The sequence below is a fragment of the Paenarthrobacter sp. NPDC090520 genome, assembly GCF_044769205.1.
Classification (GTDB): Bacteria; Actinomycetota; Actinomycetes; order Actinomycetales; family Micrococcaceae; genus Arthrobacter.
Map to the genome: position 1 here is coordinate 55685 of NZ_JBIVXM010000002.1, position 115343 is coordinate 171027.

110 protein-coding genes, 2 tRNA genes and 1 riboswitch (2 of these 113 running past the window's edge) are annotated in these 115343 nt (G+C 63.6%); of the genes, 85 read left to right on the top strand and 27 right to left on the bottom strand.

The window, feature by feature from the left end; all coding sequences use genetic code 11:
* The 4 genes in view from ileS to ndk are tightly spaced (at most 41 nt apart) and all read left to right on the top strand, a layout consistent with a single transcriptional unit that may run on beyond the window.
* Positions 1-230: the 3' portion of an isoleucine--tRNA ligase gene (gene ileS, locus ACIQTZ_RS02905; protein ID WP_402977367.1), read on the top strand. It extends 3058 nt beyond the left edge of the window; the window shows 230 of its 3288 coding nt (coding positions 3059-3288); its start codon lies off the left edge, out of view; its stop codon occupies positions 228-230.
* A 4-nt stretch (positions 231-234) separates the two neighbouring features.
* Positions 235-1596, top strand: a complete 1362-nt coding sequence (locus ACIQTZ_RS02910) for a bifunctional folylpolyglutamate synthase/dihydrofolate synthase (protein ID WP_402943012.1) — start codon at positions 235-237, stop codon at positions 1594-1596.
* 2 nt (positions 1597-1598) lie between these two features.
* Positions 1599-2051: a DUF4233 domain-containing protein gene (locus ACIQTZ_RS02915; RefSeq protein WP_402977369.1), complete on the top strand. Its 453-nt coding sequence runs from the start codon at positions 1599-1601 to the stop codon at positions 2049-2051.
* Positions 2052-2092: 41 nt separating this feature from the next.
* Entirely contained in the window at positions 2093-2509 is a 417-nt protein-coding gene (ndk, locus tag ACIQTZ_RS02920; protein ID WP_400269163.1) for a nucleoside-diphosphate kinase, read from the top strand.
* Between the two features lie 72 nt (positions 2510-2581).
* On the opposite strand, the gene ACIQTZ_RS02925 is transcribed toward ndk, so the two are convergent.
* Positions 2582-3253, bottom strand: coding sequence for a vitamin K epoxide reductase family protein (locus ACIQTZ_RS02925; RefSeq protein WP_400331792.1), 672 nt, complete (start codon positions 3251-3253; stop codon positions 2582-2584).
* Between the two features lie 479 nt (positions 3254-3732).
* On the opposite strand from ACIQTZ_RS02925, the gene ACIQTZ_RS02930 reads away from it, so the two are divergent.
* From ACIQTZ_RS02930 to ACIQTZ_RS02990, 13 genes are all read left to right on the top strand, one after another.
* Entirely contained in the window at positions 3733-7140 is a 3408-nt protein-coding gene (locus ACIQTZ_RS02930; protein ID WP_402977373.1) for an Rne/Rng family ribonuclease, read from the top strand.
* Between the two features lie 73 nt (positions 7141-7213).
* A riboswitch (TPP riboswitch) is annotated at positions 7214-7312 on the top strand.
* Positions 7304-8824, top strand: a complete 1521-nt coding sequence (gene thiD / locus ACIQTZ_RS02935; protein ID WP_402977376.1) for a bifunctional hydroxymethylpyrimidine kinase/phosphomethylpyrimidine kinase — start codon at positions 7304-7306, stop codon at positions 8822-8824. Its footprint overlaps the riboswitch before it by 9 nt.
* A 342-nt stretch (positions 8825-9166) precedes the next feature.
* Complete coding sequence (gene rplU / locus ACIQTZ_RS02940) at positions 9167-9475, top strand: 50S ribosomal protein L21 (protein ID WP_021470684.1); 309 nt, start codon at positions 9167-9169, stop codon at positions 9473-9475.
* Between the two features lie 59 nt (positions 9476-9534).
* Positions 9535-9798 carry a 50S ribosomal protein L27 gene (gene rpmA, locus ACIQTZ_RS02945; RefSeq protein ID WP_070347479.1) on the top strand — a complete coding sequence of 88 codons (264 nt, stop codon included), beginning with the start codon at positions 9535-9537 and terminating at the stop codon, positions 9796-9798.
* Between the two features lie 136 nt (positions 9799-9934).
* Positions 9935-11521, top strand: coding sequence for a GTPase ObgE (obgE, locus tag ACIQTZ_RS02950; RefSeq protein WP_402977378.1), 1587 nt, complete (start codon positions 9935-9937; stop codon positions 11519-11521).
* Positions 11511-12689: a glutamate 5-kinase gene (gene proB / locus ACIQTZ_RS02955; protein WP_400331804.1), complete on the top strand. Its 1179-nt coding sequence runs from the start codon at positions 11511-11513 to the stop codon at positions 12687-12689. The genes obgE and proB overlap by 11 nt, the downstream gene beginning before the upstream one ends.
* Positions 12686-14050, top strand: a complete 1365-nt coding sequence (locus ACIQTZ_RS02960; RefSeq protein ID WP_402977380.1) for a glutamate-5-semialdehyde dehydrogenase — start codon at positions 12686-12688, stop codon at positions 14048-14050. The genes proB and ACIQTZ_RS02960 overlap by 4 nt, the downstream gene beginning before the upstream one ends.
* Before the next feature lie 82 nt (positions 14051-14132).
* Positions 14133-14372 (top strand): hypothetical protein, encoded by a 240-nt coding sequence (locus ACIQTZ_RS02965; protein ID WP_397321568.1) that lies wholly within the window; start codon positions 14133-14135, stop codon positions 14370-14372.
* Positions 14373-14418: 46 nt separating this feature from the next.
* Complete coding sequence (gene nadD / locus ACIQTZ_RS02970; protein WP_400332596.1) at positions 14419-15048, top strand: nicotinate-nucleotide adenylyltransferase; 630 nt, start codon at positions 14419-14421, stop codon at positions 15046-15048.
* Positions 15049-15055: 7 nt separating this feature from the next.
* Positions 15056-16273, top strand: coding sequence for a hypothetical protein (locus ACIQTZ_RS02975; protein WP_402977383.1), 1218 nt, complete (start codon positions 15056-15058; stop codon positions 16271-16273).
* A 60-nt stretch (positions 16274-16333) separates the two neighbouring features.
* The gene (rsfS, locus tag ACIQTZ_RS02980) at positions 16334-16741 is read left to right on the top strand and encodes a ribosome silencing factor (protein ID WP_402977386.1); all 408 of its coding nucleotides are present in this window, start codon (positions 16334-16336) and stop codon (positions 16739-16741) included.
* Between the two features lie 114 nt (positions 16742-16855).
* Positions 16856-16928: transfer RNA gene (locus ACIQTZ_RS02985), tRNA-Ala, on the top strand.
* A gap of 174 nt (positions 16929-17102) precedes the next feature.
* Positions 17103-17175, top strand: a tRNA-Ala gene (locus ACIQTZ_RS02990).
* 53 nt (positions 17176-17228) lie between these two features.
* Here the strand turns inward: ACIQTZ_RS02990 and ACIQTZ_RS02995 are convergent.
* Positions 17229-17606, bottom strand: coding sequence for a cupin domain-containing protein (locus tag ACIQTZ_RS02995; protein WP_397321571.1), 378 nt, complete (start codon positions 17604-17606; stop codon positions 17229-17231).
* 190 nt (positions 17607-17796) lie between these two features.
* Between ACIQTZ_RS02995 and ACIQTZ_RS03000 the strand changes: the two genes are divergently transcribed.
* Positions 17797-18924: a class I SAM-dependent methyltransferase gene (locus tag ACIQTZ_RS03000; protein ID WP_402977953.1), complete on the top strand. Its 1128-nt coding sequence runs from the start codon at positions 17797-17799 to the stop codon at positions 18922-18924.
* Between the two features lie 234 nt (positions 18925-19158).
* Positions 19159-20355 carry an ROK family transcriptional regulator gene (locus tag ACIQTZ_RS03005; protein WP_400331817.1) on the top strand — a complete coding sequence of 399 codons (1197 nt, stop codon included), beginning with the start codon at positions 19159-19161 and terminating at the stop codon, positions 20353-20355.
* A gap of 16 nt (positions 20356-20371) precedes the next feature.
* Here the strand turns inward: ACIQTZ_RS03005 and ACIQTZ_RS03010 are convergent, their stop codons facing one another.
* Positions 20372-20605, bottom strand: a complete 234-nt coding sequence (locus ACIQTZ_RS03010) for a hypothetical protein (protein ID WP_400331820.1) — start codon at positions 20603-20605, stop codon at positions 20372-20374.
* Between the two features lie 121 nt (positions 20606-20726).
* Between ACIQTZ_RS03010 and ACIQTZ_RS03015 the strand changes: the two genes are divergently transcribed.
* The 6 genes from ACIQTZ_RS03015 to ACIQTZ_RS03040 are packed head-to-tail and all read left to right on the top strand — an operon-like array spanning position 20727 to position 25778.
* Positions 20727-21734, top strand: a complete 1008-nt coding sequence (locus tag ACIQTZ_RS03015) for an AAA family ATPase (protein ID WP_400331822.1) — start codon at positions 20727-20729, stop codon at positions 21732-21734.
* 8 nt (positions 21735-21742) lie between these two features.
* The gene (locus ACIQTZ_RS03020; protein WP_402977390.1) at positions 21743-22639 is read left to right on the top strand and encodes a DUF58 domain-containing protein; all 897 of its coding nucleotides are present in this window, start codon (positions 21743-21745) and stop codon (positions 22637-22639) included.
* The gene (locus ACIQTZ_RS03025) at positions 22629-23090 is read left to right on the top strand and encodes a hypothetical protein (RefSeq protein WP_402977392.1); all 462 of its coding nucleotides are present in this window, start codon (positions 22629-22631) and stop codon (positions 23088-23090) included. The genes ACIQTZ_RS03020 and ACIQTZ_RS03025 overlap by 11 nt, the downstream gene beginning before the upstream one ends.
* Positions 23081-24064: a VWA domain-containing protein gene (locus ACIQTZ_RS03030; protein WP_402977395.1), complete on the top strand. Its 984-nt coding sequence runs from the start codon at positions 23081-23083 to the stop codon at positions 24062-24064. Before ACIQTZ_RS03025 ends, ACIQTZ_RS03030 begins: the two co-directional genes overlap by 10 nt.
* Entirely contained in the window at positions 24061-25059 is a 999-nt protein-coding gene (locus tag ACIQTZ_RS03035) for a VWA domain-containing protein (RefSeq protein ID WP_402977398.1), read from the top strand. Before ACIQTZ_RS03030 ends, ACIQTZ_RS03035 begins: the two co-directional genes overlap by 4 nt.
* Positions 25056-25778 carry a hypothetical protein gene (locus ACIQTZ_RS03040; RefSeq protein ID WP_402977401.1) on the top strand — a complete coding sequence of 241 codons (723 nt, stop codon included), beginning with the start codon at positions 25056-25058 and terminating at the stop codon, positions 25776-25778. The genes ACIQTZ_RS03035 and ACIQTZ_RS03040 overlap by 4 nt, the downstream gene beginning before the upstream one ends.
* A 55-nt stretch (positions 25779-25833) precedes the next feature.
* Here ACIQTZ_RS03040 and ACIQTZ_RS03045 read toward each other — a convergent pair whose 3' ends face one another.
* Positions 25834-26337, bottom strand: a complete 504-nt coding sequence (locus ACIQTZ_RS03045) for a DUF2004 domain-containing protein (RefSeq protein ID WP_400331840.1) — start codon at positions 26335-26337, stop codon at positions 25834-25836.
* A 50-nt stretch (positions 26338-26387) separates the two neighbouring features.
* Positions 26388-27353 (bottom strand): LysR family transcriptional regulator, encoded by a 966-nt coding sequence (locus tag ACIQTZ_RS03050; RefSeq protein ID WP_400331842.1) that lies wholly within the window; start codon positions 27351-27353, stop codon positions 26388-26390.
* Between the two features lie 396 nt (positions 27354-27749).
* On the opposite strand from ACIQTZ_RS03050, the gene nrdH reads away from it, so the two are divergent.
* Genes nrdH through nrdF form a run of 5 tightly spaced genes read left to right on the top strand, consistent with a single transcriptional unit; the run spans position 27750 to position 32460 of the window.
* The gene (nrdH, locus tag ACIQTZ_RS03055; protein WP_402977404.1) at positions 27750-27995 is read left to right on the top strand and encodes a glutaredoxin-like protein NrdH; all 246 of its coding nucleotides are present in this window, start codon (positions 27750-27752) and stop codon (positions 27993-27995) included.
* Between the two features lie 60 nt (positions 27996-28055).
* Positions 28056-28526 carry a class Ib ribonucleoside-diphosphate reductase assembly flavoprotein NrdI gene (gene nrdI / locus ACIQTZ_RS03060; RefSeq protein WP_402977407.1) on the top strand — a complete coding sequence of 157 codons (471 nt, stop codon included), beginning with the start codon at positions 28056-28058 and terminating at the stop codon, positions 28524-28526.
* Positions 28527-28537: 11 nt separating this feature from the next.
* The gene (gene nrdE / locus ACIQTZ_RS03065; protein ID WP_402977956.1) at positions 28538-30679 is read left to right on the top strand and encodes a class 1b ribonucleoside-diphosphate reductase subunit alpha; all 2142 of its coding nucleotides are present in this window, start codon (positions 28538-28540) and stop codon (positions 30677-30679) included.
* Positions 30680-30694: 15 nt separating this feature from the next.
* Positions 30695-31489: an NUMOD3 domain-containing DNA-binding protein gene (locus ACIQTZ_RS03070; protein ID WP_402977410.1), complete on the top strand. Its 795-nt coding sequence runs from the start codon at positions 30695-30697 to the stop codon at positions 31487-31489.
* Positions 31486-32460: a class 1b ribonucleoside-diphosphate reductase subunit beta gene (gene nrdF / locus ACIQTZ_RS03075; protein ID WP_397321585.1), complete on the top strand. Its 975-nt coding sequence runs from the start codon at positions 31486-31488 to the stop codon at positions 32458-32460. The genes ACIQTZ_RS03070 and nrdF overlap by 4 nt, the downstream gene beginning before the upstream one ends.
* Before the next feature lie 59 nt (positions 32461-32519).
* Here nrdF and ACIQTZ_RS03080 read toward each other — a convergent pair whose 3' ends face one another.
* Together ACIQTZ_RS03080 and ACIQTZ_RS03085 are read right to left on the bottom strand one after the other, a co-directional pair.
* Positions 32520-33752 carry a hypothetical protein gene (locus tag ACIQTZ_RS03080; protein ID WP_402977413.1) on the bottom strand — a complete coding sequence of 411 codons (1233 nt, stop codon included), beginning with the start codon at positions 33750-33752 and terminating at the stop codon, positions 32520-32522.
* Positions 33749-35323 (bottom strand): hypothetical protein, encoded by a 1575-nt coding sequence (locus ACIQTZ_RS03085; protein ID WP_402977416.1) that lies wholly within the window; start codon positions 35321-35323, stop codon positions 33749-33751. The genes ACIQTZ_RS03080 and ACIQTZ_RS03085 overlap by 4 nt, the downstream gene beginning before the upstream one ends.
* Positions 35324-35925: 602 nt before the next feature.
* On the opposite strand from ACIQTZ_RS03085, the gene ACIQTZ_RS03090 reads away from it, so the two are divergent.
* Positions 35926-36891, top strand: coding sequence for a dienelactone hydrolase family protein (locus tag ACIQTZ_RS03090; protein WP_402977419.1), 966 nt, complete (start codon positions 35926-35928; stop codon positions 36889-36891).
* 2 nt (positions 36892-36893) lie between these two features.
* Here the strand turns inward: ACIQTZ_RS03090 and ACIQTZ_RS03095 are convergent, their stop codons facing one another.
* A complete protein-coding gene (locus ACIQTZ_RS03095; RefSeq protein ID WP_402942961.1) occupies positions 36894-37985 on the bottom strand; it encodes a YhcG family protein in 1092 nt (363 codons plus the stop codon).
* A 63-nt stretch (positions 37986-38048) separates the two neighbouring features.
* Here ACIQTZ_RS03095 and ACIQTZ_RS03100 point away from each other — a divergent pair, with 63 nt between their 5' ends.
* Both ACIQTZ_RS03100 and ACIQTZ_RS03105 read left to right on the top strand, forming a co-directional pair.
* On the top strand, positions 38049-38546 hold the full coding sequence (locus tag ACIQTZ_RS03100; protein ID WP_402977421.1) for a DNA alkylation repair protein: 498 nt from the start codon (positions 38049-38051) through the stop codon (positions 38544-38546).
* Positions 38547-38622: 76 nt separating this feature from the next.
* The gene (locus ACIQTZ_RS03105) at positions 38623-40131 is read left to right on the top strand and encodes an FAD-dependent oxidoreductase (RefSeq protein ID WP_402942955.1); all 1509 of its coding nucleotides are present in this window, start codon (positions 38623-38625) and stop codon (positions 40129-40131) included.
* Here ACIQTZ_RS03105 and ACIQTZ_RS03110 read toward each other — a convergent pair.
* Entirely contained in the window at positions 40128-41078 is a 951-nt protein-coding gene (locus tag ACIQTZ_RS03110; RefSeq protein WP_402977424.1) for a hypothetical protein, read from the bottom strand. The genes ACIQTZ_RS03105 and ACIQTZ_RS03110 overlap by 4 nt on opposite strands.
* Before the next feature lie 98 nt (positions 41079-41176).
* Here ACIQTZ_RS03110 and ACIQTZ_RS03115 point away from each other — a divergent pair, with 98 nt between their 5' ends.
* Genes ACIQTZ_RS03115 through ACIQTZ_RS03125 form a run of 3 tightly spaced genes read left to right on the top strand, consistent with a single transcriptional unit; the run spans position 41177 to position 43228 of the window.
* The gene (locus ACIQTZ_RS03115) at positions 41177-41665 is read left to right on the top strand and encodes a DedA family protein (RefSeq protein WP_402977426.1); all 489 of its coding nucleotides are present in this window, start codon (positions 41177-41179) and stop codon (positions 41663-41665) included.
* 31 nt (positions 41666-41696) lie between these two features.
* Positions 41697-42500 (top strand): thioesterase family protein, encoded by an 804-nt coding sequence (locus ACIQTZ_RS03120; protein ID WP_402977429.1) that lies wholly within the window; start codon positions 41697-41699, stop codon positions 42498-42500.
* Positions 42500-43228: a biotin/lipoate A/B protein ligase family protein gene (locus ACIQTZ_RS03125; RefSeq protein ID WP_402977432.1), complete on the top strand. Its 729-nt coding sequence runs from the start codon at positions 42500-42502 to the stop codon at positions 43226-43228. The genes ACIQTZ_RS03120 and ACIQTZ_RS03125 overlap by 1 nt, the downstream gene beginning before the upstream one ends.
* A 99-nt stretch (positions 43229-43327) precedes the next feature.
* Here ACIQTZ_RS03125 and ACIQTZ_RS03130 read toward each other — a convergent pair whose 3' ends face one another.
* The 3 genes from ACIQTZ_RS03130 to ACIQTZ_RS03140 all read right to left on the bottom strand — a co-directional run bounded on the left by ACIQTZ_RS03130 (position 43328) and on the right by ACIQTZ_RS03140 (position 45482).
* Positions 43328-43999 carry an MBL fold metallo-hydrolase gene (locus ACIQTZ_RS03130; protein ID WP_402977435.1) on the bottom strand — a complete coding sequence of 224 codons (672 nt, stop codon included), beginning with the start codon at positions 43997-43999 and terminating at the stop codon, positions 43328-43330.
* Entirely contained in the window at positions 43996-45081 is a 1086-nt protein-coding gene (locus ACIQTZ_RS03135; protein ID WP_402977438.1) for an S-(hydroxymethyl)mycothiol dehydrogenase, read from the bottom strand. The genes ACIQTZ_RS03130 and ACIQTZ_RS03135 overlap by 4 nt, the downstream gene beginning before the upstream one ends.
* A gap of 143 nt (positions 45082-45224) precedes the next feature.
* Entirely contained in the window at positions 45225-45482 is a 258-nt protein-coding gene (locus ACIQTZ_RS03140; RefSeq protein ID WP_397321604.1) for a mycoredoxin, read from the bottom strand.
* Positions 45483-45652: 170 nt separating this feature from the next.
* On the opposite strand from ACIQTZ_RS03140, the gene ACIQTZ_RS03145 reads away from it, so the two are divergent.
* Positions 45653-46399, top strand: a complete 747-nt coding sequence (locus ACIQTZ_RS03145) for an SOS response-associated peptidase (protein WP_400332608.1) — start codon at positions 45653-45655, stop codon at positions 46397-46399.
* Here the strand turns inward: ACIQTZ_RS03145 and ACIQTZ_RS03150 are convergent, their stop codons facing one another.
* Positions 46400-46789 carry a hypothetical protein gene (locus ACIQTZ_RS03150; protein WP_400331882.1) on the bottom strand — a complete coding sequence of 130 codons (390 nt, stop codon included), beginning with the start codon at positions 46787-46789 and terminating at the stop codon, positions 46400-46402.
* 45 nt (positions 46790-46834) lie between these two features.
* Entirely contained in the window at positions 46835-47374 is a 540-nt protein-coding gene (locus ACIQTZ_RS03155; RefSeq protein WP_402977441.1) for a TetR/AcrR family transcriptional regulator, read from the bottom strand.
* A gap of 58 nt (positions 47375-47432) precedes the next feature.
* On the opposite strand from ACIQTZ_RS03155, the gene ACIQTZ_RS03160 reads away from it, so the two are divergent.
* The 7 genes from ACIQTZ_RS03160 to pdxS all read left to right on the top strand — a co-directional run bounded on the left by ACIQTZ_RS03160 (position 47433) and on the right by pdxS (position 56933).
* Complete coding sequence (locus tag ACIQTZ_RS03160; RefSeq protein ID WP_402977444.1) at positions 47433-48488, top strand: FAD-dependent monooxygenase; 1056 nt, start codon at positions 47433-47435, stop codon at positions 48486-48488.
* Between the two features lie 78 nt (positions 48489-48566).
* Positions 48567-48908 (top strand): DUF6504 family protein, encoded by a 342-nt coding sequence (locus ACIQTZ_RS03165; protein ID WP_402977447.1) that lies wholly within the window; start codon positions 48567-48569, stop codon positions 48906-48908.
* Positions 48909-48911: 3 nt separating this feature from the next.
* Positions 48912-52424 (top strand): DNA polymerase III subunit alpha, encoded by a 3513-nt coding sequence (locus ACIQTZ_RS03170; protein WP_402977450.1) that lies wholly within the window; start codon positions 48912-48914, stop codon positions 52422-52424.
* A gap of 131 nt (positions 52425-52555) precedes the next feature.
* The gene (gene thrS / locus ACIQTZ_RS03175) at positions 52556-54565 is read left to right on the top strand and encodes a threonine--tRNA ligase (protein ID WP_402977453.1); all 2010 of its coding nucleotides are present in this window, start codon (positions 52556-52558) and stop codon (positions 54563-54565) included.
* An 18-nt stretch (positions 54566-54583) separates the two neighbouring features.
* The gene (locus ACIQTZ_RS03180; RefSeq protein WP_402977456.1) at positions 54584-55174 is read left to right on the top strand and encodes an HIT family protein; all 591 of its coding nucleotides are present in this window, start codon (positions 54584-54586) and stop codon (positions 55172-55174) included.
* Positions 55167-55793, top strand: a complete 627-nt coding sequence (gene pgsA / locus ACIQTZ_RS03185) for a phosphatidylinositol phosphate synthase (RefSeq protein WP_402977459.1) — start codon at positions 55167-55169, stop codon at positions 55791-55793. The genes ACIQTZ_RS03180 and pgsA overlap by 8 nt, the downstream gene beginning before the upstream one ends.
* A 213-nt stretch (positions 55794-56006) precedes the next feature.
* On the top strand, positions 56007-56933 hold the full coding sequence (gene pdxS / locus ACIQTZ_RS03190; RefSeq protein ID WP_031215979.1) for a pyridoxal 5'-phosphate synthase lyase subunit PdxS: 927 nt from the start codon (positions 56007-56009) through the stop codon (positions 56931-56933).
* 57 nt (positions 56934-56990) lie between these two features.
* Here pdxS and ACIQTZ_RS03195 read toward each other — a convergent pair whose 3' ends face one another.
* Positions 56991-59009 carry a M3 family metallopeptidase gene (locus ACIQTZ_RS03195; protein WP_402977462.1) on the bottom strand — a complete coding sequence of 673 codons (2019 nt, stop codon included), beginning with the start codon at positions 59007-59009 and terminating at the stop codon, positions 56991-56993.
* A gap of 73 nt (positions 59010-59082) precedes the next feature.
* On the opposite strand from ACIQTZ_RS03195, the gene ACIQTZ_RS03200 reads away from it, so the two are divergent.
* Entirely contained in the window at positions 59083-60339 is a 1257-nt protein-coding gene (locus tag ACIQTZ_RS03200; protein WP_402977465.1) for a CapA family protein, read from the top strand.
* A 3-nt stretch (positions 60340-60342) separates the two neighbouring features.
* Here ACIQTZ_RS03200 and ACIQTZ_RS03205 read toward each other — a convergent pair whose 3' ends face one another.
* Both ACIQTZ_RS03205 and ACIQTZ_RS03210 read right to left on the bottom strand, forming a co-directional pair.
* Entirely contained in the window at positions 60343-61101 is a 759-nt protein-coding gene (locus ACIQTZ_RS03205) for a type 1 glutamine amidotransferase (RefSeq protein WP_402977468.1), read from the bottom strand.
* Complete coding sequence (locus ACIQTZ_RS03210; protein WP_402977470.1) at positions 61098-62417, bottom strand: MurT ligase domain-containing protein; 1320 nt, start codon at positions 62415-62417, stop codon at positions 61098-61100. Before ACIQTZ_RS03210 ends, ACIQTZ_RS03205 begins: the two co-directional genes overlap by 4 nt.
* 80 nt (positions 62418-62497) lie before the next feature.
* Here ACIQTZ_RS03210 and pdxT point away from each other — a divergent pair, with 80 nt between their 5' ends.
* From pdxT to ACIQTZ_RS03255, 9 genes are all read left to right on the top strand, one after another.
* Positions 62498-63199 carry a pyridoxal 5'-phosphate synthase glutaminase subunit PdxT gene (gene pdxT / locus ACIQTZ_RS03215; RefSeq protein WP_402942912.1) on the top strand — a complete coding sequence of 234 codons (702 nt, stop codon included), beginning with the start codon at positions 62498-62500 and terminating at the stop codon, positions 63197-63199.
* A gap of 3 nt (positions 63200-63202) precedes the next feature.
* The gene (locus ACIQTZ_RS03220) at positions 63203-63958 is read left to right on the top strand and encodes a YebC/PmpR family DNA-binding transcriptional regulator (protein WP_402977473.1); all 756 of its coding nucleotides are present in this window, start codon (positions 63203-63205) and stop codon (positions 63956-63958) included.
* Between the two features lie 45 nt (positions 63959-64003).
* On the top strand, positions 64004-64579 hold the full coding sequence (ruvC, locus tag ACIQTZ_RS03225) for a crossover junction endodeoxyribonuclease RuvC (RefSeq protein WP_402942906.1): 576 nt from the start codon (positions 64004-64006) through the stop codon (positions 64577-64579).
* A 61-nt stretch (positions 64580-64640) separates the two neighbouring features.
* Complete coding sequence (gene ruvA / locus ACIQTZ_RS03230; RefSeq protein WP_402942904.1) at positions 64641-65285, top strand: Holliday junction branch migration protein RuvA; 645 nt, start codon at positions 64641-64643, stop codon at positions 65283-65285.
* Complete coding sequence (ruvB, locus tag ACIQTZ_RS03235; protein WP_400331920.1) at positions 65278-66354, top strand: Holliday junction branch migration DNA helicase RuvB; 1077 nt, start codon at positions 65278-65280, stop codon at positions 66352-66354. The genes ruvA and ruvB overlap by 8 nt, the downstream gene beginning before the upstream one ends.
* A 102-nt stretch (positions 66355-66456) precedes the next feature.
* Positions 66457-66840 (top strand): preprotein translocase subunit YajC, encoded by a 384-nt coding sequence (gene yajC, locus ACIQTZ_RS03240; RefSeq protein WP_402942898.1) that lies wholly within the window; start codon positions 66457-66459, stop codon positions 66838-66840.
* Positions 66841-66955: 115 nt separating this feature from the next.
* Positions 66956-68707: a protein translocase subunit SecD gene (secD, locus tag ACIQTZ_RS03245; protein WP_400331927.1), complete on the top strand. Its 1752-nt coding sequence runs from the start codon at positions 66956-66958 to the stop codon at positions 68705-68707.
* Entirely contained in the window at positions 68707-69705 is a 999-nt protein-coding gene (secF, locus tag ACIQTZ_RS03250; protein ID WP_400331930.1) for a protein translocase subunit SecF, read from the top strand. Before secD ends, secF begins: the two co-directional genes overlap by 1 nt.
* A gap of 153 nt (positions 69706-69858) precedes the next feature.
* A complete protein-coding gene (locus ACIQTZ_RS03255; RefSeq protein WP_397321945.1) occupies positions 69859-72249 on the top strand; it encodes a RelA/SpoT family protein in 2391 nt (796 codons plus the stop codon).
* On the opposite strand, the gene ACIQTZ_RS03260 is transcribed toward ACIQTZ_RS03255, so the two are convergent.
* The 3 genes from ACIQTZ_RS03260 to ACIQTZ_RS03270 form a co-directional block, all read right to left on the bottom strand.
* Positions 72246-72845: a hypothetical protein gene (locus ACIQTZ_RS03260; protein WP_402977477.1), complete on the bottom strand. Its 600-nt coding sequence runs from the start codon at positions 72843-72845 to the stop codon at positions 72246-72248. The genes ACIQTZ_RS03255 and ACIQTZ_RS03260 overlap by 4 nt on opposite strands.
* 93 nt (positions 72846-72938) lie before the next feature.
* On the bottom strand, positions 72939-74414 hold the full coding sequence (locus ACIQTZ_RS03265; protein ID WP_402977480.1) for a DUF349 domain-containing protein: 1476 nt from the start codon (positions 74412-74414) through the stop codon (positions 72939-72941).
* Positions 74415-74481: 67 nt separating this feature from the next.
* Positions 74482-75276 carry a peptidylprolyl isomerase gene (locus ACIQTZ_RS03270; protein ID WP_402977483.1) on the bottom strand — a complete coding sequence of 265 codons (795 nt, stop codon included), beginning with the start codon at positions 75274-75276 and terminating at the stop codon, positions 74482-74484.
* 207 nt (positions 75277-75483) lie between these two features.
* Here ACIQTZ_RS03270 and hisS point away from each other — a divergent pair, with 207 nt between their 5' ends.
* From hisS to ACIQTZ_RS03285, 3 genes are all read left to right on the top strand, one after another.
* Positions 75484-76830, top strand: a complete 1347-nt coding sequence (gene hisS / locus ACIQTZ_RS03275; protein WP_402942885.1) for a histidine--tRNA ligase — start codon at positions 75484-75486, stop codon at positions 76828-76830.
* Between the two features lie 94 nt (positions 76831-76924).
* On the top strand, positions 76925-78718 hold the full coding sequence (aspS, locus tag ACIQTZ_RS03280; RefSeq protein ID WP_402977486.1) for an aspartate--tRNA ligase: 1794 nt from the start codon (positions 76925-76927) through the stop codon (positions 78716-78718).
* 74 nt (positions 78719-78792) lie between these two features.
* Positions 78793-79566, top strand: coding sequence for a GNAT family N-acetyltransferase (locus ACIQTZ_RS03285; RefSeq protein ID WP_402977489.1), 774 nt, complete (start codon positions 78793-78795; stop codon positions 79564-79566).
* Between the two features lie 3 nt (positions 79567-79569).
* Here the strand turns inward: ACIQTZ_RS03285 and ACIQTZ_RS03290 are convergent, their stop codons facing one another.
* The gene (locus ACIQTZ_RS03290) at positions 79570-80250 is read right to left on the bottom strand and encodes an acVLRF1 family peptidyl-tRNA hydrolase (protein ID WP_402977492.1); all 681 of its coding nucleotides are present in this window, start codon (positions 80248-80250) and stop codon (positions 79570-79572) included.
* Between the two features lie 41 nt (positions 80251-80291).
* Here ACIQTZ_RS03290 and ACIQTZ_RS03295 point away from each other — a divergent pair, with 41 nt between their 5' ends.
* The 14 genes from ACIQTZ_RS03295 (at position 80292) to nusB (ending at position 93879) form a co-directional block, all read left to right on the top strand.
* The gene (locus ACIQTZ_RS03295; RefSeq protein WP_402977495.1) at positions 80292-81755 is read left to right on the top strand and encodes a replication-associated recombination protein A; all 1464 of its coding nucleotides are present in this window, start codon (positions 80292-80294) and stop codon (positions 81753-81755) included.
* Between the two features lie 204 nt (positions 81756-81959).
* Positions 81960-82580 (top strand): 30S ribosomal protein S4, encoded by a 621-nt coding sequence (gene rpsD / locus ACIQTZ_RS03300; RefSeq protein ID WP_387437188.1) that lies wholly within the window; start codon positions 81960-81962, stop codon positions 82578-82580.
* Between the two features lie 188 nt (positions 82581-82768).
* The gene (locus ACIQTZ_RS03305; RefSeq protein ID WP_397321634.1) at positions 82769-83143 is read left to right on the top strand and encodes a DUF948 domain-containing protein; all 375 of its coding nucleotides are present in this window, start codon (positions 82769-82771) and stop codon (positions 83141-83143) included.
* 21 nt (positions 83144-83164) lie between these two features.
* Entirely contained in the window at positions 83165-83389 is a 225-nt protein-coding gene (locus tag ACIQTZ_RS03310) for a DUF6167 family protein (protein ID WP_397321635.1), read from the top strand.
* 114 nt (positions 83390-83503) lie between these two features.
* Entirely contained in the window at positions 83504-86182 is a 2679-nt protein-coding gene (gene alaS / locus ACIQTZ_RS03315; protein WP_402977498.1) for an alanine--tRNA ligase, read from the top strand.
* Position 86183: 1 nt separating this feature from the next.
* Entirely contained in the window at positions 86184-86774 is a 591-nt protein-coding gene (ruvX, locus tag ACIQTZ_RS03320; RefSeq protein ID WP_400331959.1) for a Holliday junction resolvase RuvX, read from the top strand.
* On the top strand, positions 86771-88492 hold the full coding sequence (mltG, locus tag ACIQTZ_RS03325; RefSeq protein WP_402977501.1) for an endolytic transglycosylase MltG: 1722 nt from the start codon (positions 86771-86773) through the stop codon (positions 88490-88492). Before ruvX ends, mltG begins: the two co-directional genes overlap by 4 nt.
* Positions 88489-89343 (top strand): shikimate dehydrogenase family protein, encoded by an 855-nt coding sequence (locus tag ACIQTZ_RS03330; protein ID WP_402977960.1) that lies wholly within the window; start codon positions 88489-88491, stop codon positions 89341-89343. The genes mltG and ACIQTZ_RS03330 overlap by 4 nt, the downstream gene beginning before the upstream one ends.
* Positions 89344-89369: 26 nt before the next feature.
* Positions 89370-90569, top strand: coding sequence for a chorismate synthase (aroC, locus tag ACIQTZ_RS03335; protein ID WP_402977504.1), 1200 nt, complete (start codon positions 89370-89372; stop codon positions 90567-90569).
* Entirely contained in the window at positions 90569-91135 is a 567-nt protein-coding gene (locus tag ACIQTZ_RS03340) for a shikimate kinase (RefSeq protein ID WP_400331967.1), read from the top strand. The genes aroC and ACIQTZ_RS03340 overlap by 1 nt, the downstream gene beginning before the upstream one ends.
* Positions 91132-92223, top strand: coding sequence for a 3-dehydroquinate synthase (aroB, locus tag ACIQTZ_RS03345; protein ID WP_402977507.1), 1092 nt, complete (start codon positions 91132-91134; stop codon positions 92221-92223). The genes ACIQTZ_RS03340 and aroB overlap by 4 nt, the downstream gene beginning before the upstream one ends.
* A complete protein-coding gene (locus ACIQTZ_RS03350) occupies positions 92220-92741 on the top strand; it encodes a tetratricopeptide repeat protein (protein WP_400331973.1) in 522 nt (173 codons plus the stop codon). Before aroB ends, ACIQTZ_RS03350 begins: the two co-directional genes overlap by 4 nt.
* A gap of 164 nt (positions 92742-92905) precedes the next feature.
* Complete coding sequence (gene efp, locus ACIQTZ_RS03355) at positions 92906-93469, top strand: elongation factor P (protein WP_021470603.1); 564 nt, start codon at positions 92906-92908, stop codon at positions 93467-93469.
* Positions 93469-93879, top strand: coding sequence for a transcription antitermination factor NusB (nusB, locus tag ACIQTZ_RS03360; protein WP_400331976.1), 411 nt, complete (start codon positions 93469-93471; stop codon positions 93877-93879). Before efp ends, nusB begins: the two co-directional genes overlap by 1 nt.
* 67 nt (positions 93880-93946) lie before the next feature.
* On the opposite strand, the gene ACIQTZ_RS03365 is transcribed toward nusB, so the two are convergent.
* The gene (locus tag ACIQTZ_RS03365; RefSeq protein WP_402977510.1) at positions 93947-95200 is read right to left on the bottom strand and encodes a PrsW family intramembrane metalloprotease; all 1254 of its coding nucleotides are present in this window, start codon (positions 95198-95200) and stop codon (positions 93947-93949) included.
* A gap of 155 nt (positions 95201-95355) precedes the next feature.
* Between ACIQTZ_RS03365 and pyrR the strand changes: the two genes are divergently transcribed.
* From pyrR to ACIQTZ_RS03430, 13 genes are all read left to right on the top strand, one after another.
* Positions 95356-95940 (top strand): bifunctional pyr operon transcriptional regulator/uracil phosphoribosyltransferase PyrR, encoded by a 585-nt coding sequence (gene pyrR / locus ACIQTZ_RS03370; protein WP_402942845.1) that lies wholly within the window; start codon positions 95356-95358, stop codon positions 95938-95940.
* Complete coding sequence (locus ACIQTZ_RS03375; protein ID WP_402977513.1) at positions 95937-96947, top strand: aspartate carbamoyltransferase catalytic subunit; 1011 nt, start codon at positions 95937-95939, stop codon at positions 96945-96947. Before pyrR ends, ACIQTZ_RS03375 begins: the two co-directional genes overlap by 4 nt.
* Positions 96947-98296, top strand: coding sequence for a dihydroorotase (locus ACIQTZ_RS03380; protein ID WP_402977516.1), 1350 nt, complete (start codon positions 96947-96949; stop codon positions 98294-98296). Before ACIQTZ_RS03375 ends, ACIQTZ_RS03380 begins: the two co-directional genes overlap by 1 nt.
* Positions 98296-98817, top strand: a complete 522-nt coding sequence (locus ACIQTZ_RS03385) for a hypothetical protein (RefSeq protein WP_400331989.1) — start codon at positions 98296-98298, stop codon at positions 98815-98817. The genes ACIQTZ_RS03380 and ACIQTZ_RS03385 overlap by 1 nt, the downstream gene beginning before the upstream one ends.
* A complete protein-coding gene (carA, locus tag ACIQTZ_RS03390) occupies positions 98798-100033 on the top strand; it encodes a glutamine-hydrolyzing carbamoyl-phosphate synthase small subunit (protein ID WP_402977519.1) in 1236 nt (411 codons plus the stop codon). Before ACIQTZ_RS03385 ends, carA begins: the two co-directional genes overlap by 20 nt.
* Positions 100033-103341: a carbamoyl-phosphate synthase large subunit gene (carB, locus tag ACIQTZ_RS03395; protein ID WP_402977522.1), complete on the top strand. Its 3309-nt coding sequence runs from the start codon at positions 100033-100035 to the stop codon at positions 103339-103341. Before carA ends, carB begins: the two co-directional genes overlap by 1 nt.
* Positions 103334-104203, top strand: a complete 870-nt coding sequence (pyrF, locus tag ACIQTZ_RS03400) for an orotidine-5'-phosphate decarboxylase (protein WP_402977525.1) — start codon at positions 103334-103336, stop codon at positions 104201-104203. Before carB ends, pyrF begins: the two co-directional genes overlap by 8 nt.
* Positions 104204-104273: 70 nt before the next feature.
* The gene (gene mihF, locus ACIQTZ_RS03405; RefSeq protein ID WP_400332000.1) at positions 104274-104600 is read left to right on the top strand and encodes an integration host factor, actinobacterial type; all 327 of its coding nucleotides are present in this window, start codon (positions 104274-104276) and stop codon (positions 104598-104600) included.
* A gap of 21 nt (positions 104601-104621) precedes the next feature.
* Positions 104622-105194, top strand: coding sequence for a guanylate kinase (gmk, locus tag ACIQTZ_RS03410; protein ID WP_400332003.1), 573 nt, complete (start codon positions 104622-104624; stop codon positions 105192-105194).
* A 39-nt stretch (positions 105195-105233) separates the two neighbouring features.
* A complete protein-coding gene (gene rpoZ / locus ACIQTZ_RS03415) occupies positions 105234-105494 on the top strand; it encodes a DNA-directed RNA polymerase subunit omega (protein ID WP_017197559.1) in 261 nt (86 codons plus the stop codon).
* 27 nt (positions 105495-105521) lie between these two features.
* On the top strand, positions 105522-106769 hold the full coding sequence (gene coaBC / locus ACIQTZ_RS03420) for a bifunctional phosphopantothenoylcysteine decarboxylase/phosphopantothenate--cysteine ligase CoaBC (RefSeq protein ID WP_402977529.1): 1248 nt from the start codon (positions 105522-105524) through the stop codon (positions 106767-106769).
* An 88-nt stretch (positions 106770-106857) separates the two neighbouring features.
* Complete coding sequence (gene metK, locus ACIQTZ_RS03425) at positions 106858-108087, top strand: methionine adenosyltransferase (RefSeq protein WP_397321656.1); 1230 nt, start codon at positions 106858-106860, stop codon at positions 108085-108087.
* A 163-nt stretch (positions 108088-108250) separates the two neighbouring features.
* Complete coding sequence (locus ACIQTZ_RS03430) at positions 108251-110332, top strand: primosomal protein N' (protein WP_402977532.1); 2082 nt, start codon at positions 108251-108253, stop codon at positions 110330-110332.
* On the opposite strand, the gene map is transcribed toward ACIQTZ_RS03430, so the two are convergent.
* The 5 genes from map to ACIQTZ_RS03455 are packed head-to-tail and all read right to left on the bottom strand — an operon-like array spanning position 110329 to position 115043.
* Positions 110329-111114: a type I methionyl aminopeptidase gene (gene map, locus ACIQTZ_RS03435; RefSeq protein ID WP_402977535.1), complete on the bottom strand. Its 786-nt coding sequence runs from the start codon at positions 111112-111114 to the stop codon at positions 110329-110331. The genes ACIQTZ_RS03430 and map overlap by 4 nt on opposite strands.
* On the bottom strand, positions 111107-112213 hold the full coding sequence (locus tag ACIQTZ_RS03440) for a glycosyltransferase family 4 protein (protein WP_402977538.1): 1107 nt from the start codon (positions 112211-112213) through the stop codon (positions 111107-111109). Before ACIQTZ_RS03440 ends, map begins: the two co-directional genes overlap by 8 nt.
* Positions 112210-113154, bottom strand: a complete 945-nt coding sequence (locus tag ACIQTZ_RS03445) for an alpha/beta fold hydrolase (protein ID WP_402942809.1) — start codon at positions 113152-113154, stop codon at positions 112210-112212. Before ACIQTZ_RS03445 ends, ACIQTZ_RS03440 begins: the two co-directional genes overlap by 4 nt.
* Positions 113155-113164: 10 nt before the next feature.
* Entirely contained in the window at positions 113165-114046 is an 882-nt protein-coding gene (locus ACIQTZ_RS03450) for an aldo/keto reductase (RefSeq protein WP_400332022.1), read from the bottom strand.
* 34 nt (positions 114047-114080) lie between these two features.
* A complete protein-coding gene (locus ACIQTZ_RS03455; protein WP_402977541.1) occupies positions 114081-115043 on the bottom strand; it encodes a sugar-binding transcriptional regulator in 963 nt (320 codons plus the stop codon).
* Between the two features lie 122 nt (positions 115044-115165).
* On the opposite strand from ACIQTZ_RS03455, the gene ACIQTZ_RS03460 reads away from it, so the two are divergent.
* On the top strand, positions 115166-115343 hold the 5' end (the start) of the coding sequence (locus ACIQTZ_RS03460) for a glycerol-3-phosphate dehydrogenase/oxidase (protein ID WP_402977544.1). The gene runs 1607 nt beyond the window's last position; only the first 178 of its 1785 coding nucleotides appear in the window; it begins with the start codon at positions 115166-115168; its stop codon lies beyond the right edge, outside the window.

Below are 115343 nucleotides of genomic sequence, written 5' to 3' on the forward strand. Positions count from 1 at the left end.
CCGAAGGGCTTGCCCGTGACATGGTCCGTGCCATCCAGCAGGCACGCAAGGATGCAGGACTGAACGTGAGCGACCGCATCCGCACCTCCGTGGAAGCGCAGCAGGACGTCGTGGAGGCCCTGCATGCCAACGCTGAACTGGTCAAGACCGAAACGCTGACGTTGGAACTGGAGGTTCTCCTTTCCAGCGCCGACGAACCGCAGATCACCGTAGCGAAAGCAGGGGCCTGATCCGATGACCGACGAATTCTCAGTTGAGAGCGTCTACGCCGAGCTCCTTGGCAGGGCGCCGGAGAACAAGATGGAGCCGCGCCTGGCGCCGTTGTTCCGCGCCATGGATGTGCTGGGCGAGCCCAACAAGGCCTACCCGATCATCCACATCACCGGCACCAACGGCAAGACGTCCACGGCGCGGATGATCGAGGCCGGACTGCGCGCCCACGGCCTCAGCACTGGCCGTTACACGAGCCCGCACCTGTCCAAGGTCACCGAGCGCATCAGCATCAACGGCGAACCTGTTCCGGATGAGACCTTCGTCCGGATCTGGGACGAGATCCGGCCGTACCTGGAGATCGTGGACAACGAACTGATTGCCGAAGGCCAGCCGCGGCTCACGTATTTCGAGTGCGTCACCATCCTCGGCTTCGCAATCTTCGCGGATCAGCCGGTTGATGTTGCGGTCTTCGAGGTCGGTTTGGGCGGTATCACCGATGCCACCAACGTCGGCGACGGCCAGGTATCGGTCATTACTCCCATTTCCCTCGACCACACGGATCTCTTGGGCGACACCACTGAGGATATTGCCTACGAGAAGGCAGGCATCATCAAGCCTGGCGGTTTCCTCGTGAGCGCGGCGCAGCCGGTTGATGCCGCCCAGGTCCTGCTGGACAAGGCACGTGAAGTGGATGTTCCGTTCCGTTTCGAGGGCGTGGAATTCGGCGTGGAGTCCCGCAGCGTCGCCGTCGGCGGCCAAGTGCTCACCATCCAGGGCCTGGCCGGGCGCTACGAGGACTTGCTGCTGCCGTTGCATGGCGCCCACCAGGCGGAGAACGCGGCCGTGGCTGTTGCCGCGCTTGAAGCGTTCTTTGGTGGGGGAGAGAAGGAACTCGACGCCGACGTGCTGCGGGAGGCCTTCGGCAACGTGAGCTCGCCTGGCCGTTTGGAAGTGGTCCGGACCGCTCCCACCATCGTGGTGGACGCAGCCCACAACCCCGATGGCATCCGGGTCTCGGCTGAGGCCATCCATGAGGCCTTCAGCTTCAGCAAGCTGGTTGTGGTAGTGGGTATCCTGCAGGAGAAGGACGCAGAGGAGATCCTCAAGACGCTCAAGGAGCAGTTGGGCGACCTGGCCGAGGAATTCTGCTTTACCCAGTCCAACTCTCCCCGGGCCATCCCCGCGGCAGAACTGGCCGAAATCGCCGTGGACCTGGGGTTCGGCGAAGAGAACGTGCACATTGCGGAGAAACTGGACGACGCCCTCGAATGGGCCGTTGAGCGCTCCGAATCCAACGACGACTTTGCCGGTGGCGTCTTGGTCACGGGGTCCATCACCCTGGTGGCGGAGGCACGCATCCTCCTCGGAAAGGCAGGTGCCTAAGCATGGCGAAGCTGACCAAAGCACAGCGGGAATGGCGTCCCGGGATGCCCAAGAAGCGCCGCTCCACCAAGGTGATGTTCGGCTCCACGGTCTTGCTCCTCGAGGCCTTCGTGGCCTTCTTCGGCACGCTGGTGGTCTTCGGGTTGAAGCGCGGCGAGGTGGCTCCCGGAGTCATCCTCGGCGTTGGCATCGCCCTGAGCGTCATCCTGGTGCTGACCTGCGCCGTGCTGTCGAAGCCGTGGGGCGTGGGCCTCGGCTGGGCACTGCAGATCGTCCTGATCCTTACCGGCCTGGCCGAGCCCACCATGTTCATTGTCGGCATCCTGTTCGCGGTCTGCTGGTGGTACGGGATCCGCACAGGCATGAGGATCGACCGTGAGGTGCAGCAACGTGACCGGGAGCAGGCCGAATGGGACGCGGCACACCGTGACGGGACAGCGCCGGAAACCCCGTAAACTGGCTGGGAAACCCACCAAGCAACCACATTGGAGCAACTGTGAGCATTGAACGGACACTCGTCCTGGTCAAGCCCGACGGCGTCGCCCGCAACCTCAGCGGCAGCATCCTGGCCCGTATCGAAGCCAAGGGCTACACGCTGGCTGAGCTTAAGAAGGTCAACGCCACCCGCGAACTCCTGGAACTGCACTACGAAGAGCACGTGGGCAAGCCGTTCTATGAGCCGCTGGTTGAGTTCATGCTCAGCGGCCCCGTAGTGGCGGCAGTCTTCGAAGGCCACCGTGTGATCGAAGGGTTCCGTTCGCTGGCCGGCACCACCGATCCCACGACGGCAGCCCCGGGCACCATCCGTGGCGACTTTGGCCGCGACTGGGGCCTGGCTGTCCAGCAGAACCTCGTTCACGGCTCTGACTCCGTTGAGTCTGCCGAACGCGAAATCAAGATCTGGTTCGAGTAAAGCCAGGAGTACGACGCAGAAGGTCCCGTGTCCAAAGGAACACGGGACCTTCTGCGTTTCTACAGCTGAATCCTAGTAGCCGGAGGTCCCGGCGAAGACGTGGAGGAAAGCGAAGAAGATCGTTGCAATGACGGCCACGTAGAGCAAAGCGACGATGATCCAGCCCGAATCGGCCACGAGCTTGACCAGCGCTGCAGGAGCCTTGATGACTCCGGTGCTCAGGTTGCGGATGGTCACCCAGACGAACATGGGAATCATGACAGCCCACACCACCATGCAGAACGGGCAAAGGACGTTGATTGCGTACAAGGCCTGCGACCACAGCCAGATGACGAAGACGAAGCCCAGCGTTACGCCGGCCTGGAGTCCGATCCAGTAACCACGGGCGAACCTGGCTCCGGAGAGGAGCCCCATGGCCGTGGTGATGATGATGGCAAAGGCAACGATGCCAATGAACATGTTGGGGAAACCAAACAGGGAACTCTGCCAGGTCTTCATGACGGTGCCGCAGGAGATCCATGGGTTCACGTCGCACGCGGTGATGTGGTTGGGGTCCTGAAGCACCTGGAGCTTTTCCAGGACCAGTGCCCCGGAGGCCAGCCATCCAATGACGCCGGTGACCAGCAGCAGCCAGCCAAAGGGCCGGTTGCGAACCATCGCCGGCAGCGTGTCCGGTTGGGGGTCCCGCGCCTCGACGGGGACGGAAGTCTGGTGGTCCAGGTTTCCCTTGGCGGTGCTTGGCATCGCGGATGTGATCCTTTTCGGCAGATGGCCCGGCGTCGCCGGGAAGGGCTCTTGGGAGGATTCTAACCCCGCATGCTGAAGGTGGCGCCCAGCTTCCGGGCAGCGGCGAAGGGGAGATCGACACACCTTCCTACCACTCGAATGTGTAGGGGTATGAGAGAATGAACATGGCCGGGAGTCGATCCACATTCGTCCTCCGGTCCGGTGACTTGTTCCCAAGACCGCCAGCGTGAGCAGGGCATGCCTGGATCAGCCGATCCTTGGTAGGCCCGCCATGACAATGGACGGCACCTGGTTGTGGCAGCAGAACAACGGGTTCCAGAACTGAGACACTGGCCTTCCAGGGCTGCCGCACCCCAATGATGGTGCGAACCGGAAGGAATACTACCGACTTCTGTCAACGCCTGCGGGTTTTGACAATATTTGCCCCACTGGGCGCTGGATGTGGCGGCGTCGCTGGGGCAGGAGTGTTGCCACATATGGATAATGACCAGGTTGTAGCCGTTAATGATCAGGCAGCTTCTACGGAAGCAGCGGAGGTGCCCAAGAAGGCCACCCGCGCCAGGACCACGCGCGCGCCGCGCAAAGCGACGGCAAAGCCCGTAGCAGCGGTAGCGGAGGAAGCCACGGACGCCGCGGCCGAACCAGTCGTCGCCCCTGAGGCCGGAAGCGCCGCCGCCCCTGAAGAAGCCCCCAAAGCCCCGGCCCGACGCAGCCGCGCACGCAAGAAGGCCGATCCGGCCGAAACCCTCCCCGGCCTCGGCGACGCCGCCGAACCAGAGGACCAGCCGGCAGCAGAAGCCGGCTCCGAAGCATCAGCGCCCGAGGTAAAAGCCGAACCCGCACCGGAAAAGCCGGTCCGCCGTCGTCGGACTGCGAAACCCAAGGCAGAAGCCGAGGCCACCACCGAGGAAGCCGGCGCAGAAGCAACGCCCGCCACCTCCCCGGAAGACGGCGCAGAAGCAACGCCGACCACCACCCCGGCAGCCGGCGGAGAAGCAACGCCCGCCACCACCCCGGCAGGCGGCGCAGAAGCAACGCCGACCACCGCCCCGGCAGGCGGCGCAGCCGCCGAACCAGCCACGGAACCGAAAGCCGCGACGGAATCCCCCACCACCCCCGCCGGCGGCGCAGAAGCAACGCCGACTACCACCCCGGCAGGCGGCGCAGCCGCCGAACCGGAAGCCAGCGCAGAAGCCCCCACAGAGTCCTCAGAATCCGAGGCAGACGCCGCCCCCGGTTCTTCGGCGCTCTTCCTGGAGCCCGTTTCCATCACGTCCATGATCTTCCAGGCGCCCGACCTCAGCACAGTGGTCCGTCCGGCAGTCGAGGAAAAGACTGAAGAGACCGCTGAGGAGTCTGAGGACACCGGTGACGGCGAGCTGGAGGAGGCGGGAAGCCGCCGCCGGCGCCGGAGCCGTGGCCGCCGTGGCCGCCGCGCATCGGACCGTGAGGATAACGGGGCCGAGGAGTCCGGCGAGGAAGCGGACGATGACGAGTCGCCGGCCGCCGAGCCCCTTGAAGACGGCGTCACCTCGCGTCGCCGTCGTCGCCGCCGCCGTGGCGACCAGGACCTTGAACTGACCGGCGGATCGGACGATGATCCGCCCAACACGGTGACCCGTGTCCGCGCACCGCGGCCCATCTCGGAATCCACAAGTTCCAACCGCGTGGCCAGCGTCAAGGGTTCCACGCGGCTTGAGGCCAAGAAGCAGCGCCGCCGCGAGTCCCGCGAGACGGGCCGCCGTCGCCAGGTCATCACCGAGGCCGAGTTCCTTGCCCGCCGCGAATCAGTGGACCGGCAGATGATCGTGCGCCAGCGCGACGACAGGATCCAGATCGGTGTCCTGGAGGACGGCGTCCTTGCCGAGCACTTCGTTTCCAAGACCCAGCAGGATTCGCTGATCGGCAACGTGTACCTGGGCAAGGTACAGAACGTGCTGCCTTCCATGGAAGCAGCGTTCGTTGACATCGGACGTGGCCGCAACGCGGTCCTCTATGCCGGCGAGGTGAACTGGGATGCCGTCAACCTTGAGGGCCAGCCGCGCCGGATCGAAAACGCCCTGAAATCGGGTGATTCCGTCCTTGTGCAGGTAACCAAGGATCCCGTCGGGCATAAGGGTGCACGCCTGACCAGCCAGATTTCCCTTCCGGGCCGCTACCTGGTGTACGTTCCCGGCGGTTCCATGACGGGCATCTCACGCAAGTTGCCCGACGTCGAGCGCAACCGCCTCAAGCGGATCCTCAAGGACCGTTTGCCGGAGAACGCCGGGGTCATTGTCCGTACGGCAGCCGAAGGGGCCTCGGAAGAGGAACTGACCCACGACATCAACCGCCTCCGCGCCCAGTGGGAGGGGATTGAGGGCCAGGCCTCCTCCACGAAGGTCCTGGCACCCGAGCTGCTTTATGGCGAGCCCGATTTGACCATCAAGGTGGTCCGTGACGTCTTCAACGAGGACTTCTCCAAGCTCATCGTTTCCGGCGATGATGCCTGGGACACCATTGAGGCTTATGTCACCTATGTTGCGCCGGACCTGGTGGGCCGGCTCGAGAAGTGGACCAAGGACCAGGACATTTTCTCGGCATGGCGCATCGACGAGCAGATCCACAAGGCCCTGGAACGCAAGGTCTTCCTGCCGTCGGGTGGATCCCTGGTGATCGACCGTACCGAGGCCATGACTGTGGTGGACGTCAACACCGGCAAGTTCACCGGCAGCGGTGGAAACCTGGAGGAGACCGTCACCAAGAACAACCTTGAGGCCGCCGAGGAAGTAGTCCGCCAGCTTCGCCTGCGCGATATCGGTGGCATCATCGTCATCGACTTCATCGACATGGTGCTCGAATCCAACCGGGACCTGGTGCTGCGCCGCCTGGTGGAATGCCTGGGCCGGGACCGTACCAAGCACCAAGTGGCGGAAGTGACCTCCCTTGGCCTGGTGCAGATGACGCGCAAGCGCATGGGCACAGGCCTGCTCGAGGTCTTTGGCGAGCAGTGCGAGCACTGTGCCGGACGCGGCGTGGTGACTCACGACGAACCTGTTGAGCACCGTCGTGCAAACGCTGTTGCCGCCGAGCAGCACCGGCCGCACACGGAAACCCAGCAGCAGCCTTCCAGCCGGACTGAGCGGAAGCGCCGCCGCGGCAAGGGCGGGGGACAGCCGGCAGAGAGCTCGACGCCGGTCCACACCGCAGCTTCGCCTGCGCCTTCGACGCCGGCTCCGGAGCCAGTGGATCCGGCACGGCAGGCCAAGGCCCAGGCCACCAGGGCTGCCCTGGCCACGATCGCCGCCGCAGCGCACGCTGCCCACCTGCACGACGACGAGGTTCACCGGGCCGAGGAAGAAGCACGTGCGGCGGCCGCCGCCGCAACCGGGGCTGGCGCAGAGCATTCTGATGAGGTGCCCGATTCGGGCGCCGTCGAGGGCGCCCCGCGTGCCACGCCGGTGCTCCGGTTTGGCGGTGAAGAGGTTGCCCTGCCCTTCGTGGAACACCACGAGGAGCCGGCTTCGGAGAAGCCTGCCATGACTCTGGACCTGTTGGCTGAGGCTTTCTCCCACCTGGGTGGGGGTCCCGTGGCTGTCGAAAGCCAGGCTGGGCCCGCTGCCACTGTTGCTGCTCCCGCGGAAACCGTCCCCTCCCGGCAGGATCCTGCGGAGGAAAGCGATCCGTCCAGTCGTGCCCGCGGCCGGCGTGGGCGCCGGAACCGCAGCGCCAGCCGGGCGCAGGGTGCCGCCAACGAGACCACGGTAGAGCACCATGAGGTGTCCGCGTCCACCGGTGGGGGAGCGGCCCATGAAGCCAAGGCGCCGCAGGAGCAGGCCAAGAGGGAGTCCGCTGCTTCTGAGCCGATTATCCTCGGCGTGGGGGTTCCGGCCTCGGAACTCTAGGCATTGCCAACGTCATGTAACCGACGAAGGGTCCGGCAGTAACTCCTGCCGGACCCTTCGTCCGTTAGGCTTGGTCACTGACACGGGGTGCCAGGCGTTGGGCCGGGCTGAGATCCAGACCCGTTGAACCTGTCCGGTTAGCACCGGCGAAGGGATGTCCCTCATGACTTCATCGTTGAAATCAGCCGTCTACGCCGTCGCAAACACCGGCCGGCGGACCCCGCGCGTCCTTAGCATCGCGGGCTCCGACCCCTCCGGCGGCGCTGGAATCCAGGCAGACCTGAAAAGCATTGCCGCCCACGGCGGCTACGGAATGGCCGTGGTCACGGCGCTCACGGCGCAAAACACTTTGGGCGTCACCGCCGTCCATGTTCCGCCCGTGGACTTCCTTAGGCAGCAGCTTGAGGCGATCAGCAGCGACGTATCCATCGACGCCGTCAAGATCGGGATGCTGGGAGACGCCGAGGTGATTGGCGAGGTGCGTCGCTGGCTGGAGGAGGTGCGCCCCGCCGTCGTGGTCCTTGACCCGGTGATGGTAGCTACCAGTGGTGACCGCCTCCTCCGGGAATCCGCCGAAGCCGCCCTGCGCAGCCTTTTGCCGGTGGCGGACCTCATCACCCCCAACATTCCTGAACTCGCCATGCTGCTGGGCGAGCCGGAAGCGACGGATTGGTCCACTGCCCTCGAACAAGGCAAGCGGCTCGCGGCCGAATGTGGAAACACCGTGCTGGTGAAGGGCGGACACTTGGCGGGAGCCGAGTGTCCCGATGCGCTCGTTAATACCAGTGGATTGCTGCGGCAGGACCTTGTCTCGGTGGCGGGGCCACGGGTGGAGACGAAGAACAGCCATGGAACGGGCTGCTCGTTGTCCTCGGCCCTGGCTACGGTCCAGGCGCGGACGGGAGACTGGGAAGCGTCGCTGCGGGAGGTCAAACCCTGGCTCCTGCAGGCCCTGGCCACCGCGGATGTGCTGGAGGTGGGCCATGGCAGTGGCCCCATCAACCACTTCCACCATGCACAGCAGGCCGAAGGCCCGGGGGCTTTCGCCGCCCGCCTGTGGGAGGAAGCGGCACCTGAGCTGGACGCCATCCATGGCCTCGAATTCATCCAGGGGCTGGAGTCGGGCAGCCTTCCCGAGCCACAGTTCAACTATTACCTCGCGCAGGATGCCCTTTACCTGAACGGCTACTCGCGGGTGCTGGCACGGGCAGGTGCCCTCGCTCCCACCGAGGAAGAGCAGCTGTTCTGGGCCAGGTCCTCGCAGCTCTGCCTCGAAGTCGAATCCGAACTGCACCGCAATTGGCTGAGCACGCGGGAGGCCGCAACCCACACCGGACCTGTCACCAAGGCCTACGTGGACCACCTTCTGGCGGCGTCGGCCTCTGGAAGTTACGGTGTGCTGCTCGCGGCCATCCTGCCCTGTTACTGGCTCTACGCCGAGGTGGGACACCGGCTCCACGCAAGTTACGTCACAGCAGGTTCCCCGTCGGAGCACGCGTATGCGGACTGGTTGAAGACCTACGCCGATGAAGACTTTGCCGAGGCCACCCGCAAGGCCATCGGCTTTACGGCCGCGGCCGCGGTCGTCGCCTCCAGCCACGACCGGGCCGCCATGGTGGAGGCTTTCGCCCATTCGTGCCGCTACGAGACGGCCTTCTTTGACGCCCCGCGGTTGCACGCGTAAAGGCCGCCCGCGCGTCGAAGTGGTGAATTCCCGGCAAAGTGTCCCGGAGCCTGTAGGCTGTATGGGCACGGTGCCGGGAAAGTCCGTTCCTACTGGTGACTAGCGTCACGCGGTGGCTTCCGGACCCGGCCTCATTTGCAGCCGAGGGTCGAACTAGCGTAATCTTGATCTTCGGTGCTTACGCCAACACTTGGGTTATGCCCCCTGGAATTATTCACGGGATGACTCGCGGGCTTCGATCTGGAGTCCACGGCGTTGAGGCACAGCGTGAACCAGGCCTGATTCCGGTTCGAGTTCCGCACGCAAATTTAGTAAGAAACGTCGAGAGAAGTGAGTACCCCAGTGGTGTACGCGATTGTCCGCGCAGGCGGCCGCCAAGAAAAGGTTTCCGTTGGAGACTACGTAACGCTGAACCGCGTCCCCGGTGGAGCCGGCAGCACGCTTGAGCTGCCCGCCTTGCTCCTGGTTGACGGCGACAAGGTCACCTCCGCTGCTGCGGACCTGGCCAAGGTGAAGGTCACGGCCGAGATCCTGGAGGACCTCCGTGGTCCCAAGATCGTCATCCAGAAGTTCAAGAACAAGACCGGCTACAAGAAGCGCCAGGGTCACCGTCAGGAACTGACCAAGATCAAGATCACGAGCATCGCGTAACTTTCCTTACGCAGTTCAGATTTTCAGTTTCCCCACATATTTAGAGGCAGGCATTTCACATGGCACACAAAAAAGGCGCGAGCTCCACTCGCAACGGTCGTGACTCCAACGCACAGCGCCTCGGCGTCAAGCGTTTCGGTGGCCAGGTAGTTTCCGCAGGCGAAATCATCGTTCGCCAGCGTGGAACCCACTTCCACCCCGGTGCAGGCGTGGGTCGCGGTGGCGACGACACCCTGTTCGCACTCCAGGCTGGTGCGGTTGAGTTCGGTACTCGCCGCGGCCGTCGCGTAGTGAACATCGTTGCTGCTGCAGCTGCAGAGTAACAACACGTTCTGAACCGGTGGAGCGGGCCCAAAAGGCCCGCTCCACCGTTCTTTTAACCGCATTACAATCGTTCGGGGCGCCCGGTGTGCGCCGGACATGGCATTCGCGCTGTTTACAGCGACAGAGGAGATAGACGTGGCGAGCTTTGTAGACCGGGTAGTCCTGCACGTTTCAGGCGGTACCGGCGGCCACGGCTGTGTTTCCGTCAAGCGTGAAAAATTCAAGCCACTCGGCGGACCCGACGGCGGCAACGGCGGCAATGGTGGCGACGTCATCCTCCGTGTGTCGTCGCAAACCACCACGTTGCTGGACTACCACCACGCTCCGCACCGCCACGCTACCAACGGTGGCCCCGGCATGGGGGACTGGCGCGGCGGCAAGAACGGCGAAACCCTGGTCCTTCCCGTACCCGACGGTACGGTGGTGAAAACCAAGGATGGCGACGTACTGGCTGACCTCGTGGGGGAGGGCACGGAGTACATCGCGGCCGCGGGTGGACAGGGTGGCCTGGGCAACGCCGCCCTTTCGTCGCAGAAGCGGCGTGCCCCCGGTTTTGCCTTGCTGGGCATCGAAGGCGATTCCAGCGACATCGTCCTGGAACTGAAGTCCATTGCCGATATTGCCCTGGTTGGATTCCCGTCTGCCGGCAAGTCCAGCCTGATCGCGGCCATGTCCGCAGCGCGCCCCAAGATTGCTGACTACCCGTTCACCACCCTGATCCCCAACCTGGGAGTGGTCCAGGCCGGTGAGGTCCGGTTCACCATTGCAGATGTTCCCGGGCTGATTGAAGGGGCGAGCGAGGGCAAGGGCCTCGGCCATAACTTCCTGCGCCACGTTGAGCGCTGCGCTGCCCTGGTGCATGTCCTCGACTGCGGCACCCTGGAGTCCGACCGCGATCCGCTGTCCGACCTGGCCATCATCGAGGCCGAACTCGACAAGTATGCCGTGGACATGAGCTACGCCGGAGTCGACGGGGAAGTCGTTCCCCTTAATGAGCGTCCCAAGCTGGTAGTCCTGAACAAGGTGGACCTGCCGGACGGCAAGGACATGGCCGAGTTCGTCCGCCCTGACCTGGAAGCCCGCGGCTACCGTGTCTTCGAAGTTTCTGCCACCAGCCACGAAGGCCTGCGCCCGCTCAGCTTTGCCATGGCTGAAATCGTCAAGGCTGCCCGCGATGCCGTGGAGATCGCGCCACCGAAGGTAGCCGCACCGGTGCTGCGGCCCCGCGCGGTCAACGAATCCGGCTTCCGGATCCGCCGCGAGGAAAAGAACCTCGAGCCACTCTTCCGCGTGCTGGGCGAAAAGCCGGTGCGCTGGGTCAAGCAGACCGACTTCACCAACGAGGAAGCGATCGGCTTCCTTGCCGACCGCCTTGCCAAATTGGGCGTGGAAAACGAACTCTTCAAGGTCGGGGCCAAGCCCGGCGATACCGTGGTGATCGGCGAAGACGACGGCGTGGTCTTCGACTGGGAGCCAACCATGATGGCTGGCGCGGAACTCCTCGCCACGCCCCGTGGCACGGATATCCGGGTGGCCGACATCGGCGATCGTCCCACGCGAGCCCAGAAGCGCGAAGAACAGGTGGAGCGCCGCGAAGCGAAGGCCGCCGCGCGCGCCGAACTGGAAGCCGAGCGCAAGGCGGGCATCTGGACGGAGTCGGCCAGCCGCCGTCGTGCGCAGCCCATCAAGGAAAGCAACCTGGACAACGGTGATGACGACTAAAACCGTCGAAACCCCCCAACCGGACATCCACGAACGCCACGCACTGGCCTCCGCCAAGCGGATCGTGGTGAAGGTCGGTTCGTCGTCCCTGACCAGCATCAAGGGCGGTATTTCCGAAAAGTCGCTGACCGGCTTGGTCAACGCGCTGGCGGAGAAACGGAACGCAGGTGCCGAGATCATCCTGGTTTCCTCCGGTGCCATCGCTGCCGGCCTTGCCCCCTTGGGCCTGGCGAAGCGTCCCAAGGACCTCGCCACCCAGCAGGCAGCGGCCAGCGTGGGACAGGGCCTGCTCATGGCCCGCTACACCCAGGCCTTCAACGCCCACGGCGTCACCGTCAGCCAGGTCCTGCTCACCGCCGACGACCTCATGCGCCGCACCCAGCACACCAATGCATTCAGGGCCTTGGACCGTCTGCTGAACCTTGGGGTGGTGCCTGTGGTCAACGAGAACGACACCGTGGCCACCCACGAAATCCGTTTCGGCGACAATGACCGCCTGGCAGCCCTCGTGGCCCACCTGGTCCGCGCGGACGCGCTGGTGCTGCTTTCCGACGTCGACGCCCTCTACGACGGTCCTCCATCCCAAGGTGCGCAACGCATCCCGTTGGTCCGGGGACCGCAGGACCTCGAAGGCGTCACCATTGGCAAGGCCGGAAAGGCCGGCGTCGGTACCGGCGGCATGATGACCAAGGTTGAGGCGGCGTCCATTGCGGCAGGCTCGGGTATCCATGCCTTGGTCACCTCCACCGCCAACGCCGCCGCGGCGCTGAACGGCGGGAATGTGGGAACCTGGTTCGCCGTCAACGGCAACCGCAAGCCTGTCCGCCTTCTGTGGCTGGCGCACCTGGCCACGGTCCGTGGCCGGTTGGTGCTCGACGACGGCGCAGTGAAGGCCGTGCGCGAACGGCACAGGTCACTCCTGCCCGCAGGAATTTCCGAGGTTTCGGGGGAATTCGAAGCCGGCGACCCGGTGGAGATGGTTGGGCTGGACGGCGCCGTGGTGGCGCGAGGGCTGGTGAACTACTCCTCGGACGAGCTGCCGAAGATGTTGGGGCGGTCCACCCAGGAACTTGGCCAGGCCATGGGCCGCGGCTATGACCGCGAAGTTGTTCATGTTGATGACCTGGTGCTCCTCCGGGCGCCCCGCTCATCTAAACTTGGAGCATGACTGAAGCGCTGACTCCTGACGCCCCCGTGATTTCCGACGTTTCCGGTGCCGCCGGCCAAACGCCGGGGAACCCTGCGGCGGGCACCGTTCCAGTCTCTGCCGGAGATGTCCAGTCTGCCGTTTACGGGATCGCAGACCGTTCCCGCAAGGCTGCCCGGCGCATGGGCCAGGCCAACCGTTCCTGGAAGGACAGCGCACTGCGGGCCATCGGCGCCGCCCTGCTGGACCAGCAGAAGCAGGTACTCGAAGCCAACGCCAAGGACGTGGCGGCGGGGCGGGCGAACGGTACATCTGCCGCCCTTTTGGACCGGCTGACCCTGACCCCGGCCCGGATTGACGGCCTGGTTGCCGCTCTGGAGAACCTTGCCGGGCTGCCCGATCCCGTGGGCAACGTGGTCCGCGGACAAACCCTGCCCAACGGCCTGCGCCTGCGCCAGGTCAACGTCCCGATGGGCGTGGTGGCCGCTATTTACGAGGCCCGCCCCAACGTCACCGTGGACATCGCAGGGCTTGCCCTCAAGAGCGGCAATGCCGTGATCCTGCGTGGCGGCTCTGCAGCGGCCAACACCAATGAGGCGTTGGTCCGTATCCTCCGCGAAGCCCTGGATTCCGTGGGCCTGCCTGCAGACGCAGTGCAGACCGTCGACCAGTTCGGCCGGGAGGGCGCCAACGTGCTCATGCGTGCCCGCGGCAAGGTGGATGTGCTCATTCCCCGCGGCGGGCGTGACCTGATCCAGACCGTAGTCACCAACTCTTCCGTTCCCGTCATTGAGACGGGCGAGGGCAACGTCCATATCTTCATCGACGAGTCCGCGGGCGAAGAGATGGCCGTGGATATCCTCCTCAACGCCAAGACGCAACGGCCCAGTGTTTGCAACACCGTGGAAACGCTGCTGGTGCACTCCGGTTCCACGGTGCTTCCCGCTGTGGCCAAGGCCCTTCGTTCCGCTGGAGTCACCCTCCACGTGGATGACAGGATCGCCGCCGCCTTGGGTGCGGACGTCGAAACGGTACCGGCTGACGACGACGATTGGGCCACCGAGTACATGGACCTGGACCTCGCCGTCGCCATGGTGGATACCCTCGATGATGCGGTCAAGCACATCCGTACCTGGACCACCGGCCACACCGAAGCGATCCTGACCAACAACCTGGCCAATGCGGAAAGGTTCATTGCCGAGGTGGATTCCGCTGCCGTCATCGTCAATGCCTCCACGCGCTTTACCGACGGCGGCGAGCTTGGCTTGGGTGCCGAGGTAGGCATCTCCACGCAGAAGCTCCATGCGCGCGGCCCCATGGGCCTGACGGAACTGACCACCACCAAGTGGATCGTCCAGGGCGAAGGCCAAGTGCGCAGCTAGCAACGCTGTAACATAGAACAGAAGTCCGAAGCGGCGGGAAGGCCCGCCGTCGTCATCCTTTGAGAACCAACTAGGGGAGAAGATGCTGTTTCAGCAGATCGCCATATCCATTGCCGCGCAAACCGAGGGCGGTCACGAGGAAGCTGCGCCGCTGTGGGCAGAACCGTGGGTCTTTGGCATCGTCATGTTCGCCCTCCTCCTGGTCCTCATGTTCGTGACCCTCTCCTACACCAACCTCGGCAACCGCCACGAGGCCGTGGAAGAGCACAGTGACCCGCACCGCCAGCACCCGAACAAGCACACGCACAAGCCGGGCCACTGACATCATCGCTGCAACACCGCGTGGGGATTCGGGGCGCAGGCTCCGTTTGGGCGTGATGGGTGGAACGTTTGATCCCATCCATCACGGCCACCTTGTGGCTGCGAGCGAAGTTGCTGCCAAGTTCGACCTGGATGAAGTTGTCTTCGTGCCCACGGGACAACCGTGGCAAAAGTCCAGCAAGAAAGTCAGCAAGCCCGAGCACCGCTATTTGATGACGGTCATTGCCACCGCTTCCAATCCCCGGTTCACTGTGAGCCGGGTGGATGTGGATCGTCCAGGCCCCACGTACACCATCGACACCCTGCGCGATCTCCGCCATCAGCGTCCGGATGCCGATCTGTTCTTCATCACGGGCGCTGATGCCCTGGCGCAAATCCTGTCCTGGAAGGACGTTGACGAGCTGTGGTCGCTGGCCCATTTTGTGGGTGTGACCCGGCCTGGACACGAACTCCACAACCTTGGCCGGGACGACGTCAGCCTGCTTGAGGTTCCAGCCATGGCCATCTCGTCAACGGACTGCCGCAACCGGGTGAATGAAGGAAATCCTGTCTGGTACCTGGTGCCGGATGGTGTGGTGCAGTACATCGCAAAGTATGGACTGTACGCGCCAGGAAGCAGCGCAGGGGAGTTGGCACCAGCGCTTGCCGGATCAGACGACCAAGCACGTACTGAATGAGTTTTCAATGAGCAGCCAGGAACAGCGACCCATCCGCAGCAGGCGTGAGCTTCGCCGCGCCCGCGAAGAGCAGGAGCAAGCCCAGGCCACCGCGACCACACCGGATGCAGCACAGCCCGCATCCCCACCGGAAGCACCCCAGCCGGCGCAGGCCGAGGACAACGGCCGGAACCGTCGCGCCGCTGACGCCCCCCTGGACGCGGTGGCGCCTGCGACAGAGCGCTCATCACAGATCCGCGCCCGCGACCGTGCCGCCCTCCGGACCATCAAAGAGCTCGCGGACAAGGAAGAGCAGCTTTCCGGTGGTGGCCCGCCCACCCGGCGCCAGCTCCGCCTGCAGCAGCTCCAGGCAGAGGTGGCTACCTCCGCCAATCCGATTGTGCCGGCGCCCGGTGCCAACGCTCCGGAGCCAGCGGCGTCCCCTGACGAGGCAAAGAACGCCCCCATCTCTGCCGTGCCCGGAGCGAAGGCTGCCGGACCGACAAACGCTCAGTCCGCAGCGGACGGTTCCGAAATGTCAGTGGAGCAGGCCCTTGCGGTCCGTGAGCTGATTGCGGCCCAGGTGCAAAACCAGACTGCCAAGCTGGAACATATCGCCGAGCAGGATCCCCTCGCGGTGGATCCCGAGGTCCTTGCCCAGCAGATTGCGTTGGCTGAGCGCGCGGCCGTCCTGAACAAGAGGGCAGCGGCCAAGCAGAAGCTGGCCGAGCAGGCTGCGCCTGAGAAGGCTGCGCCTGAGAAGGCCGCGCCCGAGAAAGCCTCTGGAGAAAAGACCGAGTCGAAGGCGCCCGGCACGGCCTCGGGACCGTCCACTGCAAACAACCTCGCCATGGTCACCCCGCTTGAATTCGTCAAGGTGCCTGGCGTTGAGCGTCCGGTCATGAAGCGGCCCAGTACCACCTTTGTCCCCGTTGTGACGTCGGCCAACGCCAAGGCCGCGCCCGCCGCAGGTAACGGACGGCCCTCCCGGGGGCGTGCCGGGGTCCTTGCCCGTGCCGAAGCGGTGGCGAGGAACGCGCGGAAGCGCAATGCCGCCGTCGTTGATCCGGGGCAGGAAGCCGAGCATCCGCCGGTTTCGGCACGTACCGCTTACGGGCTGGATCCCCTCGACGCCAATACCGCGGGCCTGGCCAGGGCACAGCGCAGCCGCCTGCTGCAATACGGGGTCCTCGCGTTGGGCCTCGTTGCACTTATTGTCGGCATCATCATGATCACGAGCGGTTAGTTCCGCTGGAAATACGGCTTTGGCCACCAAAAGGCCCTCCGGCCACTACAAGGAGTCCCTGTGTCTGCACACGAACAATCCATTACCCTCGCCCGCCACGCAGCGCGTGCCGCGGCAGAGAAACTAGCCGAGGACATTGTCGCCCTGGACGTGAGTGAGCGCCTGGCGCTGACCGACGTCTTCCTGATCGCTTCGGCTCCCACCGAACGCCAGGTCAACGCGATCGTGGACGGCATCGAGGAAGAGCTCCTGAAGCAGGACCTGCGTCCCGTACGCCGCGAAGGCCGGTCTGAAGGCCGCTGGGTACTCCTGGACTACGCCGACATCGTTATCCACGTCCAGCACGCTGAGGATCGCGTGTTCTACGCGCTTGAGCGTCTGTGGAAGGACTGCCCTGTGGTGGACCTCGAACTCGGCGACGATTCTTCGGCGAAGGCTGTGGCCGGCGAGGATTCTGACGGCCAGTAGGCTTTTCACCTCGGAATATGCCCGATTTGGAATTATCGGAAATGCTGTTCTAAGATATTTGAGTTGCTTCGGCAGGAAGGGCTGGAAAGCCTGGAAGCGGAACAACAAGAATATGGGGCTGTGGCGCAGCTGGTAGCGCACCTGCATGGCATGCAGGGGGTCAGGGGTTCGAGTCCCCTCAGCTCCACCCTAATGATCTCCCTCTTCGCAAAGGCGAAGGGGGAGATTTTTCTTTCCCGAAAGCGGCCGCATCATGTGATCTACATCATTCCGGCTCGATTTCGCATCTCGATACTTTGTGGGTAGTATTGACGAGTTGCTTCGGCAGGAAGGGAAGACTTCCGCTGAAAACAACACGTCCGGGGCTGTGGCGCAGCTGGTAGCGCACCTGCATGGCATGCAGGGGGTCAGGGGTTCGAGTCCCCTCAGCTCCACTTCGGACAAAAGGCCCCGCTCGTCAGAGCGGGGCCTTTTTCGTGGAACCGGACTACTCCTGTGGCCGGGCAAATTCCGCGGCGCTCAGGAACTCGACGCCTTGGAACGGTTCGTCGCCTACCACCCGGGCGTTGTGGCCCGGCGGGATGGTGTAGGAGTCTCCGGCGGAAATACTGATGCGGTTGCCGTCGTCGGTTTCCACTTCCAGGGCTCCGGAGACGCAGAAGCCGACGTGGTTCAGCTGGCACGTATCGGTGCCCACCACCGGCTTGATGCAGTCTGCCCACGTCCAACCGGGTTGGAAGGTATTTCGCCCAATGGTGTAGTCGCCCACGGTGACGATGTCCACCACGGTCTTGTCCGGTCGGCGGGTTTCGTCCGGAGAGTTATGTGACTTCACTTGCAGTTGCGTGACAACATTGACAGTCATGGTTTTGCTCGCAGGGGAGGGGAGCCGGATCGCTGATGGTCCCGGCGCCGGGCTCACGGGGAAGCCGGGAACAGTGCCCTGAACGGGTGTTTGTGCTGTGTGCACCAACCACGTTCCTCCCAAGCGACCGTGAAGTCGAGACACTTTGGCGTACGAATTTCTTACATCTGCAAAGAGGAAAAGCACCGTGATGTTATCTGGGTTGGATGCTCTGTTCGGCACCTTGGGGCGCTTTCCCGATGTTGAGGCGGACAACCTGCACGCCTACGATGCGACGGACAGGCTCCTGCTGGACACCGCTGCCGAACTGCTGGCAGCGGATACCCGCGTAGTGGTGATCGGCGACCGCTACGGAGCCCTCACCCTCGGTTCCCTGGTGGGCCTGGGCGTCGACCATGTCCGTGTCCACCAGGACCTCTTCACCGGCCGCATGGCCCTGCGGCACAACGCCCGCGGAGCGGGCCTTGAGGACCGGTACGCTGTCCACGAACTCGGCGCGGAGCTGCTGTCAGGCGCGAACCTGGTGCTTCTTCAGTTGCCCAAGTCGCTGGCGGAACTGGAGGAAATTGCCGACGCCGTGGCCCGCTTCGCTGCGCCCGACGCGGTGCTGCTGGCCGGTGGCCGCGTGAAGCACATGAGCCTGGGCATGAATACTGTGCTGGAGAAGTCGTTTTCGACGGTGCAACCCCAACATGCCCGCCAAAAATCCAGGGTGCTGAAGGCCAGCGGACCCATAGCCACAGCTGGCAACGCGCCTTACCCGGTCCTGGAACACCTGGCCGAACTGGATCTGGATGTCCGCGCCCACGGAGCTGCGTTCTCCGGGGCCCGGCTGGATATCGGCACGCGTTTCCTCCTGACTTTCCTGGACCGCATGCCGGCCGCCGGCACAGTGGTGGACCTTGGGTGTGGTACCGGGGTCCTGGCCACGATGTATGCACGCCGCTTTCCAGCGTCCAGGGTGCTGGCGACGGACCAGTCCGCCGCCGCCGTTGCCTCGGCCCGCGGAACAGCTGCTGCCAATGGCCTGGACGGACGGGTGACGGTGGTTCACGACGATGCGATGTCCTCGTTCGACTCCGGCAGTGCGGAACTTATCCTGCTGAACCCTCCCTTCCATCTGGGTGCCAGCGTCCACGCCGGTGCCGCCCTCAAGATGTTCGACGCAGCAGCCCGCGTGCTTGCCCCGGGCGGGGAACTCTGGACGGTTTACAACAGCCACCTGCAGTACCGTCCGGTTTTGGGACGCCTCGTCGGACCAACAACGGTGGAGGGCCGCAACCCGAAGTTCACGGTGACACGGAGCCGGAAGGCCTGACCCCGGCACGCCCGGCGTGTCATGAAACACGTCAGTGCCGCAGGCGTCACATAGAATTCAGTGTCGTCGGTATCTGCCCCTGGCTCCGGTTGTTGTGTGCACATACCCGTCTGAGCGGGGGTGACGTACGATTCTGACACAGATGAAGTTCAAGGAATTTGTTTCTCAAGACAAGGGGAATCCGTGACTGAGATCCGGACGCCGGCACCAAGGCGCGGAACGAACCTACCCCGTATGGGCGACTTCAATCTGACGGTGATCCTGGAAGCTATCCGGCGGTCTTCCGGAGGGCTCAGCCGTGTTGAACTCGCACACATCGTGGGGTTGTCGCCGCAGACCATTTCCAACATCTCCCGCCGCCTCCTGGACCAGGAACTCATTGTCGAGGCAGGTAAGGAAGGCACCGGTCCAGGCAAGCCCCGCACCATCCTTCGCTTGAATCCATCCGGCATGTACGCCGTGGGTGTCCACCTGGACCCGGCCGTCATTACCTTCGTGGTCCTGGACCTGCTGGGGGATGTGGTCAGGCATTCGCGTATGGCCACCCCGGGTGGCGACCCGGCAGCAGTCATTACGAGCATCGCGGGGCAGATCCAGGTGCTCATCGAGGAATCGGGCGTGGACCAGTCAAAGATTGCCGGGCTGGGCGTCGCCGTGCCGGGTCCGATCGACCTTGACGAAGGTTCTGTTGTTGAGCCGCCGTTGCTGACCCGGTGGAACCGGGTGCGCATCCGTGAAGCCCTCACCGAAGCCACGGGCCTTGAGACGCTGGTGGACAAGGATGTCACCAGCGCCGCCGTTGCGGAGACGTGGGCTGGTGGAGCGAGCGGGGCCGGCAGTTTTGTCTTCATGTACATGGGAACCGGCATCGGCTGCGGCCTTGTCCTCAACGACGAGGTGGTCCGGGGTACGTCGGGCAACGCGGGCGAGATTGGGCACATCATTGTGGATCCGGATGGCCCTCCCTGCGATTGCGGGCTACGGGGTTGCGTGAAGTCTTCCTGCATCCCGCAGGTTCTGGTGGCCGAAGCAGAGGCTGCCGGTGTCCTGGATGGTCATGGCCAGGAGGATGGCCCGGCCGTGCAGGAGCGCTATGCCATGCTGTGTGACAAGGCGGACGCCGGGGACGAAAAGGCGATCGCCATCCTGGAGAAGTCCGCCGTCCTGGTTGCCCGCGCGGTTTCCGTGGTAACGAACACCCTCGACGTTGAACGCGTGGTGTTCGGCGGTCCGTTCTGGGGCCGGATGTCCAAGTACTTCCTGGGCAGCGTACCCCAGCTGATTGCGCAGAACAGTGCCGCCCGGATGATCCACGGCATCGATGTGGTTGGCTCGGGCGTAGGCGAGGACGTGGGCGCCATTGGGGCAGCATGCCTCGTCCTGGAACACACCCTGGCTCCCCGGGCGCAAAGGCTCCTACTGGAAGGCTGAGGCTCTGTCTCGGGGATCAGTCGATGTCTTCGACGATCTCCCCGTACGGAATGGACTCATCCACGTGGGCCTGATGACCGGTAGGTCCGTGGTTGTAGGTGATCCGTACCCCGTGGCGCTGGTCCGCGGCAGACTGGAGTAATACGGGCCGGACGGCGTCATTGACGTGTTGGGTCTGGCTGTCGAGGTACTGCTGGTAGGCGGCTGGTAGCTGATGCATGGCAAAAGGATAGACCTCCGAAGTCCGCATGGGGAGGGGTACCCATTGCGGGCCAAGGCGGTTGCGGCTTGGATAGAGTGGCCGGAAGCAGGACCGCGCCGTACACCTGGTGCGGCAAACTGAAAACCGAACGCCACCGAGGGGATAACGAGTGCTTCAAAACACCGCCACAGCCGGGATCGATGCACCGGATATGGCCCGTGCGCAGCAACTCGTTGGCGGTATCGTCCGTAGTTTCGAAGCCAAGGTAGTGGGCCAGGAACGGTTGAGGGAAACCCTGGTGATCGGTCTCCTGACGAGCGGCCACGTCCTTTTGGAAAGCGTTCCGGGATTGGCCAAGACCACTGCTGCGCATGCTTTGGCCGAGGCTGTCAGCGCCGATTTCCGCCGGATCCAATGTACGCCCGACCTGCTTCCCAGCGACATCGCTGGAACCCAGATCTTCGATGCCGCCAAGGGCACCTTCGTCACGCAGCTGGGCCCTGTCCACGCCAACATCGTGCTGCTCGACGAAATCAACCGGTCCAGCGCCAAGACCCAGAGCGCCATGCTGGAAGCCATGCAGGAACGGCAGACTTCGATCGGGGGCGAGTCCTATCCGCTGCCACAGCCCTTCCTGGTGCTGGCCACGCAGAACCCCATAGAGCAGGAGGGCACCTACAGGTTGCCCGAGGCGCAGATGGACCGCTTCATGCTCAAGGATGTGCTTGATTACCCGAGCCCGGCGGAGGAAGCCGAAGTCATCCGCAGGATTGACGCCGGCGTGTTCGACTCCGGGCAGAAACCTCCCGCTGCAGCGTCGCTGGACGCGGTGCTCCAGGTCCAGGAACTGGTGCGGCGCGTCTACATTGATCCGGCGATTGTCCGGTACATCGTGGGCCTGGCTTACGTCACCCGGAATGCCGCGCAGTACCTTGAGCCGCAGCTGGCCTCGCTGATCGAGTTCGGCGCAAGTCCACGCGCGAGTATCGCCTTCAGCCAGGCTGCCCGGGCACTCGCGCTGCTCAGCGGACGCGACCACGTCATACCGGAAGACGTCAAGGGCCTGGCGCACAGGGTCCTTCGGCACAGGATCGTGCTTGGCTTTGATGCGGTAGTGGAAGGCGTTGCCGTGGAGACAGTCATTGACGCAGTCCTGGCGTCGGTGCAGACACCCTAGGGGCGTCAGTGCCCAGCCTGCTACAACGCGTCAAGGCGAAGATGTTCATCTTTGCCCATAGGAAAACAACCGCATTGCTTGACGGGGAATACGGTTCGGTCTTCAAGGGACGCAGCCTGGACTTCGACGACCTCCGTTCCTATGTTCCCGGGGATGAGGTACGAGACATCGACTGGAAAGCCACCGCCCGGCACGGTTCACCCCTGGTGAAGCGTTACACGGCAGTCCGGCGCCACTCCGTCCTCTTGCTGGTGGACACCGGGCGGACCATGGCCGCCGAAGCGGCTTCCGGGGAAGCCAAAGTGGACCTCGCCATCCAGGCCGCAGGAGTTGTGGGCTACCTCGCCTGCCGCCACGGTGACGACGTCGGCCTCCTCCATGGTTCGGTCGAAGCCACCCGCTACCTCCCGCCGCGTTCCGGCGAACACCATCTCGAACGGCTGTTGCGCGAGGTGCAGGAAGCCGTGCGCCCCGAAGGGCCAGCGAGCGCACTGGCAGGGCAGCTCGACTACGCGTTGAGGTACCTGAAGGGGCGGCTCCTTGTGGTGGGGGTGGCCGATGAGTTCCTGCCGGACGCACGGACTGAGGAGTTGCTCCGCCGGTTGAGGGTGCGCCATGAGGTTCTCTGGATCACCATCAAGGACGCCGACCTTGCAGGAGAAGAACGGGGCCGGTCAAGCCGGGATGTTGGGCAAGGATTCGCCATTCCTAAGGCGCTGGTGGACAGCAGCGAAGTCCGGCAGGCCTATGCGGCGGCCATGGCCAGGCGTGACGCACAACGCCGGGACGTCTTCCGGCGGCTGGGGATCGCCGAGGAGCAAGTGGGCAGCAGCGGCGAGATGGTGTCCTCGGTGTTCGCCTTGTTGGAGAGGCACAAGTCCGGGAAGGCCAAACGTGCAGGATAACTCCGGATTCTACGGTCCCCTTTCCTACAGCCAGGCGTGGTTATGGATGGGTGTGTTGGTCTTGCTGGTGGTGGCCGCCTGGTATGTCTTTCTCTTCTGGCCCCGACGCGAGCGGACACGCGGGACCCAGCCGGTGATCCCCAGGGACCTGGCGGGTTTACGGACCTCTTGCCTGCAAGCGATAGATTCCGTGGTGGCCGATGCCGACGCCGGACGGCTGCCCGAGCGCGCCGCACACCAACGGTTGAGCTTCCTTGTGCGGGAATTCGCCGGGCACGCGACAGGAAAGCCGGCCACCTCCATGACGCTGGATGAGTTGCGCAGGCACGGCCTGGAACCGTTCGTCGATGGGATAGCAGGCATCTATCCTGCAGAGTTTGAGCCCGTCAGTGGCCGCACGGTCCAGGACTCCGCCGCAGCCGCACGGCAGGCGGTGCGCGCATGGAATTGATGTCCTGGTGGATTGTCCCGGCAGCGGCGGCTGTCGTCGTTGTCGTTTGGTTCCTCTACCGCAGGCACCGGCAAGAGGTTTCCCGCCTGGTGGCCCATGGCGACCGTCTGACGGCCTTGCCGGAGTACCAACGGGCCCTCGGCAGGCACCGCACATCCTTGATCGTGGCGCTGGTGCTTGCCTCGGTCTTCCTCGGCGCCACGGTGACGGCAGCGGCCCGGCCCGCCCAACGCACCACGGAGCAACCCGAAGCCAGGAACCGCGACATCGTCCTTTGCCTAGACGTCTCCGGTTCCATGACCAGTACCGACGCTGCCCTGGCTGCAGTCTTCGAGCAGCTTGCGCGGGAATTCGACGGCGAGCGCATCGGCATGGTGATTTTCGACAGCAGCAGCGTTCACCTGTTCCCGCTGACGGATGACTACGACTACGTGGCCGGGCAACTTGCCGAGGCCAGGAAAGCCTTGGACAGCGGTGCTGGGTCCTTCTTCGATGGCACCTGGAGCAGGGGAGGATCGTCTCTGATCGGTGACGGGCTGGCATCCTGCGTGCAGGCTTTTCCTGATACGCCGCCCGGCACTGGAGACGCCCGGCGCTCGCGGTCAGTGATCTTTGCCACGGACAATTTCCTGTCCGGGGACCCGATTTTCACGCTGGAGCAGGCCAGTGAGCTGGCCAAAGGCAAGGACGTGAAAGTGTATGCCCTGAATCCGGGGGACCTGGATTACGGCGGGGCCGAAGACCAGCCGGGGGCACAGTTGCGGGCGGCCGCCGAAGCAACCGGTGGGAGCTATTACACGCTGGACAGCCCGGACGCCGTCCCAGGGATCGTTGCAACGGTGGAGGAGACTGAGGCCGCGGGTTACCTCAAGGCGCCGCAGGCCGTGATTGCCGACGCGCCCGCGTGGCCTTTGAGCCTTGCCCTGGTGTCCGGCGCGGGTCTGTTGCTGCTTGGTTGGCGGTCGCGCCTATGACGCTGGCCCCTATCATTCCCTGGCCGTTCATCGCGCTTGCCGGAGTTGCCGTGGTTGCGTTCGTCGCCTGGACCGTGTTTACCCGGAAGCAGCCCCAGCCTCTGGTGCGCCAGACGGCGCTCCGGGCGGCCGCCGTCGTGCTTTTGCTTGTCGCCGCCCTCCGCCCGGGCTGGCCCGGTGACGGCGGCCGGACCGCAGTGACCGACCTGGATGTTTTCTTCGTGGTGGATACCAGCACCAGCATGGCAGCGGAGGACTATCGCGGAAGCGGGATGCGCCTTGCGGGCGTCCAAGAGGATGTGCTGGGCGTGGCCAAGGAACTCGCCGGCGCCAAGTTCTCCCTGATCACCTTTGACAGCGGGGCGACCGTGCGCATGCCGTTGAGCCAGGACGCCACGGCGCTCCAGACGGCTGTGGCCACCCTGCAACCGCAGAACCCCCGCTACGCCGCTGGCAGCAGTATCACCGAAGCCGGTGCGCTGCTGAAGAAACAGCTCGCCGCGGCGAAGGAAAAGCACCCCGGGCGTCCTGCGGTGGTGTTCTATGCCGGGGACGGTGAGAACACGGCAGCGTCGGGGCCTGAACGCCTGCCGCTTGATCCCTCGGTAGTCAACGGGGGAGCGGTACTCGGCTATGGAACTTCGGACGGTGGCAGGATGAAGGACCCCTCGGACCCGAAGGGCGGATACGTGAAGGACAAGAACGCTGAGGTAGCCGTCTCGAAGATCGACGAGGACGCCTTGAGGACCATCGCCACCCAACTCGGCGTCCCGTACGTGCACCGTACGGGAAGCGGGGGAACCGAAGAGATGCTCGGGAAGGCCAAACCCGGCGTGCTTGTCGCGGTTTCCGACGACGGATCCGGACGCTTGGAACTGTACTGGCTGTTGGCATTGGCAGCTTTCCTGATCCTGGTGCAGGAGCCGTTCCGGCACGCGACAGCCCTGAGGGCCCTGCGGGGGTCCGGAACGCGGGAACGGGGGCTCGTCCGGTGACTCGTCAAGGTACGGAAGCAAGCAACGCTCGACACCGGAAGCGTCGCCTGGCGTGGTGGTCCGCCCCGGCTGCCCTCGCTGCGCTCGCTGTCGCTGCGAAGCTGCTGAGCGTCGGAGCCTTGGGTGGCGCAGCGGCGGAAGCATTCGCAGCGGGAAACCAACACGGGCTTTCGGATGCTGCAGGCGGGCTCTTGTTCGCCAATGTCCTGGAGCCGCATAAAGCCTTGGTTGCCTCCGGAGACGCGCACGTACTGGCCGGTGACTTCATCTCGGCCCGCAGCGATTTCACGAAAGCGCTCCAGGCCGGGCCGGGGGACGACGAATGCAGGATCCGGGTCAACCTTGCCCTGAGCATCGAGAAGCTGGGAGACTCCGCTGCGTCTTCCCGGGATCCCCAGGCAGCCGCCCTGTATGCGGAGGCCTTGGAGGTGGTGCAGGAAGCTCCGGGGTCCTGCCACGAGGACGGGCCGGGCAACAGGGAGGGTGAAGGCCAACGGCTGGATGCGGCGGGGGAGCGCCTCGAAGCCAAGAAAACTTCCCACTCCGGCGAATCGCCATCGAAAGACCAAGGATCCGGGCAGCCTTCTGTCCAGCAACAGGACCAACTCCAGCAGTTGCAGGAGAGCGCCCGGAAGGCACAGAGTGAGCGGACCGAAGGCCAGGACCGTGATCGGTACCTCCGTGGCCCCGACGACCCAGGCGTGGATCGGCCCTGGTAAAACCCTGGTAAGACCCTGGTGAAAAAGGTAACCGGCCGCCGTCGGGCGTTAAGGCCTACTCCCAGACGATCTCGTCGTCCACCACGCCGTCTTCATCGGCGGAGACCACCAAGGTTTCGTCCGTGAAATGCGAGCCCAACGTGAAGTCGAGCACAAAGTAGCGTTCAGGCTGGCCCGGATAGATCGCTACGTGGCCGAGCCTGAGGGCTTTGAGGAAGACGTCGTTGGTGAGTTGGGTCTTGTCCCTGACTCCGAAGACCGATTCCAGCTGCTCCTCCTTGAGCTGGGTGCTGTGGAAGTGCAGGAACTGTTGGGGGTTGGTACCGTCCTGGTCCAGTTCGTCGGCGATCATCTCCCGGACCTGGTCCACCAGCTCCGGGAGGAACCTGAGGCGATAGTCCACCTTGTGCAGTGCTGCCTCGTCGAAATGGTCGTGCGCCGTGACATTAAGGTCCAGCTCCAGGGCGTTCCCGGCTATTTCGTGTTTGGCCACGAAGCAGTGTTCACGCCCGTGATTGAGCTCGATTTCCCCGAAATGCTTGCTCGCTACCTTGCCCATGTGATCAATCTAACCCCATCAACCAGAGGGTTCCAGCACTTGCGGTTATTTCACCGCCGCCGCTGCGGAGCCTTCGACGGTGCTGGTTTGAGCGGCGGCAGTCCCGCCTTTCCGGACGTTCCCTTCAAGGTGTCCGCAAGGAGCTGGGTAAAGAGCTGAACCTGCGCTGTGCGTTTCTCGTTGATGAGCAGTGCGAACACGTTGCGCGCCAGCCGGATGTCCGGCACGTCAAGGACCACGACGCCGGATGGCCGGTTCCGCAGCGCCAGTTCCGGAACCAGCGAGGCACCCAGTCCGGCTGCCGTCATTTCGAGGCTCGCGTGGAAGTCGTCACTGTAGGCCACTACCCGGGGGTGCAGATTGCAACTGGCGAAGAGACGCTCGATCACCAGGGCGTCGCTGGTGCCTGGGTGGTGCACGATCCACGGCATGTCCGAAAGGTGCGCCGCTTCGATCTCCGCGTCTTCGCGGATCTTCCAGGAAGCAGGGAGCACCACGCGGAAATTGTCATCGCCGATCCACTGGCGTTCCAGGGAGTGCGGCCAGGCCAAGCCGGACTGGCCCACCTGGTAGACGAGGGCAACGTCGAGTTCACCTCCGGTCCGCAGTCCCTGGATGGTCTGGGCAGGCTCGGCGACGGAGACTTTGAGCTCGATCCCCAGGCCGTTCCAGCGATCGTTCCGCAGGATGTCCGGCAGGACATAGGTTGCCAGGCTGGGGAAGATGCCAAGCCGGAGCTCCTGTGCCGGCGCATCGTTGGTCCTGGACGCAGCAGCCATGAGCGCTTCCACATCCGTGAGGACCTTGGAAGCATGGCGGGTCATGGTGACTGCCGCCTCGGTCGGCACCACGCTCCGGGCTGAGCGTTGGAACAGTTCAACGCCCGTGTCCCGTTCCAACGCGGCCATTTGCTGGGAGACGGCAGAAGCCGTGTAGCCAAGCTGGGTGGCGGCGGCCGCGAAGGATCCCAGCCGGGTGACCTCCAGCAGGGTCCGGAGGTGGAGAAGATTGACCATCAGAGGATTTTAGCTGTTCGCCACGCCACATTTTTCAAACTGTCACGACACGCCGGGAGCCGGCGACACGCGGGAGATTTAATGTGGCTAAGTAGTCCACAGGGTGTGGATTTCATCTCTCACTTTGGCGGAATTACGGACATTTTGAGGCCGCCTGCCTGTGGACGACCGGTGGATTGAATGACATACTTGTAATACATCATCTTGGGGTTCCGGCGAGGTGCTTGCACTACATGTAGTATCGATTTACGGATTGAGCGGGAAACCAGCACAAGACCAAACAGAGCGTGTTGGCTGTCACGGCAGCCCGCGGGTCGTCATCGGATGCAGTACATGGTTCCGGTTGAGCCCGCCAGATACGAAGAGCAACAGACTTCAACTAAGGGGACAGGGATCATGACCGTAACGGTTTACACGAAGCCGGCCTGTGTTCAGTGCAACGCAACCTACCGGGCGCTCGACAAGAAGGGCATCGTCTACCAGAGTGTCGACATCTCCCAGGATGCCGAGGCCCTTGAGCGTCTGAAGGCACTGGGTTACATGCAGGCACCGGTCGTGGTAACCGAGCAGGACCACTGGTCCGGATTCCGCCCGGACAAGATCGAGGAGCTGGCGCAGACCGTTTCCTCCTCCGTGGCCTAAGGTTCGTCAACTACGACGCCACAACAGACAAAGAATTCCTATGTAGTCGAGGTGACTCCCATGGCACCGCTGGCAGCGGCCACCGTACGCAACACCACGGAAGCTGTCACCACCAGGAGTCACCTCATCTACTTTTCCTCCACCTCCGAAAACACCAAGCGCTTTGTCCAGAAACTGGGCCGGGATGCCGCACGCATTCCGCTTTATGCCCAGGATGCACAGCTTCAGGCCCTTGAACCCTTCGTCCTCGTCCTGCCCACCTATGGCGGCACCAACGGCGAAGGCTCCGTGCCCAAGCAGGTCATCAAGTTTCTGAACAACCCGCGGAACAGGGAACTGATCCGCGGTGTTATCGGGGCGGGGAACACCAACTTCGCGGACAACTATTGCGCAGCCGGGGACATCATCGCCGCCAAGTGCAAGGTGCCGCATCTCTACAGGTTTGAACTCATGGGGACGCCCGAAGACGTCGACCGGGTCAATCAAGGATTGGAAAAGTTTTGGACACGACTGTCGCAGAAACAGAAGTAACCGGGGGCACTGTGGACACGGCCAAGAAGCCACTGCCGGAGGCCTATAAAGGCCTTGGCTATCACGAGCTCAACGCGATGCTGAACCTGTATGGCGCCAATGGCGAGATCCAGTTCGAGGCAGACCGCGAAGCTGCTCACCAGTACTTCCTGCAGCACGTGAACAACAACACGGTGTTCTTCCATGACCTGGAAGAGAAGCTCGACTACCTGGTGAAGAACCAGTACTACGAGCGCGAAACGCTGGACCAGTACACCATGAACTTCATCCGCGACCTCTTCAACCGGGCGTACAAGAAGAAGTTCCGCTTCGAGACCTTCCTCGGCGCCTTCAAGTTCTACACCTCCTACACCTTGAAGACTTTCGACGGCAAGCGCTTCCTCGAGCGCTACGAAGACCGCGTCTGCATGGTGGCCCTCCACCTTGGCCGCGGCAACGAAGAACTCGCCATCCGCCTGGTGGACGAGATCATCGACGGACGCTTCCAGCCGGCTACCCCCACGTTCCTTAATGCCGGCAAGGCGCAGCGCGGCGAACTCGTTTCCTGCTTCCTCCTCCGTATCGAGGACAACATGGAGTCGATCGCCCGTGGCATCAACTCGGCTCTGCAGCTTTCCAAGCGCGGTGGCGGCGTTGCCCTCTCACTGACCAACATCCGCGAGCACGGTGCCCCGATCAAGCAGATCGAAAACCAGTCCTCCGGCGTGATCCCCGTGATGAAGCTCCTCGAAGACAGCTTCTCCTACGCCAACCAGCTCGGTGCCCGCCAGGGTGCAGGTGCCGTGTACCTGCACGCCCACCACCCGGACATCTACCGCTTCCTGGACACCAAGCGCGAGAACGCCGACGAGAAGATCCGCATCAAGACCCTCTCCTTGGGCGTGGTGATTCCGGACATCACGTTCGAGCTCGCCAAGAAGAACGAGGACATGTACCTCTTCTCGCCGTACGACGTTGAGCGCGTTTACGGTGTGCCCTTCTCCGACATCTCCGTGACGGAGAAGTACTACGAGATGGTGGACGATTCCCGGATCAAGAAGTCCAAGATCAACGCCCGCGAGTTCTTCCAGACGCTCGCCGAGATCCAGTTCGAGTCCGGCTACCCCTACATCATGTTCGAGGACACGGTGAACCGGGCCAACCCGATCGACGGCAAAATCACCATGAGCAACCTGTGCTCGGAGATCCTGCAGGTTTCCACGCCGTCCATTTACAGCGAGGACCTGAACTACGAAACCGTGGGCAAGGACATCTCCTGCAACCTCGGTTCCATGAACATCGCGAAGACCATGGACTCGCCGGACTTCGGCCTGTCGATCGAGACCTCCATCCGTGCGCTCAGCGCGGTCTCGGACATGTCCTACATCAACTCGGTGCCCTCGATTGCCCAGGGCAACGCCCAGAGCCACGCAATCGGCCTTGGCCAGATGAACCTGCACGGCTACCTTGCCCGTGAGCACGTCCACTACGGTTCCGAAGAGGGGTTGGACTTCACCAACATCTACTTCTACACCGTGCTGTTCCACGCCCTGCGTGCCTCCAACAAGCTGGCCATCGAAACGGGCCAGACCTTCGGCGGCTTCGAAAACTCCAAGTACGCAAGCGGCGAGTTCTTCGACAAGTACACCGAACAGGAATGGGCTCCGGAAACCGAGCGTGTCCGTGAACTGTTCGCCGGCCACCAGATTCCTACCCAGGACGACTGGCGCGAACTCAAGGCCTCGGTCATGGAGCACGGCATCTACAACCAGAACCTCCAGGCTGTTCCGCCCACCGGTTCCATCAGCTACATCAACAACTCCACCTCGTCGATCCACCCGGTGGCCGCCAAGATCGAAATCCGCAAGGAAGGCAAGATCGGCCGCGTCTACTACCCGGCTCCGTACCTGACCAACGACAACCTGGAGTACTACCAGGACGCGTACGAGATCGGCTACGAGAAGATCATCGACACCTACGCCGCTGCCACGCAGCACGTCGACCAGGGCTTGTCCCTGACGCTGTTCTTCAAGGACACCGCCACCACGCGGGACATCAACAAGGCCCAGATCTACGCATGGCGCAAGGGCATCAAGACGCTCTACTACATCCGTCTCCGCCAGATGGCTCTTGAGGGCACCGAGGTGGAGGGCTGTGTTTCATGTGCCCTATGACGGTGGTGCTTTGAGATGAAAGGGATTACGACGGCGACAGGCGGCTTGGTCTATGGCATCAGGCTTCGACGCGAGGTCGAGTACCGCTATGTCGGAATTACGACCAAGACCGCCAGCCGTCGGTTCCACCAACATCTCAGGGTTGCGGCTCAAGGCCGCAAAACTCCGTTCTACGACTGGGTCAGAAAACAGAATCCCGCAGACCTGATAGCCGATGAACTCGATTGGCTCGAAGGACTGGATCAGCTTGGACAGGCCGAGATTGACTGGATTGCATACTTGAGAAGCCAAGGTGATCGTCTCCTGAATCTCTCAGATGGTGGGCTGGGCCCGACCGGAGTGGTCTGGACGGATGAAATGCGTGATGCCGCTCGTCTTCGGTCCAAAGGGCGCAAAGGTCTGAGCCGATTCGGTGAGGAGAATCCATTCTTTGGCATGTCACATTCGCCGGAGCAGCGTCAGAAGTGGGCAGAGGAGCGCAAGGGCACGTTTGTGGGACCGGACAATCCTAATTTTGGGAGGTACGGTCGGGATCATCCAGGCTTCGGGCACACCATCTCGGCAGAGGCACGTAAGGCGCTTTCCGAAGCCTTCACGGGCGAAGGCAACCCAAACTACGGAAAGACGGCCAGCGCCGAGACGCGAGCCAAGATGTCAGCGGCACGTAGAGGTGTATCAAAGCCATCCAGCCGCCGAAGCGCCCACACCCGCCATCACACTAACAAGGGCATCGTGAAGTCCACCTGTCAGCATTGCATCGACGATGCAGCACAAGCCAAGCTCATGCGAGAAAGTGAAAACGACAAATGACTGAGAAAGTGAAGCTCCTGAGCCACGTCGAGGCCATCAACTGGAACAAGATCCAGGACGACAAAGACGTGGAAGTCTGGAACCGCCTGGTCAACAACTTCTGGCTGCCGGAGAAAGTGCCGCTGTCCAACGACGTCCAGTCGTGGCACACGCTGACGCCGCAAGAGCAGCAGCTCACCATGCGTGTCTTCACCGGCCTCACCTTGCTGGACACCATCCAGGGCACGGTGGGCGCGGTCTCCTTGATCCCGGATGCGCTGACCCCGCACGAAGAAGCCGTGTACACCAACATCGCCTTCATGGAGTCGGTGCACGCCAAGTCGTACTCGTCCATTTTCTCCACCCTGTGCTCCACCAAGGAGATTGACGACGCCTTCCGCTGGTCGCTCGAAAACGAGAACCTGCAGAAGAAGGCCCAGATCGTCATGGACTACTACCAGGGCGACGATCCCCTCAAGCGCAAGGTTGCCTCGACCCTGCTTGAGAGCTTCCTCTTCTACTCGGGCTTCTACCTGCCCATGTACTGGTCCTCGCGCGCCAAGCTCACCAACACGGCCGACCTCATCCGTCTCATCATCCGTGACGAGGCCGTGCACGGTTACTACATCGGCTACAAGTTCCAGAAGGGCCTGGAGAAGGTTTCCGAGGCCCGCAAGCAGGAAATCAAGGACTACACCTTCGAGCTCCTCTTCGAACTGTACGAAAACGAAGTCCAGTACACCCACGACCTCTACGACGGTGTTGGCCTGGCCGAGGACGTCAAGAAGTTCCTGCACTACAACGCCAACAAGGCCCTCATGAACCTGGGCTACGAGGCCATGTTCCCGGCATCCGTCACCGACGTGAACCCGGCCATCCTCTCCGCCCTTTCCCCGAACGCCGACGAGAACCACGACTTCTTCTCCGGCTCGGGCTCCTCCTACGTGATCGGCAAGGCAGTGAACACGGAGGACGAAGACTGGGAGTTCTAGAATGCTGGCCTCAACGCTGTAGCCAAGCCCTACAAAGTTGGGCTTGGCTACAGCCCAATCTAACTAAGGTTTAAGGCCAGACGCCGATTGTACGTTTCGATAGTGTCTCGATCCCCAACGGACGGTAGCCGCATGTGCTGAATTTTATTGCGCAAAGGCAGCAGATCGCTCTTTGCCTTCCGCCACTGTGCAGAGCTCAGACCGCCGATGCGTGCGCTTCCTGCAACCTCGGCTAAGACGTCCAGGAGATCTGACAGATCGATCAGGCGTGTTGGGTTTCGAATGTCAGCCAATGGTGGTGGTGCGCAACCATATTCTGCCTTGAAGTTATTGCGAATTTTGTCGTTAAGAGCGGCCAAAGCGCTATTCAGCGTAGTTCGATCGCCAGCATGATTGATTAAAGCTTTGCGAGCGGAGCGTTCGAAAGTGAACAACGCCGACGCCGCATCTTTCCATTGGTCCGGCGCAGCAAGGAAACTCCGCTCGGCTCCCTCTATCAATTCATACAGATCATCGTCGGGGACGCCAGGCAGGATTTCAAAATCATCAGTAAGCACATTCGTCTTGCCCAAACCCGCCCCTTGAAGTATCGAAATAATCTTCGGAGGAACGGCACCATATGGATTAGTCCGCCTCTTGGCAACGAGAACTTCCTTGTCAAGCCAAGACACAACTTCAGGACCGCACTGGATAATAGAAGACGTAATTCTGCGATTGAATATAACTGCCGCAGATGTGGATCTAAAACCAGACAACTCTATGCCTTCAGATATGATCTCGGATGCAGGTCCAATTAACCCCCTCGAAAGAGCGAGTATGCCTTTCATCCGATCTTCGGCTAGATGGCCCTCGAATAGCTTTCCGTCTAAAACAGGCGGACTGTACTGAATGCAGTCTGTTGCTAGGCCGCTGCCGTCAAGTGCTGGAAAGTCGGATTGAGGTCTTCTGCTGGCTACAATTAGGCGAGTACCCGAGTCCATAAGTTGCATGACGGCCGGGCGGAGTTGCCGCATCCAAACTAGTCCGTGGTGCAATGTCAGTAATGCGTCAAAGTTAAGGACAACCAATACGTCACAAGTGATTGCCCTGATGACCTGGTCATCTAAATCTGCGCTGGATGTTATCGGCAAACTCTGGCAGTCGATCACTTCCAGGACTATTCCATCTTCGACGGACTGCTTGAGGCTCGTTGCTGGGTCACATGCCAGGACAGCGTCCGTCGAATGCCAAAAGAGGTGCTTTTTGGTGGTGGCTCGCGCTATCAAATGAGAGTACCAAGGGATTTTCATCATTCGCTGACTTTCACCTTCGAACCGAGCTTAGTCCATGACGAGAGTTCAAGTCCGGCGGGTGAATCAACTAGGACTCCAAGGTTTATAAGATTGGAAATCTCGGCAGTGAAGTCGTCCTCTAATTCGTCAAAGGAAGTATCCAATCCAAGATGTAGTAGAGATAATTCCGTGGGATAGAAGCGGTTTAGGCTGTCTATCATGCCGTCGACAAGTTGAAGGGCGGTTCGCCGCCAACTCCGGAAACTATCCTTTACCTTCGTTTCGCTAATGAGCCGATTCGTTATTTCGTCCCCGAGTGTTGAGGCGATATAGCCTGCGAAAGACCGCGTCAAGAAGACCTGGCCACCAGTCGTCCGATAGATTGATTCCAGCGCTGCCGGTGTCCATCGCACCGCCATGCGGGAGCCTAGTTCGGAGATCATGCGATCTGATTCGCCCTTTGTGATCTCAGCTACAAACGTTGGCTTTGCCCACGCGAACAGTGGATTTTCTCTGCCGAAAAGGGTTGGACTCATGATTGGAGATGTAGTAATTCCTGAAAGAACAACATTGAAGTTCTTGTTCTCTTGAACAAGAGCCCTGAGTGCTCCCAGTATCTCGGGAACTTCATTTTGCGTACCATGATCGCTGGTATCAGTGGAGACTAGAGACTCAACTTCATCGAGCGCCAATACCACCATCTTCTCGGTTCCAACCCCTTTTCGGAGTGAAGCTTCAATTGCCTGTCTAAGATCGCCCGCTGTAGAACTCTTAGTAATTAGGGAAAGCTCTTGGGTTCTCATCCCCTGCTTTTTGAAGTCAATTTGTAATTGATTGGCTAAAGAGCTTATCAGTTCGGGTATTTTCATCTGAGGATTACTGGGTAAAACTTCTAGGTCCTGTAGGATATAGAGGCTGTTCTCGGGATCGCCGAGTTGGAAGAGCCGGCCTAGTTCGCTTAGCAGGCTTGTTTTTCCGGTCTTTCTCAGACCAAAAAGCCCGCAAACATAGCCACTACGGATCTCATTGGAAAGGCTTCGAATAGTCTCCGATCGCCCAAAAAATTCTACTCCAGATACGGGAGTTGTTCGTTCGTAGGGATTGTTTCTCGAGGATGCTTCGACGATTCGTCGCAATAGTTCAAGTGCGACGTCCTTTGGTTGCCCGCCACTAGGCATGACTATAACTGAATATGTTTTTCGAAAAGACCAATTGTCAACTTTTCGTTGACCAAGAATGTCTGGGGTGTGCAACAAATAGAGGCTGTCACTTCGTTCCCTGTCGATGCGCTGATCTATCATCGATTCAATCGTTCTGGATTGTAGTTCGTGAAAGGGGGTATATGTTAGTTGAAAGCCTTTGTTCATGCCGAGCAGTCCCTGTAACGTGCTGTTGAGTTCTATTACGGTATGCCAGCATCCTGTAGACTTATCTTTAGCCGCATATGAGAAGTCGCAACCAAGTTCTCGGAGTAATTTTCTGTGAAATTCTGCCGCAGGATAGTCTGCACATAATTTCTTGACAAAATTGAGCGTGGGTTCGTGACGGAGAGTGAAGGGCTGTCTTTTGAGTGAGGGCAAGAATTCGGTCACTGATCTTTGTTCTCCAATGCATTCATAGGATTCATGTTATGTGCCTTCCTCGTTCAGTGTGAGAATTTTCCTGCTCCATCACTGGCCTGATTGGCCTTAGGTGCGTCTCGGGTGGCTATCCGAAGTCTATGGGCAATCGATTGTTGGACAGTGGTATGTTGCCGGCGGGTCATTGCGGTCCGTCCTGTAGCTTGAACGTCGTGTCGAGCGTTGCGAACAGGAACTCGCGTGCGATGGCTCGATCCGCAATCTTGACGGCCGATTCGTCCTTCGCATATCCAACGCCAAGGAATATTCATCCAGGCTCAACAGGGAGTGATCCACCACCAATTCATATCCTCAATAACCCGCTACTGATAGACCAGTCAGTCCCTCTTCATCGCGGAGGGTGGCGCCGTGCTTCATATTCACACTCTGCCAGGAGGCACTGACAAAATAAGCCCGGCTGGTGAGCACGAAACCCGACCAACTGAAACACGAGCCTTCGGCCCGCCAAGTCACGGCGTCGGTTGCTCCCTCGAACCTCGAGTTGAACCACCCACCCCTTGTCCGCGTCCTTACATCAGGGGAGGATTTGTGGCATTCAGGGGAGGACAAACGCCATGACCCAGCTAGAGAAGTTCGAAAAGTACCTGATCGAAGAGTTCTACGACGACTACCGTGCCGGCGAGATGTCGCACCACACCTTTACCAGGCGGGTCGCATTCATCATGGGCAGCATGACAGCTGCCGCCGCTGCCATGACCCTGGTTGGCTGCACGCCTGAGGAGGTGCCCCGGAACGGAACTCCCATGCCAACCCCCAACGCGTCTACGGTGTCCGGAACGAGTACTACTGCCGTGCCGAACGCCAAGAGCCCGCTCTCCGTACCTGAAGGAGCAGCTGGACTGACCACTGAAACGGTGAAGTTCCCGGCCCCGGGGACGGACATCAGCGGCTACCTGGCCCGTCCAGAGGGTGGCAAGCCAGGCCCGGCAGTGCTGATCTGCCACGAGAACCGCGGGCTGACCCCGCACATCCAGGACGTTGCGCGCCGCTTCGCCAAGGAGGGTTACGCTGCCCTGGCCTTGGACTTGCTGAGCCGGGAGGGCGGTACGGCAACCATGGATCCGGACGCGGTTCCCGGGGCTTTGACGAATGCCGGAGCTCAGCGGCACGTGAACGACTTCAAAGCCGCGTTCGATTACCTCAACGGCCAGGACTTCGTGGATCAGGGTCGTATCGCCATGGTGGGCTTCTGCTTCGGCGGAGGCATTACGTGGCAGTCAAGTACTGAGATCCAAGGACTGAAGGCGACCAGCGCGTTCTACGGACCCGCCCCGGACCTTGCGAAGGTCCCGGGCATTAAGCCTGCGGTGTACGGAGTGTACGCGGAGAAGGACGCACGGATCACCGGCCCCATGCCGCAACTCAAGGAAGCGTTGGACAAGACCACCGTCAAACACCAGCTCAAGGTCTACCCGGGCGTGGACCATGCCTTCCATAACGACACCAGCGACCGCTATGTAGAGGCACAGGCCACCGCGGCCTGGAACGATACCTTGCAGTGGTTCAAGGACAACGTCTGATCCTAGCCACCAAGCCGTTCAGCCTCGCTGGCCAACTCCGCTTCCAACGTCTCGATGCTCGGCAGGCTGGAAACCAGGTCATCGGGCAGGGAATCGGCCAAGGAGGTCCGCCACTCGGCGATGCCGATGGGAGTGTTGAAGCCGCGCAGCGCGTACTCGGCCACCACGCTGTTTTTCTCCTTGCACAGGAGCAGGCCGATGGTGGGCTTGTCGTCCGGGTGCGCCATGAGGTCGTCCACGGCTGCCATGTACATGCCCAGCTGGCCGAGGAAACCGGGCTCGAACTTCACGGCTTTCAGCTCGATCACCATGTAGCAGCGCAGTTTCAGATGGTAGAAGAGCAGGTCGGCAAAGAATTCGTCCCCGCTGATCTCCAGCCGCACCTGCTCGCCCACGAACGCGAATCCCTGCCCCAGTTCCAGCAGGAACTTTTCCACGTGCTTCACCAATTGCAGCTCGAGGTCCCGTTCGGTGTGCCGTTCGGTCATGGAGAGGAAATCGAAGACGTAGGGATCCTTGGTGGCCTGCTGCGCGAGGTCCGAATCAGCCGGAACCATGGTTGAGGCGAAGTTGGTGATGGCCTGGCCGGAGCGCTCGTGCAGGCGTGTGGCGATCTGGTGCACCATCACGTTGCGTGACCAGCCATGGGCAGCAGCTGCCGCGGCGTACCAAAGCCGCGTGGCGCCGTCGTCGAGCTTTTCCAGGAGGGCGATCTGGTGGTACCACGGCAATGTTGCAAGCGGCGCTTGCAACATTGGGTAGTCCGGCCAGGCCTGGGCGAAGCTCTTCATGTAGCGGAGGTTCCTGGGGGAGAAGCCCTTGGCTTCCGGGAACCGGGTGCGGATGTCCGCCGACAAGCGCGTGACCACCTTGGCGCCCCACCCTTGTTCGGATTCGCGCTCGGCAAGGTGCTTCCCGATGCTCCAGTAGGAAGCCAGCAACTCACCGTTGGCCGCAGCCTGGGCCCGCGTCCGCCCGGCGCGGACCTCCTTGGCAACGGTGTTCAACAGCGCCGGGTACCAGTCGGGCATGGAGGAAGCAGCAGGCACCCCCGGGAAGGAGGCGGCATCGGTAACGAGGTCTTGCGACGGCATGGTGTCTCCTGTCGATTTGCTGGCGGGAACCACGCTAGGAGGAGGCACTGACAGAATAGGGGCGTGAGCGATGCCGGCGAATTCGTGGACTACACCCTGCAACGGGAGTCCTCGTGGGAGAAGGCCTACGAAAACCGTGAGCGCGCCGGGGACGGCGTTCAAGTGTACGGTGCCTCGGTGGGGGCGGTCCGCGGGACGGTCCGGGACGCGCTCAAGCGCTACAAAGACCTGGGCCATGACGACATCACGGCCCTCAGCTCAGAGTTGTGGTCCACGCCCGTCTTCGAACGGAGGCTGGCGGCGGTGGTCCTCCTGCAAACCAAGGTGGGCGTACTGGTCAACACTGACCTCACCCGTATTGAAGGCTTCCTCAGGCAGGCCGGAACCGGGAATCTGGCCGATCCCCTCGCCCTTGATGTGGTCCGTCCTCTGGTTGAGCGGCTCCAGGGCCAAGCCAAGGAGAGAGCCGGGAAGGTATTGGAGCGGTGGGCGCAGGACCCGGATCCGGCGCTGCGCCGGGCGTCGGCGCTTGCCTCAGGCCGGCAGCCGCCCCTTGATTAGCCCCCAGGACCGGCCTAGCGTTTTCCCCAACACATGCCAGGTGTCAATTTTCATGGATTGAGAGGCAGGTTGTTTGATGAAATCGCTGTGGCTGGACCGCGAAGCCGGCATGACCTCCGATCCGCTCCCCGACGGGAAACACTTTGACACGATAGTTGCCGGTGCAGGATTGACGGGCCTGGTGGCTGCGCTGTTGCTTTCCCGTTCCGGGCAGCGGGTGGCGGTCTTCGAAGCCCGGACGGTGGGTGCCGTGACCACGGGAAACACCACCGGCAAACTGAGCCTCCTGCAAGGGGGAGTCCTGTCCAGCCTGCGTGCCCAGTACTCGCTGAAGATGGTGCAGGCGTACGTCGAAGCCAACAAGAGCGGACAAGCTTGGCTTACCCAGTACATGGACCAGCAGGGTATTGCGTACCAACAGCGCACCGCCGTTACTTTCGCAACCAGCGACGACGGCGGCCAGCGGCTTCGGAAGGAAGCTGCGGTATCGCGAGACGCGGGTTTGGATGTCCACTTCAGCAGGGATGCGGGCCTGCCGTTCCATGTGGTGGAAGCCCTGGAACTGGAGAACCAGGTCCAGGTCAACCCGATGGACGTGCTGGAGGTCCTGGTCCGTGACATCCGGGATCATGGCGGCCTGGTGGTCGAGGGTGTCCAGGTGCAGAACGTCGGTTCCGGCCAGCCCCTGGAGGTCACCACGCGGAAGGGCTCCTTCACAGCTGACACCGTCGTGCTGGCCACAGGAACCCCCATACTGGACCGCGGCCTCTACTTCGCCAAGCTTGAGCCGAACCGGTCCTACGCGGCGGCCCTGAGGTTTCCCGCTGACAGCAAAATTCCCGACGCAATGTACTTGTCCATTGACCCGCCCACGCGCTCGCAGCGGACCTTTCCCACGGACCAGGGGGAGTTGCTCCTGGTGGGTGGCTACGGCCACCCGGGAGGCCGGGCAAAGTCCCCCAAGTCCCACGTGGAGGCCTTGCTGGCGTGGGCGCATCAGCACTATCCCGGCGGTGAAGTCACGCACACGTGGTCTGCCCAGGACTACCGGGCTACCAACCTGATGCCGTTCTTCGGCAAGCTGCCCCGGGGGCACGGCCGGATCCTGTTCGCCACGGGTTACAACAAGTGGGGCATGAGCAATGGTGTGGCCGCGGCGCTGTCCGTTACCGCAGACATCCTGGGCGGTCATTCGGACTGGGCAACCACCATCCACCACAGGGTCACCCATCCGCAGGGCGCCGCGGAGGCCATCCGCCTGAACGCCTCAACGGCAAAGCGGATGATCGATGACCGGGCGCGGGTGAAAAGGAACCCTGAAATCACCGGGGAGACCAGGCCGCCGGAAGGCAAGGGAGTGGTGGGGCTGTACAAGGGCGAACCCGCGGCAGTATCCACGGTGGATGGCAACGTGTGCATGGTGTCTGCCAGTTGCGCCCACCTGGGTGGGCTGTTGACCTGGAACGATGCCGAGAAATCGTGGGATTGCCCGCTGCACGGCTCCCGGTTCACTCCCGAGGGAAAGTACTTGGAAGGACCCGCCACGCACAACCTGCAAAAACCTCCGGCCAAAGAGAAGGACTAACCCAGCCGTTCAAGCCGGCGCTTTGCCTGATCGGCTGCGCGCCGCTTTTGCGTTGCGGTTCGGACGGCCTGTTTGTTGGTTGATTCCGCGGCTTCGGCATCCCGGGTGATGCCGATCAGTTCGGCTTCAAGCGATGCCAGGCGCTTCTTGGCATCCTCAAGGTTTGACCGAACTTCCTTGCGTCGGCGCTCCAGCGCCTTGACTGCCTCCCAGGTCCCGTTGGCCGTTTCTTCGGCTCCGCGCGCTTCTTTGTCGGCGGTTTCGTAGTCGGCTGTTGCTTCGGTGAGGGCGGCTTGCCGTTTGGCGGCACGGCGCTCGGCCAGCGACGTCGCGTCTTCCCCGGGAGCCTTGGCCTTCGCCTTCGCCGGGGTTTGCGGCGCGGGCTTCCTTGCGGGCTGCGGACGCGGGTCCGGTTCCGGTTGGCGGGGAACCGTATCTTCGGGACTGCCCGCGGCGATCGCGCCGCTGAGGTCCACCGCTTCGAAACCGCTGCTGCTGAGCCCGCGAACCAGCCGGCCAGTAACAACGGCCGCGGCAGCCCCGGCGTCGGACATCGCCGCGCGGATGGTCTGCTCGACGTCGGCAGCGGCCGCCGCGCTCAGCCCGGCTCCCAACTCACCGGCCAGGTCCTTCGCGGCTTTCACCGCCGTGGCCAGTTCGGCCTGGCGCCGCTGTCCCAGTTCACGGAACGCTTCGGCGTCGCCCTCCTCCTGCGCATGGCGCAGCGCAACACCAAAGCGTACGACGCCGTCAATCACCTCGGGCTTGTTGACGGCCAGTATGTTGATGGCCCAGGCACCGGCGGCCGGCTTTGGCAAGGCAATGATCTCTTTGGCCAGGTCCTTGTTTCCTGAGTCCTTGGCTTCCCGGGCCAAGGCCGTTCGCCGGGCGGTGAAGTCGCGCGGCAGCACGGCATACAACTCCTGGGCGGCATCGCTGAGGTCCATGCCCTTATCCTAGGGTCCTTGTCCTGGTTAGCCGGCTGGATACCAGCTACGCGGCGTCGGGTCGGCGGCCCACCTCGGCTTAGGGTAGCCTAAGTCACGTGGACCAGATCATGAGCTTGCCCTTCGGCGTCGCGCTCGCGGCGCTCTTCGCCATTGTCATGATCCGTGTCAATGCCACCTACTGGCTGGGCCGGGGAGCCGTGGCAGGGTTTGCCCACACCCGCTTCGGGGCCTCGTTGGAAAACCCCAAAGCAGCCCGTGCCCAGGCGCTGATCCGGCGCTGGGGACCCTACGCCGTCGTGGTTTCCTTCCTCACCATCGGCCTCCAAACGGCCGTGAACCTCGCAGCAGGTGCCGCGCGGATGCCGCTTCGGCGATACGTGCCGGCGGCCATTGTTGGTTCGGTGCTGTGGGCGGTGCTCTACGCGACCATCGGGCTGGCCGCCTTGGAAGCGTGGTTGGCGGTAGCCGCTGCGTCGCCGGTGGGAGCGGCAGTGGCCATCGCCGCCGTCGCAATCCTCGTGGTAGTCATCGTCATGGCCCGGCGGCGTCGGGCAGCGGCCAAATCTGCGGATACAGTGGTCTGAGTTCTACTGCTGCATCGGCGAAAGGTTCGGCTTGACTACTGCATTACCGGAACTGGCGGAAGGCGATTTCTACTACGAATCGTTGGGTGATGGCCGGTACCGCTCAACCATCCACGCCCAAGGCGCCTGGAACCCCCACGAGCAGCACATGGCCCCGGCCTCGGGCATCATCGCTGACGCCCTGGTCCGCCACGAACCACGAAGCGATGTCCGGATGGCGCGGATCAGCTACGAAATCCTTGGCCTGATCCCCGGCGGTGAGTTCCAGGTGATTACCTCCACTCTGCGGCCGGGCCGCACCATCGAACTGATCCAGGCCGAACTGGTGGCCGCCGGCCGCCCGGCCATCCGTGCAACGGCCTGGCGCATGGTGACCAGTGATACCAGTGCCGTCGCGGCTGTCGAGGATGAGGGCATGCCCTCCCCGGACGAATGCAAGCCGTGGGACGGTGCCAGCGTTTGGCCAGGCGGTTATATCCGCTCCTTGGAGATGCGCATGGCCGAGGGGCACCGGCCGGGCTCGGGAAGGGTCTGGATCCGCACCATGCATCCGTTGACTGACCAGGAAGACAGCAGCGACCTGGCACGCCTGATGGGCCTGGTGGACACGGCCAACGGCATCGCAGCCAGGGTGCCGCCAGGGGAGAACAGCTACATCTTTCCCAACGTCGACCTGCAGATCCATATGTACAGGGAACCGGCCGGCGAGTGGCTTGGCCTGGACAACAAAGTGTCCTTCGGCGCCGACGGCATCGGCCTGACCTCCACCGTGCTCCATGATCTGGATGGTCCGTTCGGCAGGGCCGAACAGATCCTGACCCTGAGGAAGAGCTGATGGCCGCCCTCACTGTCTACCGGCAACCCCAAACCTTGGGCGCGGCCAAGGACCTGGACTTTGCGCTGGAATTGCTGCAACGCGCACGAAGGGGTGAACTCACACCTTCCTTGCGTCTTTACCGCCCGGAGCCCACGGTGGCCTTTGGGCAACGGGACGCGAATCTTTCCGGTTTCAAGGCTGCGGAGGAAGCGTGCCGGAACCTGGGTTTTGAGCCGCTGGTCCGCAAGGCCGGCGGACGCGCCGCCGCCTACCACCAAGGAACACTCGTGGTGGACCATGTTGAGCCGCACCCTGATGCGATCGTCAAAGCCAAAGCCCGTTTCTCGGAATTCGGCGAGTTGCTGGCCGGTGCGCTGCGCAGCGTGGGCGTCCATGCCGCCGTCGGCGAAATCCCCGGCGAGTACTGCCCGGGCGAGTTCAGCGTGCACGGCGAAGATCCGGTATTCCCGGCGCACCGCATCAAGCTGATTGGCACGGCGCAGCGCGTCGTCTCCGGGGGATGGTTGTTCAGTTCGGTCATTGTGGTGGAAAATTCCGCCCCCATCCGTGAAGTCCTCACGGCTAGCTACGAGGCCCTGGGCCTGGAATGGGATCCGGCCACGGCCGGGGCCGCCAATGACCTCCTTCCGCACCTCGATGTAGCCACCGTGGAGGATGCGGTGGTGCAGGCGTACGGCACCTATGCTGACGTCGTCGAAGGGGACTTCGGGGCACTTATCGCCTGAAACGGGCTCCGGGCACGAGATGCCGCCTGGAACCGGCCGCCGCCCGGCATTCGGGCAGGCGGCCGGTCCCGGAGGGTGATCCCCAGGGCTAATGACGGGTCAGTGCCCGCGCGCGATCCACTCGTCCAGGTGCGGTGATTCCGCGCCGATGCTGGTGGACTCACCGTGGCCGGTCAGGACCACGGTGTCTTCCGGGAGCGTCAAAAGGCGTGTCCGGATGGATTCGATGATGGTGGGGAAATCGCTGTAGGACCGGCCGGTAGCTCCCGGGCCGCCTTGGAACAGGGTGTCTCCGCTGAACACGGTGTCCACACTGCCTTCGCCCGCCGCTTCGGGGGATCCGGCAGGCAGCAGGAAGGACACCGATCCGGGGGAGTGGCCGGGGGTGTGGAGCGCCTTCAGCGTGGCACCACCCACGGTGAACTCGTCGCCATCCTCGATTCCCAGGTCCGGGGCCGCGTCCGGGAACACTGCGTGCCACAGCATCCAGTCTTCCTTGTGCAGGTGGACGGGTGCCTTGACCAGGTCGCGGAATTCGCCCGCGTACCGGATGTGGTCGTCGTGGCCGTGGGTCAGGAGGATCGCTTTGACGGTGCGTCCACTGACGGCGTCGGCAATCGCCTGGGGGTCATGGGCAGGGTCGATGACGATGCACTCGGTGTCATCGCCGATGATCCAGACGTTGTTGTCCACGTCCCAGGTTCCGCCGTCCAGGGAGAAAGTCCCTGAAGTGACGACGCGGTCAATACGTGCGTTGTTGGACTGGCTCACAGTTCCACCACCGATCGGAGGACGGCACCTTGGTGCATTTTGTCGAAGGCTTCTTCAACCTGGTTGATGGTGATGCGTTCAGTGACGAAGGCATCGAGGTCCAGCTTGCCCTGCTTGTAGAGGTCCACGAGCATGGGGAAGTCCCTGGAGGGCAGGCAGTCGCCGTACCAGGAGGACTTGAGGGATCCGCCGCGCCCGAAGACGTCCAACAGTGGAAGTTCGAGTTTCATCTCAGGGGTGGGGACGCCCACCAGGACAACCGTTCCGGCGAGGTCGCGGGCGTAGAAGGCCTGCTTGTAGGTTTCCGGACGTCCGACGGCGTCAATCACCACGTCAGCGCCGAAGCCGCCGGTCAGGGTGCGGATTTCTTCGACCGGATCACCGGCGGAGGAATCCACCGTGTGCGTTGCACCCAGTTCCTTGGCCCGCTCGAGCTTCTTGGCGTCAATGTCCACCGCGATGATGGTGGTGGCTCCGGCCAGGGCAGCGCCGGCGATCGCGGCCACGCCCACTCCGCCGCAGCCAATGACGGCCACCGAGTCGCCACGCTTAACGCCGCCCGTGTTCAGTGCGGCACCCAAACCTGCCATGACGCCGCAGCCCAGCAGCCCTACGGCGGCGGGATCGGCTTCGGGATCCACCTTGGTGCACTGTCCGGCGGCCACGAGCGTCTTCTCGATGAATGCGCCGATGCCCAAGGCGGGGGAGAGTTCCGTGCCGTCTTCGAGGGTCATTTTCTGGGTGGCGTTATGGGTGTTGAAGCAGTACTGCGCCTGGCCGCGGTTGCATGCGCGGCAGTTCCCGCATACTGCACGCCAGTTCAGGACCACGCGGTCGCCCGGAGCGATGTCCGTGACGTCGGGTCCCACGGCGTTAACCACACCGGTGGCCTCGTGGCCAAGGAGGAACGGGAAATCGTCGCTGATTCCGCCGAGTTTGTAGTGGAGGTCTGTGTGGCAGACGCCGCTGGTGAGGATGTCCACCAGGGCTTCGCCGGGGCCTGGTTCGGGGACCAGGACGGTTTCGAGTGTTGCGGGGGCGCCTTTGGAGCGTACGACGACGCCCTTGACTGCATGGACCATGGAGGTGTTCCCTTCGGGCTCGCTGACAGCGGGTTCCGTTGCAGGCACCAGGCCTGCAACGGATTCCCACTCTGTCTATCACACGAGGCAGACGGTCCGCCGGGGATGAAGGGAGTACCTCCGGGCGGAGCTGTTGGGCTTGCCTAGGCCGCCAGCCGGCTCTCCACCTCGGAGGCCGAGGGGTTGGTGGCCGCGGTGCCGTCCGGGAACAGGACGGTGGGCACCGTGCGGTTGCCGCCGTTGAGCTTCTCGACGAGCTCGGCTGTGCCTTCGACTTCCTCGATGTTGATCTCCTGGTACCCGATGCCCTTGGCGTCGAGCTGCTTCTTCAAGCGGTTGCAGTAGCCGCACCAGGTGGTCGAGAACATGGTGATGGTGCCGGAGTCGGGGGTGAAATCCACAGAGCTCTCCTGAGTATGGGGTCTTTCGACGGGTTGCTTTCGTTGCTATCAACGGTAACGCGGGGACCAAAAATTCCCGTCCGGCAGCGAAGCAGGATTACGTCACATACCCCTTGCTGGTGGGTTGGCCGGGGACAGGGCAGACTGTTCGCATGTGTGGACGTTATGTGATGGCCCGTGCGGTGGGAGACCTCCTGGCGCAGTTCGACGCCGAACTTGAGGAGGAGATTGCGCTGGAGAAGTCGTGGAACGTAGCCCCGACCGACGCCGTGCCGATCGTCCTGGAGCGGCTCGTTGACGAGGCTCCAAGGCGGCAGCTCCATATCGCAAAATGGGGTTTGGTCCCGTCGTGGGCCAAAGACTCCAAGGGTGGTGCCCGGCTGATCAATGCCCGCAGCGAGACCCTGCTCGAGAAGCCGTCCTTCAGGAAAGCCGCGGTTGCCAGGCGTTGTGCTGTCCCTGCGGATGGCTACTACGAGTGGAAGAAGGGCGAAGGAAAGAACAAGCAGCCCTATTACGTCCACCCGGGTGGCGGTCACGGCTTGGTGTTCGCGGGACTGTATGAGTGGTGGAAGGATCAGAGCCTGCCGGATGACGATCCCGCGCGGTGGCTGTTGTCGATGTCCATCCTCACCGCCGACACACCGACGGCCGAATCTGCCCGGACCCGGCGCAGTGCGTCCGTGTTCGATGAACTGACGGCGCTGCATGACCGTGTTCCACTGCCCATGGACCCCGAAACCATGGAGGCCTGGCTGAATCCGCGCGAGAAGGACGCAGAGGGGCTGGTGGACATGGTCCGGTCCAGGGCGCACGATGCCGCGGCTGATTGGACCCTTGATGCCGTTGGCGCGGCCGTGGGCAACGTCCGCAACAACTCACCGGAACTGATTGAACCGGTGGAAGGCCTTTTCTAGCTAGAGGGATTCGCTGACGGGCACACCGGATTGGAACTCTCTGCCATCGGCTTCGCTGAAGGCAGTCATGAGGTGACCTTTGGCCAGGCCGTGGATGGCGGAAACGGGAAAGTTGCCGGTGATGACGTTGCCGTCGTGTTCGACGCCCTTGATGTCGTAGTTTTCCTCGGTGCTCAACGAGTGGTTGAACGAATAGAAGGATATGGCTTCGCCGTTCATGAATTCGATGCCGAGCCTGCGCTGGGATGAGTAGTCTTCGCTGGCAGCGACCAGGCCAACCACGTAGGCGCCGGACCCGGGGATGTTGCCGTCGATTTCGAAACGCGCCACGAGGTTGTCGTCCGTGGCCGTGATGCTGACCTGCTTCAGGAGTGCGTCATGGGTGCTCATGCCACAATCCTGCTCTGTGGACCCGCCCGCGTCCACCCCCGGGAATCATCCTTCGAGGAGTTGGCGGACGTTTGCTGCGACCGTCGAGTGTGCGATGTCCTGCCCCTGGCGCGCGGTCAACAGGTGCAGGGCAAGCCCGTCGCTGTAATCGGCAACGGCCTCGGCCCGCACTCGTGAATCGGGGACGCCGAGTGCCTCCAGGATCTGCGCCAGTCCGGTCAACATGCGCTCGTGCCCCGCGGAGACCGATTCCGGCCGGTCCAAGGCAAAGGCGAACCTTGCCCGGGTGAGGTCGGCATGTTCCCTCGCCAAGGCCAGCACCGCGCCGGTGAGTTGCTCAGCGAGCTCCGCGACCGACGTCGGAAATTGTCCTCTTGCTTGCTGCCGCAGCAGGCGGGAGTCCAACTCTTCAACACGGTCCAAGGCGGCAGTTACCAAGGCCTCCCGATTGCGGAAATAGTTGGAGGTGGTACCGACGGCGGCGCCCGCTTCCGCGTCCACGGCGCGGTGCGTGAGGCCCTTGAGGCCTTTCGCTGCCACGACTGCGAGGGCAGCGTCGGCAAGTTCGGTTCGGCGGTCCGGCATGGGGAAAGCTTAGCCTCAACCACTGTTGCCACTACAAATGTAGTTGTACTGTGGAGGAATGGAAAAAGTCGACATCATTGGTGGCGGAATCGCGGGGCTCGCTCTCGCAGCAGTCCTGGACCCGGCCAGGTTCGATGTCACCATCCATGAGCAGCGGCCCGAACTCCCCACCGTAGGGACAACCTTGGCCATGTGGCCGGGCGCCCGCAAGGCCTTGGCTGAACTCGGACTCCTTGAAGCCATCAAAGCCGCGGGCGCAGTCCTTGAGTCCGGAGCGCTCAGGGAACCCTCCGGCCACCCCATGCTCGCCATGGAAGGTGGAGGGCTGGTGGGTGTCACCAGGCCCACGTTGCTGCGGTTGCTGGACTCAGCCGTCCCATCATCAGTCCGCCGCGAACGGCATCGGGTGGCGGACCTCCCGCCAGCAGCGGGGCTGGTGGTAGGAGCGGACGGGGTCCACAGCGTGGTGCGAAGGGCCGCGTGGGGCGCGAAGAGTTCTGCCAGGCCGACGCCATTCATTGCAGTCCGGGGCGTGGTGCCCGGGCGTCCGTCCACCCAAGACGTAGGGGAGTACTGGGGCCGGGGGGACATCTTCGGCGTCGCACCGGCGGAAGGGGGCACTAATTGGTATGCCTCCTTCCGCTCCGACCTTGGCCCTGAACGCGTGGATGTTGCAGAAGCCTTGGAAGTCACGCGGCAGCATTATTCCAGCCACTCAACGGCGGTGCAGGGCGTTCTTGCCCTGGCGACGCCGGACATAAGCCTCGCCCAGCGGATTTGGACCGCACCGCCACTGTCCGGTTATGCCAGGGGCAATGTGGTGCTGCTGGGCGACGCTGCCCACGCCATGACGCCCAACCTGGGCCGGGGAGCCTGCGAAACACTGGTTGATGCCGTCACCCTGGGAAGCCTGCTCAACGTGCTGCCCCGGGAAGAGGCGCTCCGTGAATACAACAAGGCACGTGTCCTCAAAACCCAGCGGCTCCGCCTCGCTTCCTCGCTGATGGGCAGGGTAGCCCTTGCACAAACCATGCAACCAGTGCGGGACGGCTTGCTCAAGCAAGTGGGCAAGCTCGTTTCCAGCAGGCGGGGCAGGGTAAAAACTCCAGAGTAGGATTTGTGGCTCCGTCGCCGTAAACTGGAACTATTCGAACATATCTTCGAATACTAAAGTGGTACGAGGAGCGTGGAAATGGGGCTGTTCAGCGAGTCAGTCACTGTCACCTGTGCAGAAACCGGACAACCCCAGCGCATTCAATGGCAAACCCGGGACTACTGCGTATGCGCCGAACCTGTCCGGTGGTTCGAACGGCGCCAATGGTGGATTGAAGAAAGCCGCGCGCCGCTGGGTACTGGAGCGGGACTGGTTGATCACGAAATCTGGCGCGTCCAGCTCCAGGAAGACACCGCAGGGCCAACAGCAAAAACCATCACCCTGGACCTCGTCCGGCATCTGGGAAGCGGCCGATGGAGGCTGCTTCGCATCCACGATGCCGCACCAAGCCAGGCCGTGGAACCAGACGAAGCCGCCTGAACCTTGAGCTTCACACACCTGCACGTCTCCACCGCCTTCAGCGCCCATTACGGGGTCTCCTGGCCGGACGAACTCGCACAAACTGCCGCAGCAGACGGAGCCACAGCGCTCGCCTGCACTGACCGCGACGGACTGTACGGCACCGTCAAACACCTCAAAGCATGCATGGACGCCGGCCTCGACCCCATCATCGGCGTGGACCTCGCCGTCTTCGACGATGACGGCGACCACCGAACCCAGCTCGCGGGCCGCGTCGTCGTACTTGCCCACGGAAACACCAACGGAGCCGGTTACCGTGCCCTCTGCCGTCTCGTCTCCGACGCCCATGCCCGCACCTCGGGAAAAGCCGGAGGTGTGGTACCCGTCGCCGTGACCAGGGCTGAGCTCGCCTCAAGGACGCTCGACCCCGCAACCCTGAAACCGGTCCTTACCGTCTTGATCGGACCCGACTCCGATGTTGGCCGTGCGATGGGAGGAAGGAAATACCTCCGGCCAAGGACCCTCTTCAAGGAATGGATCGACGCCATGCCGCCCGGCACCATCGTGGCGGAGATCGTCTCCCACCTCAGCCCACCAGGCCAACCCCTCAGCACCGCCCACGCCATCCGCATGCTCAAACTCGCCCTGGAATACAACGTCCCGGCAATCCTCAGCAACGCCGTCCGCTACTGCGCACAAGACGGCGCCGCCACCGCCGATGTCCTGGACGCCGCCAGGTCCTTGAAGTCACTTCCTGAGCTCTCTGAAGCTCCGCTGCTGCAACCCACCGGACAAGGGTGGCTCAAGAGCAAAGAACACATGCACCAGCTCGGCAAGGAAATCATGGGAGCCGCGGGGCACAGCGCTGCCGAGCTCAACAAACTCCTGAACAACACCGAAGCGCTCGCCGACAAGTGCCGGATGAACCCCGTGATGGACATGGGATGGAAGAAGCCCGTGGTTCCCGAAGCCTCCATCATCGGCATCACCCAGGACCCCATGGTGGAACTGACCCAACGCTGCGAAGCGGGAATCACCAGGCGATTTCCCGGGATTGGTGGCAAGGCCTTCGAAACCATGCGCTCGCGGTTGGACCATGAGCTGGAGATCATTGGCGGATTGGGCTTTGCTTCCTATTTCCTGACCGTGGCAGAGGTCTCCAGGATGATCCTTGAGATGGGCGTGCGGGTGGCAGCCCGTGGGTCGGGAGCCTCCAGCCTGGTCAATTACCTGATCGACATCAGCCAAGTGGATCCCCTTCGCCACGACCTCATCTTCGAGCGGTTCCTGTCCGGTCGCCGTTCCACGCTGCCGGATATCGACATTGACGTGGAAAGCGCTGAAAGGCATAACGTCTACCGGAAGATCTTTGACCGCTTCGGCGCCGAACGGGTCACCCTCATGAGCATGCAGAACGGATACCGGGCCAGGGGAGCTGTCCGCGACGCCGGGATGGCCCTTGGCATGGACCAAGGCGAGATCGGCGAAATAGCCAAGCAGCTGTGGCGGTTTTCTGCCCGGAAGTTCCGGGAAGCCATGGTGGAGAAACCCGAACTCCGGGAGTTCGCCGAACGGGTGGAATCAGGACGTGGGCGGGGGACGCCCGAAGACCATCAGCAACTGGACCTGCTGGTGGACCTTACCGAGCGGCTGGACCGTTTGCCACGCCACATCTCCATGCATCCCTGCGGTGTGATCCTGGGGGACGCCACCCTCCTGGACCGGACACCTGTCCAGCCCAGCGGCCTGGGCCTGCCCATGAGCCAGTTCGACAAACACGACATGGATCCCATGGGGATGCTCAAGCTCGATGTCCTTGGCGTCCGCATGCAAAGTGCCATGGCTTTCGCCGTCCGTGAAGTCATCCGGCTCCACCCAGGCAAAGCGGCGGTTGTGGAGGCGGGCAACCACCCTGTCGGTCCGGTGGGAGAGGGGCCGGCCTACATCGCCGAGGACGGCAGGATCGACCTCAATGCCGTGCCTTTCGACGACGAGCCCACCTACGAGCTCATCCGCAGTACGCATACCCTGGGCTGCTTCCAGATCGAATCTCCAGGCCAGCGCGAGCTCATCGGCAAGATGGCACCGCGCGAATTCAACGACCTCATCATCGATATCTCCCTCTTCCGGCCGGGACCCATGAAATCGGACATGGTCCGTCCCTTCCTTGAACACCGCCATGGGTTCGCACCCGAGATCTATCCCCACGCCGACCTGAAACCCGTATTGCAGGAAACCCATGGCGTCACGGTCTTCCACGAGCAGATCCTGAAGACCTTTGACGTGATGACAGGATGCGGGCTGGCCCGCGCAGACGAATTCCGGCGCGCCCTGGGAGATGAGATCCAGGAACCCGGAGTGGAAACCTACTTCAGGAAACATGCCATCAGGAAATATCCGCCGGACGTGGTTGACAGGGTGTGGGGAACCCTCAAGGCCTTTGGCAGTTTCGGTTTCTGCAAAGCGCACGGCGCCGCCTTCGCTGTGCCCACCTACCAGTCGGCCTGGTTGAAGGCGCACCATCCCGAGGCTTTCCTGGCCGGGTTGTGGGAACACGATCCCGGGATGTATCCCAAGCGCCTGTTGGTTGCCGAGGCGCGCCGACTGGGCATTCCCATCCTCCCGTTGGACATCAACCGGAGCCAGGCTGAGTACCGCGTGGAACGGATCCAGGAAGGCGCGGACGCCGGCAAACTGGGCATCCGGCTCAGCCTGACCGGAATTTATGGATTGTCCGGGGCGGAGCTGAAGAGGATCGTTGCCGGACAACCCTTCGACTCCCTCGCCGATCTTCGGGCGCGGGCAAGGGTCAGCAAGCCCAACATCAAGAGGCTTGCCCAGTTGGGCGCGTTTGACCATCTCCACAAGGATTCGGGCAGCACGGCAAACCGCGCCGACCTGGTGCAGCACCTCCAGTCGCTGCAGGCGGCTCCCGCCAGGAAGACCGTGGATGTCATTGACGGCCAGTTGTCCCTCCCGATCGGAGACGTGGAACTACGCAACCTGGTGCCGGAACACCCTGAACCTTCCACTGTGGATAGGGTGCGGGCGGAACTGGACCTGATGGCGGTGGACGTCAGCGAGCACCTCATGGAAAGCCACCGGCCCCTGCTGGACAAACTGGGGGTTACCACAGCAGATAAGCTCCTGGGCCTCCGCAACGGATCCGAAGTCCTGGTTGCCGGGGTGCGGGTTGCTACCCAAACCCCGCCCATGCGGGGTGGGCGAAGGGTGGTCTTCATCAGCATCGACGACGGTACGGGGTGTGTGGACAGCGTCTTCTTCCACGAAGCCCAGGAAGAATCGGGTCCGCTCCTGTTCGGCACCAGGCTCTTGCTGATCCGGGGGACAACGCGGAGGACGGGACCCAAGGGCATCAGCCTCAGTGCCAGCAAGGCCTGGGACCTCAGCCGCCCCGAAACATTGCCCTACCCCGAAATCCTGCCTGCCGGCGTCGTCATTCCGTCCGAATTGGTGCATGCAGGTCCCCTGGACGGCATCAGCCGGAACCTTGCCATTACGGGACTGGGGAGCTGATCCGCAGCCACATCCAGACCCGGCGCGCTGCTTTGGCCGCCTCCATGCGTTGCGGATACGATTGACGGTGGCTGGCTGTGGTCCCCGTACGCCACAAGCTATGAAGCCTTCACTATGAATAGGAGACACCCGTGTCAGATGCCCAACAGATCACCCTCATCGTCGATGGCGAAGAGACCAAGGTGACGGAGGGGACTACCGGCGCGGAACTCTTCTTCGAGCGCCGCGATGTTGTTGTTGCCCGTGTTGACAGTGTGCTCAAGGACCTTGACCAGCCCCTCGCAGACGGTGCGAACGTCGAGGGCGTCACCATCGAATCGCCGGACGGACTCAACGTCCTCCGCCACTCCACCGCCCACGTCATGGCACAGGCCGTACAGCAGCTGCGCCCGGACGCCAAGCTTGGCATTGGTCCTTACATCACCGACGGTTTCTACTTCGATTTCGACGTCGCTGAGCCGTTTACCCCGGAAGACCTGCGCCAGCTGGAAAAGATGATGCAGAAGATCATCAACCAGAACCAGAAGTTCGTCCGCCGCGTCGTTACCGAAGAAGAAGCCCGCGAAGCCATGGCCAACGAGCCCTACAAGCTCGAACTGCTGGGCAAGAAGAACGACGCCGCAGATTCCGCCGAAGGAGTCAACGTGGAGGTCGGCGCCGGCGACATCACCATTTACGACAATGTGGACCGCAAGAGCGGCGACAGCGTGTGGTGCGATCTTTGCCGCGGCCCACACCTGCCGAACACCAAGATCATCTCCAACGCCTTTGCGCTGACCCGTTCGTCCTCCGCCTACTGGCTGGGCAACCAGAACAACCAGCAGCTCCAGCGGATCTATGGAACGGCCTGGCCCACCAAGGAAGCCCTCAAGGCGTACCAGGAACGCATCGCCGAGGCTGAGCGACGCGACCACCGCAAGCTGGGCGTTGAGCTGGACCTGTTCTCCTTCCCGGACGAACTCGGTTCGGGCCTTCCGGTCTTCCATCCCAAGGGCGGCATCATCCGCAAGGCCATGGAGGACTACTCCCGCCAGCGCCACGTGGACGCCGGCTATGAGTTCGTCTACACCCCGCACATCACCAAGGGACACCTCTACGAGGTTTCCGGCCACCTTGACTGGTACAAGGACGGCATGTTCCCGGCGATGCAGATCGACGCCGAACTCAACGAGGACGGCAGCGTGCGCAAGCCGGCGCAGGACTACTACCTGAAGCCGATGAACTGCCCTATGCACAACCTGATCTTCCGCTCGCGTGGACGCTCGTACCGCGAACTGCCGCTCCGGTTGTTCGAATTCGGTTCCGTGTACCGCTACGAGAAGTCGGGTGTGGTCCACGGACTCACCCGTGTCCGGGGCATGACACAGGACGATGCCCACATCTACTGCACCCGTGAGCAGATGAAGGACGAGCTGACCACCACGCTGAACTTCGTGCTGGGCCTCCTCAAGGACTACGGCTTGGACGACTTCTACCTGGAACTCTCCACCAAGAATGAGGAAAAGTTCGTAGGGGACGACGCAACCTGGGAAGAAGCGACCCGCACCCTGGCCGAGGTGGCTGAAGCCTCCGGCCTGGAACTGGTTCCGGATCCGGGTGGAGCTGCCTTCTATGGCCCCAAGATCTCCGTGCAGGCCAAGGATGCCTTGGGCCGGACCTGGCAGATGTCCACCATCCAGTTGGACTTCAACCTGCCCGAGCGTTTCGAGCTTGAATACCAGGCCGCAGACGGCACCCGCCAGCGCCCCGTGATGATCCACCGCGCCCTCTTCGGTTCCGTGGAGCGTTTCATGGGCGTGCTGACGGAGCACTACGCCGGTGCCTTCCCGGCCTGGCTCGCTCCTGTGCAGGTGGTGGGCATCCCGGTGGCCGAGGCTTTCAACGACTACATGTTCGACGTCGTTGACCAGCTGAAAGCGGCGGGCATCCGCGCCGAAGTGGATATTTCCTCGGACCGTTTCCCCAAGAAGATCCGTACGGCCAGCAAGGACAAGATTCCCTTCGTCCTGATTGCCGGCGGGGAAGACGCCGAGGCCGGTGCTGTCTCCTTCCGCTTCCGCGATGGCAGCCAGGACAACGGCGTGCCCGTGGCCGAGGCGGTCCGCAGGATCGTTGACGCCGTCAAGAACCGCGAGAACTGACGGAACGGATAAGAAACGGTGCAGGAGAACACAGGCGCTGGAGCTGATTTTCCGGGCGACGCCGAGGTAACCGACGACTTCGGCCTGGCTGGTGTCCCGGATGCCTTCCAGCGCCTGTGGACTCCTCACCGCATGGCTTACATCAAGGGCGGGCAGGACCAGTTCAAGAACAAGGACGACTGCCCGTTCTGTGTGGGGCCATCGCGCACCGACGAAGAGTCGCTCATCGTCCATCGTGGCAGGACCTGCTACGTGGTGCTCAACCTTTTCCCCTACAACCCGGGCCACCTGTTGATCTGCCCCTACCGCCACGTGCCGGACTACACCGACATCACCGTGGAAGAGACGGCAGAATTCGCGGACCTCACCCAGACCGCCATGCGCGTGTTGCGGAAGGTCTCCAACCCCAGCGGCTTCAACCTCGGTATGAACCAAGGTGTCACCGGCGGCGCAGGAATTGCCGCGCACCTGCACCAGCACGTGGTTCCGCGCTGGGGCGGGGACGGGAACTTCTTCCCCATCATCGCCCAGACCAAGGCCATTACCCAGACACTGGACGAGGTCCGGAAACTGGTGGCCGAAGCCTGGCCGGAGGAGTCGAATGCTTAACCGGCATGCACGCGACTTCTTTACCTCCCTCTTCACACCCGTTGCCCGCTGGCTCCTTAAGATGGGCGTTTCACCGGACGCGGTAACGATTGTTGGCACCGCCGGAGTCATCCTGGGTGGCCTGGTCCTGTATCCGCTCGGGTACCTCTGGTGGGGTTCGGTGGTGGTTGCCACCTTTGCCTTTTCCGACGTGGTGGACGGGATCATGGCCCGGCTTCAGGGCCGAAGCGGTGGCTGGGGCAATTTCCTCGATTCCACCCTTGACCGGCTGGCCGACGGGGCGATCTTCGCCGGCATCACCATCTGGTTCTTCACGAAGGGCGCAGACCCCGCCATTGCCACGGCCGCCGTTGTTTGCCTGGTCCTGGGCATGGTGGTTTCCTATGCCCGGGCAAAGGCCGAGTCCCTGGGGTACCACGCCAGCGTAGGCCTGGCTGAGCGGGCTGAGAGGCTGGCCTCCGTTCTGCTCGTGACGGGACTGACGGGGCTTGGGCTGCCACCGGTGGTTCTGTTCGCAACACTGGTCCTGCTTGCCATTGCGAGCGTCATCACCATCGTCCAAAGGATGGCCACGGTCCACCGGCAAGCCCTGTCGGAGGCCAAGGGAACTGGCATCTGACCAGAGTCGGGACGGGCGGATTGTGCAGGTGTCCTGCCGGGCCCGGCCAAATGGGGATTTGGGGCAGTAATACAAGTACAGCCACCCCATCCACTGCGACTAGTATTACTAGTACTTGGTCACCTTGACCTGAACTCCGGTGTGCGCTGAATGCGGTCCTGTGCTGTGCGTGCCGCCGGTCAAAAGGTCGTTTATCTACCCATAGGGGTTTTTGTGTCTACTCCAGATGTAAGCAACGAAGCCGGTTCGTCCGCGAACAGCGTCACGGGCAGCAACCGCGTCAAGCGGGGCATGGCGGAGATGCTCAAGGGCGGCGTCATCATGGACGTCGTCAACGTCGAGCAGGCCCGCATCGCCGAAGATGCCGGTGCCGTGGCCGTGATGGCGCTCGAGCGCGTCCCGGCCGATATCCGCGCCCAGGGCGGCGTGTCCCGCATGTCCGATCCGGACATGATCGACCAGATCATCGCCGCGGTGTCCATCCCGGTGATGGCCAAGGCCCGTATCGGCCACTTCGTCGAAGCCCAGGTCCTGCAGTCCCTCGGTGTGGACTACATCGACGAGTCCGAGGTCCTGACCCCGGCGGACTACATCAACCACATCGACAAGTGGAACTTCACCGTTCCCTTCGTCTGTGGTGCCACCAACCTCGGTGAGGCGCTGCGCCGCATCAACGAGGGTGCGGCGATGATCCGTTCCAAGGGCGAGGCCGGCACCGGCGATGTCTCCAACGCGACCGGGCACATGCGCAAGATCCGCGCCGAGATCGCCAAGCTCTCCTCCCTGCCCGAGGACGAACTGTACGTCGCGGCCAAGGAACTGCAGGCCCCGTACGAACTCGTCAAGGAAGTTGCCGCCACGGGCAAGCTCCCGGTGGTGCTGTTCACCGCCGGTGGCATCGCGACCCCGGCTGACGCTGCGATGATGATGCAGCTCGGCGCCGACGGCGTGTTCGTGGGTTCGGGCATCTTCAAGTCCGGCAACCCGGCCCAGCGTGCTGCCGCCGTGGTCAAGGCCACCACCTTCCACGACGACCCCGACGTGATCGCCAAGGTCTCCCGCGGCCTCGGCGAAGCCATGGTCGGCATCAACGTCGACGAAATCCCTGAGCCCCACCGCCTCGCCGAGCGCGGCTGGTAAAAGCAGATCGACGACGCCGGACGGTCACCTCCCGAGGTAACCGTCCGGCGTCGTTGTTTAATCCAGCCCCCGACGCTTCAGCAGCGGTTCCAGTTCTGCGTCGCGGCCGCGGAAGGCACGAAAGGATTCCAGCGGGTCCCTGCTGTTCCCGCGGGACAAGAGTTCGGACCTGAAAACGTCTCCATTGGTGCGGGTGAGGCCGCCGTTTTCCTTGAACCATTCCACCGTGTCGGCGTCCAGGATCTCGCTCCAGATGTAGGAGTAGTAGCCGGCGGCGTAGCCCGCGCCCGCGAAGATGTGCTGGAAATAGCCGCTGCGGTACCGCGGTGGAATCAAGGGGTGGGCCACTCCGGCCTCGGCCAGGGCCTTCGCTTCGAAGGCAATAACGTCCTCCGGCACGTCGGCCTCCGAGAGGACGTGCCAGGCCACGTCGAGCAAAGCCGCGCCAAGATACTCGGTGGTTGCGAAGCCTTCGCCCCACAGCTGGGAGTCGTTGAGTTTCCGGACGATGTTTGCGGGCAACGGTTCGCCGGTCTGGTGGTGGCGGGCGTAGTTTGCCAGGACTTCCGGCCACATGATCCACATTTCATTGACCTGTGACGGGTACTCCACGAAGTCCCTCGGAACCGAGGTTCCGGAAAACCGCGGATACGTGACGTCGGAGAACAGCCCGTGAAGCGCGTGCCCGAACTCGTGGAACACCGTCCGGACCTCGTCCAGCGACAGCAGCGCGGGTTCACCGGGCGCCGGTTTGGTGATGTTGAGGTTGTTGATCACCACAGCCTGCGTGCCCAGAAGATGGGACTGCTCCACCAGGGAGTTCATCCACGCGCCGCCCCGTTTGGTCTCCCGGGTGAAGTAGTCGCCCAGGAAGAGTCCCAGCCTGCTCCCGTCTTCGTTGCGGACTTCCCAGACGCGCACGTCGGGGTGGTAGCCGTCCAGGTCCGGCCTTTCGTGGAAGGTGATGCCGTAAAGGGCGGTTGCGGCATGAAAGACGCCTTCGGAAAGGACCGATTCCAACGTGAAGTAGGGGCGGATGGCTTGCTCATCCACCTGGTACTTTTCCTTACGGACGCGGGCCGAGTAGAAAGCCCAGTCCCAGGGCTGCAGTTCATGCCCGGCCAGCTCAGCCAAGGCCGTCGCCTCCCCTTGGGCGTTGCGGACGGCCGCCGGCGCCAATCGCCCCATCATGGCCTGGACGGCTTGGAACGAGGGAGCGGTTTGTTGGTCGATCACCAGTTCGGCATAGTTGGCAAAGCCCAGGAGGCGTGCCTTCTCGGCCCGCAGACGCACGGTCTGGAGAATAAGGTCACGCACGTCCAGGGAATCATCTGATGTGCCGCGGGCCAAGGATGCTTCAAAGAGCCGACGGCGGACGGTGCGGTTCTCGAGAGACGCCAGGGCCGGCTGGTTGCTGGGCTGGATGAGCGTGAGAAGGTACTTGCCCTCGTGGCCTGCTGCCGCCGCTGCTTCAGCAGCGCCGGCAATGTCGCTGGATGGCAAGCCCGCCAGGTCACTGACATCGTCCACGAGCAGGGCGGCGGACTTCATGGCTTCCTTGGTCCGTTGGCCAAACCCTGTGCCCAGCCGGGAGAGTTCGGCGTTGATCTCCTTCAATCGTTCCTGCGCCGTGGCGTCCAACTGGATGCCTGACTGGCGGAACTCCTTGAGATATTCCTCCACCAAGCGCGCCGATTCTGCGTCCAGTCCGGATACATCCACTGCCGCGAACCGTTCATGGAGGTTTCGGTTGAGGAACACGGCGTCCTGGTGGGCGGAGATTTTGGGGGAGAGGTCGGTTTCAAGATCCCGGATGGCATCGGTGGCATCGGCCGATACCAACGTAAAGAAGGCGGCCGTGGCCCGGTTGAGCACTTGGCCGGAACGTTCCATGGCAAGGACCGTGTTGTCGAACGTTGCCGGCCCCGGATTGTCTGCGATCGCGGCAATTTCCTGGAGGTGTTGGTCGAGTCCGGCTTCCACGGCTTCCGCGTAGTGTTGGACGGTGATGTCAGCAAAAGGTGGCAATCCGAAGGGAAGCGGGCTCGGGCTGAGAAGGGGATTCGGGCTGGTCATGAAATGACTCTTTCATTTGAAGTTCGTGTCCTCAAGGGCGCCGCGCCCGATCGGTGGCAGCCGTGGCCGTAGGATGGCCGGTATGGGGAAAGTCACATTGACCGCTCGCGCCTCCGTCCCAAAGCTGGCTTGGCTGCTGACAGCCAGCGCCCTCCTTGCCTTGCTCAACGGCTGCGGGGTCATCGCCGAGAATGACTCCAGGAACACGAGCAGTGCGGCGGAGCCGCCCGTCACGGCCACACCGAGTCCCACCCCGACGCCCGTCCCCACCCACGGCAAGGGGCCGGCGTGTCCAACCCTCCGCTGCACCTCCGTAACGGTCACCGGCGACATGCTGGTCCATACCCAGCTCTGGCAGCAGGCGCGGGCAGATGCCGCGGCTGCCGGCCAGCCCGGTTACACCTTTGTTCCACTCCTCGAGGGGCAACGGAAGTATGTATCCGCCAGCGATCTCGCCATCTGCCACCAGGAGACTCCCGTGGCCAACCCGGAAGGCCCCTTCTCGGCCTACCCGTCCTTCAACGTGCCACCCCAGATCATCGCCGCGTCCAAGGACATCGGCTACCTGGCATGCACCACGGCCAGCAACCACACCATCGACCGCGGCACGGATGGCCTGCTCCGTACCCTGGATGCCCTCGACGCCGCCGGGCTGAAACACACCGGGTCCTACCGCACGGAGGCGGCGTCCAAGGAAATCCTCATGCTCAAGACGCCGGCGGCAACCATTGCCGTGATCGCCGGGACGTACGGCCACAACGGACAGATTCCGGAGTATCCCTGGCTGGTGGACGAACTGGATCCGGCCGTCATGATCGCCAAAGCAACCCAGGCGCGCGCCCAAGGGGCGGACATTGTCCTGGGCGTCATGCACGCGGGCGACGAGTACGCGAGCGAGCCCAATGCCCAGCAGCAGGATGTGGCCCATGCGCTGGTGGACAGCGGCCAGTTCACCATGGTCTACGGCCATCACACCCATTCGGTGCTGCCCATTGAAAACTACAAGGGCACCTGGATCGTCTATGGGCTGGGTAACGGTATTACGGAATTGTCGCCGTGGTACGTCGTCAACAACGAGGGCCTGCTGGTGCGCGCACAATTCAGCCAGAATGACGCCGGCGCATGGAGTGTCTCGGACCTTGCCTGGGCGCCATCCGTGATTGTCCGCGATCCCTACCGCTGGTGCTCCGTGGCCAGTGACGCTCCGCAGGGTGTTTGCGCCTCACCAGTGGCAGACGCGGAGACGCATCAGCGAACGCAAGCAGTGGTGGAGTCCATGGGCGCGGCAGCGGCCGGTGCCCACGAACTCCTCATCACCAAGGAGAAGTAGCCGCTACCGCGGCCGGCGTGCGGCGTGTTCGCGCGCGAGGCGGGCGTAGTCGTCGTCGGGCATTCCCGGAACAAAACTGCCGAACTTCCGCTCCGCGGCCGTCTTGATCAGGAAGTCCGCAATCGCCGGGTTCTTCGGCAGCAGCGAGCCGTGGAGGTAGCTGGCCACTACGTTGCGGTAGCGGGCGCCCTCATGGCCGTCCTTACTGTTGTTGCCGGCGCCTTTCGTCACGGTGCCCAGCGGGGCGACGCCGGGACCCAGCGTGGTCTGTCCACTGTGGTTCTCGTAGCCCAGGACCTCGCCGAACTCCGCGGATTTCAGGGCGACGTTGCCGATCAGACGCTCATTGGTGCCGTGTGTTTCGACGTCCAGGATGCCGATGCCGGGAATCACCGGGCCTGCGCTGGTTTTGAAGAACTTCCCGAACAGTTGGTAAAGGCCGCAGATCACCAGCATGGGGGCGCCGTCGTCAGCCAGTCCCCGCAGGACGTCGGCCCGTGCCTGGAGGTCATCCTGGATGACCACCTGGCCGCTGTCCTGGCCTCCGCCGCCCACAATGATGTCGATATCCTCCGGGAAGTCATCGCCCACGTTGTACTCCAGCAGTTCCGGCGTGTAACCGTGCCACTTGATGCGCTGCTGCAGCACCAGGGCGTTTCCCCAGTCCCCGTAGATGTTCATCTCCTTGGGATACAGCTGCAGGACCCGCAACGTACCCTTGCCCGGTTGGCTTTCCTGGGACTCTTTGGTTTCCGACGTCATGAGACCACCTCAACAATGGTGATTTTGGCCAGTTCGCGGCGGATGGCGAGCATGGCGGTGTAAGTGCAGAAGATGCGCTTGGGCTTGCCGCGCGATCCGTCGATGAACGTCCGCAGCGCTGCTGTGATATCGGTTTCGACGGCGCCGAAAGGCACCTCGTCGTACTGCAGGCGAAGGGCCATGTCGTAGGCCCGGACACCCGTGAGGACTTCCACGCCGTTCCCGCGCAAGGATTCGAACTCCACGTCCCAGAGCCAGGACATGTCCCTGCCGTCGGCGTAGTTGTCATTGATGGCGATCATGGTGGCGTAGCCGCCCGCGGGGAACGACTTGAGCCCGAGGCGGAAGCCGCTGGGGTTCTTGACGAGCACCAGTTCCAGGGGCTGGCCGTCCACCGTGAGGCTTTCGCCGCGGCCGAAGGCCGGAGCCACCTCACCCAGGGCCTTGACGAGCTTCGGGGTGTCCACTTCGCCCGCGCCAAGGATGGCCCGGGCAAGGGACAGCGCCGCGGCGGCGTTGAAGATGTTGTACACGCCGCGCAGCTTCATCCGGGTGGTGACGGTTTCGCCGTCGAACTCAAAGTCAGCGTCGTCGGCACCCACCCGGCGGAGTACGACGTCGGCCGCCGGGGCGGCGGGAGCGTCACCTGCGGCTGATGTCCCCGGGGAAGTGGTACCGGTGGCGGTCCGCATGTCGTCATCGTTGGGAAAGGTGCTTCGGAGGGACTCGTCCAGGCCGAAATAGCGGATGGCCGGGTGGAGGACCGCGTCGGGGCTGTGGATGGCTTGGGCGATGCGTGCCACGCGTGGGTCTTCGCGGTTCAGGACGACTGTATCCGTGGTCTTGAGGGCGATGTGTTCCAAGAGCCGGGCAGTCTTGTCGATCTCGCCAAAGCGGTCCAACTGGTCACGGAGGACATTGAGCAGGAGGCTGAAGCGCGGCGAGACCTTGTTCACGAAATGGACAGCATGTGCCTCATCCAGTTCCAGGACGGCCACGTCGGCGTCGAGCTTTCCGCGCCAATCGACGTCGCCCAGCAGCGACGCGGCCACGCCGCGGGTGAAGTTGCTTCCGCTGCGGTTGGTGAAGACCTTCAGGCCCTGGCTTTCAAGGAGTTCCACCACCATCTTGGTGGTGGTTGTCTTGCCGTTGGTCCCGGTGACCACGGCAACGCCGTGCGGCAAGGAAGCCAAGGTCCGCTGCATGAAACCGGGGTCGATTTTCTCGACCACCAGGCCGGGAAAAGCTGAGCCTCCGCCGCGAAGCCGGGACAGTCCACGGACCACTTTGCCGAGGGGGACGCTGAAGGAAAACATGCTCTGTAATATATCCCAGTTGGTGCATGAAGCCCGGTCCCTGGACGTGGTCCCGGTGTCCGGGCCACTATGATGGTCGAATGACCAATTCCCTTTCCGACGCTTCATCACGCGTGGGTGCAGGACTCCGGATCGGCGTGCTGGCTCTCCAAGGCGACTTCCGTGAACACATCCATGCGGTGGAAGCCGCGGGTGCTACGGGCATCGGCGTCCGCCGTCCGGCCGAACTCGATGACATCGACGGCCTCATCATTCCCGGTGGGGAGTCCACGGCGATCGACAAGCTGGCCCGGATCTTCGAGGTTGCGGATCCGCTGCGCAAACGCATTGCCGACGGCCTTCCCGTCTATGGGTCCTGTGCCGGAATGATCCTGTTGGCAGACGAGATCGCCGATCCGGCCACCGACATGGAGGGGAACCCGCAGCAGACCTTCGGTGGCCTGGACATTACCGTGCGCCGCAATGCCTTCGGCAGGCAGCGGGAGTCCTTCGAAACGGACCTCGACTTCAAGGGGCTCGACTTCAGCGCTGGGGAGTCCGGCGTCGATCCTGTGCATGCCGTCTTCATCCGCGGACCGTGGGTCGAGCGCGTGGGTCCGGACGTCGAAGTATTGGCCCAGGTGGATCCCGACCATGCAAGCCACACGGCCACTTTGCATGGATTGGCTAGAATTGTTGCAGTGCGCTCCGGCCACCTGTTGGCAACCTCCTTCCATCCGGAAGTGACGGGCGAGAAGCGCGTGCATGAACTCTTTATTCGAATGATCAGAGGAGAAGCGTAAAGCATGTCAGGCCACTCCAAATGGGCGACCACCAAGCACAAGAAAGCCGTCATTGACGCGCGGCGTGCAAAGTCGTTCGCCAAGCTGATCAAGAACATCGAAGTTGCTGCCCGGATGGGCGGACCGGACCTCGCCGGCAACCCCGGCCTGGAACTTGCCGTTACCAAGGCGAAGAAGACCTCCGTTCCCAACGACAACATCGACCGCGCCATCAAGCGTGGTGCCGGCCTCACCGGTGAAGTGGTTGACTACACCGAGATCATGTACGAGGCACGCGGACCGCAGGGCTCTGCCGTGCTCATCGAATGTCTGACCGACAACAAGAACCGCGCCGCTTCCGAAGTCCGGCTCGCGATCTCCCGCAACGGCGGCACCATTGCCGACCCCGGATCCGTCAGCTACCTCTTCACCCGCAAGGGCGTGGTGGTCCTGCCGAAGAATGGCCTGAGCGAAGACGACATCCTCATGGCGGTCCTTGAAGCAGGCGCCGAAGAAGTCAAGGACAGCGGCGAGAACTGGGAAATCCACTCCGAGCCCTCGGACCTCCAGGCCATCCGTGATGCCTTGAAGGATGCCGGGATCGATTACGACTCGGACGAAGCCGAGTTTGTCCCGTCCATGCAGGTGGACCTGGACGTCGACGGTGCCAAGAAGTTCATGAAGCTGGTTGACGCGCTCGAGGACCTGGACGATGTCCAGAACGTCTACAGCAACGCCGACTTCAGCGAGGAAGTGCAGGCAGCCCTCGACGCCGACTAGGCCGGGGCAACGCAACACATCCACCACTGACAGGAAGGCCCGGACTTGACTCTTCGCGTATTGGGAGTCGATCCGGGCCTTACCCGTTGCGGCATCGGCGTGGTGGACATCGAGCGGAACCGACGGGCAACCATGGTGGCAGTGGGGGTGGTAGGAACCTCAGCCGAACTGACGCTTGACCGGCGTTTACTGGTGATCGCCCAGGCCATCGATGAGTGGTTGGACCTGCATGAACCCGATGTGGTGGCGGTGGAGCGGGTGTTCTCACAGATGAACGTCAGCACGGTCATGGGCGTGGCGCAGGCGTCAGGCGTCGTCATTGCCGCCGCAGCCCGGCGGGACATTCCGGTGGCCCTGCATACGCCGTCGGAAGTGAAAGCGGCCGTCACCGGCAGTGGCAGCGCCAACAAAGAGGCCGTGACGAAGCTGGTCACCAAGATCCTTCGCTTGGATGCCCCACCCAAGCCCGCGGACGCCGCCGATGCTTTGGCCCTCGCCCTGACCCACGCCTGGCGGGCAGGTGGGACCATGGGGACGGCTTCCGCCAAGGGCCAGTCGTCGCTGACTCCAGCCCAGCGGGCGTGGGCGGAAGCCGAAGCCAAGGCGCGGCGTGGTCGGTAAAAGCCGGCGGCGCTTGCTAGGCTATTCGTAGATATGTTCGGATAACTACAGGAGCCGGGTCTTGATCAGTTTTCTTCGTGGAACGGTTGCCCACGTTGGCTTGTCCACCGCAGTGATCGACCTCAACGGTGCCGGCATGAGCGTCTACGCCACGCCCCAGACGTTGAGCCACCTCAAGGTGGGCGATGAAGCCAAGCTCTTCACGTCCATGATCGTCAGGGAGGACTCCCTGACCCTGTTCGGATTCGCTGACGAAGATGAACGTGAGGTTTTCGATGTCCTCCTGGGCGTCAGCGGCATCGGTCCCCGGCTGGCGCTGGCCGTGCTGGCCGTCCACGAGCCCGAAGCCATCCGGGTAGCCGCCCACACCGGTGACACCAAGGCCTTCACCAAGGTGCCGGGCATCGGCCCGAAGGTTGCCGGCCGCCTGGTCCTGGAGTTGGCAGGAAAGCTCGTCCCGCACGGAACAGGAACGTCAAGCACCCCCGCCGTGCAAATCAGTGCCGAATGGAAGCCCCAGGTGGTTGCAGCCATGACCAGCCTGGGCTGGTCGGAGAAGGACGCCACAGGAAGCATCGACAAAGCCATGGCCGACTCTCCCGAATTGGTGGACTCCGGCAACGTTGCCCAGATCCTCCGCGCCACGCTGCGTTGGCTGGGGCAGGACGGCGCCCGTGCGGGCAACCGCGTAGGCAGCCGTGGCTGAGCAATCCCTCGTAGCCGGGGGAGAGGAACCGGAGGAGCGGGTCATTGAAGCCGCGCTCCGGCCCAAGAACCTGCACGATTTCGTGGGCCAGCACCGGGTCCGGAAGCAGTTGTCGCTGGTGCTGGAAGCTTCCCGCATGCGTGGGAGGAGCGCTGACCACGTGCTGCTCTCCGGCCCTCCTGGCCTTGGCAAAACCACCCTGGCCATGATCATTGCCGCAGAAATGAATGCACCCCTTCGCATCAGCAGCGGCCCGGCCATCCAGCATGCCGGTGACCTTGCGGCCATCCTCTCCTCGTTGTCCGAGGGGGAAGTGTTGTTCCTCGACGAGATCCACCGCATGTCCCGGCCTGCCGAGGAAATGCTTTACATGGCCATGGAAGACTTCCGCGTGGACATCGTAGTGGGCAAGGGAGCGGGTGCCACAGCCATCCCGCTGGAATTGCCGCCGTTCACCCTGGTGGGTGCCACTACCCGTGCGGGCCTATTGCCCGGCCCGCTCCGCGACCGGTTTGGTTTTACCGGACACCTGGAGTTCTATTCGGTGTCCGAGCTTGAGTTGGTCCTGCGACGTTCGGCCGGCTTGCTGGATTTGAAGGTCAACTCTGCAGGGTTCACCGAGATTGCCGGCCGGTCCCGGGGAACGCCCCGTATTGCCAACCGCCTGCTCCGGCGTGTCCGGGACTGGGCGCTGGTACACGGCATTGAGCAGATCGACGCCCGCTCGGCCGCGGCGGCCCTGGACATGTACGAGGTGGACGTGCGAGGTCTGGACCGGTTGGACCGCTCGGTCCTGGAAGCCCTGATCACCAAATTCAACGGTGGGCCCGTGGGGTTGTCCACACTGGCCATCGCCGTCGGAGAAGAGCCGGAGACGGTGGAAACCGTTGCCGAGCCGTACTTGGTCAGGGAAGGGCTGATGGGCCGCACGCCGCGTGGCCGCATCGCCATGGCAGCGGCCTGGACGCACTTGGGATATGCGGTGCCTGCCGGGGTCTTCGGCCAGGAACAGCTGGCACTGTTTGACGAGGACGAAAACAACGCTGAGAGCGTAGACACCCTCGGTTAACACGCCCCGTTCAGAATTTCCCTCTAGACTGGTATGACGCTCGGCACAGGACGTTGCCGTGAACAAAACGTAAGTACAGAACGGAACTTCCCTGTGGATCCAATGACCATATTGCTGTTCGTCATGCTTGGCCTCTTTGTCTTCATGATGTTCCGCCGCAACAAGAAGACCCAGCAGCAGCAGGCTGAGATGCAGTCGAAGTTTGCGCCGGGTGTTGACGTCATGACCAGCTTTGGCCTGTTTGGCCGCATCGTGTCCATAGACGAGGCCGAGAACAAAGTTGTCATCGAGCTCTCCCCGGGCAACGAGGCCACGGTCCACCGCCAGGCTGTCACCAAGGTGGTGGACAAGCCCGAAGAGGAAGCTCCGGTTGTGCCGGACGACGCTTCTTCCCTCACTGTCGCCGAGACTGAAGGCCCGGCTGCAACTGAGACGCCCGAAGAAACCATCGCGCGCCTCAACAAAGAGGACAAGAAGGACAATTAGCACTGTCAGTCGCGGTAACACCGCGCACGTTAACTTCTAAGGCAGCGGAAAGCCGCCGGCGGACGCTTACCAGCGTCGGCCGGCGGCTGTCCGGCGATAACAGGAAGATCGATTAATGGCACGGACCGGCCCCAAAAACTCAGCCCGCAGGGTGCTGACCTGGCTTGGAGCAATTTTCGTTGTACTGACCGCCGTCCTCGGTGGCGGTGTCCTGACTGGCCACGCCAGCTGGGCTCCCAAACTCGCCTTGGACCTTGAGGGTGGAACCCAGATGATCCTGGCGCCCAAGGTGGAGGGGGCCAGCGATATCAATGAGGAGCAACTCAACCAGGCTGTCGCGATCATCCGCCAGCGCGTTGACGGCTCCGGTGTTGCCGAAGCCGAAATCAGCACGCAGTCAGGCCGCAACGTCGTGGTCAGCCTGCCGGGTACGCCGTCCAAGGAAACCCGCGACCTCATCCAGGCCTCGGCGGACATGAACTTCCGCCCCGTCATCACCTACGGCGATCCTGCTGCGGTCCCCGCCGAATCCCGCACTCCGGACGACCAGCTGAACAAGCCGACCGCCGAGCCGACCAACGCGAGCGATCCGAACTGGGTCACCCCCGAGGTCCAGAAGGAATTCGAGGCCCTGGACTGCGTCAATCCTTCAACGGAGAAGCGCGACCGTTCGGACCCCGCGAAGCCCCTGGTGACGTGCGAGGCCGCGACGGACAAGACGCCCGCCATCAAGTACATCCTCGGACCGGTGGAGGTCAAGGGCCAGGACATCGCCGATTCCACGTTCTCCCAGGTCCAGGGTGCACAGGGAACGGTGACCAACTCCTGGGGCGTGAACATCGTCTTCAACGGTGACGCCACGGAGAAGTTCAAGCAGGTTACCGAACGCCTCAACCAGTACTACGTTGCCGCGCAGGCCCAAGGCAGTGACGACCCCAAGTCGCAGTTCGCCATTGTCCTGGACGACAAAGTCATCTCGGCTCCACGCGCCCTGGCCGTCATCACCGATGGCCGTCCGCAGATCACCGGAAACTTCACCCAGGCCACAGCCAAGGCCCTCTCCGACCAGCTCCGCTACGGCGCACTGCCCATCAGCTTCGAGATCCAGTCGCAGGAACAGATCTCGGCCACCCTCGGTGGGGACCAGCTTCGCCTTGGCCTGTTGGCGGGCCTGATTGGCCTTGCCTTGGTGGTTGTCTACTCGCTGTTCCAGTACCGCGCTCTCGGTCTGGTAACGGTGGCATCGTTGGTTGTGGCTGGTGCGCTGACCTACCTGGCCATCGCCATCCTGGGCTGGACCGAGAACTACCGTCTGTCCTTGGCCGGTGTGGCCGGTTTGATCGTCGCCATCGGCCAGACGGCTGACTCCTTCATCGTCTACTTCGAACGAATCCGCGACGAGCTCCGTGAAGGCCGCGGCCTGGTCTCCGCCGTCGAGAACGGTTGGAAGCGCGCCAAGCGCACCGTCCTGGCATCGAAGGCCGTCAACCTCCTCGCCGCCTTGGTCCTCTACTTCGTGGCCGTCGGCAACGTCCGTGGCTTTGCCTTTACCTTGGGCCTCACGGCCGTGGCCGACCTCATCGTGGTCTTCATGTTCACCCACCCCACGCTGCAGGCCTTGGCGCGTACCAAGTTCTTCGGAGAAGGGCACCGCTTCTCCGGCTTGTCTCCTGACCGGCTGGGAGCAGTACCCCTGTACCGTGGCGCAGGCCGTCTCCGGACGCCCGCCGACAAGCCGGTCAACGTCCGCGCCCGGAATGCGGGTGCCACAGCCGAAGCTGAACGCCGCATGACCATCGCCGAACGGCGCCTTGCCGAGAAGGGCCAGCTCACCGGCACCTCGAACGGCACCAAGGAGGAGAAGTAATGAAGACGAGCTTCGCAACCTTCGGCTATGAGCTCTACACCGGCAAACGTTCGTACAACTTTGTCGACTCCAAGAAGATCTGGTTCACCATCGCGGCTGTCGCAGTGGTCCTTTCGATCCTGATTCCCGTTCTCAAGGGAGGCTTCAACCTCGGGATCGAATTCCGCGGCGGTTCGGAGTTCACGGTTTCCAACGTGAAGACCACCGATGCCGCCCTGGGCGAGAAGGCTGTCCACGACGTCGTCGCGGGCGCCGTGCCGCGTGTGGCGAACGTCGCCGGCAACACCATGCGCATCCAGACGGACCAGCTGACTGACGACGAAACCAACCGCATCAAGGATGGCCTCACCAGCGCCTACGGCGTGACCGAGAATGAGGTCACCTCCAACTTCGTTGGTCCCACCTGGGGCCAGGATGTCACCCGGCAGGCGCTGATCGGCCTGGTGGTCTTCGTTGGACTGGCTGCCGTCCTCATGGCCCTGTACTTCAGGACCTGGAAGATGTCCCTGTCCGCCCTGGTGGGCATGCTCGTCACGATGTTCACCACAGCGGGCGTGTACGCCCTGAGCGATTTCGAAGTCACGCCGTCGGCCATCATCGGCTTCCTGACCGTCCTTAGCTACTCGCTGTATGACACGGTGGTGGTCTTCGACAAGATCCGTGAGAACACGTCGGACATCGCGACCTCTTCCCGCCGGACTTTCGCCGAAGAGGTAAACCTCGCGGTCAACCAAACCCTGGTCCGTTCCATCAACACCATGATGGTGGCCGTTCTTCCGGTTGCTGCGATCCTGTTCATCGGTGCCGGACTTCTTGGCGCGGGCACCCTGCGGGACCTCTCGTTGGCCCTGTTCGTGGGTATCCTGATCGGAACTGCCGCCACGATCTTCATTGCTGCGCCTCTGTACGCGTGGCTGCGCCAAGGCGAGCCGGAGCTCGTCAAGCAAGCCAAGAAGGTCTCCCACCGCCGTACCGAGGCCGCTGTTCCCAGCGCCTAGGAACTCTTTCACCGGAAGAGCCGGGCACCTGCTTCAGCGCAGGCGCCCGGCTCTTTGACTTGCCGGTCCATCCGTCATGTGCTGCCGGGTTGCGGAAGCATTCGCTTCCGGGAATAGACTGGGAGAATTAAATCGGTCGTGAGGGGTACTTCTGTGGAAGAACGTGCGACGTCGGCACCACCGGCGGGCGGGGAAGACGGTCACAGCGGGGTGGCTGTTCCAGCAACAAGCGTGGCTGGACGGACTGCTGCTGTCCCGGTTGATGCCCCCGGGCCACGCCCAACCTTCCCTGGACGACGCGAACGCACGCGCTCCCGCCTGGCCCGCCTGACCGGCAGGGGAGTGGCACCATACTCGCCCATCCTGGAGCCGTTGCTGCGGACCGTCCGGGCCAACAACCCCAAAGAGGACTTCGACCTCATCCAGCGCGCTTTCGCCGTCGCGGAACGCAGCCACCAAGGGCAAAAGCGCAAGAGCGGCGATCCGTACATCACCCATCCCGTAGCCGTCGCCACCATCCTGGCGGAGCTCGGCATGACCGGTACCACGCTGGCGGCAGCGCTGCTGCATGACACTGTGGAGGACACTCCGTACACGCTCGCCGATCTGACGCGGGACTTTGGGCCGGAAGTAGCCATGCTGGTGGATGGCGTCACCAAGTTGGACAAGGTCAGCTTCGGCGAGGCGGCCCAGTCCGAGACGGTCCGCAAGATGGTCGTGGCCATGGCCAAGGACATCCGTGTCCTGATGATCAAGCTGGCGGACCGGCTCCACAACGCCCGTACCTGGCGGTTCGTGTCCGCTGAATCCTCCTCCCGCAAGGCGCGCGAAACCCTGGAGATCTTTGCTCCGCTGGCCCACCGCCTGGGCATGAACACCATCAAATGGGAGCTCGAGGACTTGTCCTTTGCCGCCCTGTACCCCAAGGTGTACGAGGAAATCGTGCGGATGGTGGGGGACCGCACGCCGGAGCGTGAGAAGAGCCTCAGCGTCATCCGCAACCAGATTGCCGATGACCTTCGCACCGCGCGGATCAAGGCGACCATCACCGGTCGCCCCAAGCATTACTACTCCATCTACCAGAAGATGATCGTCCGGGATAAGGACTTCGACGACATCAACGACCTCATGGGCGTCCGTGTCCTGGTGGATTCGGTCCGGGACTGTTACGCAGCCCTGGGCACCCTGCATTCGCGTTGGAACCCGCTTCCGGGGCGGTTCAAGGACTACATCGCGATGCCCAAGTTCAACATGTACCAGTCACTGCATACCACCGTGATCGGTCCTGGCGGCAAGCCCGTTGAGATCCAGATCCGGACCCACGAGATGCACCGCCGGGCGGAATACGGTGTAGCGGCGCACTGGAAGTACAAAGACCAGCCCAACCGCACGGCCGTTGGTCCGGGAAGCCCGCGTGACGGTGACATGGGTTGGCTGCGGTCATTGGTTGACTGGCAGCAGGAAACTTCCGATCCCGGCGAGTTCCTCGATTCGCTGCGTTACGAGATCAACGCCCGGGAAGTGTTCGTGTTCACGCCCAAGGGCGAAGTCATGGCGCTTCCGGCGGGATCCACGCCCGTGGACTTCGCCTACGCCGTCCACACCGAAGTGGGACACCGCACCATCGGCGCCCGGGTCAACGGCAAGCTGGTACCCCTCAACAGCGAACTGAACCATGGCGACTGGGTAGAGATCTTCACCTCCAAGGCAGAGGGTGCCGGCCCCAGCCAGGACTGGCAGCATTTCGTCAAGTCGGCGCGTGCCCGCAACAAGATCCGCCAATGGTTCAGCAAGGAACGCCGCGAAGAGGCCATTGACCGCGGCAAGGACATGCTGACGCGGGCGATGCGCAAGCAAAACCTGCCACTGCAGCGCCTCATGACCCATGACGCCTTGTCGTCCGTGGCCGAGGACTTCCATTACGTGGATATTTCCGGCCTGTACGCGGGTGTAGGAGACGGCCACACGTCTGCACAGTCGGTCATGGAAAAGCTCATGGAGCAGCTGGGTGGCCATGAGACGCCTGATGAGGACCTTGACGAGGTCAGCATTCCGACGCAGGTGGCCAAATCCAAGTTCTCCGATTCCGGCGTCATTGTGCGCGGCGTGGGCGATGTGTGGGTCAAGCTTGCCCGGTGCTGTACGCCCGTCCCGCCGGATCCGATCCTGGGCTTCGTGACCCGGGGTTCCGGAGTGTCGGTTCACAGGACCGACTGTACGAATGTCGCAGGCCTTCGGGACCAGCCGGACCGGATCGTGGAAGTGGAATGGGCTCCGACGCAGTCGAGTGTATTCCTGGTGGAGATCCAGGTTGAGGCGTTGGACCGCAAGTCCCTGCTCTCCGATGTCACCAGGGTGCTTTCGGACAACCACGTGAACATCCTTGCGGCATCGGTCCACACGTCCAGCGACAGGGTGGCCATTTCCAAGTTTGCCTTCGAGATGGGTGATCCGAAGTATCTGCATCACGTCCTGAGTGCCGTACGCCGCATCGACGGAGTCTTTGACGTCTACCGGACCACGGGCAACCGCCGCCGAAGCTAGCCATCCTGTAACCGGGCCAAGGTGGCGAGGGCGCGCTTCTTGTGCGGTACCCGCGGGGCAGCCTGCACGGCCAGGGTGACCAGGCGGAGCCGGACTCCAAGGTCCGGCTTTTCCAGGAGTGAAGACAACGCCGGAAGCGCATGCTCGGCTTCGACGTGCAAGGCGATGTCCGCTGCGGTCCGCAAGGGGCTGCTGACGAGCAACCCGCCAAGGCTGACGACGTCAAACTGGCCGAGCCGGACCTCGTGCAGGCTGCAGCCACGGGCACCGCGGATGCTGGAGATGCGGTGCTTCGCGTCAACCAGCAGCGTCAGGCTCCTGGGTGGCCTGGCACAGCCATAGATCCATGCCGCCGTCAGCCTGCCGGCCACCACTTTGGTCCGCATGCGTTCCGGAACGGCCAGCGCGGCAGCCCGGGCTCTCAGACGCGGGGTGACCGCGGATCCGGACGCTGCGTAGCTTTTTCCGTACAGCGGCGACAGGATGCCATCCGATGCCATGCTCTGGAGTTCGGGCCAAGTGAAGATGCGTGGCGCGGAGTAGAGCTCATGAAGTACGGGTTCTTGCAGATGCGCGGTGGTGACAGCGGAGACCATCCATCGATCATTTCCCGAACCCCGAAAACGAGTACAGGCCCCGACCCGGCTATGTGGATAACCGGGACGGGGCCTGCCTTCGTGGAAAAAATCCTACGCGAGGTCGCTTGCCGAGCGCTGGATCTGGTCCAGCCAGGCCTGGCGGGCTTCGAGGGCTTCGCGGGCGGCCTTGATGCGTCGCTGGTCGCCTGCTTTCTCAGCTTTCTCCAGGTCATCCTTGAGGCTGGCGATGGCCGACTCAAGCTGCGAGAGTGCACTGTTGGTGCGGGCCTTGGTCTCCGGGTTGCTCCGGCGCCACTTCTCTTCTTCGGCTTCCCGGACAGCGTCCTCAACCTTGCGCAGGCCGGCCTCGATGCGTCCCATGTCCGCACGCGGCACCTTTCCGGCGTCCTCCCACCGGTCACGGATGGACTGCAGGGCCTTCTTGGCAGCGTTCAGGTCATTGATCGGCAGGAGGGCCTGGGCCTCGGCCACCAGCTCTTCCTTGACAGCCAGGTTGGCGGTGTATTCCTGGTCGATCTGGTCGTTGGCCGACTGCCGGTTGCTGAAGAAGACGTCCTGCGCTGCACGGAACCGGGCCCAGAGCGCGTCGTCGTCTTTGCGGCTGGCGCGGGGAGTGGCCTTCCACTGGTCCATGAGCCGGCGGTATTCGCCTGCGGCATAGCCCCAGTCCGTTGACGAGGAGAGTCCCTCGGCCTCGGTGATCAGTGCCTCCTTGGCGGCCTTCGCTGCCGAGTTGTTGCTGTCCAGCTGCGAGAAGTAGGCGCGGCGGTGGCGGTCGAAGACCGTGCGTGCCGACCGGAAGCGCTTCCACAGTGCGTCTTCGTTGCTGCGTCCCAGGCGGACGCCGCTCTTCTGCGCCGCCTTCCAGGTCTCAAAGAGCTCGTTCATGCGGGCGCTCGAGGTCTTCCACTGGATCTGCGCGGGATCCTGTCCGGCGATGGACTCGGCTTCTGCGACGATCGCTTCGCGGGCTGCGAGTTCGCTGGCCCGGACGGCGTCGTGCGCCGCCTTCTCCGATTTTTCCAGCTCCACGATCTGGGTGGAGAGCGAGTCCAGGCGCGCCTCGGCGGAGCGGATATCGCCCACCATGTTCCGTTCAGCCAGTTGTTCCCGCAGATGGGCGACGGTCTTCTGCATGTCCGTGGCCGGTGCCTTGGATTCCACGCGGTGTTCCAGGAGCACCACCTGGGCGATCACGTCGTCGAACTTCCGGGCGAAGTACCCCAGGGCCTCATCAGGGCTGACGCCGGGGTATTGGCCTACGGCGAGTTCTTCACCGTCCAGGGTGAGGAACACATGGCCGTCGCCTTCGGCGCGGCCCCACTTGGCGGCTTCGGCGAGGGACGCTGCGGACACTGCCGGCGCGGCAGGTACGACGGCGGCGGGAGCCTTGGGACGCGCTGCGAAGGCAGCGGGCGAGGGAGCCGGGCGGGGTGCAACAGGCTTGGCTTCCGGCGTCGTGGTTTCGACGCCCGGCGTCTCTTCCTGGCCGCTGCCCTCGGTCGCCTCGACGGCTTCCTGGTTGGTCACTGCTGCTGTTTCGTCGGATTTCTGACTGTCTGTCACCGCTAAAAGTCTTTCGCTTGGAGGGACTGCTAAAGGTCATGCACCCCAGGCCGGGGCCGGGAGTCGGTTACTTCAGTGAAAAAGAGTCTATCGTGACAGGTGCCACAGGGGCGCCGTCGTTGTTGGCGGCACCGGCCTTCAGCCCGGCCGCCGCGATCTTGGTGACCACATCCAGGCCACTCGTCACCTTCCCCACTATGGTGTAGCCGCCGGCAGAGTCCGAAGGGATCAGGGTGTCCTTGTAGACGATGAAGAACTGGTGGCCGTTTCCGTAGGCGTTGTTGCCGCTGCGTGCCACGGCGATGGTTCCCGCGGGGTATTTGTTGTCGGCCGGCGTGTTTTCCAGCGGTCCCCACCGGTAGTTGGGGTCATCGGAACCGTCCTCGGCCTTGGCGCCGCACTGCAGCAGCCCAAAAGTATCCGAGGTTGTCAACCGGTGGCAGAAGGCTCCAGCGTAATAGCCGGAATCGCTAAGCGACTTGAGGACGGCAGCAGCCTGTGGAGCGGTGGTTCCATCGATCTGGACTCCCACCACGCCGCTGTTCAGGGTGAGTTCTCCCGTGAAGGTCTTCCCCGCGGCTGTGTCCGCACTGGGAACGTCCGCGCTGTTGCTGGCTGCGGGCGAGGCGGACGGTGAACTGAGCCCGGCCTGGGCCGCTGCATACTCCTCCTCAGTTGGATTGGAGCTGAACACCGTCAATTGGAGCACCACGGCCAGGACCAAGGCCACGATGGCTGCGGTGATGGCAAGGGTATTGTCCCGCTTGCGCCGCTTGTCCTGTTCCTGCCGCAGGGCACGCTTGGCTTCCATTTGCCGGATGCGTCGTCTGGCCTCGCGTTCATCGCGCGACTTCGTTGCCAAGAGTCCTCCTGTTAATGTCCGTGTACCAGGGCGGCCGAGGGGATCCGGGCATGCTGCATTAGAAGTGCACGCGAGGAAAGCATAAACTGGCTGCCGCACATAGTTTATGCATGACCGTCTGGACTCCTGCCCAATAAACGCTGATTGGATGTTTATTGTCGCTGCATTGAATTCCGGGTCGGCTTTCTTCGAGGAGACATTTCCACCATGGCACGTACCGCCTCCCTGTCCGGATTCCCCGAGTGGCTTCCCCAGGAGCGGTTGGTGGAACTCCATGTCCTGGATACCCTCCGCAAGACCTTCGAGCTGCACGGTTTCTCATCGATTGAGACCCGCGCGGTGGAAACGGTTGGCCAACTGCTGCGCAAGGGCGAAATCGACAAGGAAGTCTATGGATTGAGCCGGCTCCAGGATGACGAAGGCGAACCGGCGAAAGCTGATCGCTCGGATCCGAACGCGCTTGCACTGCACTTCGACCTGACGGTGCCGTTCGCGCGGTACGTTGTGGAGAACGCCGGCTACCTTGCCTTCCCCTTCCGCCGCTACCAGATCCAAAAGGTGTGGCGCGGAGAACGACCGCAGGAGGGCCGTGCCCGGGAATTCACGCAGGCCGATATTGACGTTGTGGGCGACGGTGAGCTGCCGTTCCGCTACGACGTGGAAATCGCCCTGGTCATTGCCGAAGCCCTGAGCGCACTTCCGATTCCGGAGTTCCGGCTCCGCGTGAACAACCGCAAGCTGGCGGAAGGTTTCTACCGCGGCATCGGCCTCACGGACACTGCGGGGGTGCTGCGCAGCATCGACAAGCTGGAGAAGATCGGTGCCGACAAGGTGGCGGAGTTGCTCAAGAGCGAGCTAGGGGCCACGGACGAGCAGGCCGGCCTGGCGTTGCAGCTCGCCACGATCCGCACCGAGGACACGTCCTTCGTGGCCCAGGTCAAGGCTCTCGGTGTCAAGGACGACCTTCTTGACGAAGGCCTGAGCGAGCTCGAGCAGGTCATTGAGGCAGCAGTGCTGCGTGCCCCCGGCAAGGTGCTCGCAGACCTCAGCATCGCCCGCGGCCTGGACTATTACACCGGCACGGTGGTGGAGACCGTCCTGGTTGGCCATGAGCAGCTGGGTTCCATTTGCTCGGGCGGACGTTACGACGCCCTGGCCAGCAAGGGCAACCGCAAGTTCCCCGGCGTTGGCCTTTCCATTGGCGTGACCCGCCTTGTCTCGCGGATACTGAGCCAGGAGTTCGCCACGGCATCCCGTTCCGTGCCAACTGCGGTCCTGGTTGCCTTGAACCACGATGACAGCTGGTCCGCAGCACAGGACGTCGCTGCGCAGTTGCGCAGCCGCGGCATCGCCACGGAAGTCGCCGCGAAGGCCGAAAAGTTCGGCAAGCAGATCAAGTTCGCGGACCGTCGTGGCATTCCGTTCGTGTGGTTCACCGACGAGGATGGCAAGCACCAGGTCAAGGACATCCGTTCGGGCGAGCAGGTGGATGCGGATCCGGCCACCTGGACTCCGTCGGACGAGGACCTGTACGTCCGGGTCACCACCGCCTGACTTCCCCCGTAGCGGGGGCCGCGGCCGGGGCGGGTAAACTCGGACGGGATCGTCCTTGCGGACATCCCTCAAAATTCATGCTGAAAGGAATGCTGTGCTGCGCACACATGACCTCGGATCACTCCGTTCCGAGCACATTGGACAAACCGTTACCCTGGCCGGCTGGGTAGGCCGCCGCCGCGATCACGGTGGCGTGGCATTCGTTGACCTGCGTGATGCCTCCGGTGTCGCCCAGGTGGTTGTCCGCGAGGAAGAGGTCTTCCACGGCCTGCGCAACGAATACGTCCTGCAGGTGACCGGTACCGTCAACAAGCGTCCCGAAGGCAACGAGAACCCCGCCCTGGCCACCGGCGACATTGAGGTCATCGCGGACAAAGTGGTGATTCTCAACACTTCCGATCCCTTGCCGTTCCAGATTGACGAGCACGTGGAAGTTGGCGAGGAGGCACGCCTCAAGCACCGCTACCTGGACCTCCGCCGCCCGGGCCCGGCCCGCAACATCCGCCTCCGTTCCGAGGCCAACCGCGTAGCCCGTGAACTGCTGCACCAGCGTGGATACGTCGAGATCGAAACTCCCACGCTGACGCGTTCGACGCCGGAAGGCGCCCGCGACTTCGTGGTTCCGGCGCGTCTGGCCCCGGGTTCCTGGTACGCCCTGCCGCAATCGCCGCAGCTTTTCAAGCAGCTCCTCCAGGTGGGCGGCTTCGAGAAGTACTACCAGATCGCCCGCTGCTACCGCGATGAAGACTTCCGCGCGGACCGCCAGCCTGAGTTCACCCAGCTGGACATCGAAGCCAGCTTCGTGGACCAGGACGACATCATCGACCTGGGCGAAGGCATCGTCAAGGCACTCTGGCAGCTGATCGACGTCGAAGTCCCCACGCCCATCCGCCGCATGACCTACCTCGACGCCATGGCCCGGTACGGTTCGGACAAGCCGGACCTGCGCTTCGGCCTTGAGCTGACCGAGCTGACGGAATTCTTCAAGGACACCAACTTCGGTGTGTTCAAGGCTCCTTACGTGGGCGCCGTGGTCATGCCCGGTGGTGCGTCCCAAGCCCGCCGCGCCCTGGATGCCTGGCAGGAATGGGCCAAGCAGCGCGGTGCCAAGGGACTGGCTTACGTCCTCTTCAAGGAAGACGGCGAGTTGGCCGGTCCCGTTGCCAAGAACCTCACCGAGCAGGAACGCGCGGGCCTGGCGGATGCCGTGGGCGCCAAGCCGGGGGACTGCATTTTCTTCGCAGCGGGGGAGAAGTCCGCTTCGCGTGCACTGCTCGGCGCAGCCCGCGTGGAGATCGGCCACCGTACCGGCCTGATCGACCCGAACGACTGGGCGTTTGTCTGGATTGTTGACGCCCCCATGTTTGAGCCTGCTGCCGCGGCTGTGGCGTCCGGGGACGTTGCGGTTGGCGCCGGCCAGTGGACGGCTGTGCACCACGCGTTCACCTCGCCCAAGCCTGAGTTCCTGGACACCTTCGACCAGGATCCGGAATCGGCGTTGTCCTACGCCTACGACATTGTGTGCAACGGCAATGAGATCGGTGGCGGTTCCATCCGTATCCACCAGGCCGATGTCCAGGAGCGCGTGTTCAAGCTGATGGGCCTGGACAAGGAAGATGCCGAGACCAAGTTCGGCTTCCTGCTCGAGGGCTTCAAGTACGGCGCCCCTCCGCACGGCGGCATCGCCCTTGGCTGGGATCGCGTGGTGGCCCTGCTGGCCGGCGTCGAGTCCATCCGCGACGTCATCGCCTTCCCCAAGACCGGCAACGGCTTTGACCCGCTGACCGCAGCGCCTGCTCCGATCACGGCGCAGCAGCGCAAGGAAGCCGGAGTGGACTTCAAGCCGGAGGCCAAGCCTGCCGCAAAGCCGGAGACCAAGTCCGAGTAAAGTTCCCCTTCGAAGGCTCCCCGTCCGCGGGGGGCCTTCGGCGTTCCCGCCGTCAGTGAAAGGTGGCCCCCTTCATGCTGGACCAGTCCTCGATCGAAGCCCTCATGGACGAGGCCTGGCCGTCCTTGGACCGGGAAGAATCTGGTGCTTGGGTGCTGAGGGCGTCTGAGGGCGTGACGCAGCGGGCCAATTCAGTGTGGCCACGCGGATTGTCCGCTGGCGCGGACGGCGCGGCGCTGGCCGCGGCCGTCCGTGATGCCTCCGAGTGGTACCGTCGCCGCCTCCCGCTGATCTTCCAGGTGTTCGACGACGCCCGCAGCGCGGGCCTCAATGACGTCCTGGATGGCTTGCGCTTCACCCGGCAGTCCGCCACGCAGATCATGGTGCGCGGCACGTCGGGCCTGCCGTCCTGCGGTGACGGCCGCGTGGAGTTGTCGCGTTCCCCATCGGAGGAATGGCTGAGGCTGTGGTGGTCGGTGGACGGCCGCGGCGGTGAGCCTGAACTGGAGGTCGCGCGCAGGATCCTGACCGGCTGTCCTTCCGTCTACGCCCTCGTGTGGGACGACGGCGGCCTGCCGGCCGCCGTCGGGCGTCTTGCTTTGGCGGGTGGCTGGGGTGGCGTTTATGGCATGGCGACGTCGGAAGCGCATCGCAGGCGGGGCTACGCAAGTGAGGTGCTGGACGCTCTGCTGAACGAGGGTGCCCGTGAGGAGCTCAAGGGATTTTGGCTGCTTGTCACGGCGGCAAATCATGCTGCGCAGAGCCTGTACCGGCTGGCAGGCTTCAGGGACTACGGCAGCTATTTGTATCGGCAGGCACCGCTGCGGCGGGCAAGGTCAGGCTGCTAGAAATCAGCCTGGTGGGTCAGTGACGGTGATGCGGATGGAACATGCATCGGAAGCAGCTTTGGGCAGGATTGCCGTCTTCGGTTCCTGAACATCGAGGAAGGCCAGCCGGGTCCGCTGGGCCCAGGCCTGCGCGACCGGGGCCTTAAGGACTTGCTCCACCAGGGCGCGGTCCCCTCCGGGGACGATGTATTCGATCAGGTGCGAACCAAAGATCCGGCCCACATGATCGGCTGCAGTCTCCACCAAAGCGTCTGCCTGGTTGGATCGCCGCCTGGCAAACCTTTGTTGTGACTGCCCTCCTGCCGATGTCCGGGACTGGACATAGCGGTTGCCGCTCTTCGACGCGAGGATCTTGCCGCCGCTGGCTGCGGCAATGGCAAAGCCGCCACGTCGCACCAGGACAAGCCCCAGCCCGCGTTCCTGGGCAGCCAGGGAGGCCAGGCGCTCCAGTTCAGTGGCGCCGCGCCCCGGCCGCCCGTCGATCGGCCATGGCGGCCTGAGCGCAGCCGTGGTGCCGTCGGTCGCGCGCAGGACCAGGGCGTCGCCGTCGAAATCCTCAGTCGCGGACCCGTGGCTGGCGGCAAACCGGTCCACCCAGCCCGCGAGTCGCGCGGCAGGAACCAAAGCCGTCCGGCTGGCGGCGCGGGGTCCTTGGTGGTGCGGGCTGGTTACGGGCCGGTCCACGTCAATGTCTCCTTTGCTGGAACTATGAGTAGCCTATCCATGTGGAAGATCTCTTTGGTGCCGGCGCAGTCAACGACGACGAGTCGGAGGACGTGCCCGTAACCGGGGGAGTCTCCGATGCCGGGTGGATGGCTTCGCAGCGCAGCCCGTTGGCGGTCCGCATGCGTCCCCGGACCCTGGATGACGTGGTGGGACAGCAACACCTCCTTGGCCAAGGCTCACCGCTGCGGCAGTTGGCGGCGGGGGCGGAGGCAGCCGGTCCTGCGGGGCCGAGCTCGGTAATCCTGTGGGGTCCGCCGGGTACCGGCAAGACGACTCTCGCGCATGTGATTGCCAGGGGACCGGGCCGGAAGTTCGTGGAGTTGTCCGCCATTACGGCGGGCGTGAAGGACGTGCGGCGGGTGATGGATGAGGCCCTGACTGCCCGGGACCTCTACAAGAAGACCACGGTCCTGTTCCTGGACGAGATCCACCGGTTCAACAAGGCCCAACAGGATGCCCTGCTTCCCGGTGTCGAAAACCGGTGGGTGGTGCTGGTGGCGGCCACGACGGAGAATCCCTCCTTCTCCGTGGTGTCGCCCTTGCTGTCGCGCTCGTTGCTGCTGACGCTCAAGCCACTGACCGATGAGGACATTTCGGGGCTGCTGCAGCGGGCGGTCCTGGATGCGCGTGGACTCGGCGGGCGGGTGGAGCTCAGCCAGGAAGCCTTGGAGCACCTGGTGCGCTTGTCGGGTGGGGACGCGCGGCGGGCACTGACCGCGCTGGAAGCTGCCGCAGGTGTCGCTTTCGGTGACAGCGCCGCCGTCGAAGGGGAAGAAGCGCCCGACGGCGAACCGGGCCTTGCCGACGACGGCGCACCGGACGCGCCGGTACCCGTGGAATTGCGCCACACCGAACGCGCCGTGGATGCGGCCGCCGTCCGGTATGACCGGGCCGGCGACCAGCATTACGACGTGGCGAGCGCCTTCATCAAGTCCATCAGGGGTTCGGACGTGGATGCGTCCCTGCACTACCTGGCACGCATGCTCGAAGCCGGCGAAGATCCCAGGTTCGTGGCGCGCCGCATTGTGATCTCCGCCGCCGAAGACATTGGCATGGCCGATCCCACCGCATTGCAGACGGCCGTCGCGGCTGCGCATGCCGTTCAATTGATCGGCATGCCGGAAGGCCGCATCATCCTGGCCGAAGCCGTGGTCCACCTGGCAACCGCACCCAAATCCAACGCTGCGTACATGGGCATCAACAAGGCCATCGCCGATGTCCGGGCAGGGTTCGGCGGTGGTATTCCCATGCACCTTCGCGACGCCCACTATCCCGGCGCCAAGCAGCTTGGCCACGGCCAGAGCTACACGTACGCCCACGACGAGCCGCATGGCGTAGCCACCCAGCAGTATCCGCCCGACGACCTGGTGGGCAAGGACTATTACGTGCCCACCACCAACGGCGCGGAAAGGGACATTGCCCCAAGGCTCGAACGGCTGCGCAAGATCATCCGCGGCCAGTAGCTCCCTGGTGCCGGTCCGCGACCGTCCAACCGTGGCACCGTGGTAGGATTGATCTTCGTCTGGCATGACCCGACGCACAATCCCATGGAAGTTTCCTTCGATGGCACTGTGCCGTGGGCCAGTAGCAAGAGGCAGCGGTGGCCGACGCTCTCCCTGATGGAGGCCAGGAACACTGATACACCGCAGTAATTTGGAAGGACACAAGTGGCTAACAACACTCGTGCTCGCCGTACCGCACGCCTCTCGCGTGCACTCGGCATCGCTCTGACCCCCAAGGCCGCCAAGTACATGGAGCGCCGCCCGTACGGCCCCGGTGAGCATGGCCGTGCCCGCAAGAAGCAGGACTCCGACTACGCCGTTCGTCTGCGCGAAAAGCAGCGCCTGCGCGCCCAGTACGGCATCCGCGAAGCCCAGATGACCCGTGCCTTCGAAGAAGCACGCCGCACCAAGGGCCTGACCGGTGAAAACCTGGTTGAACTGCTCGAGATGCGTCTAGACGCCCTGGTTCTCCGTGCAGGCTTCGCCCGCACCATCGCCCAAGCCCGCCAGCTGGTTGTGCACCGCCACATCCTGGTTGACGGCATCCGCGTGGACCGCCCGTCCTTCCGCGTCGGCGAAGGCCAGCTCATCCACGTCCACAGCCGCTCCGAGGTCATGGCACCGTTCCAGGCAGCAGCTGCCGGTGCACACGTCCTGGCCACCACCCCGGCTTACCTGGATGTCAAGATCGACGCCCTGCAGGCAAAGCTGGTTCGCCGCCCGAAGCGCTCCGAGGTCCCCGTGATCTGCGAAGAGCAGCTCGTCGTCGAATTCTACGCTCGCTAAATTTTCCAGCAGCGCACAGAGAAGCCCGTGGCATACGCCACGGGCTTCTCTGTCTTTGCGGCTGGTGTTGGCGGTGTTGCCTCCACAGGTGAGATGAGGCTCCTTTTGTCTGTAAGGTACTTGGGGAAGCCCCAGCCAAACCGGAGACGGCCGGCGGGGCAGTGCAACGATCCTAGGAGATGAGTTCTATGTCTGGTGGCGACATCGCCGGCCTGATTGCGGCAGGAGTCTTCGCGCTCCTGGTTCTGTTGCTGGCTGTGCCGATCTTGAAGCTCGGTGGAGTTTTCGACGAGGTCCGCTCGTCCATCCGTTCCATCAGCGACGGCGCCACGCCCCTCATGGACGAGGTGACGGCCACGGTGTCCACCACCAACCAGCAGTTGAAGAAGGTGGACGGCATTGCGTCGAACGTTTCCGATGCCTCCGCCAACATTTCGGCACTGTCTTCGCTCGTGGCGGCCACGGTTGGTTCACCGCTGATCAAGGTTGCCGCGTTCAGCTATGGTGTCCGCTCCGCGTTCGCCAGGAAGAGCACCCCATCGTCCGGCCGGCGCAGCCGCTGATTCCCCGGGAGGGCATCACACATGAAGAGAGTTGTCTGGATGGGCATTGGCGTCGCGATCGGCGTCATCGCCTTCAAGAAGTTCAACGAGGCGCAGGCCTCCATCGGGCCTGATGGCCTGAACCGCGCCGTTGGCCGGCTGGCCGACGGGCTGTTCGACTTTGCCGACGCGGTGCGGGCGGGCATGCACGAGCGCGAAGAGGACCTCCGGGCGGCGTTGGGCATCGACGACGCCGTCCGTCGGTAGCGGGCGGGTTCGCCCCCGCGCCCGCAACAGGGCAGAATGGAAAGCTGCGGAACGGCATCAGCCGGTACCGCGCACAACGTGTGCAGTGAATTGAGAAGGGTAAGTAATCAGCCAATGAAGTCGCAGGAGATCACCAAGCGCTGGGTGGACTTTTTTGTCAGTAAGGGCCACACAGCCGTTCCCTCCGCGTCGCTCGTTTCCAGCGACCCGTCACTTCTCTTCACTGTGGCCGGCATGGTGCCGTTCATTCCCTACCTGACTGCCCGTGAAGAGCCGCCGTACAGCCGCGCCACGAGCGTCCAGAAGTGCATCCGCACCGGCGACATCGAGGAAGTCGGAAAAACCGCGCGCCACGGCACGTTCTTCCAGATGTGCGGCAACTTCTCCTTTGGTGATTACTTCAAGGAAGACGCCATCAAGTTCGCCTTCGAACTCCTTACCAAGAGCGTGGACGACGGCGGCTACGGGCTTCCGGCGGAACGCCTCTGGGTCACCGTCTACGAAGAAGACGATGAAGCCAAGGAACTGTGGCTCAAGAACACCGCCATCCCGGCCGAGCGCATTCAGCGAATGGGTAAGTCCGACAACTACTGGCACACCGGCCAGCCCGGACCCGCCGGACCGTGCTCGGAAATCTACTACGACCGCGGCCCGGAGTACGGAGTGGAGGGTGGTCCCATCGCGGACGAAACCCGCTACATCGAAATCTGGAACCTCGTGTTCATGCAGTACCAGATCGAGAACGTCCGCTCCAAGGTGGACTTCGACATTGTTGGCGAACTTCCCAACAAGAACATCGACACGGGCCTGGGCATGGAACGCCTTGCAATGATCCTGCAGGGCGTGGAGAACATGTACGAGACCGACCAGGTCCGTCCCGTCATCGACAAGGCTGCCGAGCTGTCCGGCAAGCAATACACCTCCGCCGAGACCGACGAAGATCCGCACCATACTGACGATGTCCGCATGCGTGTTGTGGCAGACCATATCCGTTCAGCCCTCATGCTGATCGCCGATGGCGTGGCACCCTCCAACGAAGGCCGAGGATACGTCCTGCGCCGCCTGATCCGCCGCGCAGTGCGGGCCATGCGCCTCCTTGGAGTCGAGAACGCCTGCCTCCCTGAGCTCCTGCCGGTTTCCCGGGACGCCATGAAGGGCGTCTACCCGGTGGTCGAGACTGATTTTGCACGCATCAGCCGCATTGCCTATGCCGAGGAAAAGGCCTTCCTCCGGACCATCGCTTCGGGCACTGCCCGCCTGGAAGATGCCGTTGCTGAGTCCAAGGCCGCCGGTGTTCCGCTCTCCGGTGCCGACGCCTTTACCCTGCACGACACCTACGGTTTCCCGATCGACCTCACCCTTGAAATGGCCGAGGAAGCCGGACTCAAGGTGGACGAGGCCGGATTCCGTGCACTCATGCTCGAACAGCGCCAGCGTGCCCAGGCCGACGCCAAGGGCAAGAAGGGCGGTCACGCCGACCTCACGGCTTACCAGGAACTGCTGGGCGAAGGCGACACAGTCTTCATCGGCTACGACGAGCTTGAGGGCGAGTCCAGGGTCCGTGGCATCGTCAGCGGCGGCCAGCGGGTAGCCCACGCCTCGACGGGCGACGAAATCGAACTCGTGCTCAACGAGACCCCGTTCTACGCCGAGGCCGGTGGCCAGTCGGCAGACACTGGCCTTATCACCGGCGACGGTTTCGTCGTCGAGGTCCTGGACGTCCAGCGGCCTGTCAAGGGCCTGAGCGTCCACAAGGCAATCGTCCGCGAAGGCGAGATTGCCGGCGACGCCCTGGTGCGTGCCGCCGTCGACCGCGAACGCCGCCACGCCGCAGAGCAGGCCCACACGGGAACGCACATTGTGCACGCTGCCCTGCACCAGATCCTTGGCCCGGAGGCCACCCAGCGAGGCTCCTTCAACAAGGCAGGCTACCTTCGCTTCGACTTCGCCTGGGGCGAAGGCCTGAGCTCCGCCACGCGCTCGGAAATCGAGGAAGTCTCCAACATCGCCATCCGCAACAACTTCCGGGTGGACACCAAGGTGATGGGCCTGGCCGAGGCCAAGGCGCTCGGCGCCATGGCATTGTTCGGTGAAAACTATGGCAGCGAAGTGCGGGTAGTGGAGATCGACGGCGCCTGGTCACGGGAGCTGTGCGGTGGCACGCACGTGTCCAACACCTCGCTGATCGGCAGCCTTTCGCTCCTGGGAGAACAGTCCGTTGGCTCCGGAAACCGTCGCGTGGAGGCCTTCGTGGGCCTGGACGCCTTCCGCCACCTGGCCGCCGAACGTGCGCTGGTCACCGAGCTGACCGAACTCCTGAAGGTGCCGTCCGGCCAGTTGGCCGACCGTATTTCCAGCACGTTGAACAAGCTCAAGGCCACCGAGAAGGAACTCGACCGCCTGCGCAAGGAACAGCTTGCTGCAGCCGCGGCAAGCCTGGCAGGTACCGCACGTGACGCCGCGGGCGTCCGTGTCATTGCCCATGACGCAGGTCAGGTTGGTGGTGCGGACGATCTCCGCAACCTCGCCCTTGACCTGCGGAACCGCCTGGGTTCCGAGGCATCCACGGTGGCTGTCGCAGGCGTCAGCAACGATCGCCCCGTGGTCCTGGTAGCCACCAACGAGGCCGCCCGTGACGCCGGAGTGAAGGCCGGTGCCCTGGTTCGCCTCGCAGCCGGAATCCTCGGCGGAGGCGGCGGCGGCAAGGACGATGTTGCCCAGGGCGGTGGTACTGACGCTGCGAAGGTCTCCGAGGCCCTCGCCGCGGTAGCGGACGCGATAGCCAAGCGCTGAGGTGGGTTCCAGTAGCAGCGGCGACGTCTACCCCCGGGGCATCAAGCTGGGGGTGGACGTCGGCACCGTCCGCGTAGGGCTCGCCATCTGCGACCCCGACGGGATCCTTGCCACCCCGTTCAAGACCGTCGGACGGGACGCAAAGAAGAACTCGGACATCCGCGTCGTGGTGAAGCAGGCGGCCGAGCTCGGCGCCGTCCAGATTGTGGTGGGCCTTCCGCGCACCATGAAAGGCGAGGAGCGCGCATCGGCACAAATGGCATCCGAGTATGCCGAACTGTTGGCGGAGGCCTTGCTGCGGGCGGAAATGGATGTTCCCGTCAACCTCGTGGATGAGCGCTTGACCACCGTGACGGCGCACCGCAACCTGCACGAAGCTGGCATGAGCAGCAAGAACCACCGTAAAGTGGTTGATCAGGTTGCTGCTGCTGGAATACTCCAGCACGCGATCGACATGCAAAGAGCCAGAGGAACGGACGTTGGCCGCCGCGTGCAGGCGCGGGCGCAGTCCGAAACACCCAGCAGTGCCCCAACGCTGCGGGCTGCCTCCGGCAGTGATCCAGATTCTTCTACGAGGGGACTGCAACTGTGAGCCCGGTCAACAACGACCCCTCCAACGGTACGGGGGGCGGTGGCATGCCGCTGACCCGCAAGGAGTTGCGCGCAAGGGAAAGATTCCTTGCCACGCAAAACCAGAACGTGGTGCCCGTTCCCGAAGCCACGCCAGGCGAGGCGGGCGCCTCGGCGGAAGTGGAGCCCGAACTTCCCCGTCCCGTACCTGCGGTCCCCAATGCCGCAGCTGCGCAGCGTCCCTCCGTGGCACCTCCCGCAGCCCGGCCCACCCCGCCGGCAGCGGAGCCTGCTCCGCCGGCAGCCGAGCCGGAGCCCCGTCCGGCCGCGCAAGCCCAGTCCGAGGATCTGCCGAAACCCGTTCCGCCTGCACCCGAAGCAGCTCCGTCCATTGCGGAAGAGCCTGAGCCTCACGAGGCCACCACCCATATGCCGGTCGTGGCCCCCGTCTATGCCGGCCACTCCGCGGGCGATCCAGGCCATGGCAGCGACGCCGCCGACCAGGGACACCACGATTACGTGGACCACGAAGTCCATCACGGCGGGGACATCCATGCCGGGCACGATGCGCACTACGCCTACGACGAGCATCATGAAGCCCATCCCGATGACCACCATCCTGAAGACCACGCCCATGAGTTGATTCCGGCCATGGAAAGCCCGGTGAGCAAAGCAGCTGCCCGCAAGGCGCGCCGCCGCCGTCGTGTGCTCGCCCTGCTCATCACCCTCGGTGTTTTCGTCGCCGCCATCGTGATCGGCGCCCAGTTCCTCAAACCGCTCCTGGGCATGGACAAGGTGACCGACTATCCGGGGCCGGGTTCCGGTTCAGTCACCGTCACGGTGCCCGAAGGTGCCGGTCCCAAGCAGGTTGCCGCGGATATGGTGTCGAAGAAGGTCGTGGCCGATGCCGACAGCTTCGTGAAGGCTTTCACCGCGGAAGGCGGTGTCTTGTCTCCGGGCGACTTCACCTTCAAGACGGAGATGAAGAACTCCGATGCCGTCGCAATCCTTTCCAATAAGGATTCGTCCAAGGTCATCTACTTCGCCCTGAGCGCGGGCCTCCGGATCAATGAGTCGCTCGACGCGATCTCCAAGGGTTCGGGCATCCCGCTCCAGCAACTCAATGCGTTCAACCAGGCACCCGGACAATTCGGGCTGCCGGCCAAGGCGAAGAACCTTGAAGGCTTCCTTGCGCCGGGTGAGTACCGTTTCCCGCTGGGTACGTCCGGCAAGGACATCATCCAGGCCCTCGTCACAGCCACGTTGGACGAACTCAAGGCGCAGGGCATCACGGACCAGGCCAAGCAGTACGACGTCGTGACCATCGCGAGCATCGTCCAGGCAGAAGGTGGCCAGGCCGATTACGGAAACGTGGCCGGCGCAATTTACAACAGGCTCAAGCCGGACAACAAGGAAACCAACGGTCTCATCCAGTCCGATGCCACGGTGACCTACGGCCTCGGCAAGAAGTCCTTCCACCTGACGGACGAAGAGAAGGCCGACAAGTCCAACACCTACAACACGTATGCGAATGTTGGACTTCCTGCGGGCCCCATCGGTTCGCCGGGCAAGACCGCAATCGATGCCGCCGCCAAGCCCACTGCCAACGACTACCTGTACTGGGTGACCATCAACCTGGACACCAAGGAGACCAAGTTCTCCAAGACGTTGGCGGAGCACAGCGGCTACGTCGAGCAATATAACGCCTGGTGCGCGGCCAATCCGGGACGGTGTGTGTGAGCCGCCGGGCTGCTGTCCTTGGCCATCCGATCTCACATTCGAAGTCTCCGGCGATGCATTCCGCCGCGTACGCGAAACTCGGTGTGGACATCGGCTATTCGGCGATCGACGTGACGGTGGAATCACTTCCGGCTTTCATGGAAACGGTCCGCGGAGATGGCTCGTGGTGCGGTCTGTCCGTAACCATGCCGCTGAAGACGGCAATGGTGGCAGAGGTGGACGAGGTCCGCGGTGCGGCCGCCCACTTGGGCGTGCTCAATACCGTGGCATTTGACCTCGACGGCGGTTCCGTCCGCCGTGTCGGATACAACACCGACGTCGCAGGCATTATTGAAGCTGTCCGTTACGCCGGTCTGGCAACGACGCCCCACGCAGCCATCCTGGGCGGTGGCGGAACCTCCGCGGCCGCGATCGCAGCGGTGCAGGAGATGGGGGCGGGACACGTCGATGTCTTCGTCCGCGATGTCTCCCGTGCCGTCGAAGCCCAAGCGGCTGCGGCCGCCGTCGGGATTTCACTTGCGGTCCGTCCGCTCACGGAAGCCTCAACAGCGGTGGCCGCGAGCGACCTGGTGATCTCTACCTTCCCGCCGCGTGCCGCCGATGCCCTGGCGGACGAGTTGGCGGACCAGCCCGGAACCGGGGGAGGGGTGCTGCTGGACGTCGCCTACGACCCCTGGCCGAGCCGCCTTGCCGAGGTGTGGCATGGGCACGGCGGAGCCGTGGTTCCAGGGCTTGAAATGCTGATGTACCAAGCGGCAGAACAGATCCGCCTTTTCAGCGGATGCGACGTGGATGCCGCCGTCATAGATGTGATGTGCGACTCAGTCGGGCTTCCCCGGCGAGTGTTCTAGAGGCCTTACATGGCAGGATTGGTTATATGTTGCGTTGGTTGACAGCCGGTGAATCCCACGGTCCGGCTCTGGTCGGAATAGTTGAAGGCGTGCCTGCCGGTGTTGAACTCACCAGTAGGCAGATCCGCGACGCGCTGGCGCGTCGCCGCCTTGGTTATGGCCGTGGCGCCCGCATGAAGTTTGAGCAGGACGAAGTGACCATCATGGGTGGTGTCCGTCACGGTGTCACCCAAGGTGGTCCCGTTGCCATCCAGGTGGGCAACACCGAATGGCCCAAGTGGGAACAGATCATGTCCGCGGATCCGGTGGATCCGGAGCTCCTGGCGGACCAGGCACGCAATGCCCCCTTGACGCGTCCGCGTCCGGGTCACGCCGATTTCACCGGTATGCAGAAGTACGGGTTTGATGAAGCACGTCCTGTGCTTGAACGTGCGAGTGCCCGGGAAACCGCCACCCGCGTGGCACTGGGTACGGTAGCGGCGCAGTTTCTGAAGCAACTTGGCGTCGAACTGGTCAGTCACACCGTTTCCATTGCCAGCGTCTCCGTTCCTGAAGGCCGGCCTTTGCCGCTTCCGGGTGACGTACTCGCCCTGGATGCGGACCCGTTGCGGTGCTTCGACCGTGAGACCTCGGACGCCATGGTGGCTGAGGTGGATGCGGCCCACAAGGAAGGGGAAACCCTGGGCGGCGTCGTTGAAGTCCTGGCCTACGGACTCCCGCCCGGACTTGGCAGCTACGTCCACTGGGACCGTCGCCTCGATTCACGCCTGGCGGCAGCCCTCATGGGCATCCAAGCCATCAAGGGTGTGGAAGTTGGCGATGGCTTCCTGACCGCTGCGCGCCGTGGATCGGCCGCCCACGACGAAATCGTCATGGATGAGCACGGCAAGATCATCCGGCAGACCAACCGTGCAGGCGGCATCGAAGGCGGCATGAGCATTGGTGAGGTACTCCGGGTCCGTGCGGCCATGAAGCCCATTGCCACCGTTCCGCGCGCGCTGCGCACCATCGACGTCAGCACCGGTGAGCCGGCCAAGGCGCACCACCAGCGTTCGGACGTGTGTGCGGTGCCGGCGGCAGGCGTCGTTGCAGAGGCCATGGTGGCGCTGGTGCTGGCCGAGGCCATCACCGAAAAGTTTGGCGGCGACTCCGTGGCGGAGACCACCCGCAACCTGCAGAGCTACCTGGACAGCATCCCGGCTACCCTGGACTCGGTCGGCCGGTAGTGGCGGGCGCGATCCAGGGCGGCCGCGCAGGCCGTCCCGTTGTCCTGGTTGGTCCGATGGCGGTAGGAAAATCCGCCATTGGCGTGCAGTTGGCGCAACAGTTGGACATACCTTTCGTGGATACGGACGCTGTAGTGGTGGCCGCGCACGGCAGCATTGCAGACATCTTCGCGGGCCGCGGCGAACACGCGTTCCGTGAACTCGAAGCGCGGGCAGTGGCCAAAGCCATCGATTCAGCCAAGGTCCTGCCCGCCGTCATTTCGCTCGGTGGGGGAGCAGTCCTTGACTCGGGGACGCAGCAGTTGCTTGAAGAATGCACTGTTGTGTACTTGGAATGCGATGCCGAAACCGTTGCAGACCGTATTGCGCGGAACACCGGCCGCCCCTTGCTGCAGGGCGACGCGATGTCCCGCTGGGAGGCCTTGTTCGCCGCCCGAAAGCCTGTCTACGAGCGCCTCGCCAACATCGTCCTGGATGTCCGGTCGGGATCCGTGACGGAAATCGCCCTCCTGCTGGAGGAGCGGCTGCGCGAGTACGCAGCCTTGAAAGAGGAAGTTGAAAAGTGAGCAACGAAGCAACTGTCATCAAGGTCACCGGGCAAAACGCCTCGGACAACTACGACGTCGTGGTGGGACGGGGATTGCTGGAAACACTTCCGGCCAAGCTCGGGGAGCGCGTCCGCCGTGTCCTGGTGATCCACCCCAGGGCCCTTCGGCTGACCGGCGATACCGTCCGGGCCGAACTTGAGGCCGCAGGCTTCACGGCCCTGACAGCCGAGATCCCCGATGCCGAAGAGGGCAAGCACATCCAGGTAGCCGCCTTCTGCTGGCAGGTGCTGGGGCAAAACGACTTCACAAGATCGGACGCAGTCGTCGCCGTTGGCGGTGGTGCGGTCACGGACCTGGCTGGATTCGTTGCTGCCACCTGGCTGCGCGGCGTCAAGGTCATCCACATGCCCACCAGCCTGCTTGGCATGGTGGACGCTTCTGTCGGCGGCAAGACCGGCATCAACACCGCGGAAGGCAAGAACCTCGTGGGTTCGTTCCACCCGCCTGCCGCTGTGCTCGCGGACCTGGACACACTGCAGACGCTCCCCAGGAACGAACTCATTTCGGGCATGGCCGAAGTCATCAAATGCGGCTTCATCGCGGACCCCGCCATTTTGGACCTCGTGGAGAAGAACACGGACGCAGTGACGGATCCGGGATCGACGGTGATCCGGGAGTTGATCGAGCGGGCCATCGCGGTCAAGGCCAAGGTTGTTTCCCAGGACCTCAAGGAATCCGGGCTGCGTGAGATCCTGAACTACGGCCACACCTTGGGGCACGCCATTGAACTCGTGGAGCGCTACTCCTGGCGGCATGGCGCGGCGGTCTCCGTCGGCATGATGTTCGCCGCGGAACTCTCCCGCAGTGTTGGCCGTCTCACGGATGCCGACGCCGACAGGCACCGGACCATCCTGGAGAGCCTGGGCCTGCCCATCACCTACCGCAAGGACCGTTGGCAGGGTTTGCTGGACGGCATGCGGCGCGACAAGAAGTCCCGCGGCGACCTTCTTCGATTCGTGGTCCTGGACGGGGTGGCCAAGCCCGGCATCCTGGATGTTCCGGACACCTCTCTGCTGTTTGCCGCCTACCAGGAGATCGCATCATGACGGCCACCCTCAGCGAAGGCATCAGCGACTGGCCAACAGCCGGCTTCCCCGGAGTCCGGATGAACCCGGACACACTCCTCCCGGTGGTGGTGAACGAGGACGCGATGGAGTCCGCCCTCGCTGTGTCCGAAGATCCCGCCGACCGCATCATGGCACTCCTGCTGGAGAACCAGCCCAAGGAAGCTGCCGAACTGCTCGCCGAGGCACGCTATAAGGACCCCGAGTCGTTTCGCCTGAGGATCTTCGAAGCCGAAGTCCACCGTGCCACCAACAGGCACGACCGTGCCGTTCAGCTGTTCCGCCAACTCCTTAATGAAGTCCATGGCAGCAGCAAGGAAGCCGTGGTCCATCAGTACCTTGGGCGTGCCTACTTCGTCAGCGGCAACGCCGTCGCGGCTTCAGAAGAGTTCGCGAAGGCCCTGGACCTGCGGGTAGCCATGGCGGCCGACGCGGCCTTGATCTATTCCTCCGCCGTGGCCTTGCAGCGTGCCCGCGACGTGGTGGAAGTGGCTTCCTAGGCCGCTTCCTGCTGCCCGATGACGGGCCACCCTCCAATTGCCGTTAGAATGGTTCTTGGATTTTTGATAAATACGCGCTGGCCGGCCATTGTGGCATGCCGGCTTGGCATACGGCTGGAAGCTAGAACTTAGCTTTGACCAGTGAGAGAAACCAGAGGATACGAGTGGCAACCACAAACGACATCAAGAACGGAACCGTACTGAAGCTCGAGGGCCAGCTCTGGAACGTCATTGAGTTCCAGCACGTCAAGCCGGGCAAGGGCGGCGCCTTCGTCCGCACCAAGATGCGGAATGTCATGTCCGGCAAGGTTGTGGACAAGACGTTCAACGCCGGCCTCAAGATCGAGACCGCCACGGTTGACCGCCGCGACTACCAGTACCTGTACCAGGATGGCGAAGACTTCGTCTTCATGGACACCAGCGATTACGACCAGATCCACGTATCCGGCGCAACTGTGGGCGATGCCACCAACTTCATGCTGGAGAACCAGATGGTGAACATCGCCATCCACGAGGGCACTCCGCTCTACATTGAACTCCCGCCGAGCGTCGTCCTCGAAATCACGTACACCGAGCCCGGCCTCCAGGGTGACCGCTCGTCCGCGGGCACCAAGCCGGCAACGGTCGAGACCGGATACGAGATCCAGGTTCCGCTGTTCGTCGAGCAGGGCACCAAGGTCAAGGTCGACACCCGCGACGGCAGCTACCTGGGCCGGGTCAACGACTAGTGAGCGCCCGCGGTAAGGCCCGTAACAGGGCCCTGGAAGTACTCTTCGAAGCCGAGCAGCGCTCGGTCTCGGCTTTCGACGCGCTGAAGGCGCGCCGGGAGAAGACTGACCTCGTTGTTAACCCGTACACGGTGGAAATCGTGGAGGGTGTTGTGTCCATGCAGCCCACCATCGACGAATTCCTGCAGACCTACGCGCAGGGTTGGACGTTGGAGCGGATGCCGTCCGTGGACCGCATCATCCTGCGTATCGGCGCCTGGGAGCTGCTGTACAACGACGACGTTCCTGATGGTGTGGCCGTCAGCGAAGCCGTGGCCTTGGCCAAGACCATGTCCACTGATGAATCGCCGGCCTTCATCAACGGTTTGCTGGGGCGGCTGCAGAAGCTCAAGCCATCGTTGCTGGCCTAGCTGTACTGCCCAAGAAGGGCCCGTTTTCCCGCACCGTGCGTGCCGGAAAGCGGGCCCTTCTGTATGCCTACCCCAGGACAGCCTTGCGGAACTCCGGAATGGCCCGCAGCTGCTCCAGTTCGTCCCTTTGATGGAGCTGGACGTCGCGTCCGCTCAGGATCCGCTGGCGGGTGAAAGCCAAAGCCGTGGCGGCCTTGATGAAGTCGCGCATGGGGGCCGAGCGGCCGCGGGTGGCAGCCCATCCGATGGCTTGCCTCCTGCCCCGGGCGGTTGACAGCATCTCCACCTCCACCGGCGTGAACCAACCAGCAGCGGCATATTCCTGCAGGCGTTGGCGTGTGAGCTTTCCTTCGGCGAGGCGAAGCAGGATGATGCCCACGGCGGCCACCAGGAAGATCGGTACCTGGACCACAAAGTACTCGGCCAGGAAGTCCTGGCCCATGCTGTTCCAGCGGTTATGCAGGAACATTGCGGGGAGCAGGCCTATGAAGAACGCCAGGACCGCGTAGCCGGTGTGCCATTTCCGTGCGGCGAATCCCATGATGAGCCCGGTGGTCCCGGTGAAGATGGCGTGCGCAAAGGGCGACATGACCCCACGCAGGATGAAGATCCGGACCAGGTCTGCACCCGGCTCGGAGGATGAGGCGATCTCGCGGCCGAAGTACAGGATGTTCTCCGTAAAGGCGAAGCCGGCGGCGATGGTGAAGGCGAAGACCACGCCATCCACCGGACCGTCGAAGTATTTCCGTGCCGCGAGGATGAGTACCAGCAAGCCAAGGGACTTGCTGAATTCCTCCACGATGGGAGCCTGCACCGTAGCCATGAAGTAGGTGAAGGCCTCTTCGCTGGTGGTGGGAGCTGCCAAGGCAAACACAGGTTGGATCAAGAGCGTCGCGGCAATGGAGACGGCGGCTCCCCAGGTGAACGCGAACCACAGCAGGCGCTTGGGCTCGGGCTCCCAGCGGTCAATGAACCGTACGGTCAACAACACCACGGACAGCGGAACCAGCGAAGCCACAAAGCCGATCACGAAGCCGGTGACGCCGGTGTTTCCCAGGAGGAAAGGGATCACCAGGAGGAGGCTTCCGAAAACCAGGACGGCACCCACCAGGAGCAGCGGGATCAAACCCCAACTCCGTCGGGGCTGGGCGCGGGCCGGGTTGGCCCAGGACTGTTGGGGAAGCGCGCCTGGATTCCCGGGGGCCGTTTGGTAGTTGCCTGGCTGCACCCTGCCGATCCAGGTGGGATTGGGGGACCCGCCCGGCATGGACCCAGGATCGTGCCGCGGGCCGCCAGGGTTGCCGGGGAAGTTGCTGGTCATGGTCCCGAGCCTATTCCACGCGTTGGGGATGTGAGGTTAAACTCACCGCTGCCCGGGTCATGCGGTGAGGGCGCCGGGGTGCCTGTGGTAGCTTTGAAACGCAAATATTCCTTTTTTAATTCCGTCCTGTGAGGCGGGGAAAGGGGAGACGAGCGATGACTGAAGTTACTTCAGCGCAGGTTCCGTCCAGGGTTGTCCTCAACCAGGCGGACATCGACCGTGCGCTCACTCGTATCGCCCATGAGATCCTCGAGGCCAACAAAGGCTCCCAGGACCTGGTCCTGTTGGGCATTCCCCGCCGCGGCTATCCACTTGCCGTGCGCCTGGCCAACAAAATTGCCGCGGCCGATCCCGCGGTCAGCGCCGAAACCATTGTCGGCCAGCTTGATGTCACCATGTTCCGTGACGACCTCTCGCACCAGCCCACGCGGCCACCGCACCACACGCGCCTTCCCCTCTCCGGCATCGACAACAAAGTTGTTGTCCTCATTGACGACGTCCTTTACTCGGGACGTACCATCCGTGCGGCGTTGGATGCCCTGGTTGACCTGGGTCGGCCCAGGATCGTGCGCCTCGCAGTCCTGGTGGACCGGGGTCACCGTGAGCTGCCCATCCGGGCGGACCATGTGGGCAAGAACCTTCCCACGTCATCTTCAGAGAAGGTCCGCGTGCGCCTCGAAGAGATCGATTCCGTGGACGGCGAACCCATCAACGAAGTAGTGATCGAGGCAGGTAAGTGAAGCACCTTCTTTCCACTGAGAACCTCAGCGCCGCGGACGCCATCCGCGTTCTGGACACCGCCGAGGAAATGTCCGCCGTGGGGGACCGCGAGGTCAAGAAGCTTCCGGCCCTTCGCGGCCGTACGGTGGTGAACCTCTTCTTTGAGGATTCCACGCGGACGCGCATCTCCTTCGAGGCCGCGGCCAAGCGCTTGTCCGCGGACGTCATCAACTTTGCTGCCAAAGGCTCCTCGGTCTCCAAGGGGGAGTCCCTCAAGGACACGGCACAGACCCTGGCCGCCATGGGTGCCGACGCCGTGGTGATCAGGCACTGGGCATCCGGGGCTCCGCACCGACTTGCCGCTACCGACTGGATCGATGCCGCGGTGATCAACGCCGGAGACGGTACCCACGAACACCCCACGCAGGCCTTGCTGGATGCCTTCACCATGCGCCGCCACTGGTCGCAGATCAACGGGACGGCTTCCTCCGGCGCGGACCTGAAAGGCATGCGGGTGGCCATCGCCGGCGATGTCCTGCACTCCCGGGTGGCCCGGTCCAACGTGTGGCTGCTGCGTACCCTGGGCGCCGATGTCACGCTTGTTGCGCCACCCACCTTGCTGCCCATCGGCGTCGAACACTGGCCCTGCAAGGTCAGCTACAACCTCGACGAGACCCTCGAAACCGGCGTGGACGCCATGATGATGCTCCGGGTCCAGGGCGAACGCATGAACGCTTCCTTCTTCCCGTCTACCCGCGAGTACTCACGCCGCTGGGGTTTCGACGACGCACGCCTGAAAACCTTGGATGACCTGGGCATGAAGGACACCATCATCATGCACCCGGGTCCCATGAACCGGGGCCTGGAGATCTCCTCGGCGGCCGCGGACTCTCCCCGTTCCACCGTGCTGGCCCAGGTCCGGAACGGTGTTTCCGTGCGGATGGCCGCCCTCTACCTGCTGCTTTCGGGAGACACCCGCGAGGCAGCCCCCATTGCAACCACCCCGTCCACCAAGGAGAACAACTGATGTCCGGTGATACCTACCTGATCCGCGGGGCCGCCATTCTTGGCGGCGAAGCCGAAGACCTCCTGATCCGTGACGGGCTCATCGCGGCACGTGGCAAGGACCTGGCAGCTGACGATGCCACTGTCATCGACGCGGCCGGCCTGATCGCCCTCCCCGGTATGGTGGACGTCCACACCCACCTTCGCGAGCCGGGCAGGGAAGACGCAGAGACGGTTGAGACCGGTACCCGTGCGGCAGCCCTGGGCGGCTTCACTGCCGTCCACGCCATGGCCAACAGCAACCCCGTGGCAGATACCGCGGGCGTCGTGGAGCAGGTCCACAGCCTGGGCCGGGCTTCGGGCTGGGTGGATGTCCGCCCCGTGGGTGCGGTCACGGTCGGACTTGCCGGGGAACAGCTCGCAGAGCTGGGTGCCATGGCCGATTCCCGCGCGCAGGTACGGATGTTCTCCGACGATGGCATCTGCGTTCATGATCCCGTCCTCATGCGCCGCGCCCTGGAATACGTCAAAGCGTTCGACGGCGTGGTGGCCCAGCATGCGCAGGAACCGCGCCTTACCGCCGGGGCACAGATGAACGAAGGCGCCGTCTCGGCCGTCCTGGGACTGGCCGGCTGGCCGGCTGTCGCCGAAGAAAGCATCATCGCCCGCGATGTCCTTTTGGCCCAGCACGTGGGTTCGCGCCTGCACATCTGCCACGTGTCAACGGCAGGAAGCGTTGAAATCGTCCGCTGGGCCAAGGCCCGCGGCATCAACGTCACGGCGGAAGTCACCCCGCACCACCTCATCCTCACCGACGAACTGGTCCGCAGCTACGACCCCGTGTTCAAGGTCAACCCGCCGCTCCGCACGGACGCGGACGTCCAGGCGCTCCGCGAAGGCCTGGCCGACGGAACCATCGATGTGGTGGGAACGGACCACGCGCCGCACCCGAGCGAGCACAAGGAATGCGAATGGGCACAGGCCGCCATGGGCATGACAGGCCTGGAAACCGCACTTTCCGTGGTGCAGGCAACCATGATCGAAACCGGCCTCATGACATGGGCCGACTTCGCGAGGGTTACCTCCTTCACTCCGGCGCAGATCGGCCGGGTCGCCGACCAGGGCCGTCCCTTGGACGAAGGTGAGCCGGCCAACGTCATCCTGGTGGACCCGGCTGCGCGCTGGACGGTGGACCCCCATAAAATGGCCACCATGGGCCGCAATTCACCGTTCAAGGGCAAGGAACTGCCCGGATCAGTCGTTGCCACGTTCTTCAAGGGCCACCCGACGGTCCTCGACGGCCAACTGAACACGCCTTACCGGTACCCGGGAAACCTCGATACCCCTGCCGCGGCGGTCAGCGGCGCCTGATGGACACCCAGACCCTCTCAGCGGTCATCACCGTGGCTTTGATCCTCGTCATCCTGGCGATGATCGGGCTGGGGTGGCGGAACCGCCTCAGGCGACAGTCCGACGTCGAACGCCTCCCGGACGTGCCGCAGCAACTGGAACCGGCCACAGTGGTGGCCGAGGGGCAGTATGTTGCGACCACCACGGCAGGCGACTGGCTGGACCGCATCGCCGTGCAGGGGCTGGGAATCCGGACCAACGCCGAGTTGAGCATCCACGCCGAAGGCGTGCTGTTCGACCGCCCCGGAGCAGCTCCGGTGTTCATCCCCCGCGCGGCCGTGACCGACGTCCGCAGGGACGCCGGGATGGCCGGCAAGTTCGTCGAGAAGGACGGACTCCTGGTCATCAGCTGGAAGCTGGGGGACCGGGAACTGGACACCGGCTTCAGATCCAGGCAATCCGCAGACCAGCAGCTCCTCCTCGAAGCCCTTCAAGAATTGATCTCCGCAGCCCCTCAGGCAGATGCCGATAGTGGAAAGTAACAAAGTGACGGACAGTAACGCAGCCACCACACCAACCCCCTCAGCAGCCGTTCTGGTGCTCGAAGACGGCCGCATGTTCCGCGGCCGGAGCTACGGCGCCCAAGGCACAGCCCTCGGTGAAGCCGTCTTCGCAACCGGTATGACCGGTTACCAGGAGACCATCACGGACCCCTCCTACGCCCGCCAGCTGGTGGTCCAGACGGCCCCGCACATCGGGAACACGGGCGTCAACAGCGAAGACGCTGAGTCCCGCAAGATCTGGGTTGCGGGCTACATCGTGCGCGACGCCGCACGCCGCCCCTCCAACTGGCGCTCCGAGCGTTCCCTCGACGCCGAACTGGTGGAGCAGGGCATCGTGGGCATCCGGGGCGTGGACACCCGCGCCATTACCCGGCACCTGCGTGAGCACAAGACCATGCGCGCCGGCATCTTCTCCGGCGAGGCCGCCCAGGCCTCGGACAAGGAACTGCTGGAGACCGTCCTGGCCAGCGCCCCCATGGAAGGCGCAGCCCTGGCTGAGGAAGTCAGCATCGACGAAGCCTACGTGGTGGAGCCCAAGGACCACGGCTGGGACGGCGAACCGCGCTTCTCCATCGCCGCGGTGGACCTCGGCATCAAGGCCATGACCCCGGTCCGCTTCGCGGAGCGCGGCGTCCGCGTGCACGTCCTCCCGGCAACCGCCACGCTCGAGGACGTCAACGCCGTCAGCCCGGATGGCTTCTTCATGTCCAACGGGCCCGGAGACCCCGCCACCGCGGACCACCAAGTGACCCTGCTCCGTTCGGTGCTGGACGAGAAGCTGCCGTACTTCGGCATTTGCTTCGGTAACCAGATCCTGGGCCGCGCGCTTGGCTTCGGCACCTACAAGCTGCGCTACGGACACCGCGGCATCAACCAGCCGGTCATGGACCGCCGCACCGGCAAGGTGGAGATCACTTCCCAGAACCACGGCTTCGCTGTGGACGCGCCCATGAACGGCGCCACTGTGGCCCCGGAAGAGCGCTACGGCCGGGTTGAGGTCAGCCACGTTTCGTTGAACGACGACGTCGTGGAGGGTCTCGCCTGCCTCGACATTCCGGCCTTCTCGGTCCAGTACCACCCCGAGGCAGCTGCGGGCCCGCACGACGCCGCGTACCTCTTCGACCGCTTCATCGACCTCATGGCCGACACGAAAGCCGCAAACTCCACCGACACCAAGACTGAGGACCAGAAGTAATGCCCAAGCGTACAGATCTCAAGAGCGTCCTTGTCATCGGTTCCGGCCCGATCGTCATCGGCCAGGCCGCCGAGTTCGACTACTCCGGTACCCAGGCCCTGCGCGTCCTGAAGGACGAAGGCCTGCGCGTCATCCTGGTCAACTCCAACCCGGCCACCATCATGACCGACCCCGAGTTCGCGGATGCCACCTACGTGGAGCCCATCACGCCCGAGGTGGTCGAGAAGATCATTGCCAAGGAGCGTCCTGACGCCGTCCTGCCGACGCTGGGTGGCCAGACCGCACTGAACACCGCGATTGCCCTGGACAAGAACGGCGTCCTGGAGAAGTACAACGTGGAGTTGATCGGTGCCAACATCGCCGCGATCGAGCTCGGCGAGGACCGCGAGAAGTTCAAGGGCGTCGTGGAACGCTGTGGCGCCGAATCGGCACGCAGCCACATCATCCACACCATGGACGAGGCCTTCAAGGCTGCCGAGGACCTCGGCTACCCCATGGTGGTCCGGCCGTCGTTCACCATGGGTGGCCTGGGCTCCGGCCTGGCGTACAACGAGGACGACCTCCGCCGCATCGTTGGCCAGGGCCTCCAGTACAGCCCCACCACTGAGGTACTGCTCGAAGAGAGCATCCTTGGCTGGAAGGAATATGAGCTCGAGATGATGCGCGACAAGAACGACAACGTCGTTGTTGTGTGCTCCATCGAGAACTTCGATCCCGTAGGCGTGCACACCGGTGACTCGATCACCGTCGCACCTGCCCTGACGCTGACCGACCGCGAATACCAGAAGCTCCGCGACGTGGCCATCGCCGTGATCCGCGAAGTCGGTGTGGACACCGGTGGCTGCAACATCCAGTTCGCCATCGATCCCGCCACGGGCCGCGTGGTGGTCATCGAGATGAACCCGCGTGTATCCCGTTCATCCGCCCTGGCTTCGAAGGCAACCGGCTTCGCGATCGCCAAGATCGCCACCAAGCTGTCCCTCGGCTACACCTTGGACGAGATCCCCAACGACATCACGCAGAAGACCCCTGCATCCTTCGAGCCCACCCTCGACTACGTCGTGGTCAAGGTTCCGCGCTTCGCGTTCGAGAAGTTCCCGGCGGCGGACAACACGCTGACCACCACCATGAAGTCCGTGGGCGAAGCCATGGCCATGGGCCGCAACTTCACCGAAGCCTTGCAGAAGGCCCTTCGCTCCCTCGAGCAGAAGGGCTCGCAGCTGGACTTCAGCTCCGTCCCCGAGTACCTGGTCGCGGAGCTCATCGAGAACGCCAAGCGCCCCACCACGGACCGCCTCCACCAGGTGCAGCGCGCCCTCCTGGGCGGTGCCACGGTGGAAGACCTTTTCGCGGCCACCAAGATCGATCCGTGGTTCCTGGACCAGCTTCAGCTGCTCAACGAGACGGCACAGGAGATCCGCAAGGCCGGCGTCCTCAGCGAAGACATGCTGCGGACCGCCAAGCGCCACGGCTTCTCCGACGAGCAGATCGGTGCCCTCACGCACAACTCGGAGGCCGTTGTCCGCGGTGTCCGCCAGGCCCTGGGTATCCGCCCGGTCTACAAGACGGTGGACACCTGCGCCGCCGAGTTCGCCGCCTACACGCCGTACCACTACTCGGCCTACGACGAGGAAGACGAGGTAGGACTGCACTCCAAGCCGTCTGTCATCATCCTCGGCTCCGGGCCCAACCGCATCGGCCAGGGCATCGAGTTCGACTACTCCTGCGTCCACGCCTCCATGGCGCTGCGCAAGGCCGGCTACGAGACCGTCATGGTCAACTGCAACCCGGAAACCGTCTCTACTGACTACGACGTCTCCACGCGCCTCTACTTCGAGCCGCTGACCCTCGAGGACGTCCTCGAGGTCATCGCCGCCGAGGAGCGCACCGGTGGCGTTATGGGAGTGTTCGTCCAGCTCGGTGGCCAGACCCCGCTGAAGCTGGCCCAGCAGCTGGCCGACGCCGGTGTCCCCATCCTGGGCACCTCGCCCGAAGCGATCGACCTCGCAGAGCACCGCGGCGCCTTCGCCCGTGTCCTGGATGAGGCCGGCCTGACCTCCCCGAAGAACGGCACCGCGGTCTCCTTCGAGGACGCCAAGAAGATCGCCGACGAGATCGGCTACCCCGTCCTGGTCCGTCCGTCCTACGTCCTGGGCGGCCGCGGCATGGAGATCGTCTACGACGAAGCCAACCTGTCCCGCTACATCGCCAACGCAACGGAAATCACTTCCGAGCACCCGGTGCTGATCGACCGCTTCCTCGAAGACGCGGTGGAGATCGACGTCGATGCGCTCTTCGACGGCACGGACATGTACCTGGGCGGCATCATGGAGCACATCGAGGAAGCCGGAGTCCACTCCGGTGACTCCGCGTGCGTGCTGCCCCCGATCACCTTGGGCAACAACGTGATCGAGCGCGTCCGTACTGCTACGCGCGCCATCGCCGAAGGTGTGGGCGTCCGCGGCCTGATCAACATCCAGTTCGCCCTGGCATCGGATGTCCTCTACGTCCTCGAGGCGAACCCGCGCGCCTCCCGTACCGTTCCGTTCGTCTCCAAGGCGACGGGCGTGCAGATGGCCAAGGCCGCCGCGTTGATCGGTACGGGCGTGACCATCAACCAGCTCCGCAGCGCGTACAAGATGCTGCCGGAGTCCGGCGACGGTTCCACGCTTCCGCTCGACGCCCCGGTCGCCGTCAAGGAAGCCGTTTTGCCGTTCAGCCGCTTCCGCACTCCGGAAGGCAAGGTTGTTGACTCCCTGCTCGGCCCCGAGATGCGTTCAACGGGCGAGGTCATGGGCATCGACAAGCACTTCGATACCGCTTTCGCGAAGAGCCAGTCGGGCGCGAACAACGCCCTGCCCACCGGTGGCAAGATCTTCGTCTCGGTGGCCAACCGGGACAAGCGGTCCGTGATCATGGGCGTCAAGCGCCTGTCGGACCTCGGTTTCGAGATTGTCTCCACAGGCGGGACCGCGGACGTCCTGCGCCGCAACGGCATCCAGGCAACGCCTGTTCGCAAGGTGGCCGAGGGCAGCAGCGCCGAGGGGGAGGGAACCATCGCGGACCTCGTCGTGGCAGGGGAAATCGACATGGTGTTCAACACCCCGTCCGGCGGCGAAGCGCGCAGCGATGGATACGAACTGCGGGCTGCGGCAACCTCGATCGGCATTCCCTGCATCACCACGGTGGCGGAGTTCAACGCTGCGGTCCAGGCGATCGAAGCGCTGCGCACCTACGAGTGGTCCGTGACGAGTTTGCAGGAGCACGCGGCCAACCTGGCTGCTTCCTTTGAGGCCGCCAATGCCTGAGTCCGGCGTAACACCCGAACTGCAGCCGGCCCGGGAATCGTTCGGCTCCCGGCTGGCGGCGGCCATGGACGCCCGCGGTCCGTTGTGCGTTGGCATTGACCCGCACCCTCAGTTGCTGGCGGACTGGGGACTGAACGACGACGCCGCCGGGCTGGAACGCTTTTCGCTCACTGTGGTGGAGGCGGTGGCTTCCCTCGCTGCCGCCGTCAAGCCGCAGGTGGCGCTGTACGAGCGCCACGGATCCGCCGGTATGGCGGTCCTGGAACGCACCCTGGCAGCTTCCAAAGAGGCCGGAGTCTTGAGCATCGCCGACGCCAAGCGCGGAGACATCGGCTCCACCATGGCGGCGTACGCGGATGCCTGGCTCCGCGATGGTTCGTCCTTGGCAGCCGACTCGGTCACGCTGAGCCCCTACTTGGGCTTTGAGTCCTTGCGGCCTGCCTTGGAGCTCGCAGCGGAGTACGGCAGGGGAGTGTTCGTGCTTGCACTGACGTCGAATCCGGAAGGCAAGAGCGTCCAGCATGTTGGCGGAGATGACTCGGTAGCCCGGCGGATTATTGCTGCTGCTGCGACCGAAAATGCACGCTACGCTGGCGCCCTGGGATCGGTTGGCCTTGTAGTGGGAGCCACGATCGGTTCCGCCCTTGAGGACCTCGGAATTGATCTTGGGCCGGTCAAGGGCGCGATTCTGGCTCCCGGCCTTGGCGCCCAGGGAGCCACTCCGGCGGACCTGCGCGCAACGTTCGGTTCGGCCTACCCGGCAGTCCTTGCCACGTCCAGCCGCGGAATCCTCGCAGCCGGACCCACGGTCGCTGCCCTTCGGGCGGCAACAGAGGAAACCCTGGGCGGCTTGCGCGCCTAGGCTGCTGCCGGTAGGTTCAGCATCAGTCGCGTGATCCGTGTCACAGTTCCTCTTGAACGGGAGTTTGGCCATGGCTTTGAAAGAACTCACCCCGCAGGAGCGTTCCGACGCTTTGGAAAAGGCTGCCAAGGCGCGGGCTACCCGCGCTGCAGCCAAGGAGCGGCTCAAGCGGGGTGAGGTCAGCATCGCCGAACTGATCTCATCGGGCACCTCTGATGAGGCCATCGCGCGGATGCGTGTCATCGAACTGCTGGAGGCGCTCCCGGGCATTGGCCCTGTCCGGGCCGCCGCGATCATGGCCGATATAGGTATAGCCGGATCGCGGCGGATCAGGGGCCTGGGAATTCACCAGGCCCGCGCGCTGGTAGATTTTATGGATACCCAACAAAGCGATTGACGCATCTCCCCGAAGGAATCCGTGAGCACGAAACCTGGACTGACTGTCCTTGCAGGCCCAACTGCTGTTGGCAAGGGAACCGTATCCACCTACATCAGGGACAACTATCCAGAGGTTTGGCTGTCAGTATCAGCCACTACCCGCGCGGCCCGGCCCGGTGAGAAGGATGGCGTCCACTACTTCTTCAAGTCCGCCGAGGAATTCGATTCCCTCATCGCGGACGGTGAATTGCTGGAGTGGGCCGTGGTCCACGGACACAACCGCTACGGCACGTTGCGCAGCACCGTCAACGCAGCCATCGCCGAGGGCAAGTCCGTTCTGTTGGAGATCGACCTCCAGGGTGCGCGCCAGGTGAAGGAAGCCGTACCGGATGCCAATTTCGTCTTCCTGGCACCCCCGAGCTGGGACGAAATGGTCCGCCGCCTGGTGGGCCGCGGCACCGAAACTCCCGACGAACAGCAGCGGAGGCTGGAAACCGCTAAACTGGAACTTGCTGCTGAACCGGAGTTTGACCACACAGTCATCAATGACGACGTTCGCCGGGCAGCGGACGAGCTTGTTTCACTCATGGGGCTTACCCCGCACCAGCGCTAAGCGCTTGCACTTGTCGGCCCGCTAGAATTTGGAGATTTCGTGTCCACGAACCTTGAAGGCATCATCAACCCGCCGATCGACTCGCTGCTTGAGGCTGCCGATTCCAAGTACGGCCTGGTGATCTTCGGCGCCAAGCGTGCCCGTCAGATCAACGCCTACTACGCCCAGCTGCATGAGGGCCTCTTCGAATACGTCGGCCCCTTGGTCGATACCAAGCTGAACGAGAAGTCGCTCTCCATCGCCCTGCGCGAGATCAACGAAGGCCTCCTGGTCTCCACCCCGATCGAGCCCGCAGAGTAAGACTGACTGCCTGTTGACGGAGGTCACGTGCGCATAGTCCTCGGAGTCGGGGGAGGGATCGCAGCCTACAAGGTTGCATCGCTCCTCCGGCTTTTTACTGAAGCCGGCCATAAGGTCACCGTCATCCCAACGGAGGCGGCTACCCGATTTGTGGGTGTGGCCACCTGGGAGGCGCTCTCCGGCAACCCCGTCAGCAACAGCGTTTTCGACGATGTCGAGAAGGTCAACCACGTCAGGCTCGGCCACGAGGCCGACTTGATCGTCGTTGCACCAGCTACCGCCGACCTCCTGGCCAAGGCGGCAACGGGACAGGCGGGAGACCTCCTGACGAACACCCTCCTGATGGCCCACGGCCCGGTCCTCTTCGCGCCGGCCATGCACACGGAAATGTGGCAGCATGCAGCCACGCAGGCAAACGTCGAAACCCTGCGCAGCCGTGGCGTGACCGTCCTGGAGCCGGCCAGCGGCCGGCTCACCGGAGCGGACTCCGGCCCCGGAAGGCTGCCGGAGCCGGAAGCGATCTTCGCAGCCGCCATCGCTTTGGCCGGAGCTGAAAGCCTGCCGGCAACGCCTCGCCACCCAGGAGCGCTCACGGGCAAGGTGGTCACCATATCTGCCGGGGGTACCCGGGAGGCCTTGGATCCCGTCCGTTTCCTTGGAAACCGCTCCTCCGGAAAGCAGGGGGCGGCCTTGGCCGCTGCGGCGCTGGCGGCTGGAGCTACTGTGAGATTCCTCGCAGCGCATATGGATGTCGAGCCGCCCGCCGGCGTCGAACTGGTCCGCGTCGAGTCTGCCCTGGAGCTGCGCGAAGCGGCGCTTCAAGCGGCAGTCGATTCCGACGTCGTCATCATGGCAGCCGCCGTTGCGGACTTCCGCCCCGCGGATGTTTCGGACACCAAAATCAAGAAGGTCGACGGCGAGGACGCTCCGATGGTGCGGCTGGTACGCAACCCGGACATCCTCCACGAACTGGTGGAACGGCGCAATGTCGCGGGTGGCCGGCAGGTCATCGTGGGTTTTGCCGCGGAAACCGGCGACGCACAAGGCGATGTCCTGGAGCATGCCACCGCCAAACTCAAACGCAAGGGCTGTGACCTCCTGGTGGTCAACCAGGTAGGCGTCGGCAGGGTCTTTGGCCAGGATGACAATTCTGTGGTCATCCTCTCCGGTCACGGGGCCGAACCCCAGTCGGCCTCCGGCTCCAAGGCCGACGTCGCCGCCGCCGTCGTTGACCGTGTGGGCGCGGAACTGGCCCGGGTGTTCCCGGCACCCTAGCTGCCGGCGGCGCAGGCCGAAGCAAAGAACTCTTAGCATAGGGACACACGGCAAATGCCGCCGCCCCGTAACCCAGTAAGGTGGTCGAGTGACTTTACCGCTTCACCATGAACACCATGGCACCCCGTCCAAGCTCCGGCTCTTCACTTCCGAGTCGGTCACCGAGGGACACCCGGACAAGATCTGCGACCAGATCAGCGACTCCATCCTTGACGCGCTGCTCGCTGCAGACCCCGAGTCACGTGTGGCCGTTGAAACCATGGCCACCACCGGCCTGGTGCACGTGGCGGGTGAGGTCACCACCGACGCCTATGTGGAGATTCCGCAGATTGTCCGCGAGACCATCCTCGGCATCGGCTACGACTCCTCTGCCAATGGCTTCGATGGCGCACGGTGTGGCGTTTCTGTTTCAATCGGCCAGCAGTCCAACGACATCGCCGGGGGCGTGTTCAACTCGCTCGAGGCCCGTGAAGGACGCCAGGAAGACGACTACGACCTCCAGGGCGCCGGCGACCAGGGCATCATGTTCGGCTACGCAAGCGACGAGACCGCCTCCTACATGCCGACTCCCATCTGGTTGGCGCACCGCTTGTCCGAGCGGCTTACCGAAGTCCGCAAGAGCGGCGAACTCGCATACTTGCGGCCCGACGGCAAGACCCAGGTCACGGTAGGGTACGACGGCGACCGGCCGGTTTCCGTTGAAACGGTGGTCATTTCGAGCCAGCACGCAGAGGACGCGAGCCTGGAGCAGTTGCGTGCCGATCTGGCAAGCCACGTCATCGATCCTGTCCTGGCAGCAGCCAACCTTGACCTCTCGCGTGTGGCGAACATCCTGAATCCTGCCGGTGCCTTCGTGATCGGCGGACCCGTGGGTGACGCCGGACTGACCGGGCGCAAGATCATCGTGGACACCTACGGCGGATTCTCCCGCCACGGCGGCGGCGCCTTCTCCGGCAAGGACCCGTCCAAGGTGGACCGTTCCGCGGCGTACGCCATGCGCTGGGTCGCGAAGAACGTGGTGGCCGCAGGACTTGCCAAGCGCGCCGAAATCCAGATCGCCTACGCGATCGGGCAGGCACGGCCGGTTGGTACCTACGTGGAGACCTTCGGTACGGAGACCGTGGATCCGGCACGCATCAGCGAGGCCATCAACGAGATCTTCGACCTCCGCCCGCGGGCGATCATCGACGCCTTGGACCTGAAGCGCCCCATCTACGCCAAGACGGCGGCCCACGGCCACTTCGGCCGCGATGAGCCGGACTTCACCTGGGAACGCCTTGACCGCGTAGCGGACCTCAAGGAGTTCTTCAACGCCTGACCTTCGGAGCCGCCGTCGATTGCCTTAATGTCGGTGGCCCGTGATTGGCTTGAGCCAGAGATGCCCGCAGTGGGTCGATCCCACTGCGGGCATCCTGCGTTGACCGGCGGACAGGCAGAACTGATCACGGGGCAGAACTGATCACAGGATGGAGGCGGAGTAAATGGCGGAACAGGATATCCAGCCGTCTTTGCTTCAGCCGTCGTTGCTGCAGGGCTTTCCGACGAAGCCAGCCGTCAAGGGGCCGCCCCTCGCAGCCGTGGACCCGGTTGCGCGGGTGGTCCTGGAGTCTCCCTTGCCGCATTTGGACCGGACCTTCGACTACGCCGTCCCCATCGAGCTCGCAGAGACGGCCGTCCCGGGTGTGCGGGTCAAGGTGAAGTTCAGCGGGCAGGAACTGAATGGCTACATTGCCGAAAGGCGTCAGGTCTCCGACGCGGGGCATGGTCTGATCCCCCTCCACAAAGTCGTGTCACCGGTGGCAGTGATGACGCCGGCCATCAGCCGCCTCGCTGCCGCGGTGGCTGCCCGGTACGCCGGAACCCTCAGCGACGTCCTGCGGACGGCTATTCCGCCACGGGTAGCGAAGGTGGAAAAGGAAGCTTTGGAGACCCCGGAGCAGGATGTCACCGCAACCGCTCCGGTGGTGGACGCCGGGTCGTGGACCTCCTACACCAATGGGACGCCGTTCCTGCGGCATCTGGCTGCGGGCGGCACACCCAGGGCCGTGCTGACCGCTCTCCAGGGTTTTGGCCACCACGGGTGGCCGGCAATGCTGGCCTCGGCCGTGGCCGCTGTCCGCAGTTCCGGCCGCGGCGCCGTGGTGGTGGTTCCGGACTACCGGGACCTGGAGCGACTTGAGGCGGCGTTGGCGGAGGTCTTGCCCGCCACCGATATTGCACGTTTGACCGCCGACGACGGTCAGACGCCACGGTACCGGAACTTCTTGAGGCTCCTGATGGGCCAGGCGGGAGTGGCCATCGGCACCCGCTCGGCCGCCTACGCGCCAGTGCGCAATCCCGGGTTGATGGTGTGCTGGGATGACGGCGATGACCTGCACATCGATCAACGGGCGCCGTACGCGCACACGCGCGAGATCCTGTTGCTGCGCTCGGAACAGGAAGATACGGCCTGCCTGCTTGCTTCGCATAGCCGCAGCACCGAGCTGCAACGGCTCGTGGAGCTTCAGTGGGCGGTGCCCATCGAGGCCCCGCGGGTAGCCGTCCGCGCCACGGCGCCGCGGGTACTGAACACGGCGGACAGCTTCGAACAGGAACGCGATCCCTTGGCACGCGTTGCGCGCCTTCCCGGGGCGGCCTGGAAAGCCGCGAAAGAAGGCTTGGAACGGGGCCCGGTCCTGGTCCAGGTGGCCCGGGCAGGCTACGCACCGTCCCTCGTTTGCCAAACGTGCCGCGAGCCGGCCCGTTGCACTGTGTGCCAGGGCCCGTTGGCAACATCCAGCGGCTCCGCCCTGCCTGCCTGCCGTTGGTGTTCTACGCCGGCTCCGCAGTGGCGTTGTGCGCACTGCAATGGCGTCCACTTGAGGCGCGGTGCCACGGGTGCCATCCGGACCGCCGAAGAACTTGGCAGGGCCTTTCCCGGGCACACAGTCATTACCTCATCCGGCGAGCACATCAAGGCGACCGTGCCGGGGTCGCCCGCCCTGGTTGTGGCCACAGTGGGTGCCGAACCCGTAGCCCCGGAGGGTTACGCGGCGGCGTTGCTCCTGGACGGGAATTCCCTGTTGCGCCGGGAAAACCTGCGGTCGGGCGAGGACACAGTTCGCCGGTGGTTCAACGCGGCCGCCCTGGTGCGTCCAGCGGGCCAAGGAGGACTGGTGGTCATCACCGCCGACGACACCACGGCCACGGGGGCCCTGCTTCGCTGGGATGCTACGGGTTACGCATCCCGTGAACTTGCCCTGAGGAAGGAGCTGCAGTTGCCTCCGGCGGTGCGGGTGGCTTCCGTCACCGGCCCCCGGACAGACGTCGTGTCGTTTTCGGAAACACTCACCGCCGCGCTCAATCGGCCAACGGATTCGTTGCGGAGCGTTGGTCCTGCCCCGGTACAGCTGCACGGCGCCGGTGCATCGGAGCCCGACGCCGATGTCCGCACGCTGTTCTTCATCCCGTACGGTGAAGCTGCCGCAGCCACCCAGGCGATGCGGGCGGTCAAGGCCGCCAACGCAGCCAAGCGCATGCACGGGCCCGTCCAGTTGCGGCTTGACGGAGTGGATGTCCTCTAGTGCCTGGACGAGCCTGTGGGAAGCGTCATGATTTCCGCGCCTGTCTCGGTAATGGCGATGGTGTGCTCTGTGTGGGCCGTCAGGCAACCTGTGGCGCTCCGGAGGGTCCAGCCGTCGGCATCGGTCACGAGTTTCGCCGTGTCCTGCATGACCCACGGCTCAAGGGCCAGCAGCAGTCCTGGACGGAGCTCATAGCCACGCCCCGGCCTGCCGGTGTTGGGAACATGCGGGTCCTGGTGCATGGTTGATCCGATGCCGTGCCCACCAAACTCTACGTTCACGGGGTAGCCGGCGTCTTTGAGGACCGAGCCGATCGCGTAGGACAAATCGCCGATCCGTGCGCCGGGGACCGCTGCGGCAATGCCTGCTGCGAGGGCACGTTCCGTCGCGTCGATCATGGCCAGGCTTTCGGGACGCGCCGAGGTGCCAACCACGAAGCTGATGGCCGCGTCTGCCGCGATTCCGTTCTTGGTGACCGCGAGGTCCAGAGTGAGGAGGTCGCCGTCCGCAAGCGCGTAGTCGTGGGGCAGGCCGTGGAGCACGGCGTCATTGACTCCGGTGCAGATGTAGTGGCCGAAGGGACCCCGGCCAAACGAGGGGGCGTAGTCGACGTAGCAGGATTCGGCTCCGGCTTCGACGATCATGTCCTTGGTCCAGCGGTCGATGTCCAACAGGTTGGTGCCAACGGTCGCGCGGTTCTTCAGCGACTGAAGGATGTCGGCAACCAGTGCGCCGGTGACTTTCGCTTTGGCGACTTCGGAGGGGCTCAGGATTTCAATCATTGGTGATCTTTCGCTTTGGGGCATTGCGTTTGCGCAGGGCGACGGCTTCCTCCGCTGCAGCAAGCAGCTGCCGCGCGGATTCGTCCCAGTTAAAGTCCGCTGCCCGCTCCACGGAACGGCGCGACCGCTGTTGCCACAGGGCTTCGTCATCCAAGGCAGCCACGGCGGCGGCAAAGTCCGCAGGGGACCCGGGATCCACATAACTGACGGCGTCAGCACCCACTTCCCGGAAGATGGGGATGTCGCTCGCGATCACCGGCGTGCCCAAAGCCATCGCTTCGACCAAGGGCAGGCCATAACCCTCGGCCCGCGACAGGCTGATCAACGCGGTGGCCCGGAGGAGGAGCTCCTCGTATTCGTCGTCGGTGACTCCGTTGTGGAACTCCACCTTGGCGCCGTCCGGAATCAGCCCTTCCAGTTCCGCCCTGCGCTGGGACGTGATGCGGCTGAGCAGGTGCAGGGTGTAGTCGGGGAGCCCGGCCATGCCGCGGATCATCGTCTCCACGTTCTTGTACGGCATGAACGAGCCCATATAAAGCAGGGATTTGTCCGCGCCGTCCGCCGGATCCCGTGGCGTCTGTCCCGGCTGCGGGGCGTTGCCGACAATCCGGACAGGGCGGCGCGTGAGCCGGTACTTCGCCATGAGTGCCTCGGTGGTCCGGCTGATGGTGGCCACCACTTCGGCCCGGTTCAGCAGCACGCGCTGAGGCCAGTACGCCTTATGGTAAAGCCTCCACAGCAGGCGGACCGGTGCCGGAAGGAAGCCCGGCGGCGCGGGGTGCTCGTAGTAGATCAGGTCATGCAGGGTCAGGATCAAGCTGTACTGCCGACCCCACGAGCCCATGGTCTGCATGGGGCAGACCACAACGTCGGCGCCCAGTGGATTGACTTTCCGTGCCACGAACAGCTCCAGGGGAGAGAGCGGGCTGTTCACCATGACCCACGGAACGTCGGGCAACAGGGCAAGCTGCCTTTTGTCATTGATGAGCATGGTCACGTCGGCGATCTTCGCGGTCGCTGCGATGAGGCTTGAGCCGTAGCGGCTGATGCCGTCGTGGTGGTCTGTCCTGGTAAAGCGGGCGTCGATGACGATTTTCACGCGGGATGTTCCTCCAGGAAGGTTCGGATGGAAGCAGCTGCCGGTTCGGGCGTTTCGTAGTGGATCAGGTGCCCGACGCCGGGAATCACGTCCAGCGTCCCGTCCGGGAGGCGTTCCAGCAGTTTGTACTGGTTGGGCAAGGTGGCAATTTCGTCCTTTTCGCCGGCGACCAGCAGCACAGGGAGGTTGAGCTGTTCTGCCACGTCCGCGACGGTGCCGGAGACGGAGGCCTTGAACGATTCCAAAAGGCTGTTCCGATCGGCAAAGGCGCTGAAGTAGGCGTCGTGTTGGCCGTGGATGAAGCGCCTCAGCTGCTTGTCCTTGGTCTTGGCCATGGTGACGCTCATGATCCGGACGATTGCGCGGTTCCGCAGGATGGCAAGGCCAAGGCGACGGGGAAGCTTTGCCGAGGCCTGGTAGTAGAAGACCGCCAGCTTGGTCATGACGCCCTTGGGTCCCTCCAGGGCCGGCGCGGCTATGGGATTAACCAGTACCAGGGGAGACACCGCGCCCGGATGGCTTGCCACGAAATGGCTTGCCACGATCGATCCGAAGGAATGTCCAAGAAGGACCGTTTCCGGGCCCAGCCCCAAGGCCTCCATGAAGCCTTCAATGAAGCGACCGTAGCGCTCTACACTGTGTTCGTCGTCCACGAACGGCTCGGAGCTGCCGAAGGCCGGGAGGTCCGGCATGATGATGCGCATCTCCGGGAGCAGGTCAGCCACCCGCAACAAGCCGTGGTGGTCGCCCCGGAAGCCGTGGATGACCAGGATGGTCCGTGTCTTGTCGGTAGCCTTGACCGGTTGGTACGTCCAATAGGCCACGGTGCTGCCATCGACGTCCACATCGGAAGCGGCTGTGCGGGCTGCCAAGGACTTGCTGAAGAACTCGACGGGGGCCTGTGCACCCCCAACGGGATGCGCGGTGTCCACTTTTTCCATTCAGTAATTCCTAGTTCACGTTGTCCGGATGCGAGCCCGTACGGTGGTGGCGTTCCAGGCCCGCCATACCGTCCAGGTCCTCGCTGTCCAGTTCGAAATCGAAGACGTTGACGTTCTCCTTGATGCGTCCTGCCGTGCTGGCCTTCGGTATGACCAGGTTCCCCAGTTGCAGGTGCCAGCGAAGGATGACCTGCGCGGGAGTCCTCTTGTACTTTTCCGCCAGGGCAACGATTGCCGGATCCCCGAGGACCTGCCCGCGGCCCAAGGGGCTCCATGCCTCGGTCCGGATGCCGAGCTGGCTGTGCAGGGTCCTGAGCCGGGCCTGCTGCAGCCAAGGATGCAGTTCCACCTGGTTCACGGCGGGAACCACTTCGGCGGACTGCATGAGCTGTTCAAGATGGTCCGGCTGGAAGTTGGACACGCCAATGGCCCGGACCTTGCCCTCACGGTAAAGGGTCTCCAAGGCCTTGTACGTCTCAGCGAACAGTCCACGGGCCGGGCAGGGCCAGTGGATGAGGTACAGATCCACGTAGTCCAGGCCAAGGTTGGCCATGGAGGTGTCGAAGGCTCGGAGCGTCGCATCGTAGCCATGGTGGTCGTTCCAGACCTTGGTGGTGACGAAAACGTCCTCGCGCGTCAGTGCGTGGACGGATTCACCGGATCCGCCCGTGCCCAGGTTGGCGTCCCGTGCGTCGCCGATGGCCCCGCCGATCGCCCGGCCCACGCCGACTTCGTTTCCGTACATGGCTGCGGTGTCGAAGCGCCGGTAGCCTTCCCCCAGTGCAGTGCTGACCAAGGCGTCGGCATCAGCCGGGGGGACCTTGTACAGGCCATAGCCCATCTGGTCCATCATGACGCCGTTGTTCAGGCTCAGCCGTGCCGGGAATCTCATAGCAACGACTCTACCCATTCCGGGGCGGATTGCCTCAGGAGTGGGCAGTGAAACTCACCAGCCTCCGCGCAGATGCTTCATCGAGGATCAGGTCCGTTGCCAGCCCGGCAGCCAACGCCCCCTGGAGCCCATTGATCTTGGAAGCACCGGAGACCACGCAAATCCGGCGCCTGACCTGGCGTAGTTGTTCGTGGCTGGGGCCGGTGGACCGTTCGTTCAAGGTGATGCCGTCCGACGATCCGTCGCTGCGGAAGAAGACCGTGGCAACGTCGCCCACCACGTCGTCCTCTGCCAGCGCCGCCAGGTCCTGTTCATCGAGGTAGCCGCCGGCGTAGACATGGCTGGGGTAGTCGGAGTCCACTGAGCCCACGCCGAAGATGGCAATGCTCATGCGGGCCTGCACATCGAGGATCCGCTGCACGCTGCGCTCATTCCACATGGCTGTCTTGGTGGCGGCGTGGTCGAAGAAAGCAGGAACGGGGAACTGCTCCACCCGTGCACCATAGGCGCCTCCGAAACGCCGCATGATGTCGCTGGCGTAGGTAATACCGGTGGTCTGCATGTTTTCGGCCCCATTCAACTGCACCACGATGCTGTCGTGCGTCACCTTGCGGGTGAGGTGCCGGCTGACCGCGCTCAATGTGGCTCCCCAGGCCACCCCGATGATGGCGTTCGAGTCCACCAGGGGGCCAATGGTCCGGGCCGCCTGCATGGCAACGCGGTCCAGGGTCTCGGCTTCGTTCAGGGTGTCCAGTACCGGAACCACGTGGACGTCCACTCCGAAGCGGTCGCGGATCTGGCTTTCAAGTTCGGGCGCCGTATCAAAGGGGCTCTTGATCTGGACCTGAACCAGGCCGGTTTCCCGGGCCGAGGACAACAGCCGGGAAACCGTTGAACGCGAGGTCCTCAACTCACGGGCGATCGCGTCCATGGTCAGGTCCTGGAGGTAGTACATCTGTGCGGCCCTCAGCGCATCCGAATGGCGTGATCGTCCCATCTCATTTCCTTGCTGCACGTTTGTGCAAATAGCTTGACTCCATTTTCCACCTTCGCCAGATTAGTGGTGAAAGGTGCAGCGGCGGGGAGCGCCACGCACGAACCAAGCCCAAGGGAGCAGTTTTGGGAAACAGGATTTCCGGTACCTCGTCCGAGGCACGTCGGCGTGAATCGGCAGCGGCCTTGAAGGAACGCCCCTCAGCCCAGGTACTCATCATCGGAGGCGGCATCAACGGAGTGGGGACGTTCCGGGATCTGGCACTGCAGGGCGTGGACGTGGCACTCGTGGAACGCGGAGACT

What these genes read in the sequence shown, in the direction of transcription:
- ACIQTZ_RS02910 (WP_402943012.1), top strand. Translation starts at nt 235, where the DNA reads ATGACCGACGAATTCTCAGTTGAGAGCGTCTACGCCGAGCTCCTTGGC.
- ACIQTZ_RS02915 (WP_402977369.1), top strand. Translation starts at nt 1,599, where the DNA reads ATGGCGAAGCTGACCAAAGCACAGCGGGAATGGCGTCCCGGGATGCCC.
- ACIQTZ_RS02925 (WP_400331792.1), bottom strand. Translation starts at nt 3,253, where the DNA reads ATGCCAAGCACCGCCAAGGGAAACCTGGACCACCAGACTTCCGTCCCC.
- ACIQTZ_RS02930 (WP_402977373.1), top strand. Translation starts at nt 3,733, where the DNA reads ATGGATAATGACCAGGTTGTAGCCGTTAATGATCAGGCAGCTTCTACG.
- thiD (WP_402977376.1), top strand. Translation starts at nt 7,304, where the DNA reads ATGACTTCATCGTTGAAATCAGCCGTCTACGCCGTCGCAAACACCGGC.
- rpmA (WP_070347479.1), top strand. Translation starts at nt 9,535, where the DNA reads ATGGCACACAAAAAAGGCGCGAGCTCCACTCGCAACGGTCGTGACTCC.
- proB (WP_400331804.1), top strand. Translation starts at nt 11,511, where the DNA reads ATGACGACTAAAACCGTCGAAACCCCCCAACCGGACATCCACGAACGC.
- ACIQTZ_RS02960 (WP_402977380.1), top strand. Translation starts at nt 12,686, where the DNA reads ATGACTGAAGCGCTGACTCCTGACGCCCCCGTGATTTCCGACGTTTCC.
- ACIQTZ_RS02965 (WP_397321568.1), top strand. Translation starts at nt 14,133, where the DNA reads ATGCTGTTTCAGCAGATCGCCATATCCATTGCCGCGCAAACCGAGGGC.
- ACIQTZ_RS02975 (WP_402977383.1), top strand. Translation starts at nt 15,056, where the DNA reads ATGAGCAGCCAGGAACAGCGACCCATCCGCAGCAGGCGTGAGCTTCGC.
- ACIQTZ_RS02995 (WP_397321571.1), bottom strand. Translation starts at nt 17,606, where the DNA reads ATGACTGTCAATGTTGTCACGCAACTGCAAGTGAAGTCACATAACTCT.
- ACIQTZ_RS03000 (WP_402977953.1), top strand. Translation starts at nt 17,797, where the DNA reads ATGTTATCTGGGTTGGATGCTCTGTTCGGCACCTTGGGGCGCTTTCCC.
- ACIQTZ_RS03005 (WP_400331817.1), top strand. Translation starts at nt 19,159, where the DNA reads ATGGGCGACTTCAATCTGACGGTGATCCTGGAAGCTATCCGGCGGTCT.
- ACIQTZ_RS03010 (WP_400331820.1), bottom strand. Translation starts at nt 20,605, where the DNA reads ATGCGGACTTCGGAGGTCTATCCTTTTGCCATGCATCAGCTACCAGCC.
- ACIQTZ_RS03030 (WP_402977395.1), top strand. Translation starts at nt 23,081, where the DNA reads ATGGAATTGATGTCCTGGTGGATTGTCCCGGCAGCGGCGGCTGTCGTC.
- ACIQTZ_RS03035 (WP_402977398.1), top strand. Translation starts at nt 24,061, where the DNA reads ATGACGCTGGCCCCTATCATTCCCTGGCCGTTCATCGCGCTTGCCGGA.
- ACIQTZ_RS03045 (WP_400331840.1), bottom strand. Translation starts at nt 26,337, where the DNA reads ATGGGCAAGGTAGCGAGCAAGCATTTCGGGGAAATCGAGCTCAATCAC.
- ACIQTZ_RS03050 (WP_400331842.1), bottom strand. Translation starts at nt 27,353, where the DNA reads ATGGTCAATCTTCTCCACCTCCGGACCCTGCTGGAGGTCACCCGGCTG.
- nrdH (WP_402977404.1), top strand. Translation starts at nt 27,750, where the DNA reads ATGACCGTAACGGTTTACACGAAGCCGGCCTGTGTTCAGTGCAACGCA.
- nrdI (WP_402977407.1), top strand. Translation starts at nt 28,056, where the DNA reads ATGGCACCGCTGGCAGCGGCCACCGTACGCAACACCACGGAAGCTGTC.
- ACIQTZ_RS03070 (WP_402977410.1), top strand. Translation starts at nt 30,695, where the DNA reads ATGAAAGGGATTACGACGGCGACAGGCGGCTTGGTCTATGGCATCAGG.
- nrdF (WP_397321585.1), top strand. Translation starts at nt 31,486, where the DNA reads ATGACTGAGAAAGTGAAGCTCCTGAGCCACGTCGAGGCCATCAACTGG.
- ACIQTZ_RS03080 (WP_402977413.1), bottom strand. Translation starts at nt 33,752, where the DNA reads ATGATGAAAATCCCTTGGTACTCTCATTTGATAGCGCGAGCCACCACC.
- ACIQTZ_RS03090 (WP_402977419.1), top strand. Translation starts at nt 35,926, where the DNA reads ATGACCCAGCTAGAGAAGTTCGAAAAGTACCTGATCGAAGAGTTCTAC.
- ACIQTZ_RS03095 (WP_402942961.1), bottom strand. Translation starts at nt 37,985, where the DNA reads ATGCCGTCGCAAGACCTCGTTACCGATGCCGCCTCCTTCCCGGGGGTG.
- ACIQTZ_RS03105 (WP_402942955.1), top strand. Translation starts at nt 38,623, where the DNA reads ATGAAATCGCTGTGGCTGGACCGCGAAGCCGGCATGACCTCCGATCCG.
- ACIQTZ_RS03110 (WP_402977424.1), bottom strand. Translation starts at nt 41,078, where the DNA reads ATGGACCTCAGCGATGCCGCCCAGGAGTTGTATGCCGTGCTGCCGCGC.
- ACIQTZ_RS03125 (WP_402977432.1), top strand. Translation starts at nt 42,500, where the DNA reads ATGGCCGCCCTCACTGTCTACCGGCAACCCCAAACCTTGGGCGCGGCC.
- ACIQTZ_RS03135 (WP_402977438.1), bottom strand. Translation starts at nt 45,081, where the DNA reads ATGGTCCATGCAGTCAAGGGCGTCGTCGTACGCTCCAAAGGCGCCCCC.
- ACIQTZ_RS03145 (WP_400332608.1), top strand. Translation starts at nt 45,653, where the DNA reads ATGGCCCGTGCGGTGGGAGACCTCCTGGCGCAGTTCGACGCCGAACTT.
- ACIQTZ_RS03150 (WP_400331882.1), bottom strand. Translation starts at nt 46,789, where the DNA reads ATGAGCACCCATGACGCACTCCTGAAGCAGGTCAGCATCACGGCCACG.
- ACIQTZ_RS03155 (WP_402977441.1), bottom strand. Translation starts at nt 47,374, where the DNA reads ATGCCGGACCGCCGAACCGAACTTGCCGACGCTGCCCTCGCAGTCGTG.
- ACIQTZ_RS03160 (WP_402977444.1), top strand. Translation starts at nt 47,433, where the DNA reads ATGGAAAAAGTCGACATCATTGGTGGCGGAATCGCGGGGCTCGCTCTC.
- ACIQTZ_RS03165 (WP_402977447.1), top strand. Translation starts at nt 48,567, where the DNA reads ATGGGGCTGTTCAGCGAGTCAGTCACTGTCACCTGTGCAGAAACCGGA.
- pgsA (WP_402977459.1), top strand. Translation starts at nt 55,167, where the DNA reads ATGCTTAACCGGCATGCACGCGACTTCTTTACCTCCCTCTTCACACCC.
- ACIQTZ_RS03195 (WP_402977462.1), bottom strand. Translation starts at nt 59,009, where the DNA reads ATGACCAGCCCGAATCCCCTTCTCAGCCCGAGCCCGCTTCCCTTCGGA.
- ACIQTZ_RS03200 (WP_402977465.1), top strand. Translation starts at nt 59,083, where the DNA reads ATGGCCGGTATGGGGAAAGTCACATTGACCGCTCGCGCCTCCGTCCCA.
- ACIQTZ_RS03205 (WP_402977468.1), bottom strand. Translation starts at nt 61,101, where the DNA reads ATGACGTCGGAAACCAAAGAGTCCCAGGAAAGCCAACCGGGCAAGGGT.
- ACIQTZ_RS03210 (WP_402977470.1), bottom strand. Translation starts at nt 62,417, where the DNA reads ATGTTTTCCTTCAGCGTCCCCCTCGGCAAAGTGGTCCGTGGACTGTCC.
- pdxT (WP_402942912.1), top strand. Translation starts at nt 62,498, where the DNA reads ATGACCAATTCCCTTTCCGACGCTTCATCACGCGTGGGTGCAGGACTC.
- ACIQTZ_RS03220 (WP_402977473.1), top strand. Translation starts at nt 63,203, where the DNA reads ATGTCAGGCCACTCCAAATGGGCGACCACCAAGCACAAGAAAGCCGTC.
- yajC (WP_402942898.1), top strand. Translation starts at nt 66,457, where the DNA reads ATGACCATATTGCTGTTCGTCATGCTTGGCCTCTTTGTCTTCATGATG.
- secD (WP_400331927.1), top strand. Translation starts at nt 66,956, where the DNA reads ATGGCACGGACCGGCCCCAAAAACTCAGCCCGCAGGGTGCTGACCTGG.
- secF (WP_400331930.1), top strand. Translation starts at nt 68,707, where the DNA reads ATGAAGACGAGCTTCGCAACCTTCGGCTATGAGCTCTACACCGGCAAA.
- ACIQTZ_RS03260 (WP_402977477.1), bottom strand. Translation starts at nt 72,845, where the DNA reads ATGGTCTCCGCTGTCACCACCGCGCATCTGCAAGAACCCGTACTTCAT.
- hisS (WP_402942885.1), top strand. Translation starts at nt 75,484, where the DNA reads ATGGCACGTACCGCCTCCCTGTCCGGATTCCCCGAGTGGCTTCCCCAG.
- ACIQTZ_RS03285 (WP_402977489.1), top strand. Translation starts at nt 78,793, where the DNA reads ATGCTGGACCAGTCCTCGATCGAAGCCCTCATGGACGAGGCCTGGCCG.
- ACIQTZ_RS03305 (WP_397321634.1), top strand. Translation starts at nt 82,769, where the DNA reads ATGTCTGGTGGCGACATCGCCGGCCTGATTGCGGCAGGAGTCTTCGCG.
- ACIQTZ_RS03310 (WP_397321635.1), top strand. Translation starts at nt 83,165, where the DNA reads ATGAAGAGAGTTGTCTGGATGGGCATTGGCGTCGCGATCGGCGTCATC.
- alaS (WP_402977498.1), top strand. Translation starts at nt 83,504, where the DNA reads ATGAAGTCGCAGGAGATCACCAAGCGCTGGGTGGACTTTTTTGTCAGT.
- aroC (WP_402977504.1), top strand. Translation starts at nt 89,370, where the DNA reads ATGTTGCGTTGGTTGACAGCCGGTGAATCCCACGGTCCGGCTCTGGTC.
- ACIQTZ_RS03350 (WP_400331973.1), top strand. Translation starts at nt 92,220, where the DNA reads ATGACGGCCACCCTCAGCGAAGGCATCAGCGACTGGCCAACAGCCGGC.
- ACIQTZ_RS03365 (WP_402977510.1), bottom strand. Translation starts at nt 95,200, where the DNA reads ATGACCAGCAACTTCCCCGGCAACCCTGGCGGCCCGCGGCACGATCCT.
- pyrR (WP_402942845.1), top strand. Translation starts at nt 95,356, where the DNA reads ATGACTGAAGTTACTTCAGCGCAGGTTCCGTCCAGGGTTGTCCTCAAC.
- ACIQTZ_RS03380 (WP_402977516.1), top strand. Translation starts at nt 96,947, where the DNA reads ATGTCCGGTGATACCTACCTGATCCGCGGGGCCGCCATTCTTGGCGGC.
- ACIQTZ_RS03385 (WP_400331989.1), top strand. Translation starts at nt 98,296, where the DNA reads ATGGACACCCAGACCCTCTCAGCGGTCATCACCGTGGCTTTGATCCTC.
- carA (WP_402977519.1), top strand. Translation starts at nt 98,798, where the DNA reads ATGCCGATAGTGGAAAGTAACAAAGTGACGGACAGTAACGCAGCCACC.
- carB (WP_402977522.1), top strand. Translation starts at nt 100,033, where the DNA reads ATGCCCAAGCGTACAGATCTCAAGAGCGTCCTTGTCATCGGTTCCGGC.
- pyrF (WP_402977525.1), top strand. Translation starts at nt 103,334, where the DNA reads ATGCCTGAGTCCGGCGTAACACCCGAACTGCAGCCGGCCCGGGAATCG.
- mihF (WP_400332000.1), top strand. Translation starts at nt 104,274, where the DNA reads ATGGCTTTGAAAGAACTCACCCCGCAGGAGCGTTCCGACGCTTTGGAA.
- ACIQTZ_RS03430 (WP_402977532.1), top strand. Translation starts at nt 108,251, where the DNA reads ATGGCGGAACAGGATATCCAGCCGTCTTTGCTTCAGCCGTCGTTGCTG.
- map (WP_402977535.1), bottom strand. Translation starts at nt 111,114, where the DNA reads ATGATTGAAATCCTGAGCCCCTCCGAAGTCGCCAAAGCGAAAGTCACC.
- ACIQTZ_RS03445 (WP_402942809.1), bottom strand. Translation starts at nt 113,154, where the DNA reads ATGGAAAAAGTGGACACCGCGCATCCCGTTGGGGGTGCACAGGCCCCC.
- ACIQTZ_RS03450 (WP_400332022.1), bottom strand. Translation starts at nt 114,046, where the DNA reads ATGAGATTCCCGGCACGGCTGAGCCTGAACAACGGCGTCATGATGGAC.
- ACIQTZ_RS03455 (WP_402977541.1), bottom strand. Translation starts at nt 115,043, where the DNA reads ATGGGACGATCACGCCATTCGGATGCGCTGAGGGCCGCACAGATGTAC.